Source organism: Citrobacter sp. Cpo032 (genome assembly GCF_030332975.1).
GTDB lineage: Bacteria > Pseudomonadota > Gammaproteobacteria > Enterobacterales > Enterobacteriaceae > Citrobacter > Citrobacter portucalensis.
The window spans coordinates 57,672-173,014 of record NZ_JAOWGU010000035.1 but is presented as its reverse complement, the minus strand read 5'-3'; the positions used below and the strand labels follow the sequence as shown (position 1 = coordinate 173,014).

General features: G+C 53.4%; 97 protein-coding genes, 1 tRNA gene, 1 other RNA gene and 1 pseudogene (2 of these 100 cut by a window edge). 31 read left to right on the top strand and 69 right to left on the bottom strand.

Annotated elements, in window-relative coordinates; all coding sequences use genetic code 11:
• A protein-coding gene (gene amiC, locus OGY33_RS05795) for an N-acetylmuramoyl-L-alanine amidase AmiC (RefSeq protein WP_048215635.1) crosses the window boundary here: on the bottom strand, positions 1–834 show its 5' portion. Its footprint begins 420 nt before the window's first position; the window shows 834 of its 1,254 coding nt (coding positions 1–834); its start codon is at positions 832–834; its stop codon lies off the left edge, out of view.
• Between the two features lie 234 nt (positions 835–1,068).
• On the opposite strand from amiC, the gene argA reads away from it, so the two are divergent.
• Entirely contained in the window at positions 1,069–2,400 is a 1,332-nt protein-coding gene (gene argA, locus OGY33_RS05790) for an amino-acid N-acetyltransferase (protein WP_048215634.1), read from the top strand.
• A gap of 44 nt (positions 2,401–2,444) precedes the next feature.
• Here the strand turns inward: argA and recD are convergent, their stop codons facing one another.
• From recD to rppH, 12 genes are all read right to left on the bottom strand, one after another.
• Positions 2,445–4,274, bottom strand: coding sequence for an exodeoxyribonuclease V subunit alpha (gene recD / locus OGY33_RS05785; RefSeq protein WP_191238157.1), 1,830 nt, complete (start codon positions 4,272–4,274; stop codon positions 2,445–2,447).
• Positions 4,271–7,816: an exodeoxyribonuclease V subunit beta gene (recB, locus tag OGY33_RS05780; protein WP_191238156.1), complete on the bottom strand. Its 3,546-nt coding sequence runs from the start codon at positions 7,814–7,816 to the stop codon at positions 4,271–4,273. Before recB ends, recD begins: the two co-directional genes overlap by 4 nt.
• Positions 7,809–10,697, bottom strand: coding sequence for a pitrilysin (ptrA, locus tag OGY33_RS05775; RefSeq protein ID WP_191238155.1), 2,889 nt, complete (start codon positions 10,695–10,697; stop codon positions 7,809–7,811). Before ptrA ends, recB begins: the two co-directional genes overlap by 8 nt.
• Positions 10,698–10,876: 179 nt before the next feature.
• A complete protein-coding gene (recC, locus tag OGY33_RS05770; protein WP_191238154.1) occupies positions 10,877–14,245 on the bottom strand; it encodes an exodeoxyribonuclease V subunit gamma in 3,369 nt (1,122 codons plus the stop codon).
• A 12-nt stretch (positions 14,246–14,257) separates the two neighbouring features.
• A complete protein-coding gene (locus OGY33_RS05765) occupies positions 14,258–14,581 on the bottom strand; it encodes a prepilin-type N-terminal cleavage/methylation domain-containing protein (RefSeq protein ID WP_008785708.1) in 324 nt (107 codons plus the stop codon).
• On the bottom strand, positions 14,566–14,973 hold the full coding sequence (locus OGY33_RS05760; protein ID WP_057067305.1) for a DUF2509 family protein: 408 nt from the start codon (positions 14,971–14,973) through the stop codon (positions 14,566–14,568). The genes OGY33_RS05765 and OGY33_RS05760 overlap by 16 nt, the downstream gene beginning before the upstream one ends.
• Positions 14,970–15,533 carry a prepilin peptidase-dependent protein gene (locus OGY33_RS05755; RefSeq protein WP_057067306.1) on the bottom strand — a complete coding sequence of 188 codons (564 nt, stop codon included), beginning with the start codon at positions 15,531–15,533 and terminating at the stop codon, positions 14,970–14,972. Before OGY33_RS05755 ends, OGY33_RS05760 begins: the two co-directional genes overlap by 4 nt.
• Positions 15,524–15,994 carry a prepilin peptidase-dependent protein gene (locus OGY33_RS05750; protein WP_057067307.1) on the bottom strand — a complete coding sequence of 157 codons (471 nt, stop codon included), beginning with the start codon at positions 15,992–15,994 and terminating at the stop codon, positions 15,524–15,526. The genes OGY33_RS05755 and OGY33_RS05750 overlap by 10 nt, the downstream gene beginning before the upstream one ends.
• A gap of 182 nt (positions 15,995–16,176) precedes the next feature.
• Positions 16,177–16,971 (bottom strand): thymidylate synthase, encoded by a 795-nt coding sequence (thyA, locus tag OGY33_RS05745; protein ID WP_003033990.1) that lies wholly within the window; start codon positions 16,969–16,971, stop codon positions 16,177–16,179.
• 6 nt (positions 16,972–16,977) lie between these two features.
• A complete protein-coding gene (gene lgt, locus OGY33_RS05740; protein ID WP_003825606.1) occupies positions 16,978–17,853 on the bottom strand; it encodes a prolipoprotein diacylglyceryl transferase in 876 nt (291 codons plus the stop codon).
• 190 nt (positions 17,854–18,043) lie between these two features.
• On the bottom strand, positions 18,044–20,290 hold the full coding sequence (gene ptsP, locus OGY33_RS05735) for a phosphoenolpyruvate--protein phosphotransferase (protein WP_003825604.1): 2,247 nt from the start codon (positions 20,288–20,290) through the stop codon (positions 18,044–18,046).
• A gap of 12 nt (positions 20,291–20,302) precedes the next feature.
• Positions 20,303–20,833, bottom strand: a complete 531-nt coding sequence (gene rppH / locus OGY33_RS05730) for an RNA pyrophosphohydrolase (RefSeq protein WP_003825602.1) — start codon at positions 20,831–20,833, stop codon at positions 20,303–20,305.
• A gap of 684 nt (positions 20,834–21,517) precedes the next feature.
• Here rppH and mutH point away from each other — a divergent pair.
• From mutH to OGY33_RS05710, 4 genes are all read left to right on the top strand, one after another.
• The gene (gene mutH, locus OGY33_RS05725) at positions 21,518–22,213 is read left to right on the top strand and encodes a DNA mismatch repair endonuclease MutH (RefSeq protein ID WP_149607733.1); all 696 of its coding nucleotides are present in this window, start codon (positions 21,518–21,520) and stop codon (positions 22,211–22,213) included.
• A 75-nt stretch (positions 22,214–22,288) separates the two neighbouring features.
• The gene (locus OGY33_RS05720; RefSeq protein WP_003033961.1) at positions 22,289–23,002 is read left to right on the top strand and encodes a TerC family protein; all 714 of its coding nucleotides are present in this window, start codon (positions 22,289–22,291) and stop codon (positions 23,000–23,002) included.
• A 144-nt stretch (positions 23,003–23,146) separates the two neighbouring features.
• Complete coding sequence (ygdR, locus tag OGY33_RS05715) at positions 23,147–23,365, top strand: lipoprotein YgdR (RefSeq protein WP_000758660.1); 219 nt, start codon at positions 23,147–23,149, stop codon at positions 23,363–23,365.
• A gap of 106 nt (positions 23,366–23,471) precedes the next feature.
• Positions 23,472–24,512, top strand: a complete 1,041-nt coding sequence (locus OGY33_RS05710) for an NADP(H)-dependent aldo-keto reductase (protein WP_003033954.1) — start codon at positions 23,472–23,474, stop codon at positions 24,510–24,512.
• A 330-nt stretch (positions 24,513–24,842) separates the two neighbouring features.
• Here the strand turns inward: OGY33_RS05710 and lplT are convergent, their stop codons facing one another.
• Positions 24,843–26,036: a lysophospholipid transporter LplT gene (gene lplT / locus OGY33_RS05705; protein ID WP_191238153.1), complete on the bottom strand. Its 1,194-nt coding sequence runs from the start codon at positions 26,034–26,036 to the stop codon at positions 24,843–24,845.
• Positions 26,029–28,188, bottom strand: coding sequence for a bifunctional acyl-ACP--phospholipid O-acyltransferase/long-chain-fatty-acid--ACP ligase (aas, locus tag OGY33_RS05700; protein WP_048225394.1), 2,160 nt, complete (start codon positions 28,186–28,188; stop codon positions 26,029–26,031). The genes lplT and aas overlap by 8 nt, the downstream gene beginning before the upstream one ends.
• Positions 28,189–28,785: 597 nt before the next feature.
• On the opposite strand from aas, the gene galR reads away from it, so the two are divergent.
• Both galR and OGY33_RS05690 read left to right on the top strand, forming a co-directional pair.
• Positions 28,786–29,814: an HTH-type transcriptional regulator GalR gene (galR, locus tag OGY33_RS05695; RefSeq protein WP_048215625.1), complete on the top strand. Its 1,029-nt coding sequence runs from the start codon at positions 28,786–28,788 to the stop codon at positions 29,812–29,814.
• Positions 29,815–29,827: 13 nt separating this feature from the next.
• Positions 29,828–30,838: a LacI family DNA-binding transcriptional regulator gene (locus OGY33_RS05690; RefSeq protein WP_008785715.1), complete on the top strand. Its 1,011-nt coding sequence runs from the start codon at positions 29,828–29,830 to the stop codon at positions 30,836–30,838.
• Between the two features lie 78 nt (positions 30,839–30,916).
• Here OGY33_RS05690 and lysA read toward each other — a convergent pair whose 3' ends face one another.
• On the bottom strand, positions 30,917–32,173 hold the full coding sequence (gene lysA / locus OGY33_RS05685) for a diaminopimelate decarboxylase (RefSeq protein WP_191238152.1): 1,257 nt from the start codon (positions 32,171–32,173) through the stop codon (positions 30,917–30,919).
• A gap of 118 nt (positions 32,174–32,291) precedes the next feature.
• On the opposite strand from lysA, the gene OGY33_RS05680 reads away from it, so the two are divergent.
• Positions 32,292–33,227, top strand: a complete 936-nt coding sequence (locus OGY33_RS05680; protein ID WP_008785717.1) for a LysR family transcriptional regulator — start codon at positions 32,292–32,294, stop codon at positions 33,225–33,227.
• Here OGY33_RS05680 and OGY33_RS05675 read toward each other — a convergent pair.
• On the bottom strand, positions 33,199–33,906 hold the full coding sequence (locus tag OGY33_RS05675; protein WP_149608206.1) for an aspartate/glutamate racemase: 708 nt from the start codon (positions 33,904–33,906) through the stop codon (positions 33,199–33,201). The genes OGY33_RS05680 and OGY33_RS05675 overlap by 29 nt on opposite strands.
• A gap of 140 nt (positions 33,907–34,046) precedes the next feature.
• Here OGY33_RS05675 and OGY33_RS05670 point away from each other — a divergent pair, with 140 nt between their 5' ends.
• Positions 34,047–34,373 (top strand): cupin domain-containing protein, encoded by a 327-nt coding sequence (locus OGY33_RS05670; RefSeq protein WP_048225407.1) that lies wholly within the window; start codon positions 34,047–34,049, stop codon positions 34,371–34,373.
• 106 nt (positions 34,374–34,479) lie between these two features.
• Here the strand turns inward: OGY33_RS05670 and araE are convergent, their stop codons facing one another.
• From araE to OGY33_RS05645, 5 genes are all read right to left on the bottom strand, one after another.
• Positions 34,480–35,898: an arabinose-proton symporter AraE gene (gene araE / locus OGY33_RS05665; RefSeq protein ID WP_286571290.1), complete on the bottom strand. Its 1,419-nt coding sequence runs from the start codon at positions 35,896–35,898 to the stop codon at positions 34,480–34,482.
• Between the two features lie 314 nt (positions 35,899–36,212).
• Positions 36,213–36,974, bottom strand: a complete 762-nt coding sequence (kduD, locus tag OGY33_RS05660) for a 2-dehydro-3-deoxy-D-gluconate 5-dehydrogenase KduD (RefSeq protein WP_149608203.1) — start codon at positions 36,972–36,974, stop codon at positions 36,213–36,215.
• Positions 36,975–37,031: 57 nt separating this feature from the next.
• Positions 37,032–37,868 (bottom strand): 5-dehydro-4-deoxy-D-glucuronate isomerase, encoded by an 837-nt coding sequence (gene kduI / locus OGY33_RS05655; protein WP_048215619.1) that lies wholly within the window; start codon positions 37,866–37,868, stop codon positions 37,032–37,034.
• 599 nt (positions 37,869–38,467) lie between these two features.
• Positions 38,468–39,646 carry an acetyl-CoA C-acetyltransferase gene (locus OGY33_RS05650; protein ID WP_149608202.1) on the bottom strand — a complete coding sequence of 393 codons (1,179 nt, stop codon included), beginning with the start codon at positions 39,644–39,646 and terminating at the stop codon, positions 38,468–38,470.
• Between the two features lie 102 nt (positions 39,647–39,748).
• A complete protein-coding gene (locus OGY33_RS05645; RefSeq protein ID WP_048225412.1) occupies positions 39,749–40,633 on the bottom strand; it encodes a LysR family transcriptional regulator in 885 nt (294 codons plus the stop codon).
• A gap of 101 nt (positions 40,634–40,734) precedes the next feature.
• On the opposite strand from OGY33_RS05645, the gene OGY33_RS05640 reads away from it, so the two are divergent.
• On the top strand, positions 40,735–41,190 hold the full coding sequence (locus OGY33_RS05640; RefSeq protein WP_008785723.1) for a multidrug/biocide efflux PACE transporter: 456 nt from the start codon (positions 40,735–40,737) through the stop codon (positions 41,188–41,190).
• 142 nt (positions 41,191–41,332) lie between these two features.
• Entirely contained in the window at positions 41,333–42,562 is a 1,230-nt protein-coding gene (locus tag OGY33_RS05635; RefSeq protein WP_008785724.1) for an amino acid permease, read from the top strand.
• Between the two features lie 784 nt (positions 42,563–43,346).
• Here the strand turns inward: OGY33_RS05635 and rcnR are convergent.
• Complete coding sequence (gene rcnR / locus OGY33_RS05630) at positions 43,347–43,619, bottom strand: Ni(II)/Co(II)-binding transcriptional repressor RcnR (RefSeq protein WP_003825567.1); 273 nt, start codon at positions 43,617–43,619, stop codon at positions 43,347–43,349.
• Between the two features lie 120 nt (positions 43,620–43,739).
• Here rcnR and OGY33_RS05625 point away from each other — a divergent pair, with 120 nt between their 5' ends.
• Positions 43,740–44,636 carry a nickel/cobalt efflux protein RcnA gene (locus OGY33_RS05625; protein ID WP_149608201.1) on the top strand — a complete coding sequence of 299 codons (897 nt, stop codon included), beginning with the start codon at positions 43,740–43,742 and terminating at the stop codon, positions 44,634–44,636.
• 45 nt (positions 44,637–44,681) lie between these two features.
• Here the strand turns inward: OGY33_RS05625 and OGY33_RS05620 are convergent, their stop codons facing one another.
• From OGY33_RS05620 to OGY33_RS05590, 7 genes are all read right to left on the bottom strand, one after another.
• Positions 44,682–46,064, bottom strand: a complete 1,383-nt coding sequence (locus OGY33_RS05620; RefSeq protein WP_149608200.1) for an amidohydrolase family protein — start codon at positions 46,062–46,064, stop codon at positions 44,682–44,684.
• Between the two features lie 12 nt (positions 46,065–46,076).
• Positions 46,077–47,027, bottom strand: a complete 951-nt coding sequence (locus OGY33_RS05615; protein ID WP_008785727.1) for a carbamate kinase family protein — start codon at positions 47,025–47,027, stop codon at positions 46,077–46,079.
• Between the two features lie 26 nt (positions 47,028–47,053).
• Positions 47,054–48,604: a xanthine permease gene (locus tag OGY33_RS05610; protein WP_286571250.1), complete on the bottom strand. Its 1,551-nt coding sequence runs from the start codon at positions 48,602–48,604 to the stop codon at positions 47,054–47,056.
• A gap of 117 nt (positions 48,605–48,721) precedes the next feature.
• Positions 48,722–50,140, bottom strand: coding sequence for a YlbE family protein (locus OGY33_RS05605; protein ID WP_149608199.1), 1,419 nt, complete (start codon positions 50,138–50,140; stop codon positions 48,722–48,724).
• Entirely contained in the window at positions 50,140–51,687 is a 1,548-nt protein-coding gene (gene fdrA, locus OGY33_RS05600) for an acyl-CoA synthetase FdrA (protein WP_149608198.1), read from the bottom strand. Before fdrA ends, OGY33_RS05605 begins: the two co-directional genes overlap by 1 nt.
• Positions 51,665–52,564, bottom strand: a complete 900-nt coding sequence (locus tag OGY33_RS05595; protein WP_502873595.1) for an oxamate carbamoyltransferase subunit AllH family protein — start codon at positions 52,562–52,564, stop codon at positions 51,665–51,667. Before OGY33_RS05595 ends, fdrA begins: the two co-directional genes overlap by 23 nt.
• 15 nt (positions 52,565–52,579) lie before the next feature.
• Positions 52,580–53,185, bottom strand: a complete 606-nt coding sequence (locus OGY33_RS05590; RefSeq protein ID WP_038633392.1) for an ankyrin repeat domain-containing protein — start codon at positions 53,183–53,185, stop codon at positions 52,580–52,582.
• A 390-nt stretch (positions 53,186–53,575) separates the two neighbouring features.
• On the opposite strand from OGY33_RS05590, the gene OGY33_RS05585 reads away from it, so the two are divergent.
• Entirely contained in the window at positions 53,576–54,505 is a 930-nt protein-coding gene (locus OGY33_RS05585) for a LysR substrate-binding domain-containing protein (RefSeq protein WP_149608196.1), read from the top strand.
• Positions 54,506–54,547: 42 nt separating this feature from the next.
• On the opposite strand, the gene OGY33_RS05580 is transcribed toward OGY33_RS05585, so the two are convergent.
• From OGY33_RS05580 to pgaA, 6 genes are all read right to left on the bottom strand, one after another.
• Positions 54,548–54,820, bottom strand: a complete 273-nt coding sequence (locus OGY33_RS05580) for a GNAT family N-acetyltransferase (RefSeq protein WP_003033869.1) — start codon at positions 54,818–54,820, stop codon at positions 54,548–54,550.
• Between the two features lie 11 nt (positions 54,821–54,831).
• Complete coding sequence (gene yjdI / locus OGY33_RS05575) at positions 54,832–55,062, bottom strand: 4Fe-4S mono-cluster protein YjdI (RefSeq protein ID WP_003825544.1); 231 nt, start codon at positions 55,060–55,062, stop codon at positions 54,832–54,834.
• Positions 55,063–55,144: 82 nt separating this feature from the next.
• On the bottom strand, positions 55,145–55,651 hold the full coding sequence (gene pgaD / locus OGY33_RS05570) for a poly-beta-1,6-N-acetyl-D-glucosamine biosynthesis protein PgaD (protein WP_149608195.1): 507 nt from the start codon (positions 55,649–55,651) through the stop codon (positions 55,145–55,147).
• A complete protein-coding gene (pgaC, locus tag OGY33_RS05565) occupies positions 55,648–56,982 on the bottom strand; it encodes a poly-beta-1,6-N-acetyl-D-glucosamine synthase (protein ID WP_003033859.1) in 1,335 nt (444 codons plus the stop codon). Before pgaC ends, pgaD begins: the two co-directional genes overlap by 4 nt.
• Complete coding sequence (gene pgaB, locus OGY33_RS05560; RefSeq protein ID WP_048215612.1) at positions 56,979–59,000, bottom strand: poly-beta-1,6-N-acetyl-D-glucosamine N-deacetylase PgaB; 2,022 nt, start codon at positions 58,998–59,000, stop codon at positions 56,979–56,981. Before pgaB ends, pgaC begins: the two co-directional genes overlap by 4 nt.
• 9 nt (positions 59,001–59,009) lie before the next feature.
• Positions 59,010–61,472 carry a poly-beta-1,6 N-acetyl-D-glucosamine export porin PgaA gene (gene pgaA / locus OGY33_RS05555; protein WP_057067439.1) on the bottom strand — a complete coding sequence of 821 codons (2,463 nt, stop codon included), beginning with the start codon at positions 61,470–61,472 and terminating at the stop codon, positions 59,010–59,012.
• An 816-nt stretch (positions 61,473–62,288) separates the two neighbouring features.
• Here pgaA and OGY33_RS05550 point away from each other — a divergent pair.
• A complete protein-coding gene (locus OGY33_RS05550) occupies positions 62,289–62,825 on the top strand; it encodes a GNAT family N-acetyltransferase (RefSeq protein WP_191238151.1) in 537 nt (178 codons plus the stop codon).
• A 34-nt stretch (positions 62,826–62,859) separates the two neighbouring features.
• Here the strand turns inward: OGY33_RS05550 and OGY33_RS05545 are convergent.
• A tRNA-Gly gene (locus tag OGY33_RS05545) sits at positions 62,860–62,933 on the bottom strand.
• Between the two features lie 79 nt (positions 62,934–63,012).
• Positions 63,013–63,771, bottom strand: a complete 759-nt coding sequence (actS, locus tag OGY33_RS05540; RefSeq protein ID WP_020996306.1) for an amidase activator ActS — start codon at positions 63,769–63,771, stop codon at positions 63,013–63,015.
• 166 nt (positions 63,772–63,937) lie between these two features.
• Between actS and idi the strand changes: the two genes are divergently transcribed.
• Positions 63,938–64,492, top strand: coding sequence for an isopentenyl-diphosphate Delta-isomerase (gene idi, locus OGY33_RS05535; RefSeq protein WP_191238150.1), 555 nt, complete (start codon positions 63,938–63,940; stop codon positions 64,490–64,492).
• 77 nt (positions 64,493–64,569) lie between these two features.
• On the opposite strand, the gene lysS is transcribed toward idi, so the two are convergent.
• From lysS to xerD, 5 genes are all read right to left on the bottom strand, one after another.
• Positions 64,570–66,087 carry a lysine--tRNA ligase gene (gene lysS, locus OGY33_RS05530; protein ID WP_005123357.1) on the bottom strand — a complete coding sequence of 506 codons (1,518 nt, stop codon included), beginning with the start codon at positions 66,085–66,087 and terminating at the stop codon, positions 64,570–64,572.
• A 9-nt stretch (positions 66,088–66,096) separates the two neighbouring features.
• A protein-coding gene (gene prfB / locus OGY33_RS05525; protein ID WP_100194817.1) for a peptide chain release factor 2 occupies positions 66,097–67,195 on the bottom strand; the annotation gives its coding sequence in 2 pieces (ribosomal slippage) (positions 66,097–67,119 and positions 67,121–67,195; 1,098 coding nt in all).
• A gap of 91 nt (positions 67,196–67,286) precedes the next feature.
• Positions 67,287–69,020 carry a single-stranded-DNA-specific exonuclease RecJ gene (gene recJ, locus OGY33_RS05520; RefSeq protein WP_100271940.1) on the bottom strand — a complete coding sequence of 578 codons (1,734 nt, stop codon included), beginning with the start codon at positions 69,018–69,020 and terminating at the stop codon, positions 67,287–67,289.
• A gap of 5 nt (positions 69,021–69,025) precedes the next feature.
• Positions 69,026–69,739 carry a bifunctional protein-disulfide isomerase/oxidoreductase DsbC gene (dsbC, locus tag OGY33_RS05515; RefSeq protein ID WP_048225463.1) on the bottom strand — a complete coding sequence of 238 codons (714 nt, stop codon included), beginning with the start codon at positions 69,737–69,739 and terminating at the stop codon, positions 69,026–69,028.
• Between the two features lie 23 nt (positions 69,740–69,762).
• Entirely contained in the window at positions 69,763–70,659 is an 897-nt protein-coding gene (gene xerD / locus OGY33_RS05510) for a site-specific tyrosine recombinase XerD (RefSeq protein ID WP_191238149.1), read from the bottom strand.
• Positions 70,660–70,772: 113 nt separating this feature from the next.
• Between xerD and fldB the strand changes: the two genes are divergently transcribed.
• Positions 70,773–71,294 (top strand): flavodoxin FldB, encoded by a 522-nt coding sequence (gene fldB, locus OGY33_RS05505; RefSeq protein ID WP_003026933.1) that lies wholly within the window; start codon positions 70,773–70,775, stop codon positions 71,292–71,294.
• A 101-nt stretch (positions 71,295–71,395) separates the two neighbouring features.
• On the opposite strand, the gene OGY33_RS05500 is transcribed toward fldB, so the two are convergent.
• Positions 71,396–71,803 (bottom strand): protein YgfX, encoded by a 408-nt coding sequence (locus OGY33_RS05500; protein WP_003825515.1) that lies wholly within the window; start codon positions 71,801–71,803, stop codon positions 71,396–71,398.
• A complete protein-coding gene (gene sdhE, locus OGY33_RS05495) occupies positions 71,784–72,050 on the bottom strand; it encodes an FAD assembly factor SdhE (protein ID WP_003825514.1) in 267 nt (88 codons plus the stop codon). The genes OGY33_RS05500 and sdhE overlap by 20 nt, the downstream gene beginning before the upstream one ends.
• A gap of 257 nt (positions 72,051–72,307) precedes the next feature.
• Here sdhE and ygfZ point away from each other — a divergent pair, with 257 nt between their 5' ends.
• Positions 72,308–73,291, top strand: a complete 984-nt coding sequence (gene ygfZ, locus OGY33_RS05490; protein ID WP_008785741.1) for a tRNA-modifying protein YgfZ — start codon at positions 72,308–72,310, stop codon at positions 73,289–73,291.
• A 131-nt stretch (positions 73,292–73,422) separates the two neighbouring features.
• Here ygfZ and trhA read toward each other — a convergent pair whose 3' ends face one another.
• Together trhA and yqfB are read right to left on the bottom strand one after the other, a co-directional pair.
• The gene (trhA, locus tag OGY33_RS05485) at positions 73,423–74,085 is read right to left on the bottom strand and encodes a PAQR family membrane homeostasis protein TrhA (RefSeq protein WP_149608193.1); all 663 of its coding nucleotides are present in this window, start codon (positions 74,083–74,085) and stop codon (positions 73,423–73,425) included.
• Between the two features lie 163 nt (positions 74,086–74,248).
• Positions 74,249–74,560, bottom strand: a complete 312-nt coding sequence (gene yqfB / locus OGY33_RS05480) for a N(4)-acetylcytidine aminohydrolase (protein WP_008785743.1) — start codon at positions 74,558–74,560, stop codon at positions 74,249–74,251.
• A gap of 52 nt (positions 74,561–74,612) precedes the next feature.
• On the opposite strand from yqfB, the gene OGY33_RS05475 reads away from it, so the two are divergent.
• Both OGY33_RS05475 and bglA read left to right on the top strand, forming a co-directional pair.
• Positions 74,613–75,341 (top strand): MurR/RpiR family transcriptional regulator, encoded by a 729-nt coding sequence (locus OGY33_RS05475; RefSeq protein ID WP_008785744.1) that lies wholly within the window; start codon positions 74,613–74,615, stop codon positions 75,339–75,341.
• Between the two features lie 121 nt (positions 75,342–75,462).
• Positions 75,463–76,896 (top strand): 6-phospho-beta-glucosidase BglA, encoded by a 1,434-nt coding sequence (bglA, locus tag OGY33_RS05470; RefSeq protein WP_032944895.1) that lies wholly within the window; start codon positions 75,463–75,465, stop codon positions 76,894–76,896.
• Between the two features lie 93 nt (positions 76,897–76,989).
• Here bglA and OGY33_RS05465 read toward each other — a convergent pair whose 3' ends face one another.
• The 8 genes from OGY33_RS05465 to OGY33_RS05430 form a co-directional block, all read right to left on the bottom strand.
• On the bottom strand, positions 76,990–77,733 hold the full coding sequence (locus tag OGY33_RS05465) for an SDR family oxidoreductase (RefSeq protein ID WP_136392329.1): 744 nt from the start codon (positions 77,731–77,733) through the stop codon (positions 76,990–76,992).
• Between the two features lie 77 nt (positions 77,734–77,810).
• Positions 77,811–80,684: an aminomethyl-transferring glycine dehydrogenase gene (gene gcvP / locus OGY33_RS05460; protein ID WP_191238148.1), complete on the bottom strand. Its 2,874-nt coding sequence runs from the start codon at positions 80,682–80,684 to the stop codon at positions 77,811–77,813.
• 127 nt (positions 80,685–80,811) lie between these two features.
• On the bottom strand, positions 80,812–81,201 hold the full coding sequence (gcvH, locus tag OGY33_RS05455) for a glycine cleavage system protein GcvH (protein ID WP_003026965.1): 390 nt from the start codon (positions 81,199–81,201) through the stop codon (positions 80,812–80,814).
• A gap of 25 nt (positions 81,202–81,226) precedes the next feature.
• Positions 81,227–82,321, bottom strand: a complete 1,095-nt coding sequence (gcvT, locus tag OGY33_RS05450) for a glycine cleavage system aminomethyltransferase GcvT (RefSeq protein ID WP_191238147.1) — start codon at positions 82,319–82,321, stop codon at positions 81,227–81,229.
• Positions 82,322–82,773: 452 nt separating this feature from the next.
• Positions 82,774–83,976, bottom strand: a complete 1,203-nt coding sequence (gene ubiI, locus OGY33_RS05445; RefSeq protein ID WP_008785748.1) for an FAD-dependent 2-octaprenylphenol hydroxylase — start codon at positions 83,974–83,976, stop codon at positions 82,774–82,776.
• A gap of 115 nt (positions 83,977–84,091) precedes the next feature.
• Positions 84,092–85,270, bottom strand: a complete 1,179-nt coding sequence (ubiH, locus tag OGY33_RS05440; RefSeq protein ID WP_191238146.1) for a 2-octaprenyl-6-methoxyphenyl hydroxylase — start codon at positions 85,268–85,270, stop codon at positions 84,092–84,094.
• Complete coding sequence (gene pepP, locus OGY33_RS05435) at positions 85,267–86,592, bottom strand: Xaa-Pro aminopeptidase (RefSeq protein WP_191238145.1); 1,326 nt, start codon at positions 86,590–86,592, stop codon at positions 85,267–85,269. Before pepP ends, ubiH begins: the two co-directional genes overlap by 4 nt.
• A 24-nt stretch (positions 86,593–86,616) precedes the next feature.
• A complete protein-coding gene (locus OGY33_RS05430) occupies positions 86,617–87,195 on the bottom strand; it encodes a YecA/YgfB family protein (protein ID WP_191238144.1) in 579 nt (192 codons plus the stop codon).
• Positions 87,196–87,362: 167 nt separating this feature from the next.
• On the opposite strand from OGY33_RS05430, the gene zapA reads away from it, so the two are divergent.
• The 3 genes from zapA (at position 87,363) to OGY33_RS05415 (ending at position 88,533) form a co-directional block, all read left to right on the top strand.
• On the top strand, positions 87,363–87,692 hold the full coding sequence (gene zapA, locus OGY33_RS05425) for a cell division protein ZapA (RefSeq protein ID WP_003026980.1): 330 nt from the start codon (positions 87,363–87,365) through the stop codon (positions 87,690–87,692).
• 41 nt (positions 87,693–87,733) lie between these two features.
• Positions 87,734–87,917, top strand: a non-coding RNA gene (ssrS, locus tag OGY33_RS05420) — 6S RNA.
• 19 nt (positions 87,918–87,936) lie between these two features.
• Positions 87,937–88,533, top strand: a complete 597-nt coding sequence (locus OGY33_RS05415) for a 5-formyltetrahydrofolate cyclo-ligase (protein WP_003825482.1) — start codon at positions 87,937–87,939, stop codon at positions 88,531–88,533.
• 120 nt (positions 88,534–88,653) lie between these two features.
• Here the strand turns inward: OGY33_RS05415 and serA are convergent, their stop codons facing one another.
• A complete protein-coding gene (gene serA, locus OGY33_RS05410; protein WP_003825480.1) occupies positions 88,654–89,886 on the bottom strand; it encodes a phosphoglycerate dehydrogenase in 1,233 nt (410 codons plus the stop codon).
• A gap of 271 nt (positions 89,887–90,157) precedes the next feature.
• Positions 90,158–90,817 carry a ribose-5-phosphate isomerase RpiA gene (rpiA, locus tag OGY33_RS05405; RefSeq protein ID WP_003825479.1) on the bottom strand — a complete coding sequence of 220 codons (660 nt, stop codon included), beginning with the start codon at positions 90,815–90,817 and terminating at the stop codon, positions 90,158–90,160.
• A 170-nt stretch (positions 90,818–90,987) separates the two neighbouring features.
• Here rpiA and argP point away from each other — a divergent pair, with 170 nt between their 5' ends.
• From argP to scpC, 5 genes are all read left to right on the top strand, one after another.
• Positions 90,988–91,881, top strand: a complete 894-nt coding sequence (gene argP / locus OGY33_RS05400) for a DNA-binding transcriptional regulator ArgP (RefSeq protein ID WP_003825477.1) — start codon at positions 90,988–90,990, stop codon at positions 91,879–91,881.
• Between the two features lie 233 nt (positions 91,882–92,114).
• On the top strand, positions 92,115–94,259 hold the full coding sequence (gene scpA / locus OGY33_RS05395) for a methylmalonyl-CoA mutase (protein ID WP_191238143.1): 2,145 nt from the start codon (positions 92,115–92,117) through the stop codon (positions 94,257–94,259).
• Positions 94,252–95,247, top strand: coding sequence for a methylmalonyl Co-A mutase-associated GTPase MeaB (gene meaB, locus OGY33_RS05390; RefSeq protein WP_191238142.1), 996 nt, complete (start codon positions 94,252–94,254; stop codon positions 95,245–95,247). The genes scpA and meaB overlap by 8 nt, the downstream gene beginning before the upstream one ends.
• A 10-nt stretch (positions 95,248–95,257) precedes the next feature.
• Positions 95,258–96,043, top strand: a complete 786-nt coding sequence (gene scpB, locus OGY33_RS05385; protein ID WP_008785757.1) for a methylmalonyl-CoA decarboxylase — start codon at positions 95,258–95,260, stop codon at positions 96,041–96,043.
• Between the two features lie 24 nt (positions 96,044–96,067).
• Complete coding sequence (gene scpC, locus OGY33_RS05380; RefSeq protein ID WP_191238141.1) at positions 96,068–97,534, top strand: succinyl-CoA:acetate CoA-transferase ScpC; 1,467 nt, start codon at positions 96,068–96,070, stop codon at positions 97,532–97,534.
• On the opposite strand, the gene srsR is transcribed toward scpC, so the two are convergent.
• The 8 genes from srsR to tkt all read right to left on the bottom strand — a co-directional run bounded on the left by srsR (position 97,531) and on the right by tkt (position 107,154).
• Positions 97,531–98,427, bottom strand: a complete 897-nt coding sequence (gene srsR / locus OGY33_RS05375) for a LysR family transcriptional regulator SrsR (protein ID WP_003026999.1) — start codon at positions 98,425–98,427, stop codon at positions 97,531–97,533. The genes scpC and srsR overlap by 4 nt on opposite strands.
• A 123-nt stretch (positions 98,428–98,550) precedes the next feature.
• Entirely contained in the window at positions 98,551–99,297 is a 747-nt protein-coding gene (locus OGY33_RS05370) for an oxidative stress defense protein (protein ID WP_003825465.1), read from the bottom strand.
• A gap of 93 nt (positions 99,298–99,390) precedes the next feature.
• Complete coding sequence (gene argO, locus OGY33_RS05365; protein WP_003027005.1) at positions 99,391–100,026, bottom strand: arginine exporter ArgO; 636 nt, start codon at positions 100,024–100,026, stop codon at positions 99,391–99,393.
• Positions 100,027–100,220: 194 nt separating this feature from the next.
• Positions 100,221–101,081, bottom strand: coding sequence for a small-conductance mechanosensitive channel MscS (locus OGY33_RS05360; protein WP_003825461.1), 861 nt, complete (start codon positions 101,079–101,081; stop codon positions 100,221–100,223).
• A gap of 191 nt (positions 101,082–101,272) precedes the next feature.
• On the bottom strand, positions 101,273–102,352 hold the full coding sequence (fbaA, locus tag OGY33_RS05355; protein ID WP_003027029.1) for a class II fructose-bisphosphate aldolase: 1,080 nt from the start codon (positions 102,350–102,352) through the stop codon (positions 101,273–101,275).
• Between the two features lie 88 nt (positions 102,353–102,440).
• Positions 102,441–103,604, bottom strand: coding sequence for a phosphoglycerate kinase (pgk, locus tag OGY33_RS05350; protein ID WP_003027032.1), 1,164 nt, complete (start codon positions 103,602–103,604; stop codon positions 102,441–102,443).
• A gap of 39 nt (positions 103,605–103,643) precedes the next feature.
• A complete protein-coding gene (gene epd / locus OGY33_RS05345; RefSeq protein ID WP_008785759.1) occupies positions 103,644–104,672 on the bottom strand; it encodes an erythrose-4-phosphate dehydrogenase in 1,029 nt (342 codons plus the stop codon).
• Between the two features lie 490 nt (positions 104,673–105,162).
• Positions 105,163–107,154: a transketolase gene (gene tkt / locus OGY33_RS05340; protein ID WP_003825453.1), complete on the bottom strand. Its 1,992-nt coding sequence runs from the start codon at positions 107,152–107,154 to the stop codon at positions 105,163–105,165.
• A 279-nt stretch (positions 107,155–107,433) separates the two neighbouring features.
• On the opposite strand from tkt, the gene loiP reads away from it, so the two are divergent.
• Entirely contained in the window at positions 107,434–108,192 is a 759-nt protein-coding gene (gene loiP / locus OGY33_RS05335; protein ID WP_032944921.1) for a metalloprotease LoiP, read from the top strand.
• A 101-nt stretch (positions 108,193–108,293) separates the two neighbouring features.
• Here the strand turns inward: loiP and speB are convergent, their stop codons facing one another.
• From speB to yqgG, 4 genes and pseudogenes are all read right to left on the bottom strand, one after another.
• Positions 108,294–109,214: an agmatinase gene (gene speB / locus OGY33_RS05330; protein ID WP_003027056.1), complete on the bottom strand. Its 921-nt coding sequence runs from the start codon at positions 109,212–109,214 to the stop codon at positions 108,294–108,296.
• Positions 109,215–109,421: 207 nt separating this feature from the next.
• A complete protein-coding gene (gene speA, locus OGY33_RS05325; protein WP_071692619.1) occupies positions 109,422–111,398 on the bottom strand; it encodes a biosynthetic arginine decarboxylase in 1,977 nt (658 codons plus the stop codon).
• A complete protein-coding gene (gene yqgB / locus OGY33_RS05320; protein WP_071692618.1) occupies positions 111,391–111,537 on the bottom strand; it encodes an acid stress response protein YqgB in 147 nt (48 codons plus the stop codon). The genes speA and yqgB overlap by 8 nt, the downstream gene beginning before the upstream one ends.
• Before the next feature lie 258 nt (positions 111,538–111,795).
• Positions 111,796–111,897, bottom strand: a pseudogene (yqgG, locus tag OGY33_RS05315) (small protein YqgG); the annotation flags it as partial.
• A 418-nt stretch (positions 111,898–112,315) separates the two neighbouring features.
• Here yqgG and metK point away from each other — a divergent pair.
• The 3 genes from metK to OGY33_RS05300 all read left to right on the top strand — a co-directional run.
• Entirely contained in the window at positions 112,316–113,470 is a 1,155-nt protein-coding gene (gene metK, locus OGY33_RS05310) for a methionine adenosyltransferase (RefSeq protein WP_020996311.1), read from the top strand.
• A 398-nt stretch (positions 113,471–113,868) separates the two neighbouring features.
• On the top strand, positions 113,869–115,263 hold the full coding sequence (gene galP, locus OGY33_RS05305; protein ID WP_008785766.1) for a galactose/proton symporter: 1,395 nt from the start codon (positions 113,869–113,871) through the stop codon (positions 115,261–115,263).
• Between the two features lie 76 nt (positions 115,264–115,339).
• Positions 115,340–115,343, top strand: partial view of a SprT family zinc-dependent metalloprotease gene (locus tag OGY33_RS05300; RefSeq protein ID WP_003825440.1) — the beginning only. The gene runs 494 nt beyond the window's last position; the window shows 4 of its 498 coding nt (coding positions 1–4); its start codon is at positions 115,340–115,342; its stop codon lies off the right edge, out of view.

Below are 115,343 nucleotides of genomic sequence, written 5' to 3'. Positions count from 1 at the left end.
CGACGAACCGCTGGGTTGTCGACTGGTAAAGGCATCGGCGTGAATAGAGACAAACAGGTCAGCACGCTGCTTCTGCGCTTTCGCCACGCGGACTTTAAGCGGAATGAAGATATCTTCATTTCGTGTCATAAAGACCTTCATGTTGCCCTCTTTCTCTATGAGGGCTCGCAGGCGGCGGGCAATCTGCAGCACCACATCCTTTTCACGCGTCTTGTATTTCCCCACCGCACCGGAGTCTTCTCCGCCGTGGCCTGGATCCAGCATAATGACAATGGGACGATCGCGCCCCGCTTTACCCGGCTGCGGGCCACTTTGTGCAGGTGGCACCTGTTTATCCAGATCGCCCTTATTGTAATCTTCCAGCAATGCCAGCAGCGGATCCTGAACGTCCTGGGCATTCGCGGGATAGAGATCCATCACCAGACGTTCTTTAAAGCCTGCCACCGGAGCCAGCGCAAAAAGTTGCGGCTTCACATTCTGTTTCAGCTCGAACACCATCCGCACGGTCTTAGGATCAAACTGGCCAACGCGCGCCGACTTAATATACGGATCGTCAGGACGAATCTGCGTCCCAATGCCCTTGAGCACCGAGTTCAAATTAACGTCTTCAATATCCACAACCACACGCTCAGGATTACTCAGGGCAAACTGTTTGTATTTCAGCAGACGGTTAGATTCTACCGTGACGCGAGTGTAGCTGGACGCAGGCCAGATACGTACGGCAACGACCTGACTCACGGCCGCCAGACCCACCTGGCTGACGCTCAAAAGCCACATAGCACCCGCACCTTTCAATAAACGGCGGCGACTGATTGCTGAATTGGATCCCGACATGCTTCTCCCGAGCAAAGAAATCTTTTTTAGAGGTAATACGTAAAACGTCCGAATTGACCGGAAACTTTAGCGAATGACGCATAATCTGTCATCTATAAAAGGGTAAACATTCTTTTTATATTCACGGCATTACTGAGAAAAATCTTCGGCATGGGTAAAAATTACGCTTGCGCACAGCGCAAAAACAGAATAAAAATACACAAATTACGAATAATCATGCAATGAGGGTGTGCCGTGGTGAAGGAGCGTAGAACCGAACTGGTACAGGGATTCCGCCATTCTGTTCCCTATATCAATACCCATCGGGGAAAAACGTTTGTCATTATGCTGGGCGGCGAAGCCATCGAGCATGAAAACTTTTCCAGTATCGTCAATGACATTGGTCTTCTTCATAGCCTCGGCATCCGCCTGGTCGTGGTCTATGGCGCACGACCGCAGATTGATGCCAATCTTGCGGCGCATCATCATGAGCCGGTGTACCACAAAAATACGCGCGTTACCGACGCTAAAACGCTGGAACTGGTCAAACAGGCTGCGGGTTTACTTCAGCTTGATATTACCGCCCGCCTGTCGATGAGCCTGAATAATACGCCATTGCAGGGTGCTCACATCAATGTGGTCAGCGGTAATTTTATTATCTCTCAGCCGCTGGGTGTTGATGACGGCGTAGATTACTGCCATAGCGGGCGTATTCGTCGTATTGATGAAGAGGCCATTCACCGCCAGTTAGACAGCGGCGCAATTGTGCTGATGGGCCCGGTTGCCGTTTCCGTCACCGGTGAGAGCTTTAACCTGACGTCAGAAGAGGTCGCCACGCAGTTGGCTATCAAACTGAAGGCCGAGAAAATGATCGGCTTTTGCTCCTCTCAGGGTGTCACCAACGATGACGGCGATATTATTTCCGAGCTGTTTCCTAACGAAGCTCAGGCTCGCGTTGAGTTGCAGGAAGAGAAAGGCGATTACAGCTCCGGCACGGTGCGCTTCCTGCGCGGGGCAGTGAAGGCCTGTCGCAGTGGCGTACGCCGTTGCCATCTGATCAGCTATCAGGAAGATGGCGCATTGCTGCAGGAACTGTTCTCCCGCGATGGCATCGGTACGCAGATCGTAATGGAAAGCGCCGAGCAGATCCGTCGCGCTACCATTAACGATATCGGCGGGATTCTGGAGCTTATCCGCCCGCTGGAACAACAAGGCATTCTGGTCCGCCGCTCCCGCGAACAACTGGAAATGGAGATCGACAAATTCACCATTATTCAGCGCGATAACCTGACTATCGCCTGCGCCGCTCTGTATCCTTTCCCGGAAGAGAGAATTGGCGAAATGGCGTGCGTAGCAGTGCATCCGGACTACCGTAGCTCGTCGCGCGGGGAAGTGTTGCTGGAACGGATCGCCGCGCAGGCCCGGCAAATGGGGTTGAGCAAGCTGTTTGTGTTAACCACACGCAGCATCCACTGGTTCCAGGAGCGCGGCTTCACGCCGGTGGATATCGACCTGCTGCCGGAAAGCAAGAAAGAGATGTACAACTATCAGCGGCGGTCAAAAGTGCTGATGGCGGATTTGGCATAGGAGTGGTTGCCGGATGCGGCATAACTGCCTTATCCGGCCTACATCTACATCATGTCGTCATTAAATAATGCTGACAGCCCGCTGCGGCGTTCAGTGCGGGTGGCAATGGCGCGGCTTAATATCCGCTCATCGGCGTACAGCGACAGACGACGACGCGCACGGGTAACAGCGGTATAAACCAGCTCGCGGGTAACCACGGGTGAATGCTGGCTGGGTAAAATCAACGCCGCGTGGTCAAACTCAGATCCCTGCGATTTGTGCACCGTCATCGCCCAGGTGGTTTCATGTTCAGGCAAGCGGCTGGGCTGCACCGATTTGATAGAACCATCCGGCAGCGCAAACCACACCCTCAGGCCCTGTCCACGGTCGAGGGCAATGCCGATATCACCGTTAAATAATCCCAGCGAACTGTCATTGCGCGCGATCATCACCGGCCTTCCCTCATACCAGCGGCTATGCGTCGAACGATGAATTTTACGTTTTTGCGCCATCACCTGCTCAATGCGTTCATTCAAACCACTAACGCCAAACGGACCTTCCCGCAGGGCGCATAGCAGTTGATACTCATTGAAGGCCTGAATGACAGCCCCCGGCTCCGCACCCTCGTGCAACAAATCCAGGTAGTGCCCATATCCCGCCAGCGCCTCATCCAGCATCGCGGCATAATCCTCGCTGCTGTGTAGCGTGCTTTTTTCGATGTCGCTAAATCCCTGCTGGAACACCGTTTTTATCGCAGTTTTGTCGCCGCGATTAATTGCCGCAGCCAACTGACCGATTCCGGAATCGCTGCCGAAACGGTAGCTCTTTTGCAGCAGGCACAGACTGTCGCGCAACGCTGCTGCCTGAATTCCCGAACCGGCAGGAATAGCGCTCCCGGTCAGGCGACTGAGCTGGCGGGCGCGTTCCGGGGTAAACCCGTCACCAACGAAAGCACAGATATCCCCCAGCACGGCCCCCGCTTCGACGGAAGCGAGCTGGTCGCGATCGCCCAGAAAAATCACCCGTCCGTGCGGCGGCAGCGCATCGATAAGGCGCGACATCATCGGCAAATCAATCATCGAGGCTTCATCCACCACCAGCACATCCAAATGCAGCGGGTTTCCCGCATGATGACGCAGGCGCTGACTGCCAGGCTGAGCGCCTAATAATCGATGCAGCGTACTGGCGTCATCGGGGATGCGTTTCTTTTGCTCATCGGTTAGCGGTAGTTCTCGTAGCGCCGCGCCTAGTGAGGCGGTCAGGCGCGCAGCCGCTTTTCCCGTTGGCGCCGCCAGTCGAATACGACAGCGCTCACCGTCTGCCATTTGAATCAACGCCGCCAGCAGCCTTGCGACCGTTGTCGTTTTTCCCGTCCCCGGTCCGCCGGAGATCACCGATATCCGGCGGGTGAGCGCAACAGCAGCGGCTACTTTTTGCCAGTTAACCCCCTCCGATGGCGGAAACAGCGCCGCCAGCGTGTGGGTCAACCGTTGTTCATCCACTTCAATGGCGTGGTTCACTTCACTGAAAAAGCGAGCTACCGTACGTTCGTTATGCCACATCCGGTTCAGATACAAGCGATCGCCGTACAGCACCAGCGGCGTGGGTTGCTCGCCACGACTTACCGCACTGGAAGCCAACAGACATTCCGCCCAGTCTTCAGGCTCGCCCGCTTCAGCGAGCCAGGCGCTTAACAGAGGATGCGCGTCCTCGCTCAGAGATAACCGTGAAAGCGGTAAGCAGACGTGCCCTTCTCCCGCTTCACGGCTGAGCAACGCCGCAGCCAGCGCAACGGCAGGGTTGTCACTTCCGGCAACCGCCAGCGCGAACTGAGCATCCAGAGGCCGGAGCTGTTTTTGCTCAACAGCCTCCAGAAATCGTTTCTGGATTGTCATAACATCGTCTCCTGCACCGCACCGGCAAACATCTCGTCCATCAACGCAATCAACTCTCCGTCAGGTCGGGTCGCGTAAATTCCCTGCTGCGGATTTTCACTGTCAACGCCGCGCAGGAAGAGATAGATAACGCCGCCAAAATGGCGTTCATAATCGTAATCAGCAATGCGATGGCGTAAGTAGCGATGCAGCGCGAGGGTATAAAGTTGGTATTGAAGGTCGTAGCGATGCGCCTGCATGGCAGAGGCCATTGCCTGCTGCGTATAGGCGGAGCTGTCTTCGCCCAGCCAGTTCGATTTGTAATCGAGCAGGTAATAACGCCCCTGGTGGCGGAATACCAGGTCAATAAAGCCTTTCAGCATGCCGCGAACCTGCATAAAGTCCAACGCAGGGCACCCCGCCGATAGCGGATCGTATTGGCGAATTAACGCATCAAGCTGGTTGGCCATCAACGGCTGCGAAATCGGCAGATAAAACTCCATCTCCACCTGTTTTTCTCGCGCGGAAAGTTGGTTCAAACTCACGCCCGTCTCGTTGAGAGGCGCCTGCAAAATAGCGTCCAGCCATTCGGTCAAAATCGGCGTCCAGTATGCGTCATAACCGCCCAACGCCAGTTGCTCCTCGACCCAATGCAGATCCACCGGTTGCGTAAAATCGAGATCTTCAAACAGGCTATGCAAGAACGTACCCGGCGAAGCGCCGCGCGGGAACTGATGCGGTGTAAGTCCTGACTCTTCAATAACCTCACCGACGCCTGCGGCATCGATATCCAGTCGCGGGATCAGATCCTGTGCGATACCCTGTCCACGCTGTTGCAGACCGGAATAACTGGTCACGCGCCAGCTATCGCCGGGCTTACGCTGCAGTATTTTCGCACTCAGTTCGCTGCTAACAGCCTGCGCAACCTGCCAGGGTTCACCGTCAGGCTGCGCGGGAGTCTGGCAAGCAATATCGTTGCTACAAAGCGCTTCAATCGCGCTACGCAGACCCACGGCATCCATCGGCTCACCTTTTTGCAACAGGCGACCAAGGGCGCTCTGATGCACATCGGTATCCCCTTTTTTATCGCTCCGACGTCGTACCAACGGCGCAACGCCAAGGCTGCAATGCCATACCGAACGGGTTAGCGCGACATACAGCAAACGCAGGTCTTCCGCCAGACGTTCTGCTTCGGCTAGCTCAACGCTCTCCTCAGCATCGCTGAGATCCAGCACGGCTTCAAACGAGCTACGATCGTGGTAGAAAGCCTGATCCTGAACGCGGAAATTGGTGATAAACGGCAGCCAGACCAGCGGATACTCCAGCCCTTTCGATTTATGGATGGTGACGATTTTGACCAGATGCTTGTCGCTTTCCAGTCTGAGCTGCTGGCTGGACGCGTTGCTGTCGGGTTCAAGAATATGCTGGGACAACCAGCGCACCAGCGCATGCTCGCTTTCCAGCTGCGAGCCCGCTTCCTGCAACAGTTCGCTGATATGTAAAATGTCGGTCAGTCGACGTTCGCCTCCCGCCGTCGCCAGCAGGTTCTCTGCAATCTGGCGAGCCGTCATCAGCGCACGTAGCATCGGCATCACGCCGCGTTTATGCCAGATCTGACGATAGCCGTCGAATTCTTCAACCACCGCATCCCAGGCATTCTCGTCGGTATTTAACGCTTCAATATCCTGCGCATTCAACCCCATCATTGAGGTCGCCAGCGCGCTACGCAACGTGTTCTCACGTTCCGGCGTCATCACCGCCTGCAGCACCCATAGCAACTCCTGCGCTTCCAGCGTTTCAAATACGCTGTCACGGTTGGAGAGGTAGACAGAGGGAATGGCCAGTTGCGTCAGCGCATCACGGACCAGCGCTGCCTCCTGGCGGCTTCTCACTAGTACGCTGATATCTGACGCGCGTACCGGGCTGGATGCTTTGCCACTGACCAGTTGCGCTGCGCCAGAATGCCCGGCCTTAAGCCAGTCGCGAATTTGTGTGGCGCACACCAGGGCCATGTAGCTCTGATAATCGCCTACGCCGCAACTTTCTCCTTCCATCAGCCACATACTCATAGCTGGCTGCGTTTCGCCGTGCAAAACAAACCGTAACGCCTGGTTTTTTTCTGCGGATTTTACCGGGCTGAAAGGGATTTCGCGGAACATAAAGGCGTCGTCCATCTGGCTGAAAAGCGTATTCACGCTATTGACCATGCCGGGGGCCGAACGCCAGTTGGTATCGAGCGTATAGTGTGCGCTGACTTCGCTGCGCGCCTTCATATAGGTGAAGATATCCGCGCCGCGAAACGCGTAAATTGCCTGTTTCGGATCACCAATTAGCAGCAGTGCGGTATCCGGCTGATGCTGCCAGATCCGACGAAAAATACGGTACTGCTGTGGATCGGTATCCTGGAATTCATCGATCATGGCGACCGGAAAACGAGTACGAATAGCCGTCGCCAGCGCATCGCCGCTTTCACTGCGCAACGCCGCATCCAGACGGCTGAGCATATCGTCAAAACCCAGCTCGCCACGGCGACGTTTTTCCTCGGCAACTGCCGAGCGGATCTCCGCCAGCGCCCGGGTGATCACCAGATCGCGGAGAGTTAACGGTTCGCTAAGCAGTTCATCAATAGCGACAAACAGCGGGTGCTGAGGGGTTATCCCGCCCGCTTTGGTGCGCTCTTCCAGAAAACGCTGTGAGAATTTCTCCAACGCGTCAGGAAGCTGGTAACTTTGTGTTTCTTCCTGCGCCCACGCGCTGATCTTTTCGATCCACTTGCCCTGATTACCGCGATTAAATTTACGCCGGTCAATTCCGGAGGCTTCCATCAGGCCATCCAGCTCATCAACAGAATCACACCATTGCTGCTTGATCTGGTTAATGCGTGCGAGAATTTGTTCATGCCGGGAGGCCAGCGTTTCGTCATCAGACGGTGGCGCCTTGATAACCGGCGCTTCCCCCTGCAGATAGCGATCGATATCTCTCAGCAGCGCTTGCGGTCCTTTCCACGTTTCAAAAACCACCTGCGCAATGTCGCGGGGCAGCGGGTAGCAGTGCCGACGCCAGAAGTCCGCGCAGGCCTGATAGCGCAGCAGCGATTCATCTTCTATCAGCTGCTGTTCGAACAGCATGCCTGACTCAAAGGCATTGAGACTGAGCATACGCTGACAAAAGCCGTGGATGGTAAACACCGCCGCTTCATCCATCTGTCTTTCAGCCAATAGCAGCCACTGCGCGGCCTGTTTTTTATCGGCAATTTCATCTAACAAACGGGCATATAGCGGGTTGTCGGTGGTTTCACGCAGGCAGGCAATTCGCAGTTCATGAATATTGCTACGAATTCGACCGCGCAACTCTTCGGTAGCCGCCTCGGTGAAGGTGACCACCAGCAGTTCTTCGACGGTCAGAGGACGAGGAAAGGCGGCAGAGCCGCCCAGTCCAAGCAGTAAACGTAAATAGAGGGCGGCGATGGTAAAGGTTTTACCGGTGCCCGCAGAGGCTTCAATCAGGCGCTCGCCCGTCAGGGGCAAGCGCAGTGGATCAAGGGACTCAGCGGCATCATTCATTCTTATCACTCATCAGGGGTAAGGTTTGCTGCAACGCGCTGACGGTCTGCCACACTTTCCAGCCTTCCGGGTGCACATATTCTGCTTTCCCATTCTGACTGCCGGAAACCTGTGACAATATCGCCATGCCTTGCGGCTCAACCACTGCCTGATGGAAGAAGTCGGCAAGTTTTTGCGGCGTCAGCAGTTTAATCTGAGCCACTATTTTATCACGTGAATCGAAGCGCATATTGCCGCGATCAAAATCTTTGCTTAACTGTGAGGCTTCTGCCCCCAGCGTTTGCGGCGCCTGCAGCATTTGCGCAATAATCGCCTGCTGAATTTGCGCGAACTCTTCAGGTTTCATCGCCCGCAGCTTCGCTTCCGCCGTCGGGAAGAACGCTTTATAACGCTCCCAGAGGTAAGACGGCTGCTTATCACTGCTTTGCAGCAGGAACCCCATTCCCCACTGACGGCCAACACTCATCGGGAAAGCAAATACGGCGTAGCCTAACTGTTCTTCAGTACGCAGCTGATTGTAGAACCACGGCTGAACAATCTGACCTAACATAGCGCTGTAGGCTGAACTGGCGTATTCATCGTATCCGGTTGGCACAAATACCGCCGCCAGCGCTGAATCCGTGCTGCTGCCTGCTTTTTCAAAGATGACGGACTGCTTCTTGTCCACAACCACATCTTTGTTGCGACACCACTGTGACCCGTTCGCACCAAGCTGTTTTTGGATATCCCGCGCCATGCTCGTTGTCTGAGCTTCGCTCATATTGCCAATGACCAGGAATTCAGGTCGCGCACCGGTTTTTAAAGCGTCGCGGTAGGTCATCACCTCTTTCAGGGTGATGGAAGGCAGCAGCTTACGGCGCTCGTCGCGGGAGAAGTACGGCACCTGAGAAAGCATCTGCACCGGCATAATAGCCTGATCGTAAGCTTTACCCTTTTCTGCGGAATCCATCATCTGGGCATACCAGGATTTCGCCTGTTCCAGCTGTTCGTCCGTTGAGGTATAGCTGAAATAGCCGCTCAGCAGCGCCTGAAAAAGCTGCGGCAAACGTTGAGTGTAGCCGTTGGCGTTAAGCATCAACCCATTGTTAGCGTTGGTAGAGAAACCAATTCCACCTACCGATGCCTGGTTACTTAACTGATCGAGCGAAATCCCTGCCAGGTAATCGTTCAGGGCGAATAAGACCTGGTTGCGGGCGCTGTCCATGGCTTTCGGATTACGCAGGATCACGCTGACGTCAGCCTTCGGCTCGCTGGCAAAATACTGGCTCGGGGCATACACCACGCGTAAATCCGGCTCATCAACAATCAGCTCTGGGTGAGCGTATTTTTTATCCGTCTTAATCAGCGTGAAATCATCCGGAATGTAGGGGTTCAACTCCGGTAACGACAGCGCAATGCCCTGCGCTTTTTGCTGCCAGTCGGCAAAGGTTTTGTCGCTGATTTTATCCACCTGGTAAGGCGCATCGACAAAATAAGCGGTTTTATTATGTGGCTCTTTCGCGCTGATATACCAGATACGCGCATTCTGTGGCGTCATCATTGCCAGACGTTGCTCAACGGCTTTCGCATCGTACTGGTCAGCAATATTCACCGCATCCAGCGTATGCTCGACGGGAACGCGGATCATGGTATCAGCCAGCCATTCCACGTAGTCCATATCACGGGTGATGGAGGGATAACGGAAATCGAGATCCAGCACGTGCGCCAGCTCGTCAAAATAGCGTTTATCGACACCTTTCTCGCGTAACAAATTGAGGTAGCTAAAGATTGCCGCGACAACTTCATCGCGGTTCGCCAGCCCCTTGTCGGTTAACGTCGCGGAAATGGCTAATACGCCGCTGTTCCCGTTGACCACCGGATCGGAGTCTGCGCGAATACCTTCAACCAGGCCCTGCTTTTGCAGCCAGTCAGACAACGTGCCCGGGCTACGATTGCCAATCAGGTAGGTCACCAGTTCATCGGTTTTACTGCGGAACTGCGCGCTGTTGTTATCGATACGAAACTCGACGCGCAATACTTTACGCGGCATTGCCGGAACATAGTGGATGATGATGCCCTTTTGCGCATCAGTGACGACCGGGACGGTAATCTCAGGCTTTGCGATATTCCTGTTCGGTACGCGCCCAAAGGTGTCAGCCGCTATCCGCGCCAGCTCTGGCAGCGGTTTATTGCTATAAATCACCGCCTTCATCAGGTTCGCAGAGTAGTACTTTTCATGAAATTTTTGTAATGCCTGCAGCACCGGGTTGCCCGGTTTGTCACTTAATGTCTCGAGATTCCCGCCAGAGAAACGCGAACCAGGGTGCGCCGGGTTGATCGTCTCAGCGCTCACCTGCGCCATACGCATCCCGTCTCGAGTACGCGCCAGCGTCAGCTCGGAGTTAACCGCGTTACGCTCGCGGTCGGCATATTTTTTATCCAGCAATGGATCGGCAATAGCATCCGCCAGGCGATCCACCGCCCCCACCAGCGCGTCGTTTTCAACTTCAAGATAGAAGGCCGTACGATAAGGCGCAGTGCTGGCATTGTGGCTACCGCCGTGCATTTTCAGGAATTCAGCCAGGCTGTCTGGCTGTGGGTATTTTTTCGAGCCCATCAGACACATGTGTTCGAGATAGTGCGCCAGTCCCTGATGATCGTCCGGATCTTCCAACGAGCCCACGGGGACTACCAGTGCAGAAAGGGATTTCACGGCCTGAGGATCGGATACCAGCAGCACAACCATGCCGTTATCAAGGCGCACAGCCTGATACTGACGGGTGTCTTTATCGCTTTTACGGATGGTTTCAGCTAAAGGCTGCCAACCGGTATCTGCCTGACTTACGGGAACCCAAAGGGCGACGAACAACAGTAATGCGCTGAACCAGGTGCTGCGGGGCATTCACAAACCTCATCATTAACGAATTCACCTGTTCACTACAAACCACGCATAAATACATGATCTGAACAGGGCAAGACTATGTGCTGAACGAGCCAGCATCTTCTCTTTGTAAGAATCAGTCCGTGACAGAATGCGCATCATAGTGGAAGCCATCGAATTGCGCAATTTTTATACAATCATCATGACTGATTAAAGCGAAAAATCGGTAACAGGTAGCGCTGAGACTGTAAAACAATAGCCTCCAGCGTATCAGCATCCAGTTGACGCCAAAGACGCTGATACCAGATATCATCACCTTCGCCACGTACCATCATGTTGCCTTCATAGGCTTGCAGAAACTTACTACGCGCTTTTTGCAACGTTGCATCGTCATCTAACATGGCATCATTTGCGGCGTCATAACAGGTTTTTATCCATGCACCGCCGCTTTCGGGTAATACCAGCAATGGTGACGACATGCCTTCCCGATACCCCTCAATGAGTTGCGACAGGTACAGCAACGCCTGTTCTGCATCCAGCGGCGGAAAACGCCATTCTCCGTCTTTACGCAGGAACAATCGGCTCTCTCCCCTACCGCCACTGGCACAATAGACAAGATGTTCCAGCCAAAGTTGCACACCCTGCGCAATGCTTATCAAAGATGGGCGCCAGCGCAACAAACCGTCTTCTTGCACCTGCGGCAGCCAGCCGGTGATTTGCACGCCGTGACAGTTAAGATCGATTTCCATGCTCTGACAGGGCTGACGACAGGCGATAATGCGTTCAGCCAGCGACTGCATTTCCTGACGCTGCGTATCCCACAGAATTTCGCCAAACGGCCCATAGGGTAGCGCGCCCGCCGCACGAAAACGGCGGAACAGTCGTTCAGCATCGTTCTCTTCAACCAGCGTATTAAGCAATTGCTGATTAAGCTGGTAGCGGGTCAACCCTTCAAGAGTGAAAGGTTCCGTATCCGGGATCTCACTCTCTTCAGAGCGGAAGTTGACCCTTAAACGCATCTGGAAAAAGGCGCGTACCGGATGTGCCCAAAATCGCTGCAGCGTTTCCAGCGTTAGCGTTTCTGGCATTTCAAAGGGAAGAGGCTGCACAAAATCCGTGTGCGCTTTTCCTGACAGACTCGCCGCAGGCAGCCATTCCCGGGCATAGCTTTGCTGTTCGCCCGGCAAATAGTTTTGTGCATCAAAGGGCATACGGGTATGCAAACGGGTTATGTGCGCTTTTACCCTTGCCTCGCTTTGATCGCAGGTCAACGATTCATCGCCCGGCAGGTAGTGGCTTTGCCCGATGTAGTCCATCAGTTCTTGCACCAGCACCGACGGGAAGCGCTCGCTGTTATCCTGAATAGAGCGGCCAATGTAGCTGATGTAGAGCGTCTGCTGTGCCGAAATTAATGCTTCGAGGAACAGATAGCGGTCATCATCTCGACGACTGCGATCGCCCCGCATCGGTTTTTGGCTCATTAAATCAAAGCCCAGCGGCGCAAGTTGACGCGGATAAACCCCATCGTTCATACCCAGCAGGCACACCACTTTGAACGGAATGGAGCGCATCGGCATCAGCGTACAAATGTTAACGGGCCCCGCCAGGAAGCGCTGGCTGATGCGTTCCTGGTCAAGGCGCTGGGCTAGCTCATCACGCAACAGAGAGAGCGGTATAGCATCGCCGTACTCGGCCCCTAAACCTTCGGTAATAATGGCCTGCCACTGCTGTTCAATCAGCGTCATTGCAGCTTCGGTGTCCGCGTCCGGTAGGAAGAAATCATTAAGCATTTCCCGACAAATGGGTAGCCACTCTTCCAGCGGTCGTTCCTGCGCTAACCCTCTACGCCAGAGATTAAGCTGCATCAGCAACGAGGCCAGATGCCCTACCAGTTCGGCAATCAGGCCGCTGGACTCATCGTAAGGCAATACCGATTGCCACTCGCCCTGCGAGCTTTCCATCGCGTAGCCGAGCAGCATACGCGTTAAACCAAATTGCCATGTATGCTGACCTGTAGGTGGAAGTTCCAGTTCACGCACGTTATCGTCGTCAATTCCCCAACGAATCCCGGATTCATTGACCCATAAGCGAAGATAGCGCAACCCTTCTTCATCAATGTTGAAACGCGCCGCCAGCACGGGAACATCCAGTAACGCCAGGACATCCTCTGAGACAAAACGGCTATCCGGCAGCGACAGCAGGCTGATAAAGGCCTGTAAGACGGGATGAGACTGGCGTGCCCGACGGTCAGATATTGCATAAGGTAAGTAACGCTCGGCTGGCGCGCTACCAAAGACCGACTGAATGAATGGGCTGTAGCTGTCGATGTCCGCCACCATCACAATAATATCGCGCGGCGTCAGCGTTGGGTCCGCTTCCAGCATGGCCAACAGCCGGTCATGAAGAATTTCCACCTCGCGCTGTGGGCTATGGCAGACATGGAAAGTCACACTGGTGTCGTTCAGCTCAAGCCGGCGTTTATTGTCGCTACGGGAATATTCTTCCAGCGTAACGCCCGCCACGGCATTACTTTCAAGTTCCAGAATATCCGATTGAATATTATGCAAAAGGTTGTCAGGCGTAATATCGACAAACGCATCCAGTTCCTGACTGTTTTCCAGCTCCGAAAGCAAATAAATGTAATCACGCCCCAGCTTGCCCCACGAGGCCAGCATCGGGTTGCCCACATCCTGTTCGCCATCGCTGTTAAATAATCCTTCGGCTTTCTGGTTATCACGAAACAGCGGCAGATGCCGTTCTTCAAAGCTGTGCCGACGCTGACGAGCCATCAGCTTCGCCAGCCAGGCAGGATCTTTAATGTCGCCCCAATAGTAGCGACAAGGGTTGGTAAATAGCAGATGAATATCAATATGCTTACCCAACGCCTGCAAGGCCTGCAGGTAAACCGGCGGTAGCGCCGAAATTCCGCAAATAAAGACGCGAGAAGGCAGCCCCTGCGGACATTCAGACGCATTTTCCAGGGTCTGAATAAATCGTTGGTATAAATTGGCACGATGCCAGCGCGGCTGGCCCAATTCCGCGGTGTATTCCACCAGCGCTTTCCACAACGGTGCCTGCCAGGCCTGAGACTCGCCGAGTCCCTCAACCAGTCGCCCCGATTCCCACTGGGTCAACCAATCAGGGCGGTAGACTAAATACTGGTCGAAAAGGTCAGCCGCGCGCGAGGAAAGCTGAAAAAGCTTACGTTTATCAGTATCGTCCGTCAGATAGTGGCGTAGCAATGCGAAGTCATCGCTATCCAGCAATTGTGGCAACAGCGTCATCAACTTCCAGCTCATACTCTGTTTGCTGAACGCACTCTCTTTCGGGATATCCGGCAGCACGCGCACAAACATATCCCAGATAAAACTCGCGGGCAGCGGAAAATCGATATTGGCGGCAATACTAAACTTCTGTGCAAGAGTCATTTGTAGCCACTGCGCCATACCGGTACTTTGAACCAGGATCATCTCAGGTTCAAAGGGGTCGTCCAGCCGCTCGCGCTCAACGATAAATTCCATTAACGCTTCCAGCACATCCAGACGGTTGGAGTGGTAGACCCTTAACATAGCGACTCCTGACTACTGACGATTCGGGCAATGCAGACGCGTCATCTGACCCTGCCTGCCGAGGGGTGAAGAAATTATAACGTTGATGCTGACACATCCCGCTCTCGTTGTCTGCATTCGGTTAACCTGCCAGTTCACAGGCGATGAAAACGGGTACAGCTGGGTTTGCTGCCAGGCGTGGCGCCAGAGTTGCTGATACTGGTTTCTGATGATAAAGCTGTTCATTAGCACCCGCTGGTATCCTGACAACGCGGTCACAATCATTATCATTAGTACCATTGCCAGCATCACTTCCGGCAGACTAAAGCCACGCTGTCTGTTCAGGGGATCTGGCATAACGTCTGCTCCTTTAGCGGACAAAAATCGCTCCAGCCACGCGCCGAGAATTCTATGTTGCCATCAATAACCACCCCCTGACGCCATAACGATATCCCTTCATAGTGGGCAATAAGCAGAACAAAATTATTGGTAAGCAGGCGCAGGCAAACCGCGGCATCCTGCGTGGGAACGCGCCGACACTGTACAGGGGGTTGTAAGCGCCAGGGCTGCATACGCCCCCATTCCATCCCGGATTGCACTACCGCCTGACGCTGCAGCGCCTGACTTTGTGTGACCACACGCGCAGCAAAACTGGCCTCCTGTCTGCTAACGCCTTGCAGCAGCAGACTACCGAGCACCAGCAGCAACAGGACCATTGCCAGAGAAGATACGCCTCGCTCACGGTTCACAGGTTGAATCCCGTAACGCTGTAGACCGCTTCAACAACTTTTTGTGGTTGGTCATTGCTCACTCCACGCAAACGCAGCGTAAGAAGCGGGGAATATCCGCTGAAATTCAGCCTTTCAACCTGGAATGCCTCAATCTGCATCGTGGCCGGATCGGTCATTTTCTCCCATCCTTTGCCAGTGCAGCCGGTGGCTCCACGCACGGTTTCCAACACCTTGTCCTGTAAACGAAACCCAATAGAATCAGCCTCTTTCACGGGACTGCTTTCCCAAACGCCATTGCTGTTGGCATCCCATCGGGCAATAACACAGTCTCCCTTAGCCGATATCACCAGTCCCTCTCCGACACAGTTTCCCCGGCAATACCCCGCCCGCTGAAGATGCTTCGCCACGGTGTAGACCCGCTGCCATATTTCATCTTCCAGTACTAACTGGCGCGTGTTACGCAGAATCTCTCGCTGTAGCGCCGGTAAAAATCGTGCTGAGCTAAGCAATAAAATACTGCTAATCGCCATGGCAATGAGCATCTCCAGCAGTGAAAATCCCCGTTCATTTACTGACATAATCTGGCCTCATCGCGCTCGCAAAGCCTGATTCGCCCCCAGCCAGACACCACCACGCGCCATTCCCCACTCGCATTTTTCAGACGTATATGTCCGGCCCATGCCGTATTGCGCAGTCCAAAAAAGGCCAGTGAAGGTGTTATCTCTGCCATTTCGACGTCGTCCCAGGGCGGTGTAAAAACCAAAGACGAAGCGGGTCGACACGTGGTTTGCGAAGCCGCAGAGCTGACAAAACACCATGATGTGCCATCCCGAATCACGCTTATCACATGATCGCGGTTACGCCAGTTAGCATCTTCACGCAGTTGCAGCAGGTAGTCCCGCACCTGGCAGGCGGTCTGCCACAGCCGCTGTTGCTGCTGCCAGCGCTGCCAACCATACAGTCCAGATGCACCAAGCGCCGCGACAATCAGCATCGCAATCAGGGTTTCGAGAAGCGTGTAACCTTGTTGTTTTTTCATGTCGCCAGTATGGCGTGAGGAAAATGAATAACGAGCGGGAAATTCGGTTTCTACGGCGAGCTATGGGGAATATTTAGCACGTTACAGGCCGTTGCAATATTTCAGGAATCCACGCCGAAGAACGCGATTTGAGACAAAAAAACCGACGCACATGGGCGTCGGTTGTGACAGCATGAAACAGGTTAGATAGCTACCGGTGCTTTAATACCCGGGTGCGGATCGTAGCCTTCAATTTCGAAGTCTTCGAAGCGATAGTCAAAGATTGATTCAGGCTTACGTTTGATAACCAGTTTCGGCAGCGCGCGCGGTTCACGGCTAAGCTGCAGATGCGTTTGATCCATATGGTTGCTGTACAGGTGCGTGTCGCCGCCGGTCCAGACAAAATCACCCACTTCCAGATCGCACTGCTGCGCCATCATGTGTACCAGCAAAGCGTAGCTGGCAATGTTAAACGGCAGGCCGAGGAACACATCGCACGAACGCTGATACAGCTGGCAGGAGAGCTTGCCATCCGCCACGTAGAACTGGAAGAACGCATGGCACGGTGCCAGCGCCATTTTATCCAGCTCACCGACGTTCCATGCGGAAACGATAATGCGGCGAGAGTCCGGATCATTTTTCAGCTGGTTTAGCACGGTGGTGATCTGGTCGATATGGCGACCATCTGGCGTAGGCCACGCGCGCCATTGTTTGCCGTAAACCGGGCCTAAATTACCGTTTTCATCCGCCCATTCGTCCCAGATTGAGACGTTGTTTTCATGCAGGTAGGCAACGTTAGTATCGCCCTGCAAGAACCACAGCAGCTCATGAATGATCGAGCGTAAATGGCAGCGTTTAGTCGTAACCAGCGGGAACCCTTCCTGCAGATTAAAACGCATCTGATGACCAAAAATGGAAAGCGTTCCGGTTCCGGTACGGTCGTTTTTCTGTGTGCCTTCATCCAGCACTTTTTGCATCAGTTCTAAATACTGTTTCATGGTTCCTCAGGAAACGTGTTGCTGTGGGCTGCGGCGGTACGCCCAAACCATCATAATAATGCCTGCGACAATCATCGGGATAGAGAGGATCTGACCCATGCTGATGTACTGTACCCAGGTGCCGGTAAACTGCGCATCCGGCTGGCGGAAGAATTCAACAATAATACGAAACGCGCCATAACCAATCAGGAACAGACCGGATACCGAACCCATCGGGCGCGGTTTGCGAATGTACAAGTTCAGAATGATAAACAGCACAACGCCTTCCAACGCCATCTCATAAAGCTGTGAGGCGTGGCGTGGCAGCGAGCCGTAGGTATCAAAAATAGACTGCCATTGCGGGTTAGTTTGCAGCAGTAAAATATCTTCGGTACGGGAGCCGGGGAACAGCATGGCGTACTTGAAGTTCGGGTCAACGCGTCCCCACAGCTCACCGTTGATAAAGTTGCCCAGACGCCCTGCACCCAAGCCAAACGGAATCAGCGGGGCAATGAAATCAGAAACCTGGAAGAACGAACGCTTAGTGCGTTTGGCGAAGATGATCATCACCAGGATCACACCGATAAGTCCACCGTGGAAGGACATACCGCCGTCCCAGACGCGGAACAGATACAGGGGATTATCGAGGAATAACGGGAAGTTATAGAACAGTACGTAACCAATACGCCCACCGAGGAAAACCCCGAGGAAGCCCGCATACAGTAAGTTTTCTACTTCATTTTTGGTCCAGCCACTGCCCGGACGATTCGCGCGGCGCGTCGCCAGCCACATCGCGAAAATAAACCCCACCAAATACATTAAGCCGTACCAGTGAAGCGCGACGGGTCCGATTGAGAAAATGACCGGATCGAAATCCGGAAAATGCAGATAGCTACTGGTCATCTGTCACCACAAGTTCTTGTTATTTCGCTGAAGTCAGACAGCAATTGATAAGCGCGCCTGCATAATGCAGGCGCTCCAAAGGTGCGAATGATAGCACAAGGGGTTAGAAGCGGATGCCGGGAAGATGTAAAAGATCTGTATAGGTAATCTCTATCCCCCGTAATACCTGATAGCGCTACGCTTGTCAGACCTACAATCCCCCGCGAATCAAGCCCCCCATGCCACGACGCTCCATGAAGGCCGCTACCTGATGGCGTACTTCTGTTGCCATCTGTGCCTCCAGGCTGCGCTGCGCCAGCGTTTGCGCCTCATCAAAATCGATATGGCGCAGCAGATATTTTACGCGAGCGACAGAACGACCGTTCATCGACAAATGACGGAAACCGAGACCGATCAGAATAGCCACGCACATCGGGTCGCCCGCCATTTCACCACACAGGCGCAAATCGATACCGCTTCTTTCGGCTTCCTGCGCAATCATCGCCAGCGCACGCAACATCCCCGGATGCAGGCTGTCATAAATGCTGGCTACCCGTGTGTTGTTACGATCGACGGCCAGTATGTACTGGGTAAGGTCGTTGGTTCCGACCGAGATAAAGTCTATCCGGTTTGTCAGATGCGGCAGCATGAACACCATCGACGGAACTTCCAGCATGATGCCAATGCGCGGTTTCGGGATCTCGTAACCGATCATCTCCTCCACTTCGCGTCCGGCGCGTTCAATCAAACGTCGCGCTTCGTCCACTTCATCGATGCTGGTTACCATCGGCAGCAAAATGCTCAGGTTTCCGGTTGCCGCATTCGCACGCAGCATAGCGCGAACCTGGATCAAAAAGATCTCCGGCTGATCGAGCGTTATGCGGATCCCTCGCCAGCCAAGGCAGGGGTTCTCTTCACTGATCGGCATATAGGGCAGCTGTTTATCGGCGCCGACATCCAGCGTACGCAGGGTCACCGGCTTGTCGTTAAACATTTGCAGCATCCCCTGATACTGCGCAACCTGTTCTTCTTCCGAAGGAAAACCGCTTTGCAGCATGAACGGAATTTCGGTGCGATACAGGCCAATGCCGTCGATTCGGCTACCCAGCTTTTCTTCATGTTCCGGGCTGAGGCCCGCATTGAGCATCACCTTCACGCGCTCGCCGCTTTTCAGCTGTGCTGGCTGGTTGACGTCGTCTTCCGCCAGGCGGCTCAGCTCAATTTCTTCACTGATAAGACGCTGGTATTCCTGGATCAATACCGGTTCCGGATCGACCAGCAGTTCACCGCGATAACCGTCCACCACCAGCGTACGGCGATGCAGCACTGACGGCTGGATATCGGCCCCCATGACGGTAGGGATACCCAGCGCACGCACCATAATTGCCGCATGAGAGTTGGCTGCGCCGTCCCGGACAACCACGCCAACTAACCGGTCCTGAGGAAGCTCCGCCAGCGTGGTCGCCGAAAGTTCGTCCGCCACCAGCACAAAGCGTTCCGGCCAGGCATTCGGCCCCTGGATAGAGTCATCAAGGTGGAACAGCAGGCGCTGGCCCAGCGCGCGTAAATCTCCGGCCCGCTCTTTGAGGTAGTTATCGCTCAGCGCGGCGAACTGTTCGGCAAACTTTTCGATGATCGTTTTAACCGCCCACTCGGCCACCGAACCGTTATCCACTTCCGCAAACAGCTCGCGGCGCAGACGGGTATCGGAAAGTAAGTGCGAGTAAAGATCAAAGATCGCCGCCGTTTCTTTCTGCGCCCCAGCGGTAAAACGCTTGCTGTAGCGGCGGAATTCGTTCGCCGCCTCTTCCAGCGCACCGGTCAGTCGCTCGCGTTCAAGCACAGGATCCAGCGTTGAAGCCTGGTAGACCTGTTCCATCAACGGCAGCGTCGCATCCTGCCAACCTTCGGCTATTGCCACACCGGGAGCGGCTGGCAGCGCACGGATGCGCGTTTGACGGTACTGGCCGAACAGCGCGTTTAGCTGCGACTGCGAAAGTATGGCCGCCATTTGCGTGGCGAGCGTGACGAGGAAAGACTCTTCACTTTCATCGTACTGACGCAGTTCACGCTGCTGCACCACCAGCACACCTAAAAGCTGGCGACGCTGAATGATCGGTACGCCTAAGAATGCACGAAAACGCTCTTCTTTTACCGAAGGAATGTATTTAAAGCTGGGATGTTTTTGCGCATCGGCGAGGTTGATAGGTTCCGCCAGCCTGCCAACCAGGCCAACGATACCTTCATCAAACGCGAGTGCGACAGTACGACCACGTGGTTTTTTTAATCCCCGGGTCGCCATGAGGTAATAACAACGTCGATCGTGATCGGCCAGATAGACCGAACAGACCTCTGTATCCATCGCAAGACAGATGTCGGTAACCAGTATATTCAGCGCTTCGTTCAGACGCGGAGCACTGGCCACCTTTTCGACTATTTCGCGCAGGCGGGTGAGCATAATTTGCGTAGCTTAACCTCTTTTACGTCTGTACGCAGGTGCGCTTTGCGGTTTAGGAGTGCTCTCCTGAAGCGCCATGACAACACTTGCGAATTCTTTCATCACCCTGCGATAGACATCGCGTTTAAATGACACCACCTGTCGAACCGGATACCAGTAACTCACCCAGCGCCAGCCGTCGAACTCAGGTGTACTGCTGGTTTGCATATTGATTTCAGCATCGCTGCTGACCAATTGCAGAAGAAACCATTTTTGTTTCTGGCCGATACAAACCGGCTTCGTGTCCCAACGCACCAAACGTTTCGGTAACTTGTAACGCAACCAGTTACGAGTAGAAGCAAGGATCCGTACATCTTTACGACTGAGACCCACTTCTTCAAAGAGTTCCCGGTACATCGCCTGCTCTGCTGTCTCTCCTGCGTTGATCCCACCTTGTGGGAATTGCCAGGAGTGCTGACCAAATCGCCGGGCCCACATGACCTGCCCCTGGCGGTTACAAATTACTATCCCTACATTCGGGCGGTAGCCATCGTCATCAATCACCGGACTACCTCAACATAAACCTTATATACAAACGATTGTTTCACACTCCTGAGGGGCGGTAAACCACTCTGTTAAGGGTGCGATATTCTAATAACAATTGAATAACTCACAGTTAAAGGCCGAGTTATAAACAGAAGAAGGGCAAGCAAGGCGATTTTATTCACCTTTTCTGTGGATATAGTTGTGAAGAAGTACGGAATTACTATGGGAAAACCCAGAACAGTCCGAATAAGACATTCGTCACATATCAAAAATACTCTTATACATTCATAAAGTTAAAACCGATCCACGCAGATAAACACACAGAAATGTGATGTGCATCACGCATACGATCTTCACGCTGATGAAAGATCGACCAGCGTTGGTTTTATCCACAGATTATGCCAATAAGTTAGGCACAATTTGTGTGAAAATTCGATTTTCGTCGCACGTCAAGGCTGTAAATTGAAACAGTAGTGGGGGTTTTTCACAGTTATCCCATCTTTCTGTGGATAACATGGTGTAAGATCCTGTTCATTGTCAGTGACCAGAATTGGAAAACCCGCTTCGCTGTTGCGCAACTCTGCGAACGTAAATCTAAAAACCAATATAAATCATAGAATTGAATAAAGCATGTGGAAAAAGATAAACTCTGTCCACACGGTATAAAATCATTGCTCATTTTTTCACCTAAGGGTTAACCCGATGCCAGAACTCCGTCCGTTGCTTTCTCCCCCTGAATCTGAAGCCCAGTTGCTGAGCCAGGCACGGCAGCTTTCGGGCTACGCGTTAGGAGAATTAGCGGCAATAGCGGGAATCGTTACGCCGAAGGATCTTAAGCGCGATAAAGGCTGGATTGGCGTCCTGCTGGAAATCTGGCTCGGTGCCAGCGCGGGCAGTAAACCAGAGCAGGATTTTGCGGCGCTGGGCGTGGAGCTGAAAACGATCCCTGTGGACAGTCTTGGCAGACCGCTGGAAACCACCTTTGTGTGTGTGGCGCCGTTAACCGGCAATACCGGCGTCACCTGGGAAACCAGCCATGTACGACACAAACTCAAACGTGTTCTGTGGATCCCGGTAGAAGGCGAACGCAGCATCCCTCTGGCTGAGCGCCGCGTCGGCTCTCCCCTGCTGTGGAGCCCGAATGAAGAAGAAGACCGGCAATTGCGTCTGGACTGGGAAGAGTTAATGGACATGATTGTGTTAGGTCATGTCGAACGCATCACCGCTCGCCATGGGGAAGTACTGCAACTGCGTCCTAAAGCCGCCAACGCCCGCGCGCTTACCGAGGCCATTGGCGCCAACGGCGAACCCATCCTGACCCTGCCACGCGGCTTTTACCTGAAAAAGAACTTCACCCGCGCATTGCTTGAGCGACATTTCTTGTTCCAGGCGCAATAGGCACCGTCCGGCCTTTCACCCGCCGCGTTACGGGCCTATAATTACCGCTTCTTTTTTTTGGCAGGACTTTGTTCGATGTTATTTGCATGGATAACCGATCCTAACGCCTGGCTTGCGCTCGGTACGCTGACGCTGCTGGAGATCGTTCTTGGGATCGACAATATTATTTTCCTTTCTCTGGTTGTAGCCAAACTCCCGACAGCGCAACGCAATCATGCTCGACGTATTGGGCTGGCGGCGGCGATGATCATGCGTCTGGCACTGCTGGCTTCTATCGCCTGGGTAACGCGGCTGACAAACCCGTTATTCGAGCTGTTTGGCGAGGCGATATCAGCACGTGACCTGATCCTTCTGCTGGGGGGATTGTTCCTGATCTGGAAAGCCAGCAAGGAGATCCACGAATCCATTGAAGGTGAGGAAGAGGGGTTAAAAACCCGCGTATCTTCTTTCCTGGGCGCGATTGTGCAGATCATGTTGTTAGACATTATCTTCAGTCTGGATTCCGTGATTACTGCGGTTGGCTTGTCCGATCATCTGTTTATTATGATGGCGGCGGTGGTGATTGCCGTAGGCGTGATGATGTTTGCCGCGCGCCCAATTGGCGAGTTTGTCGATCGCCACCCTTCGGTGAAAATGCTGGCGCTCTCGTTTCTGATTCTGGTCGGTTTTACGCTGATTCTGGAAAGTTTCGACGTCCACGTTCCGAAAGGATATATCTATTTCGCCATGTTCTTCTCTATCGCGGTAGAGACCCTGAACCTGTGGCGTAATAAAAAAAATCCGCTCTGATGAAATCCATCGCTCCCCGCAAGGGGAGCGAATGCCAGCCACACCTACCCCTTCTCACAGTTTAAGATTTTACTGCTTTCACCCTGCACAACTTCGCGTTATTACTAAACTATTGTCAGACGCAGGCCATGTGAGGATAAGCAGATGAAAAAATGGGCAGTTTTGATTTCCGCCGTAGGACTGGCTTTTGCCGTTTCCGGATGCAGCAGCGATTATGTAATGGCGACAAAAGATGGTCGAATGATCCTGACCGATGGAAAACCAGAAATTGACGATGATACCGGTCTGGTGAGCTATCACGACCAGCAGGGCAATGCGATGCAGATTAACCGCGATGATGTGTCTCAAATCATTGAACGCTGATGGTTGAGGTCAGCAGCGCGCTGGCCTTAACAATTTTACTTCCCTTTTTCTCTTCCCTCAGCCATTTTTATAATCCTTATGTCGTGATTATAAAAAGGAAACGGCTATGCAATATCACCGTATACCCCACAGCTCGTTGGAAGTCAGTACACTGGGGCTGGGCACAATGACGTTTGGTGAACAGAACAGCGAAGCCGACGCACATGCACAGCTCGATTATGCAGTAGCACAGGGCATTAATTTGATCGACGTTGCCGAGATGTATCCGGTACCGCCGCGTCCTGAAACCCAGGGTCTCACCGAAACCTACGTAGGTAACTGGCTCGCCAAACACGGCAGCCGCGAAAAGCTGATCGTTGCGTCTAAGGTCAGCGGACCATCACGTAACAACGACAGCGGCATTCGACCGAATCAGGCGCTGGACCGTAAAAATATCCGTGAAGCGCTGCACGACAGCCTGAAAAGACTGCAAACCGATTATCTGGATCTGTATCAGGTTCACTGGCCGCAGCGCCCGACCAACTGTTTTGGTAAGTTAGGCTACAGCTGGACAGACTCCGCGCCGGTCGTTTCCCTTCTCGATACGCTGGACGCTCTGGCCGAGTTTCAGCGCGCCGGGAAAATTCGCTACATCGGCGTTTCTAATGAAACCGCGTTTGGCGTGATGCGCTATCTGCACCTGGCGGACAAACACGATCTGCCACGCATCGCCACCATCCAGAACCCCTACAGCCTGCTGAACCGCAGCTTTGAGGTTGGACTGGCTGAAGTGAGCCAGTATGAAGGCGTTGAGCTGCTGGCTTACTCTTGCCTGGGCTTCGGTACGTTAACCGGGAAATACCTGAACGGCGCGAAACCTGCCGGTGCACGCAATACGTTGTTTAGCCGTTTCACGCGCTACAGCGGCGAGCAGACGCAGAAAGCCGTTGCGGCCTATGTGGATATCGCGAAACGCCATAATCTGGATCCTGCGCAAATGGCGCTGGCATTCGTGCGTCGTCAGCCGTTTGTCGCCAGCACTTTGCTGGGCGCCACGACGATGGAGCAGCTAAAAACCAACGTTGAAAGCCTGCATCTGGAGTTGAGCGAAGAAGTACTGGCAGAGATTGAAGCGGTGCATCAGGTGTATACCTATCCTGCACCGTAACAGTTAGCGCCTGATGGCGCTACGCTTATCAGGCCTACAAAGTGAACGCCCTGTAGGCCGTATACGGTAACGCCGCCATCCGACACATTCATAGCATACTCATCTCGCACCGTGACGATTAGCGCCTGATGGCGCTACGCTTATCAGGCCTACAAAGTGAGCATCCTGTAGGCCGGATAAGGCAACGCAGCCATCCGGCACATTCATAGCATACTCATCTCGCACCGTGACGATTAGCGCCTGATGGCGCTACGCTTATCAGGCCTACAAAGTGAGCATCCTGTAGGCCGGATAAGGCAACGCCGCCATCCGGCAACAGCATACAACAGACTATTGGCGGCGCTGCCAAATCCATAGCGCCGCAATCGCCAGCGCAAACAGCGCACCAAATCCAATACCAATCGCAACAGCCGGGAGCCCCACCAGCACCGCCAGTGAGTAAATCCCCAGCATCAACAGCATCGCGCTGTTTTCACCCAGGTTTTGCACCGCTATCGCATTACCCGCGCCGACGCTTTTCTTACCCCGTTCCTGCAGCAACGCATTCAACGGCACCACAAAGAAGCCACCCGACACGCCGATAAGCATCAGCAATGCGTAGGCCGGAAGCAGCGAATGTTGAAGAGAGAAAATCAGCACCACGATGCCAATCAGGATCCCCGCAGGCATACAGCGCGAAACGGTTTCCAGCGTTACCAGCTTCGCGGCCGCACCCGCACCGACCACAATCCCGATTGCTACCATGGCATTGAGGTAGGTCGGGGTGGCGTTATCGGTGATGCCGAGCGCCACCGGGACCCACAGCACCAGCAGAAAACGCAGCGTAACGCCCGCGCCCCAAAAAAGGCTGGTTCCCACCAACGAGAAACGCGTCTCGCCATTACGCCACAACGATGAAGCCGCACAGAAGAAACTGCGCGTCATTTTCCCCAGATGCCAGGACTGGCCAGGACGAGCCGCAGCCAGTTTCGGGATATACAGGTTAGCCATCACCGCCCCAGCATAGGCCAGGGCACAGGCAGAAAGCGCGGCAATCACGTGCCAGTCGGCCAGAACGCCGCCGGCGACAGATCCGAGCAAAATCGCGGCAATGGTGGAGGCTTCCATCAGGCCGTTAGCCTTCACCAGTTTGTCGCCGGTAGTCAGTTCACCGAGAATGCCGTACTTGGCCGGTGAATATGCCGCCGCGCCGATCCCCACCAGCGTATACCCAAGAAACGGATTAATGCCGAAGCAAATACTCGCCGCGCCCAGCAGTTTCAGAGCGTTCGCGAACATCATCACTCTGCCTTTGGCAAAGCTATCCGCCACCTGTCCCACAAAGGGGGCAAACAGAATGTAAGCGCCCACAAACACCATTTGCAGGATTGGCTGACTCCAGTCCGGATAGAATTGTTCTTTCAGCAACGCCAGCGTAGCAAACAGCAACGCGTTATCGCCAAACGCCGACAGGAACTGCGCGGCGATAACGGACATCATCCCTTTGGACCAGATTGAAGTGTTAGTGTGCACTGACTCACTCATGTTGTTTTTCCGGCTCATCGACCCAGCTTTTCAGCGTAACAAAATCCGGCTTACCGCTGCCGAGTAAGGGGAGTTGCTTCAGATGGCGAATATCACGCGGTACGGCGAGTTCAGGTACACCGTGCGCCCGCGCATACTGCTGTAGTTTTTCACGTGTCAGCTCGCTGTCGGTAGTGAACAGCACCAGCGCCTCACCTTTGCTGGCATCACTCTTGATCGCCGTGGCGTGCATTTTGTCTGAGGATACCGCCAACGCCAGTTGCTCAACCATTTCCAGCGAAACCATCTCTCCGGCAATTTTAGCGAATCGCTTAGCGCGCCCCTGAATCTGTACAAAGCCGTTTTCATCAAAGCGCACGATGTCTCCGGTGTCATACCAGCCGCGCTCAATCTCACCTTGCGCATTTTCTGCTGTCGGCACTTCCAGCACGCCAGGTTTTTCGACGCGCAAATAGCCGCTCATAATATTAGGACCTTTCAGCTGTAAACGCCCACCGTCCTCAATTCCCGGAACAGCCAACAGTCGAGCATCCATACCAGGCAAGATGCGCCCTACCGTTCCCGATTTTGCCGCCATTGGTACGTTAATCGACACAACCGGCGCACATTCCGTCACGCCATAGCCTTCAAGAACGCGCAGGCCAAATTTCTCCTGCCACAGCTGCTTTGTGCTGTCCTGAAGTTTTTCCGCTCCCGCCACCACATAGCGCAGGCGGTGGAAATCGTACGGATGCGCAAAACGCGCGTAGTTGCCGAGGAACGTTGAAGTACCAAACAACACGGTGCAGTTCCGGTCGTATACCAGCTCTGGCACAATGCGGTAATGCAGCGGGCTGGGATAAAGAAACACTTCTGCGCCAGTCAGTAGCGGCGTGAATAATCCCACCGTCAGGCCAAAGGAGTGGAACAGCGGCAGCGCCGACATAAAACGGTCATCGGCGGTGAAATCGGCAATCGTTTTGATCTGCTCAACGTTCGCCAGAATGCTTTTATGACTGTGAACCACACCTTTCGGATGGCCTTCTGAACCAGAAGTAAAGAGGATCACCGCAGCGTCTTCCGGCTGCTGCTTCACCTGCGCCAGATGCGGTGCCAGCAGATGTGAGAAAATCCACAGCTTATCGCTAAAGGTCACATCAGCTTTTAAGTCTTCCAGATAAACCCAACGCACCTGGGTGAGCTGTTCCGGTAAATGCCAGAGTTTGCCTTTATCGAGAAACTGTCGGGATGTGAAGATCGTTTTAATTTCAGACGCAGTAATGGCACTGGTTAATCCTTTCACGCCCGCGGTGTAGTTCATCATGGCCGGAATGCGTCGGCGCGCAATGGCGCCAAAAATGACCGCTGCGCTGATCCCCGCGTTTGGCAGCATCAGGCCGATTTTTTCACCTTCGACGCTGTATTTTTCCAGAATACGGGCCACAAAGAGCGTCTTTGTCAGCAGCTTGCGGTAGCTGTCCGGGGTAAAGTTAACATCTTCAATGCAGTTTTTGCCTGCGCCAAAACGGTATTTCGCCGCCAGCAGCGACTCGTATAGCGTTTCACGCGGACGAACCGCCATGCGTGCTTCCATCATAATTTGATGCAGCATCTCTCCGGCAATTTTGCGGCGATCGCGAGCACGCGGAGCTTCCGGCATCGGCAGTTGTGTCGGCGGTAGGATGTGTAAGCGGATGCGCGGGAAGAATCGCTGTTTAACCAAACCTTTCAGGCGGCTAAAGCGGGAAAGCTCCGCGCCTTCAATGCGCACAGGAACCACCGTCGCCCCCGACTTAGCGGCAACAAACCCCGCGCCGTCATAAATTTTCATTAACGAGCCGGAGGTCGAAATACGTCCTTCCGGGAAAATAACCACCGGACGGCCCTGTTCGACCAGACGAACCAGATGTTTAATCGACATCGGTTTGGTTGGATCTAACGGTACAAAATCAATCAGCGGGGTTAGCCAGCGCATATACCATTGCTGGCTGATCGAGGTGTAAACAGCGAAGACGGGACGAATCGGTAAAAAGAGCGCCAACAGGATGCCGTCTATAAATGAGACATGGTTGGGAGTGATTAGAACGCGTTCTCCCTGTAGCGCGCTGACATCGCCCGTGACGCGAACGCGGAAAAGCACGCGAAACAGATTACGAAAAAAGCCAAATAGCATCTCAACTCCCTGTGCCATTAATTATATAAACATCAATGGTGGGAGAGTATACGAGTTGGGGAATTGGCGCGACAGGTAACTGGTAAATACAATCCGAAAAAAAACCTGCGCATCCGCGCAGGTTGGTGCAAGAGACAGGTACGAAGTGCGTACCGAATAATCTCACCAATCAATACCTCTGGGATCTTGATTGTGGTCGTCAGCAGCCAGATACGCCAGTGCGAAAACGCAAAGGAATGAACCCAAATGCAACGAGTTGTGTAAATTATCGGTTACTGTTACAGATAGACTGAAGGTAAAAAAAAACCTGCGCATCTGCGCAGGCTGGTGTAATTCTAGTGATCAACCCGAAAGTTGATTTCACCTATCAATACCTCTGGGATCTCAACTCTAGCAATCTGCTCAGTTCTCTCACCAGCGAACAATCGCAACAGCACATCGCAAAGTGTAAGCAAAAATTAGCATTTTCTATTTTCTGTCTTACTTCGCTCGTGTGCGCTCACATTTGCGACGTTCTGACGGGCAATCTGCTTGAACAGCCAGCCATTTTCCGTAACACTGACGGAATGTAAGCGTTTACCCACAACAGGTACTATCATGGCGACCATAAAGGATGTAGCCCGACTAGCTGGTGTATCAGTCGCCACCGTTTCTCGAGTGATTAATGATTCTCCTAAAGCCAGCGAAGCATCGCGCCTGGCCGTAACGAGTGCAATGGAATCACTCAGCTACCACCCCAACGCCAATGCGCGTGCGCTGGCACAACAATCCACTGAAACCATCGGTCTGGTGGTTGGAGATGTGTCCGATCCATTTTTTGGGGCAATGGTTAAAGCTGTCGAGCAGGTGGCGTATAACACCGGTAATTTTTTACTGATTGGTAACGGCTACCATAACGAACAGAAGGAACGACAGGCGATTGAACAGCTCATTCGCCACCGCTGCGCAGCCCTTGTTGTCCACGCGAAAATTATCCCGGATGCTGAGCTGGCATCACTCATGAAGCAAATCCCCGGCATGGTATTGATTAACCGAATTCTGCCGGGATTCGAACAACGCTGCGTTGCCCTTGATGACCGTTTCGGCGCCTGGCTCGCGACCCGACACCTCATTCAGCAGGGCCATACGCGCATTGGTTATCTGTGCTCCAATCACACGATTTCAGATGCGGAAGATCGTCTGCAAGGCTATTACGACGCGCTGGCAGAGAGCAATATTCCTGTCAGCGATCGACTGGTAACGTTTGGTGAACCGGATGAAAGCGGCGGTGAACAGGCTATGACCGAGTTACTTGGCCGTGGCAAAAACTTCACTGCGGTAGCCTGCTACAACGACTCAATGGCGGCTGGTGCCATGGGCGTATTGAATGATAACGGCATTGATGTGCCGGGAGAAATCTCGCTGATTGGTTTTGATGATGTGCTGGTTTCCCGCTACGTGCGCCCGCGTCTGACCACGGTGCGCTACCCGATCGTGACGATGGCAACCCAGGCTGCCGAACTGGCGCTCGCGCTGGCGGAGAAGCGTCCCGTGCCTGAAATTACCCACGTTTTTAACCCAACTCTGGTGCGTCGCCATTCCGTTTCGACGCTGACAGAGCCGGGGAATTCATCGTCAAACGAATAACCAGGATAGCGTTATGACTACGATGTTGGACGTTTCACGACACGCAGGCGTCTCAAAAGCGACCGTTTCGCGCGTACTGAATGGCACGGGTCAGGTAAAAGAGAGCACGCGCCAGAAAGTGTTTAAGGCCATGCAGGCACTTGATTATCGGCCTAATTTTTTAGCGCGCTCTTTGGCAAACCGCACCAGCAACAGCATTGGTCTGGTAGTTTCCACATTTGATGGATTCTACTTTGGCCGCCTGCTGCAACAGGCTTCACGCCAGACGGAATCTCACGGCAAGCAGTTGATCGTCACCGACGGCCACGACACACCAGAGCGTGAGCAGGAAGCCGTGCAAATGCTGGCGGACAGGCAGTGCGACGCCATTATTCTCTATACCCGCTATATGAGTGAAAAGGCGATTATGTCGTTGATGAACAGCATTGCTATGCCCTTGCTGGTCATCAACCGTGATGTCAGCCAGGCCCGCGATCGCGCAATTTTCTTTGAACAGGAAGACGCGGCCTATCAGGCGGTCAATTACCTGATCTCCCAGGGCCATAGCGATATTGCTTGTATCACTGTGCCAGGCCATACGCCTACCGGTAAATCCCGCCTGATGGGGTATCGTAAGGCGCTGGAAAAAAACGGTATTCCCTGGGATCCCGATAAGGTCAAATACGGCGACTCCACGATGACGCGAGGCTATGAGGCCTGCCGTGAACTGCTGGAGGAAGGGGTAAAATTTAGCGCCCTGTTTGCCTGTAACGATGACATGGCATTAGGCGCATCAAAAGCGTTACATCAGGCCGGGCTGAGGATCCCAACGGACGTCTCACTGTTTGGTTTTGATGATGCGCCCAGCGCCAAATGGCTGGAGCCGGGGCTGTCTACCGTTTATCTACCGATTGATACCATGATAACCACGGCAATCGACCAGGCTATCCGGCTGGCCAACGGCGAGAGCGTCGAGCCAATCCCACCGTTCACCGGCAAACTGGTACTACGTGACTCAGTAACGCTCGGGCCATACTTTAAGTAATCAAATGCCGGATGGCGGCGCAGTTAATCTTGTAGGCCGGATAAGCGTAGCGCCATCCGGCATTTCACAACGCTGTAATCAGATTAATTCCAGCGCTAACAGCTCATCAATGGTCTGGCGACGGCGAATCAGTCGCGCCACGCCGTTATCGAACAAAACTTCCGGCAACAGCGGACGGCTATTGTAGTTTGACGACATTGACGCGCCGTACGCCCCGGTATCATGCAGCACCAGATAATCGCCCGGCACCACCGCAGGCAACAGACGGGTTTCCACATTTCCGCCCTCCTGCTGGGTAAACACGTCACCAGATTCGCACAGCGGCCCGGCTACCACGGTTTCCCGATGTGGGGTGTGTTCCAGAGAGCGACCATCCCCTGCCAGCGCGGAGATATGGTGATAACTACCGTACATGGCCGGGCGCATTAGATCGTTGAAGCCCGCATCGATCAGCACAAAATGGCGGCTACCCATCTCTTTTACGCTACGCACCTGCGCCACTAACACACCGGCTTCCGCGACCAGAAAACGACCCGGCTCTATCTCAAGCGCGACCGGGTGACCCAGGTGTTTAGCAATCTGTTCACGCGCAGCGTTCCACAATCCAAAGTAGTGATCGGTATCGATAGCCTCTTCGCCTTCACGATACGGGATTGATAAACCGCCACCCGCGGAGATCGCCTCCAGATCCTGGCCAAATTCAACCACCTGGCGCACCATCGCACCGCACACCTGCTCCAGATGCGCATAGTCCACGCCGGAGCCGATATGCATATGAATCCCCACCAGCTTTAGCTTATAGCGCTGAATCACCTCCAGCGCCGCGGGAAGATCGCTATACCAGATCCCGTGCTTGCTGTTTTCGCCGCCGGTATTGGTTTTCTGACTGTGCCCATGCCCAAAGCCAGGGTTTACGCGTAGCCACACGCGATGGCCCGGCGAGACCTGGCCCAGTTGTTCCAGCATATCCACCGACCCGGCATTTACCGGAATGCGCAATTCATGCACCCGCGCGAGCGTCGCTTCATCAATCATATCGGCGGTAAAGACGATTTCATCTTTCCCCGGTACGAAGCCTGCCGCCAGCGCACGTTCAATTTCGCCAAGCGAGACGGAATCAACCTTCACGCCCTGCTCGCGCATCAGGCGCAAAATATGAATATTCGAACATGCCTTTTGGGCGAAACGCACCACGTCAAACTGACTCAATTTGGCAATCTGCCCGCGGATAATCTGAGCATCATAGACCCACACCGGGCAGCCGAATTCGGCAGGCAGGCGCAGCAGGTTGTCGGCGTTCAGGTCAGTGTCAGTACTATTGAGTGGGCGTGGCATAGTGTGCTCCGATATTGGCTTTTTTATGATTACGCCACAGCCCGAAAAGAATAAAAAATATCGTTTTATCGTGAGTCTATGCAAAAATGATATGGATTGATTCATTCGAGGATTGCCCATGCCCGCCGTTAACCTGCGACACATCGAAATTTTTCACGCCATCATGACGGCAGGTAATCTGACAGAAGCTGCGCGCATGCTACATACCTCGCAGCCCACCGTCAGCCGGGAACTGGCCCGATTCGAGAAAGTGCTGGGATTAACGCTGTTTGAACGTACGCGTGGCCGACTGCATCCAACCGTGCAAGGGTTACGTCTGTTTGAAGAGGTGCAACGTTCGTGGTATGGCCTGGACAGAATTGTGAGCGCCGCCGAAAGCCTGCGCGAGTTTCGCCAAGGCGAATTGTCGATTGTTTGCCTGCCGGTATTCTCACAGTCTTTTTTACCGCCGCTGCTGCAGCCATTCCTCGCTCGCTATCCACAGGTCAATATTCAGATAGTGCCGCAGGAGTCACCGCTGCTGGAAGAGTGGCTGTCGGCGCAGCGCCACGATCTGGGGTTAACGGAAACGCTGCATACGCCTGCCGGAACGAAACGCACCGAATTGCTGGCGCTGGATGAAGTGTGCGTGCTGCCGCAGGGCCATCCGCTGACTAAGAAAGCGGTGTTAACGCCGCAGGATTTTCAGGGAGAAAACTACATCAGCCTGTCGCGCACCGACAGCTACCGTCAGCTACTGGATACACTGTTTAATGAGCACCAGGTGAAGCGCCGCATGGTGATTGAAACCCATAGCGCCGCTTCAATTTGTGCAATGGTACGGGCAGGTGTGGGGATCTCGGTGGTGAACCCACTGACCGCGCTGGATTACGCCAGCAGCGGAGTCGTTATCCGCCGCTTCAGTATTTCGGTCCCCTTTACAGTCAGCCTGATTCACCCGCTTCATCGCCCCGCCTCGGCGCTGGTTGATGCTTTTACGGCGCATCTGCAGGCCCATCTACCGAGGCTTATTGACCCACTGGAGGCTATTTTGCATCCGCAGCCGAAAGCATAAACGCCACCGCATCTTGCGCATGGATTGCCGCGGTGTCGAAAACCGGTAGTGGGCTTAGCTCGGTGGGAACCAGCAGACCAATCTCGGTACAGCCAAAGATAACCCCTTGCGCCCCCTGTTTCGCCAGTTGGTCGATGACGCCCAGGTAATAATCGCGGGAAGCCTCGCTGAATTCACCGAGACACAGCTCATCGAAAATAATCTGGTTTATTTTCTGACGATCCTCAGCTTCAGGGATCAGCGTGCTAATGCCGAATTCAGTCTGTAAACGCCCGCGGTAAAAATCCTGCTCCATGGTGTAACGCGTACCCAGTAGCGCCACGTTGCTCATTTGCTGCTTTTGTATCGCCCGCCCCGTCGCGTCGGCAATATGCAGAAACGGCACATCACAGGCGCTTTCAATCGCCTCAGCAACTTTGTGCATGGTGTTGGTACACAGCACAATTCCTTGCGCCCCGGCTTGCTGTAGCCCTGTGGCGGCCTGCGCGAGGATCTCACCGGCTCGCTGCCAGTCACCGCTTGACTGGCAGAATTCAATCTCGTGAAAATCCACGCTGTGCAACAGAATCTGCGCAGAATGCAGACCTCCCAGACGCTGTTTTATGCCTTCATTAATGAGTCGATAATAAGGAATGGTAGATTCCCAGCTCATACCGCCTAACAGACCGATCGTTTTCATCATTTCCCCTGACTCGTTGTTGTCTCTCCAGTGAATCAAAGATGTGATCAACTTTCCACATCTGTTGGCGTGCATTTCTTTTTTTAATTTTCTGATATAGGTTTAATGAAACATTGTTTTAATTATTACAGGAAGGCCGGATGTTTATTTTTCATAAAGAGACCACGCTTGACGATCTGGGCAATGGCGTTACCCGGCGTATTCTTGCTCATGACGGTAACATGATGGCGGTTGAGGTGAACTTCGAGCAAGGCGCAATCGGCCCGATGCACAATCATCCGCACGAACAGCTGACTTACGTGTTGTCCGGTGAGTTTGAATTTACCATCGGCGAAGAGAAACATATCGTTAGGGCGGGCGATACCCTGTATAAACAGCCCAACATTATGCATGGCTGCGTCTGCTTAAAACCGGGAACGCTGTTGGATACCTTTACCCCAATTCGCGAAGATTTTCTGCACGGGTAAGGTGCTAAATAAAAAAGCCGGGTCGCGTTGACGCTTTCCCGGCCTGTAAGAGACTCCACTCGCAGGCCGGATAAGGCTGAATCGCTATCCGGCATGCTTGTCTGACTTACACCCCAATATCTCTTAACTTTTCGCCTGCCATCAGCTTACGTTCGATATGCTCCAGCGTGACGTTTTTGGTTTCTGGAATCAGCCAGAACGTAATACCGATAAACACAACGTTCAGCGCGGTATAAAGCCAGAACGTACCGGCGGCGCCAATGCTGTCGAGCAGCGTCAGGAACGTTGCGCCAATGATCATGTTCGACACCCAGTTGGTGGTGGTGGAGCAGGTAATACCAAAATCACGGCATTTCAGTGGCTGAATTTCCGAACACAGAATCCACACCACCGGCGCGGCGCTCATTGCATAGCCTGCAATACACATCATCGTCATGCCAACTGACAGCCAGGATAATCCACTGGAAGCCGTGTCGTTATCAAACTGCATCAGGCAATATCCGAGCACCAGCGTCCCGATGGCCATTACGCTGAAACCAATTTTCAGCGCCGGTTTACGTCCTGCTTTGTCGACCGTGAAGACGGCAATAAAAGTGGCGAACATAAACGTTAAACCAACTACCAGCGTGGCAATCATCTGCTGCTCTGTGGTGGTAAAACCCGCCATTTTAAAAATGCGCGGCGCGTAATACATGATGATGTTCATCCCGGTGAACTGCTGCATCGCCTGCAGTAACATTCCGAGGAAAACCGCGCGACGCACGTTACGGTTAATTTTAAACAGCGCCCAACCCCCCTGCTTTAGCTTCAGGCTTTCACGGATTTCGTTCAGCTCATCGCGGGCTTTTTCTGACGTATCGCGCAACATACGCAGTACTTCTTCAGCTTCGATGTGGCGACCTTTCTCCGCCAGCCAGCGCGGGCTGTTGGGCAAGAAAACAACCAGAATAATCAGCAATACAGCCGGAAGCGCCAGCACGCCAAGCATAGCGCGCCAGTTACCGCTGTAGCTGAACGCGGTATCGGACAAAAAGGCCAGAACGATGCCCAGCGTCACCATCAGCTGATACATACTGATCATCTTGCCACGCACGTTTTCGCTAGCCATTTCGGAGAGATAGAGCGGTGCGGTGTAAGACGCGATCCCCACCGCAACGCCCAGCACCACGCGGGCAAAAATGAGCATTTCTACGCTGGAGGCAAACGCCGAGCCCAGAGATCCGGCGACGAAAAGGATCGCGCCCGCCATCAGGCTGTATTTGCGCCCCAGGCGGAATGACAACCAACCGTTAAACAGCGCACCAATTGCCGCACCCAGCATCATGCTGCTTACCACCCACTCCTGCAGGCGGCTGGTCAACACAAAGTGATCGGTGATAAAAGGCAACGCGCCAGCAATCACGCCAATATCCAGGCCGAATAACAACCCTGCGACAGCCGCAGAGATAGAAACAAACATATTCATACGTCGCGTATCGCGCACTGGGCGCGGCGCTAAAGCAGCATCATTATTTATTGAGACCATTTTTTCCTGCCAGATACAGAGTAACCATGCCATTGAAAGTAAGGGATCCCTTGCAGGAAGCGTCAGGCGGGAAACGGCAAAAACATGGATTAAATAGCTACACCACATGGTTATGTGATGGATATTCCAATTTTAAAATTTACCGACAATCACTCAATTAAATTTAATTCATTGATATTAAAGAATATTAAAACAATAAATTTATACGTATGAAATTTAATATGGAATAATTTATAACCACAATATGGATTTTAATGATCCGAATATAAAAAAACCCTGCCAGAGGGCAGGGTTTAACGGTTCTGGAAAGCGAATTAACGTGCCAGCCAGCCGCCATCTACTGCAACGGTATAGCCGTTGATATAGTCAGATGCGCTGGACGCCAGGAACACGACAGGCCCCATCAGGTCGCTCGGCAGACCCCAACGACCCGCCGGGATACGATCGAGGATCTCTGCGCTACGTTGCTCATCAGCACGCAGCTGTTGAGTGTTATTCGTCGCCATGTAACCCGGTGCAATCGCGTTGACGTTGATGTTATGTTTTGCCCACTCGTTCGCCATCAGACGGGTAACACCCATTACGCCGCTTTTAGATGCGGTGTAAGACGGCACGCGGATCCCGCCCTGGAAGGAAAGCATAGAGGCGATATTGATAATTTTGCCGCCGTTACCCTGAGCGATAAAGTGCTTCGCCGCAGCCTGAGACATAAAGAACACGCTCTTAATGTTCAGGTTCATCACGTCATCCCAGTCTTTTTCGCTGAAGTTGATCGCATCGTCACGACGGATAAGACCCGCGTTGTTGACCAGAATATCGATATGGCCGAATTCTGCCACTGCGCGCTCCAGCAGTGCCGGAATACCATCGATTTGACGCAGATCGGCGGTCAGGCTTAAAAAACGGCGGCCCAGTGCGGTCACGCGTTCGATGGTTTCTGTCGGTTCAACAATATTGATACCGACGATATCGCAGCCCGCTTCAGCCAGGCCCAGCGCCATACCCTGACCCAAACCTGTGTCACAACCGGTCACAACGGCGACTTTACCTTCAAGAGAGAATGCATTCAAAATCATTGTAAATCCTTAATTTTTTATAATGCCCGCCGCAGCAGGCACGGCTGTCGCCCGCAACTAGCGCAGATCTTTTACTGCAACATGGTCCATATCATCAAAGACCTGGTTTTCGCCGACCATGCCCCAAATGAACGTATAAGCTTTTGTGCCGACACCGGAGTGAATAGACCAGCTTGGAGAAATCACCGCCTGCTCGTTGTGCATCACAATATGACGCGTTTCCTGAGGCTGACCCATCATGTGGAAGACGCAGGTGTCTTCTTCCATATTGAAATAGAAATAGACTTCCATACGACGTTCATGGGTATGACACGGCATGGTGTTCCACAGGTTACCCGGAGCCAGCTCAGTCAGACCCATGCTCAACTGGCAGGTTTCCAGAACATCCGGCACAAAGTATTTGTTGATGGTACGACGGTTACTGGTGAGGTCATCACCCAGCGTCACTGGCGCAACGTCTGCAGGCGTGACTTTCTTAGTTGGGTAAGTCGTGTGTGCCGGCGCGCAGTTGTAGTAAAACTTCGCCGGTTTCGCCGTATCAATACTGGCGAATACCACTTCTTTTGCCCCTTTTCCGACGTACAGCGCGTCGCGATGGCCAATTTCATAGCACTGGCCGTCAACGGTAATCGTGCCCGGGCCACCGATGTTGATCACACCCAGCTCACGACGTTCGAGGAAATAGGTTACGCCCAGCTGTTTGCCGACTTCGCCACCCACAGAGACGGTTTTGGCCACTGGCATAATGCCGCCAACAATGATGCGGTCGATGTGGCTGTAGACCATGGTGTATTCATCTGCGACAAACACTTCTTCGACCAAAAACTCATTACGCAGCCCCTGAGTGTCCAGGGTTTTCGCATGCGCACTATGGATGCTTTGTCTTACGTCCACATTTACCTCCAGTGATAAATTGACCGTGAATGCTTAAACGAATAGCAAAACGCTGTTCCGTTTTATCTTATGCGCTCATGATATCCCTCCCTGAATGTGTTTTCAATTATAACTAAAACGATGTTTCACTTTTTCCGCATCTTATTATCAAAAGTGTAAGTGCGATCACGCTAGCGCATATAAATCGCAAAAATGATTTCAATAAAATCATTTAAAACAATTAGATAGATAAAAATACAAAAGAGTAGATCATTAGTGGCAGGGATAAGATATTGAAAATACAGCCAGGCTCATACGTCATTCACACACCTTTTCTAACAAAGTGCGCTATCAATCACATGAAATGAAACAACGTTTTGATATGTTGGCAGGGTTTAGAGTGTATGTTTCTGTAACTGGCCTTGCCCTCCTGTTGGAGGGCTTTTTTATAGAGGAAGAGATAACACGGCAGAAAACTGTTCGAGAAGAAAAATATATACCCTAAATAATTCGAGTTGCAGGAAGGCGGCGACGCAGCGAATTCCCCGGAGCGTACATAAGTACGTGACTGGGGTGAACGAGTAAAGCCAACGCACATGCAGCTTGAAGTATGACGGGGATTAGTCTCGTTCGATAGCGAGCGCCACCCCCTGACCACCACCAATACACAGTGTTGCCAGGCCCTTGTGCGCCCGACGTTTCACCATTTCATGTACCAGCGAAACCAGAATACGACAGCCAGAAGCGCCAATCGGATGGCCGAGCGCAATGGCCCCGCCGTTCACATTCACCCGCCGTTCATCCCACTCCAGCATTTTCCCAACGGATAATGCCTGCGCGGCGAAGGCTTCATTAGCTTCGATAAGATCAACATCAGCCAGTTGCCAGCCCACGCGCTCAAGGCAGCGGCGCGTTGCATACACTGGCGCAATCCCCATGAGCGCGGGATCGACCCCGACGCTGGCAAAGGCGCGAATACGGGCCAACACAGGTAAGTTAAGTTCCTGCGCCTTGGCCTCGCTCATCATCATCACCGCAGCAGCACCGTCGTTGATGGATGACGCGTTACCCGCCGTTACCGAACCGAGTGTGTCAAAGGTAGGATCCAGACGCGCCAGCCCCTCGGCGCTGGCATCGGTACGCGGTTGTTCGTCGGTGTCCACCACGAACGATTGCCCATTACGCTGTGTTACCACCGGCACGATTTCATCTTTAAAGCGTCCGGCATCAATTGCCATCCGCGCTTTGTGCTGCGAGTGCAGCGCGTAGGCATCCTGCAATTCGCGGCTGATTCCGTATTCTCGCGCCAGGTTTTCCGCGGTAACGCCCATGTGATAATCGTTGAAGGCATCCCACAGACCGTCATGTACCAGGCTGTCGACCAGTTGGCTGTTCCCCAGCTGTGCGCCAGTGCGGCTATCGGTAAGGACATGCGGTGCACGGCTCATATTCTCTTGCCCGCCCGCAATCACAATGTCGGCTTCGCCACACTGGATAGCCTGGGTCGCCAGATGCAGCGCTTTCAGACCCGAGCCACAGACATCGTTAATGGTGATGGCGGAAACGGTATTGGGTAGCCCACCATTGATGGCAGACTGACGCGCAGGGTTCTGCCCGGCACCTGCGGTAAGCACCTGTCCGAGGATCACTTCATCCACAGCGTGAACGTCCACGCCCGTGCGTTCCAGTAACGCCTTGACCACCATGCTGCCTAACTCAACGGCAGAGTGGCGCGCCAGCGTCCCCTGGAAGCAGCCAATCGGTGTCCTTAATGCCCCGACGATCACAACCTCTTTCATCACTACCTCAGCGCAAAATAACACCGCAATAGTAGATGATTGTTAAAAATAGTTATCAAGGTTGTTTAAAAACGGTGATTTTTATCACAAAGGAAATTCGTATCACTTATTGGTCATCTGAACGCCACTCTGCTGTAAATGGTCACGCAGCCAACTTCCTGCCACACCAGGCGGTGATTTCTTATTCCACAACAGATCGATAGAGATAGCCTTTGGCCAGCCAGGCATCTTTAATTGCACCAGTGGTTTTTCTGCCGCAAACTCCTCCACCAGCGCACAAGGGAGCGCGCACCAGCCGAATCCCTGAACAGCCATACTTAGCAATAACAGGTAGTTAGGAGCAGACCAGACGGGACCGCGCGCCACGTTGGTGCCGCTTTCCAGATAGGTATTCAAGCGCAGCTCGCGCCAGGTGTGTAGCTGCTCCCACTGCAGTTTTTCTTGAGCCGCGAGCGGATGCGACGCTGCAACGTATAATCCCATCCAGGTTTGCATCGGCAGACGCGTAACGCCCATGTCGGTCGGGTAATCCTCCCGCGCCTCGATCAACCCCACCTGAGCACGTCCTTTTTGCAGCAGATCGATCACGTCTTCATCTTCACCAATCAGGCATTCAAACTCGGTATGGGGAAACTTGCGATCAAACTGCACCATCAACTCTTCCAGCACATCCGGATGCAGCGTGTCAGACAGCACAAAGGTTAGACGCGCCTCAGTTTCACCCGACAGCGAGATCGCCGCCTCATCGAGACGTTCGCTGGCCGTCAGAATAGCCTGCACATAGCCCAACACCCGCTTACCTTCCTCGGTCAGCGTTGGCTGGCGGGATGAACGGTCAAACAGCGCAAAACCAAGATCGGCTTCCAGATGCGCAATGGCCGTACTGATAGTGGACTGGCTTTTACGCAACCGCCGGCCCGCCGCAGAAAATGAACCGCAGGAAACGGTCTCCACAAATGCCGTTAATGCTTCAGGAGAATAACGCATGAACTATCTACTTTATCGATGGATACTATCTTTTAGATATCACATAAAACGATAAAATTGCCACCATTCCGTTATCCGGGCATCAAAGAAGGTTTTAGGTTATGCAACACGATACTGTCCAACGCCGCTCGTTAGTTGAGCGTATTTTTCATGCCGTCTGCTTTGAAGGCATTGCCACCGCGATCCTCGCACCAACCACCGCATGGTTGATGCAGCGCTCGGTACTGGAAATGGGCGGACTGACCATTCTTCTCGCCACCACTGCGATGATCTGGAATATCATTTATAACGCCCTGTTTGACCGTTTGTGGCCGTCGCACCTGGTAAAACGTACGGCGAAAGTGCGAGCATTTCACGCGTTAGGCTTCGAGAGCGGTTTTATTGTGATCGGGGTGAGCATCGTGGCGTATGTGCTGAACGTCAGCCTGGTTCAGGCATTCACGCTGGAAATAGGTTTCTTCCTGTTCTTCCTGCCGTACACCATGTTCTATAACTGGGCTTATGACACGTTACGCGAGCGCGTTATGAAGCGCCGCCAGCAGCGCGTTACTGCCTGATAATTAAAATAATAGTCGGAATCTTCTCGGTTCCGGCTATTGTCCCATTCACTCGCCCTCTTGTTCACACCTCCCCCAGCCCCTGCCATTTGTGGTAAATTGCGCTTCTTTTTGTTTATTTTATAGTTGATACGTTCAAATAATGTCGAAATTTTGGTCAAAAGAAGAGACTCTCTGGAGCTTCGCACTATATGGGACTGCCGTCGGCGCAGGAACCCTATTCCTACCCATACAGCTGGGTTCTGCAGGCGCGGTGGTATTGTTTATCACCGCACTCGTCGCCTGGCCTTTAACCTACTGGCCGCACAAGGCGCTATGCCAGTTTATCCTGTCCTCAAAAACGTCGGCTGGTGAAGGGATCACTGGCGCGGTTACCCACTACTACGGTAAGAAGATTGGCAGCCTGATCACCACCCTCTATTTTATTGCCTTCTTTGTGGTGGTGCTGATCTACGCCGTAGCGATAACCAATTCACTCACTGAACAGCTGGCAAAACATATCACTATCGATCTGCGGATCCGCATGTTGGTCAGCCTTGGCGTGGTGCTGGTGCTGAACCTGATTTTTCTGATGGGCCGGCAAGCCACTATTCGGGTCATGGGCTTTTTGGTGTTCCCCCTCATCGCGTACTTTTTGTTCCTTTCGCTCTACCTGACCGGAAGCTGGCAGCCAACGCTACTCACCGGCCAGATGTCTTTCGATCAGCACACGCTTCATCAGGTTTGGATATCTATTCCCGTGATGGTTTTCGCTTTTAGCCATACGCCAATTATCTCTACGTTCGCCATCGACAGACGAGAGAAATACGGCGAGCAGGCCATGGGTAAATGCAAAAAAATCATGAAGGTAGCCTACGTTATCATCTGCCTGAGCGTACTGTTTTTCGTCTTCAGCTGCTTGCTTTCGATTCCGACAAACTATATCGAAGACGCGAAAAATGAAGGCGTGACGATTCTTTCCGCGCTGTCGATGATGCCAAACGCACCGGCATGGCTGTCGATTTCCGGGATCATCGTTGCCGTTGTCGCGATGTCAAAATCGTTCCTCGGCACCTACTTTGGCGTGATTGAAGGGGCAACGGAGGTAGTAAAAACGTCGTTGCATCAGGTGGGTGTGAAGAAAAGCCGGGCCTTTAACCGCGCTCTGTCCATCATGCTGGTCTCGGCTATCACGTTTATCATCTGCTGCATTAATCCTAATGCCATTTCAATGATTTACGCGATAAGCGGCCCGCTGATTGCTATGATTCTGTTTATCATGCCGACATTGTCTACCTATCTGATCCCGGCGCTGAAGCCATACCGTTCAGTGGGTAATCTGATCACCCTGATTGTCGGTCTGCTGTGCGTATCTGTGATGTTTTTTGGCTAGAACGTGTTGTTTAGCGGCTCATTCTCCTGAAAGTGGGTGCGATGTCGTTCAGTTAACGACTCAATTTCAGAAAGTTTCAACCTGTGTTGGCGGAAGTAATGAACATGCTATCTCAGAGAAGGGTTCCGTTCACCTCATGTTCATCGTTTCTCTGAAGCACCGATTCCTGTGAACGTGCAAGGGAGGCTCACCGCCGCCTCCCTTGCAACCCAGGCTCCCGGCGGGAAAATCGTCGCTACGCGATTCATTCGTCTTATGCCGTCTGCCTGTCGGGTCGGGGCCGAGCCTGCGTCCATGCAGCCCGTCCCCTCTGTCCGCATCCCTGCGGACAGCCCCGGTCAGACGTCAACTCCTCATCGATTTTCAGCCGGACCCGAGTCATCGCTTCAACGCTCTGATTTCCAGTTAAATCTGTTTTGCTGTTCAGACCAAAAACGCAGATGGTGAGGTGTGGGCTGGTCCGGCTGAAAATTGCCGACGTGTTTCCGTAAGCCCGGGAGAGCCAGCATGGATGCTGGCTCAGGGCGCGCTTTGCAGGGATGCTTCCTCGCGCCCGACCCGGTAGCCTGGAGGAATAAGCGGAGGGGACCGCGGAGCGGCAATTTTCCCGCCGGGAGCCGGGATTGTAAAGGGCGTGGCGAAGAACGCCCTTTACACGTTCACAGGTATCAATGCTTCAGAAAAATAACACTGCTGAGGTGAACGGAACCCTGAGAAAGAATCACATGTTCACCCTACATGCTTAACTGGACGGTATTGAACGTGGATGAGCCGTTAAACTGACTTATTTGATGTACGAATCCAGCACTTTCAGGACCACATCCAAATCCTCTTCGCGCTTAATTTCATCGCCCTGATGCACAATGTGCTCGGTCAGATGACCTTTAATCACTTCACGCATTAATCCGTTTACTGCCCCGCGGATCGCCGCTATTTGCTGCAATACTGCCGCGCATTCATGCGGTTCATCCAGCATGGTTTTCAACGCCGCTACCTGCCCCTGAATCTTGCTGGTTCGGGCTTTCAGCTTTTGTTTGTCGCGGATCGTATGTGACATAACTTTACCTTTTTAACGTCTGGCTGTAGGGACAATACCATCGACATTCTACTGGGGGGTAGTATTTGATACTGGGGGGGAGTAGAATCAGGCGAAATTAAACAACTAAGAATCATTCTCATGGGTGAGTTTTCTACGCTTCTTCAGCAAGGTAACGCCTGGTTTTTCATTCCCAGCGCGATTCTATTGGGGGTGTTACACGGCCTGGAGCCGGGGCATTCCAAGACGATGATGGCGGCCTTTATTATTGCCATTAAGGGGACCATCAAACAGGCGGTGATGCTGGGGCTGGCAGCAACGCTGTCGCATACCGCCGTGGTATGGCTGATTGCGCTCGGCGGGATGTATATCAGCAAAGCGTTTACTGCCCAGGCCGTTGAGCCCTGGCTGCAGTTTGTCTCGGCGATTATTATTCTCGGGACCGCATTCTGGATGTTCTGGCGAACCTGGCAGGGAGAGCAGAACTGGCTGGCCCAGACGCATCACGACCACAATCACGAGCATCACCACCACCATGATCATGATGACCATCACCGCCATCATCATGACCACGATGACGATCATCATCATCATCACGAACACGAGCATAATCACGACCATGCCGCACTGGCAGGACTCACCGAAGGATCGAAAGAGTATCAGGATGCCCACGAACGGGCGCATGCCACCGATATTCAGCGCCGCTTTGCGGGCAAAGAGGTCACCAACGGCCAAATATTACTATTTGGTTTGACCGGCGGGTTAATCCCCTGCCCTGCCGCCATTACGGTGCTGCTGATTTGCATCCAGCTCAAAGCCTTCACGCTGGGCGCGACTATGGTGCTGTGCTTCAGCCTCGGACTGGCGCTGACGCTGGTAACGGTGGGCGTGGGTGCAGCAATCAGCGTGCAGCAGGCGGCCAAACGCTGGAGCGGATTTAACACGATGGCCCGCAAAGCACCCTATTTTTCCAGTGTGCTCATTGCGATGGTCGGCTTATATATGGGGATTCACGGCTATATGGGGATCGTCGGTTAACACCAAGAGAGCGCAGCAGCGCTTGCCGCTGCGCGTAAAACCTGGCTAGCTTGCGACATTCCCCCACACCAGTTGCCCTTTATGGAAGGTCGCGGTGCGTGGAGAAATTCGCGCGACCGCTTCTGCCGAACAAGAGGCATCCACCAGCACAAAACTGGCTTCATCCTGCGCTTTCGGCCACACGCGCTCACCTTTATCGTTAAGCGGCAACACATCGCCGGTGGCGAGGAACAACGCCCGCGACAGGTTGAGTTCGTTGGGGCGAATATAGAGCTGCGCGTACAGATTTGCCTTTTCCAGCATGTCGCCCAGCCCGTACGGCGACCAGTGATCAATTACGCTGTCGGTTCCGGTAATCACTTCCACGCCTTTATCGCGCAACTGCTTGAGCGGCATGTGCAAGGTGCCGATCGGCACCGTCGAGGCAATGGTAATCTGCTGTGCCGCCATGCGGCTCGCCAGCGCATCCACCTGCTGTTCGTTCAGCGTTGCCAGCGCAAACGCGTGGCTGATGGTCAATTTGCCCTTTAATTGCGGCGTTTTCTCCACCGTTTCCACCATGTAATTCACCGCCGCCACGCCCGCCGGGCTGGTTTCATGCAGATGGATATCTACGCCTTTATCGTAATCCAGCGCAATCTGGAACATGGTGTCGAGGGATTTTTCCATCGCCCCATCGACGCTGGTTGGGTCCAGACCGCCGACGTAATGCGCTCCCGCCTGCATCGCTTCACGCATCAGCGGTTCAGATTTTGATAACAGCAGGCCATGCTGCGGAAATGCCACGATTTCACAGGCAAAACCCGGCTGACGACGCGCCAGTACCGCCTGCAGGTTTTCGAGATTTTTCAGCCCGGAAACCGGTTCTATGTTGCAGTGGCTGCGGGCGATCGAGGTGCCTTTTGATTGCAGCAGATCGATCAGCTTTTCTGCGCGCTCCTGCGTATAAGGCTGGAGTTCAGGCAGCAGCTTTTGTTCCAGGCGGATCATATCCTGAATAGTGGTGCCAGCCGGACGGTTCAGCGAACGCCAGGGACCGCCGTAAAAGGTTTTATCCAGATGGATGTGCATGTCGCGCATGGCGGGCAGCATCAGCTTTCCACCCGCATCATAGTGGGGCAGCGTCGCATCCGGATGCTGCTTATTCTCGCGCAGCGCAACGATTTTTCCGTCCTGGATTTCAACGGTTTGCAGCGCGGTACGGGTGTGCACCACCACCGAGTTTTCGTAATCAAAGCCCGCTTCCAGCAGGACGTTATCCAGGTAATAGTGTTTATCGTTAATCGTCATTGTGCTCTTCGACCCGCAGGTGTTCCCGACAGGATTAGCAGCATACGCGACCGGAGCGACCGCGCCAAACAGCGCGGCAGCGGTCACCATTTTTCCGCTCTGGCTTAAAAATTCACGGCGGCTGTTACTTTCCTTCATTCACGTCTCCTCTCAGGAATGGACAATATGGGTGCCCGTTTCGCCGCGCAGTGCGGCAGGCAGGCATTCCGGCGTGGTGATGATCACTCGTTTACCGCCACGCTCCAGAAACGCCAGGCTGGCAACGATCTTGGGTAACATGCTGCCAGGCGGGAAATGTCCCTCCTGCATGTAACGGGTCATCGTTGCGACATCCACCGTATCCAGCGCCTGCTGGTTGGGTTTGCCAAAATGAATACAGACCTGCTCGACGCCGGTGGTGATCACCAAAATGTCGGCGCGGATCTCCTGCGCCAGTAGCGCCGTGGAGAGATCTTTATCAATCACCGCGTCCACGCTCTGGTAATCCCCTTGATCGCTACGCACCACCGGGATCCCGCCGCCGCCCGCGCCAATAACCACAAAGCCTTGCTGGGTCAGCGTTTTGATCGCCTCCGCCTCGACAATGCGCTTCGGTTGTGGAGAGGCGACTACCCGACGGTAGCCGCGCCCCGAATCCTCAACAAAGCGCCAGCCCGGATTGACCCGCTGCAGTTCATCACGCTGCACTTCGCTAAAGAACGCTCCAATGGGCTTGGTCGGATTAGCGAAGCCCGGATCGTTTTTGTCGACCTCCACCTGCGTGACCACCGTAACTGCCCTCTGCTCACCGCGCCGCGCCAGACGGTTATTCAGCGCCTGTTGGATCAGATAACCGATACCGCCCTGCGTATCGGCAACGCAGTTTGCCAGCGGGGTAAGCGGCAGCCCTTCACGCTCGTGCGCGATTTCCGCACGCCGCAGATCCAGCCCTACCTGTGGCCCGTTACCGTGCGTCAGCACAATGTTGTAGTCCGATGCCAGCATCTCCAGCACCGTATCCGCTACCGCTTTCACCGCTTCAGCCTGGTGTTCAATCGACTGGCTGGCGTTATCTTTGATAATGCTGTTGCCGCCAATGGCAACGACCACAAGTTCTTTCATAGTGTTATCTTCCGCTTGCAGGCAATTCAGGTCGTTTTCGTCGGTTCCTGCTCAGGCGCAGTCACCGCTTCACGGCTATCAAGAACATGCTTGAGGACAAACATGCCGCTCATCATCAGGTAGGCCACAACAAACATCATTGAGCTGCCTTCCGCAAAGCCAATCGCCGGGGAGTGGATCACGCCAAACAGCGATAACAGCGCGCCAAAGGCTGCGGCAATCGCGCCGCGCAGCGGCTTGTTCATAATGGCGAAGATAGCGACGCAGCCCCAAAGCATGCTGGCCAGCGGTGCGCCGCTTCCCAGATGCACCAGTCCGTCGTAATAGACACCTTTGCTGTGCAGCAAGTCACTACCCAGTTTCCCCGCGGAAGTTCCGGCGGCACCCATCACGCTGTTGACGATGGTCAATGCCCAGTTGGCGATCCACGGGAACAGACAGATGAAGATAACGGGAACCTCGACTTTGGGCGTTTCTCGCACCACCTGGTTGGCGGTCACCACGCCGATAAACACCAGAATCGGCACTATCGCGGTCATCGGAATAATGGCGAGCATAAACGCGCCCAGCCCAAACAGTGGCACCAGGAACATGGTGATGCCTGAAGCGAGGGTATAACCGATGCTGGCCCCCATCGCTTTCCAGCCCGCATGCCCAACATATACGGTCACCGGGAACGGGTTACCCAGCATGCAGCCGAGCATGGAGGCAAAGCCGTTCGCCATCATGACCTTACGGGTGTTGTACTCATCCCCCGCCGCGTGCGCACTTTCAATGTTCTCAAGGTCAAAAATGTAGTTCGCCAGGCCCAGAGGAACAGCAGAAGCCAGATACGGCAGTGCGTGCGGCAAACCTTGCAGGAAGCTGTCGACATGAATTTCCGGCGGGTTGAAGCCAAAGGAAGACATCGACGCTTTAATGGCTTCCGGGCTTTGTAAACCGGAGATCCACGCCAGGGCCGTACCGGCAATCAGCAGCAGTAAACCGGTAGGAATACGGGCAAAAATCGGCTTCTTACCGAACCAGTTAATGAAGATCAGCAACAGGACGATGAAAGAGACGGTCGGCGCTTCGAATGCCTGCAGCATCGGGTTCATCGCCAGCAGCAACAGCCCCAGGCCGGACAGACAAGAAAGCAGTACCGTACGCGGGATCATCTTGCGGATGGTCTCGCCCAGGAAGGAGCCACCGACCAGGATCAACGCTTCGACAAAGCACCACACCAGGGCTATCTGGATAGCGAAGTTGGCATCTTTGGTTTGCTGATAAACCGGCATCAGCACCAGGAAGGTCACGGTGAAGATTGACGGTGCACTCGGTCCGGACGGCAGCGCCGTTACGTCGTTACGCCCGGTGTGCTTAGCCATCTGCAGACCAAACCAGGCGTAGCAGACGCTGGCCACCAGCACCGCCAGACCAAAGGCAGGCGCAATGCGACCATAGACAATTTCGGTAGGGATCCCGACGACAAAAATGAGCAGTCCCATCATTGTCAGCAGGTTAGTCAGGTTGTTGGTCATCAGCCCAAAGTAAGCCGCCCAGTCACCACGTTTCCATTCTAGTTTTATGCTGTTCATGGAATATCCTTAACAGGTTAAGCATCGTTTGCGATCGCGGAGATCGCCCAGCCCTGCAGGTAAGCAACGTTTTTCGCTTCGCTACTGTGGGGCTAATCGCGTTAGCCCCGGTTATTGTTATTGGCAGTAGCGGTCGCGCCAGTTGAGGATCGCCTTTTCAAAACAGGCGAACGGCGGGTGAACTATTCCGGCGCCGATCATGCCGATCCCCGCATCTTTGTGCGCAATGGCGGTGTTGATCACTGGCAAAATGCCGGTGCTGCCCACGCGCGTAATGTCGATAGCGGTCGGTACGCCCATAAAACCAAGCAGCGGAATGGTGACGTTGGGGTTTTCGCCGAGAGTGATTTCTCGCATCTGGCGAGAGAAATCAACGGCCTCTTCGACCGTACCGCCCACCAGCGCTACGATGGCCGGTGCCGTCGCCATCGCGAAACCGCCAATGCCGTAGGTTTCTGTTATCGCGCTATCGCCGATATCACGTCCGGAATCTTCCGGCTTGTAGCCCGCAAACATCGGCCCAATCACCTGCTGTGCCGGACCGGTAAACCACTGGCCCGGTAAACCGCTAATGCGCAGACCGAACTCAACGCCGTTGCGCGCCATCGTCGTCACCACGGTGCTGTATTCAATACCGTGTGCAGCGTCCATTGCGGCTTTACACATCGCCATCCAGGTCGGTCCGGAGAAGTAATCACTACTAAGGACGAACTCGAACACCTCACGTTGCTGCTCAACCGGATAACCGGTCTGAATAATCCACGGCGTCAGCGCCTGAATCAGCAGCGCCGTCCCGGCATTGTTGCGGTTATGGCACTCATCGCCCATGTGCAGCGCCTGCGCCAGCATCAGACGCAGATCGATTTCGCCCGCCAGCTTCATAGCGTCGCGCAGCATCGGTCCCAGCACATCGCGCATCCAGTGCAAACGATCGATAACGCTCTGATCGTTCGCGCCCATGCGCAGGATCTTCGCCATCTGCTCGCTCATATTGGTATATGCGCGGTTGCCATAGGTTTTGTTCTCGACGATGTGCATAAACATCGATGCCGATGTCACGCCCGCCATCGAGCCGACACAGTCATGCTCGTGGCACGGAGAGAAGATGATTTCACCCGAGGCGGCCAGTTCCGCGGCTTCATCCAGATCTTTCGCCAGCCCTTCAAAGACCAGCGCCCCGGTTACCGCCCCCTTCATTGCGCCGCACATTTTTTCCCAGCGGATTGGCGGCCCGGCGTGCAGGATGGTGTTACGGGTCATGCCCGGCACGACGTTGATCGCCTGGTCATAGCCAATCAGCACCGGATGCGACTGGATAATGCGTTCCAGCGCCTGCTGGTTAGCGGCCGCGATTTTGTCTGCCAGCGGCGAATCGGCAATGTCGTCCAGCGCGGCCACGACCTGCATGTTGCCCTGGCCCGGCGGCGTCCAGTCGAGCTGGGTCACCGGTACGTTCTGCTTTTTCAGGTCATCGCTGAACATTGCTATGCCAACGTTAATCACGTTCAGCGGCTGGTTAAACAGTGTCTGGCTCATCAGGCTTCCTCCCCTTTACAGATAAATTCACGCGCCAGCAATCCTGTGTTGGTGCTACTGCTCGCCCAGATAACCCCGGCGTCGGTCAGCATCTGACACTGTTTTTCCAGCGACGGCGTATCAAGATCGGTTCCCAGCACATAGCCGAGGATCTCAAGCGGACGACCGTCTGCGACGGCGATCGCTTTGGCTTCAACGATCGCATCGAGCATCACGCCAACCGGATCTTCATGCGATCCAAATCCAAGGACGAAGTCCATCACGATCACGCCAACTTCAGGATCGCGCGCTTCCTGTAACAGACGACTAATGCGGTTGGTGGGATCGATCATCGGGTGCGGTTTGCCGTTGGTAAAATCGTCATCACCGAAATCGAGGAAGGTATGCGCCACGCTGCGGTTGAGATCTTTCAGGCGGAATGCCGGATCCGGATGAATGTTGCTGTAAACTTCGGCATGTTTTTCCATGGCAGCAAACATCGCCTCATCGCACAACGTGCCGCCACAGAACAAGCCACGGATGTACTTTTGCTGTGGAGTCAGACGGGCGCGAACCTCTTCAATCAGCGGCCAGTTGAGCGGATGCAGATCCAGACTCTCTTTTTTCACGCCGGTCAGCAGTACCGCTTTCAACGCCGCCTCTTTAGTACTGCGGGCAAACTGCAGGCCTTTTTCATCCGCAGGCGCGGCTTCACGTCCGAGGAAACACACCACCACGGGCTTATGACAGGCGCGCGCACGTTCCAGCACCTTGCGCGCCACCGCTGGCGCAGGCGGTTTGGAGATAAGTGCGATGATCTCAGTTTGCGGATCGGCCTCCAGCATGCCAATCGCGTCAAGCATCATCAGGCCGCCAATCTTTTCACTCAGATCGCGTCCACCTGTGCCAATCAACTGGGAAATTCCGCCGCCAAACTCGTGAATGCGTACGCTCAGCTCCTGGCTACCGGTACCGGAGGCACCAATAATTCCGATGTTGCCGCGACGCACCGCGTTGCCAAAACACAGCGCCGCGCCGTTAATGATGGCGGTTCCGCAATCTGGCCCCATCATCAACAGTCCTTTTTCATGCGCCAGCTGCTTAAGCGCCAGCTCGTCCTCAAGAGAGACGTTGTCAGAGAACAGCATCACATTGAGGTTATTTTGCAGAGCCTGGCGCGCTTCACGCGCGGCAAACAGGCCATTGACTGAGATCACCGCCAGATTGCTCTCAGGAACATGCTTCTTCGCGCTGGCAAGCGTGGCATAGCGCGCTTCATGCTGGCCACCCTGCTCTTTATGCGTAAACAGATCGTCAATCGCCACCAGCGTTTGGTCGTTCGCCGCCTCGCTGGCGCCTTTAATGACAATCATCAGATCGCCACTTTTCGCCTCTTCCAGCTCAGGCGTCAGCAAGCCGAGATTCTTCAGCACACCCTTATTCATCTCTGTCGCCATAGCCACAAACGCCTGCTCAACGCCATCGAGCTTATTTGCGCGCGTGGAGATAGACATCAGTGAGACAGAATCAAAATACGTGTTCTTTTTAACAACTATCCTGATCGACATAATTCCCTCCGGACCTGTGGCTCAGGGCGCAGGCATCCGCCATGCCATACAGCATGTCGCAGCCAGAACTTGAACCGATATTTTTAATGTCAGTAATATATTGCGTAGAAACGAGTTGTTGCTCAGTAATAAATTGGTTCAGCAGCCGGCCGATGCTTTCCCGATAACGCTGATTAAATGCTTCCTCTAGCGTTATTTTGCTAAGTAGCGTTGTATTATTTCCTGCGCGTTGCAATGCCGCTAAAAAATCATCTCGATATTTCCTCAGCGGATGCCCGGAAATAAATAAAATGGTGCTTAAGCCTACTAAATAATCATCCGATGAGGGCGTCAGCCCTATCCCCAAACCAATTAAATGGCTGACCGCCGTAGTAATATTTTCTCCTGTACGCAACGCTATCAGTAATGTTTGTCGGCGGTTGAGTAATTGACGGGTGATTTCCTGATAAAACGGATTGTCACCCCGGTACAGAAATAATGTGTCGTCGCTTTTTAGCTGTTGGCGGATAACATCTTCCCAATGCTGCCAGCCGACTGCGGCAAGGCTTGCTGCATCAGATGTCCACCGTGGTATTCGCCACAGCAGGCAACCGGCGGTTTCTATCCATTTATCATTGCCAACAACTATTCCCGACCCGCTAAAATTGACCCGCTCACCGGGGTGAAACAGGTCTTCACAATGCGTCAGCGCCAACCGACAGCTGTTAGGTGCGTTATCACAATCCTCACTCAGTAACGTCAACAGCCGCTGCTGTTCGGGTATCAACAGGTTTACCGCGTGAGAAAAAACCTGTTCAACCCGTCCCGTTCCCCGGAAAGTGAGAAACGCGCTGTCTGCGGTTAGCGCCCGTACGCATCGCCGTGATGGCGTAGCGATAATGGCGCTCCTGTGTCAGGCTCCGGCCGCAATCAGCAGCTCGGCAATTTCGTGGTACCCTTTCTCTCGCGCCAGTTCCAGCGGGGTTTTACCGTATTTATCCGTCATGTGCGGGTTTGCGCCATGGTCGAGCAGCAGCTTAACGATCTCCTGCTGCTTCGCACCGCCGTCATTTAGCACGATGGCTTCCAGGAGCGGCGTCCAGCCAACAAAATTAGTATGGTTGACATTGATATCGGTACGCAGCAGCAGCTCGCGCACGATCTCGACATGACCTTTTTCGCTGGCTGGTGTAATACCAACGCCGCCAAAACGGCTCAGGCAATTGAGATCGGGGTTCGCCGGTAATACCGTACGCAACAGCGTTAAATCATTCGTCAGGCAGCTAATCAGGAAGGGGTTAAAACAAGTTTGATCTTGTTTATTAATATCGGCACCCGCAGCAATCAATAAAGAAACACAGTCATAATGTTTATTCAGGCTGGCAATAATAATGGCAGTACGCCCCTGGCGGTTAGTGGCGTTAATATCCACATTTTTTGCCAGACAGGATTTTAATCCATCGGCATTGCCCTGTTCTGCCGCCAGCAGAAATTCAGTAATGAGTTCTTTCTCTGACATAATCGCTCTCCTGCAGTTTTTTAGACTTTTTAAATATCCGATAACCTGAGAATAGCAATAGAGTGCAGAGAATAACATCCGCTTAAATTTCATTCATCGTTAGCGCATCGATTATTGAATCAATTTTAACAATGAGGACAAAACGTGCTGTAGTGCAATCTTTCCCTTATGGCTGGGCCCCTTTTAGCCACTAATCAGTAGTCCGGGAAATCAGGCGGTATGCTGCACGGATAGCGGCCTGCAATTAAAATACAGAAGTGTGATTGCCTTCAAATCAAATGTAAAACTGGTGTTAAATTCTGTTCAAAACTGATTGCTCTGTATAAGGATTACAAATACATTCAACAATCATCGTGTTGCGGATGCGCATTGTCGCCGGAGGGGAGAAAGATGAATTCAATATTTACCGAGGAAAACCTACTGGCATTTACGATGGCTGCCCGCTATAGCAGTTTCAGCAAGGCGGCGGAGGAGCTTGGCTTAACCACATCGGCAATTAGTTACACCATTAAGCGCATGGAAATGGGTCTCGACGTGGTGCTGTTTACCCGCAGTACTCGCAGCATTGAGCTGACCGAGTCCGGGCGTTACCTGTTTCGCAAGGCGACCGACCTGCTCAACGATTTCCACGCCATCAAGCGCAGCATTGATACCATCGCTCAGGGAATTGAGGCTCGGGTGCGCATCTGCATTAACCAGCTGTTGTATACCCCTCAACATACGGCGAGGCTGCTGCAGGTACTCAAGAAACAGTTTCCAACCTGCCAGATAACCGTCACTACAGAGGTGTATAACGGCGTCTGGGATTCGATCATCAACAACCAGGCCAATATCGCCATTGGCGCGCCCGATACATTACTGGACGGCGGCGGAATTGATTACACCGAGATCGGCGCGATCCGTTGGTCGTTCGCGATTGCCCCGGATCATCCGCTGGCGTTTATGCCTGAACCCATTTCTGAGAGCCAACTGCGCCTGTACCCGAACATCATGGTGGAAGACACCGCACATACCATCAATAAGAAGGTCGGCTGGCTGTTACACGGACAGGAGTCGATTCTGGTTCCCGATTTTAATACCAAGTGCCAGTGCCAGATCCTGGGGGAGGGCATCGGTTTTCTGCCAGACTATATGGTGCGCGAGGCGATGGAAAAGTCGTTGCTGGTGACACGGCAGATCCACAACCCGCGTCAGGATTCACGAATGCTGTTGGCAACCCAGCATTCGGCAACCGGTCGTGTCACTCAGTGGATTAAAAAAGAGTTTGGCCCGCAAGGGATACTGACGGGGATTTATCAGGATTTACTGCATCGGGCGTGATGCACCGGATGGCTGTTATACCTTCCGGTGCATATTAGATAATCAGGCGCGGATATCGTCGTACTCGCGGGTTTTATCAAATTCATGTTTGGCAAACGGGCACAGCGGAATAACTTTGCGGTTTTCAGCGCGCATCTTCTCTACCACTTTCGCCACCAGCTGTTTGCCGACGCCCTGACCTTTCAGACTGGGATCGACATCGGTATGTTCAATGATGCTCAGATGCTCGCCCGTCGGCACGAAAACAATCTCGGCAACCTGGTTGCCCTCAGCATCATTGACATAAAACTTGTTATGGCCGGCAAGAATTTCCATGCTTCCCTCACTCATTTTTGGCGATATTTCAGCGCACCGCTCGGACAGGTATCGATGACCTTGATGACCGTAGCAACGTCCACTTCATCCGGAATAATCCACGGTTTACGTTTCAGGTTAAACAGCTTCGCGCTTCCCCGCACGCAATTGCCCGAATGCTGACACATCGCCGTGTTGAAGTAGACGTCAATCTTCTCGCCGGTATAGGCCCGGTAACCTGCATCCAATAGTTCCTTATCCACGACATTGCCTCGCATTTTTTTATTGTCTGGGTCTAATCATAGACCTATGCGAGGCTGAAGGAAGCGGCTGAAAGCAGAAATATCATTCAGGCTTTTTCTGTATCGACGGCTGCGGCTCTGGCGGCAAATACTCCAGCATCGCAGGCGTCGGCGGCGGGAGGCGGTTATCGGCAATATCCCTGTCCACATCGATATGACTGATTTCGCCATTCTCATGATGGTGGACCGTCAGCACCCTCGCCTTGTTCAGTTCCGTAACCAGCTCCCGGGTAATACGCAAACTTTCTGCCAGCTCATGGTCTTCAAGCCCGGGTCTGCGACTGCGGCGTTCGACCCGAAAACGAAACTGGTTGTACTTCGCCCAGCCAATCAGCACCAGGCCGTTGACCAGGGCGACAAGGATATAAAACGTGACCGTATCCAGCGTGGTGAAAAAGGGTCGCACACCCATATACGGTGAATGCGCCAGGGCTGTGATCAGCCCTTTATAGATCAAATAGATAAATCCAACCCATGCGATGACCGTCAACAACACATCGATGATGCGCGGCAGCAAACGCCGCTCCGTGAAGATCAGTGGCTGGTTCATGATTCAATCCTCCCAATACCGCGGTCTGGACTCACCCAACGCGCTCTGCCACGTTTGCGTTTGAGCATCACTTTCGGGAACGCGACCAGCGTGGTGAACAGGCTTAGCATCCAGTACACCACCGGGAACCAGATAATCCAGAACAACGAGGCGCCAATGCCTTTTTCATAGCGTCGTTCAATCATCAGGCTCACCGCAAACTGCAGCAAGCACACCACGCCGAGGATAAGCCCGGTAAAGGCTGGCGGGAAAAGATGCTGTACATACAGCGAGTCCGGCATCGGGATCATCAGTCCTAACAGGAACAGCACGATACTGATCGCATAGGCAAAAGACCAGGCGGTAGAAAAACAGAACTCAAGAAACAGCGGCCACATGCGACGGAACTCCCACGACCACAGACGACGCATGTTAACGATAAACACCTCTGCACCCCCCTGCGCCCAGCGCAAACGCTGCTTCCATAGCCCTTTTAATGTTTCAGGCATAAGGATCCAGCACAGTGCGCGCGGCTCAAAGAATACCGACCAGTGGCGCAATTGCAGCTTCCAGCTGATATCGATATCTTCGGTGATCATGTCCGGGCTCCAGTAACCGACCTCGGCCAACGCGCGACGACGAAACGCCGCAACTACGCCGGAAACGGTAAAGATCTGCCCATAGACTCGCTGAGTACGCTTAATTAAGCCGATAATGGAAGAGAACTCACCGACCTGCACACGACCGATTAACGTAGAGCGGGTTCGAATACGCGGGTTCCCCGTCACTGCACCAACGCGCGGGAACTGGATCAGCGGAGCCACAATATAGGCAACGGCATCACGATCCAGTAACGCATCGCCATCAATGCACACCAGGTAATCACTGCGCGCAGCGGCTGCACCGGTCTTGAGCGCCAGCGCTTTACCCTGGTTTTCAGCCAGATGAATCACCCGCAGGCTGGGGTATTCCACTGCCAGTTGTTCCAGCACGTCGTGAGTGTCATCCGTCGAGCCATCGTTGATGGCGATCACTTCGATATTCTTATATCGCTGTGCCAGTGCTGCCTCAATGGTTTCACGCGCGTTGATCCCTTCGTTAAAACAGGGGATCAGAATGGAAACCAGTGGATTCCCCGGCAGAGTCGGTGGTGGCGTGTCATCTCCCCATTTCCAGTGACGTTCACGGTAAAACCAGAAATAGACCCCGCCGCTTATCCACAAAGCAGACATGAACAAAGGCCAGAAGAAGACGAAGTTCAACATCACTTCACCTGTAAAGATGACAGCCACGCCAAACGGCAGGCTGAACATCAGGCAAAGTATCAGGAAAGCAATAATGCGATCGGTCATTTTTGCGGATACCAGTATGAGGAGAACGTCGAGCGAATCTCTGACATCTCAGGTTTGTCGCTGATGAAATCATCCGGGTAATAGCCGTAGTTACCTGCACCGCTTAATTTCAGCTGGCGCATCCATTCGGCTATTTGTTTTCCGCTGATTTCAGCCTGATCCCCGGATTTACGCCAGTCTCGTGCCTGCAGTTCAAACACGGTTTTATCCAGCGCCCCAGGGGTTTGTGCAACGGCATTCACCAGTCGGTCAAGCCATGCGTTGGCATCATTGGCCGGGATCTGTTCCATGAATGGCATCGCCATCGGCGCCGTCCAGTCATAGGTATTGAGGAAATCATTCAGGTTTTGTGCAAACCAGGCTTCACTTTCAGGCTCCAGTACCGGCATGGCGTAAATATTGCGCGCAGTTTGCACCTGTGGACCGCGAATATTACGCACCGTCCGGGTCAGTTGTTTGGTGAAGTCAATAAGCATCTTACTTTTCAGGCGAGTCCAGCGCTCGAACGCCTGAGGATTATTACGTATTTGCTCGATACTGCCCGGAAGCCCTGCGGCACGGTAGGCGGCTAACGCCTCCGGTGACGCATCTTCAAAATCCGTCAGGAAAGCATCGTCATGAAACAAAATACCTTTGAAGCTGGCGTGCTTCGCCAGGTCTTCATAGATTTCAGTGATGCGTTTGCGCGCTTCGCTGTCCCAGGGCGAGAGACGAACATAGTTCTCATGATTGATAGCAGTGCGTCCCGTTTTCGGATCCCATGCGGTTACGCGTGGAATGGACGCGTCGAGATCGAAAGCCAGAACCGGCATCCAGGCATACACCGTCACCCCGGCCCGCGTTTGTAACTGCCAGGAGATATAGTTAAAGAGATCGGCACGCATCGGCAGCCAACGGTTAGGGAAATAGAGTTCGCGAATATTCCCGTCGCCCTGCGGATCGGCGTACGCTTGCAGGAAGACATGAGAAATACGCATGTCATAAACGCGCTGGATCAGCTTATCGATATTTCGCTTCTGCTGAGCAGGGTCTTTGTCATACACGTAATCCAGATCGACATGCATCACGCGCATCGTCTGCGGTTCACGGACCTGAGCGACCTGACTGGCAAAGCGCTTAAGGGATGGGTTATCAGAAATCAGCACGCGCGGAATATCATCGAGAAACGCGGCATTCGCCAACCCTTCATTAAGCGTAAAGGCCATCTTATAGCCATGCTCTTTGGCCAGGTTTAACGTTGTACCGTTGGCTGCGCCGTAAGGCCATACCCACGCGCGCGGCGATTTGCCGGTCACCGCTTTGATCTTGTTAGTGATCAGAGAGATATCCGTGTTTATACGTCGCGTGTACTGTTCGTCCGTTTCGTAAGTGCCGGTTTTCTTATCATACAGGCGGTTCGCCACAGCGGGCTCTTTACTCCCCTGCGGGTTGGCCTCAGCGCCAAAGTGCGAGTTCCAGGTGTGCGCACCGACTTCCACCAACGGCGACTTGCCCATTTCTTCGACCATTTTCCAGGTGGCGAATTTATCTCGCGCGGTCATTAAGCCGCCAAAATCGACTTTTTTGTTGGCTGGCGCATCAACCCAACTGCCTACTGGCGCCCAGAGCGCAGGCCAGTTGTAGGCTTTCAGTAGCGGCCAGACGCGGGTATAAAAACTGCTATATCCATCGTCAAAGGTGAGCAGTACCGCTTTTTCCGGCAGTACAATTTTACCGTCATGGGCGTCCAGAATTTGCTGCACGCTGATCGGTTGATAGCCATTATCACGCAGCCAGGCCATTTGGTCGCTCAACGCGCTGGTACGCACAGAGAGGTAGCGCTGGTCGGCTGCACCATCCTCCACATCATGGTAGCCGAGCACCAGAAAGCTATTTTTCGGCCACGGATGATCCGCCGTCAGCGGCGTTCTCTCTGCGGGAGGAACATAGCGAGGCGTTGTATTGTGCGCGCTGCTGCACGCGGTAATCATCAACCAGCCAGCGATTAATGCGCTAAGCCACAGGCATCTTTTCAGCATGAACAATCCTTAAAACCTGACATTTAAATCGAAAGCGAGGGAGATATTCCGCTCACGTTTACCGTCATAGGGGCGTTTATCCCAAATCAGCATCACCCCGCCGTCTACGACGTTGTTCCATTTAAGCCGTTGGCCGTATCCCACCTGGACGATAGCGCCTGCATCTTCACCTTGCTGCCAGTAGCCACCTACGCCAGCCAGACCTTGCTGCGTCCAGACGGTATCATAGTGGCGGTAAAGAACCTGCTCTGCGCTCAGGCCAGGGACAACCGAAAAATCACTCTTCGGGTTGTAATACGGAACATTTTCTTTGGTGTTGGTGCTCCCGCCGATACCCGGTGTAAAGTCCAGCGTGAAGCGCGGCGTGGTCCACATGCGCTCTTTTCCGCTGAGTCCATATTCGATGCGATCGTTACCGTCCGAGAAATGTGATGCGGCAAACGACAGTTGATATTCACGTCGTTCGTTTTGATACCAGCGAACAAACATATCGCCGCCGTTGGCATACACGCCGCTACGCAGCGCGCGCAGTGGCGTGTTGCGCGAAAGACGCTCGGCCGACCCACCAACGCGCCAGTTGTCATTGAAGTCATGCCAGCCGGATAGACGCCCGCCAATCTTCTGACCATCGCCATAATTTCGGCCAGACACTTCCATTTCCGCCCAGTAATCGCGGGAAGTCCATTCTGCACCCGCCGCCAGATCGCGGCTGATGCCCTTCCCTTCCTCAAATTCACCAGTAGCAAAGTTGAATCCGGTAAACAGTCGCCAGTTGTCATTAATCGGCGGACTGTAAATAGCCGTGTTGATGTTGAAGTCATTCTTACCGCTGACCGGGCTATCGGACGAGATCCCCTGCGTTCCGCTAATACGCACTTCCGACATTTTGTGGACATCACGAATACGCGCGAGGCGCAGCGTCGCTTCATCATCCGGGCTACGGGCAATAACGTCATCCGTCAGTTCATCTGCCTGTTTCCACTCCTGAAGATCCAGTGCAACGTAAGCCTGCTGACGTTCCAGCTCCAGGTTGCTTGGCTCAATGACTTCCGCCAGCTTAAGCTCTTTCTCCGCCGCATGCGGCAATCCACGCGCTTCAAGCACAGAGGCATAAGATATGCGCAATCCCTGGTTACCAGAGCCTGTTCGTGCCAGATGCTCTGCGAGCTTTTCTGCCTCTGGCAGTTCATTGGCAGCGATATGATATTGCGTCAGTAGCGACTGTCCGAGCAGCCAGTTATCGTTAGGCTGCGGCGTTGGCGAGCCATAGATACGCCGCAGATACGGACTCTCTTTGATCAAATCATCGACTTGTTTTTTGGCAGCATCGAAGTTTTCATTATCAATGTGCGCGTAGAACAGATCTTGTTGATCCTCAGGACTGAGCGGCGTCACCGGGATAGGTCCATTCGGGTAGTAGATGCTCGCCAGCATCGCTTCGGTTTTTTCCGGCTGGCGTTCGCTTAACCATGCTGATGCCACCCAGCGTTTTGCATAGTTTGGTACTTCGCCGCTTGCAGAAAGGGATTCATACTCATCAATCACTTCGGCAGTACGCTTACGCACCAACAGGGCACCCATACGGTCAATTCTCGCCCGACGGACATCATTCTGCGCAGACGGCTCATCTTTCCAGGCCGCCAGCAACTGGTCATAACGGGCCAGCGCTTTATCGGCCACGATAAACCGTTCTTCTTCATTACGTGCGGACGTATAGGAGGAGCGTACCATTTCAGCCGCCGCATCAAGCTCAAGACGGCGCTTCACTGGATCAGCCGTGGGAACGACCTCCGCCATATTTAAAGCGGGTCCGGAAACGCGGTTCGCCGACAGCGCAGATAGCAGCGTGGATTTTGCATTTTTGTTGCCTGGATCAACATCATCCGCCTGGCTGGCAACCAACAGTGCATCCCAGTTTTTCCCCTGAGAATGATATACGTAGGCAAGCAGTGCGTCGGAGTCTGCGCCCGGATGCGCCTGCGCCCATTTATTCGCTTCAGTAAGGGCTTGTTGGTTGTAGCGCGCATCCGCCAACGTCATTATCCAGCCGGTGCGTACATCCACGTTATCAGGCTCTTCCTGTAAAACGCTTTCCCACACCGCCAATGAATCATTCCAGTTTTTCTGGTTACGGTACGCACGTGCAGCGGCGACTTTGCCGCGCGCAGGCACATCCATCTGCCCACGATACCGCTGCCAGATTTGAATGGTTGTTTTATCGTTGTTCTCAACCCAACCAGAAACTTGCAGCCAGTCGGCAACCTGATTTGGCGTTAGCGCACTTTTCTTTCCCTGATCCTCAAGGTAGCGCAATAGTGGCGCACTATTCCCCCCCCGCGCTTCAATAACCAAAGCATCATAATCTGATACCGCAGCAGAGATTTGCATAGGGAAAAGAATGCTTGCCGTAAATAAACAGCTTACAGACTTAAAACGTTTAATGAAGTTGGCATGTCGACGCATACTGAACATATCTGCCCTTATATCTTACATCATAGTAAAAATAAGCGTTTTCAATAAGTTACGGTCAATCCCTGACAGTTGCCGACCATGTAAGATGCACTGCCGCTTATTTCGTAATAGGGTTATGAAGCAATTAATTCTTTCGTCTTATTGACTACCCGCACCGCGTCCTCTAATCGTTGGACAGAAGGCATAAACTCGGGAATTTTATCACTCCATGTAGTTCGTGGCTACGCAATAAGAAAAGTCTTAGGCAAAAAAGTATTTTAGACTAAATAATCCTAATACTCTTGGGATTGAATTCTGGATTTAAACAAAGTTTGCCCGGTGACATCATGTGACGATGCTTACTATTGCTGGTTAGCATAGCTACACCGCGCAACTGTTTGCATGGTAACTATTTTGAGAGGTGAATAGAGAAAAATCTGATAATAGGCTCTCTGCTAACAACAAAATATAACTTAATTTTTAGGGCTCAAACAGGGCCAATGAAATGAAAATAAGGGTACAGGCGCAAGAAGAATTAGATACAGTAACAATGCGTTGAAATCAAACAACTTTATTTATCATTTTTCGAAACCTACCATAATTGGTATTTGGAAACTCAATCAAATACGTGCGTGATTAATTGTGTATTACTCTACCTGTTAATATATTTACCAACCTTGCGTACTATTGACAATATCAACCACAATCAATTATTTCCCCTTACAATATGCAAGCCTATTTGCATTACAAGCAACTGATAGAAGCATAATTTTTTGCACTTACCTTCCCCTCAGACTTTCAGGTAATCTGGGCAAAGACGCCAATGGGAGCCGGTCAATGAAAATCGTTAATGCAGAAGAAAAGCACATCCCCGCCATACGCGATATCTATGCACATCATGTTCTTCACGGTACCGGCAGCTTTGAAACCGACCCGCCGGATGCACACGAGATGCTTGCTCGTCTGGAAAAAATCCGCAGCCTCGGGCTGCCGTGGGTCGTCGCTCTGCAGGAAGATAAGGTCATCGGGTATTGCTACCTCACCCGCTACCGCGAGCGCTATGCTTACCGCTATACCCTTGAGGATTCGATTTATATTGCTCCAACGGCTCAGCGTCAGGGTGTAGGAAAAACCTTACTGCGTCATGTGATTGGCTGGGCAGAAGCACAGGGTTATCGGCAACTGATTGCCATCGTCGGCGACAGCAATAATCAGGGATCGTTAAAAGTCCATCAGCAGGCCGGATTTACGCAAATCGGCACACTGAAAAACATTGGCTTCAAACATGGGCTATGGCTCGACACGGTATTGCTACAACGTAATCTGGGTGAAGGTAACGGCACGCTACCACCGGATTCCGGTGTCGCTATCTAACGTTTTTAAGGATTAACTACAGGGAGAGAATTTTTGGAGCGGGCGAAGGGAATCGAACCCTCGTATAGAGCTTGGGAAGCTCTCGTTCTACCATTGAACTACGCCCGCATCGAAGTGCGTAAGGGATTATAAACCTTACGCTCTTCTTGGCAAGGGACTAACCGACTGACTGGCGATTAAATCACCGTCAGCATTTTGGCTTACTGCCCTGCGGCGGCAAATAACGCAGCGGATCGATAGCTGTCGCCCGGTAGCGGATTTGGAAATGCAGCCGCACCGTAGTCGCATCCGAGCTGCCCATCGTTGCGATTTTCTGCCCAGCCTTCACGTTTTGACCGTTGTTCACCAGCATGGTGTCATTATGCGCATACGCAGTGATGTAGTCCTCACTGTGCTTAATCATGATGAGATTACCATAGCCCCGTAGCTGATTACCGACGTAAACCACCTTCCCGGCGCCGGCGGCATAAATCGGTGTACCGCGCGCAGCCGAGATATCAATGCCCTTGTTGCCGCCGTCCGCGGTTGAATAAGGCAGGATCACCTTACCGCTGGCAGGCCACAGCCAGCAACGTTGCCCTACCGGAGGCCAGGAAGACTGCGGTACGGACGAAGACGGTCTGACAGCTGCCGTTTTGGTTGAGGATTTCTTGGTTGTTTTGCCAGAGTTAGAACTGGTTTTCGCGCCACCGCTGACCTTCAGTTTTTGCCCTACTTCAATGGTATAGGGCGGTGAAATATTATTCAGGCGGGCGATCTCTTTCACGCTGGTCCCGGTAGCGCGCGAAATACGGTATAGCGTATCCCCCCGCTTCACGGTATACACGGAGCCGGAATAACTTCCTGTATCAGACGACTTGCTCCCGGAACACCCTGCTAACAGCAGACCGACGCACAGCAACATCACGATACCCAGGCCATTTTTCTTCAGGCGTCCTGCACTCAAAACAATACCTCGCAACATTTTCAGACGCTTTATCATAGCAGCCAGAAACCGGATGCCAAATCATATCGCGCAACGAACCGTCGGCCCTGGCATTTCACACCCTCTGTTAATCAATCTGACTTAATTAAGCATATAATATGGATGCTTAAGATTGATGGTGGACGCTATGCGACAGGAACATGTCATTTTATTGAATGAGCAGGGCCAACCCTGCGGAACGCTGGAAAAATATGCGGCGCATACCGCCACAACCCCCCTGCATTCCGCTTTCTCGTGCTGGATATTTAACGAGCAGGGCCAACTGCTGGTCACCCGCCGCTCGCTGCACAAAAAAGCCTGGCCTGGCGTCTGGACCAACTCTGTCTGTGGTCACCCGCAGTTGGGTGAAACCCACGAAGCCGCTATTGTCCGCCGGGCTCGCTTCGAACTGGGTGCAGACATCGACTCGCTCAGCCCCGTGTATGCTGACTTTCGTTATCGCGCTACAGACCCGAGTGGAATTGTGGAAAACGAAGTGTGCCCGGTTTATGCCGCACATATCGTGAGTCCGCTACAGCTAAATCCAGATGAAGTGATGGATTGCCAGTGGAGCAGTCTTGAGGATGTCTTAAGCGGGATTGACGCGACGCCGTGGGCTTTTAGCCCGTGGATGGTAATGCAGGTTGCAGACAAAGAAGCGCGTGCGCTGTTGCGGAATTACTACCAACAAATTATTGCCTGATGGCGCTACGCTTATCTGGCCTACATAACGAATCGTAGGCCGGATAAGGCGTCAGCCGCCATCCGGCATTTCACATCTTACTTAACCGGGCGCATCGCCGGGAACAGGATCACGTCGCGGATGGTATGGCTGTTGGTGAACAGCATAACCATACGGTCGATACCAATGCCCAGACCCGCAGTCGGCGGCAGACCGTGTTCCAGAGCGGTAACGTAGTCTTCGTCATAGAACATTGCTTCGTCATCACCCGCATCTTTAGCGTTAACCTGATCCTGGAAACGCTGCGCCTGATCTTCCGCATCGTTCAGCTCGCTGAAACCGTTACCGATTTCACGTCCGCCGATGAAGAATTCGAAGCGGTCAGTGATTTCCGGGTTTTCGTCATTACGACGCGCCAGCGGAGAAACTTCGGCCGGGTACTCGGTAATGAAGGTCGGTTGAATCAGGTGCGCTTCCGCAACTTCTTCAAAGATCTCGGTCACGATACGGCCCAGACCCCAGCTCTTCTCAACTTTGATGCCGATAGATTCAGCAATCGCTTTTGCAGAGTCGAAGTTATCCAGATCGGCCATGTTGGTTTCCGGACGGTATTTCTGAATCGCTTCGCGCATGGTCAGTTTTTCGAACGGCTTACCGAAGTCGAAGACTTCTTCACCGTAAGGCACTTCAGTCGTTCCCAGAACGTTCTGCGCCAGCGTACGGAACAGCGATTCGGTCAGTTCGATCAGATCTTTGTAGTCCGCATAAGCCATGTAGAGTTCCATCATGGTGAACTCTGGGTTATGGCGAACAGAGATGCCTTCGTTACGGAAGTTACGGTTAATTTCGAATACGCGTTCGAAGCCGCCAACCACCAGACGCTTGAGGTACAGTTCCGGCGCGATACGCAGGTACATATCCAGATCCAGCGCGTTATGATGGGTGATGAACGGACGCGCAGCGGCACCGCCAGGGATCACCTGCATCATCGGGGTTTCCACTTCCATAAAGCCGCGACCCACCATGAACTGACGGATGCCAGCCATAATTTGTGAACGCACTTTAAAGGTATTGCGGGATTCATCGTTAGAGATGAGATCCAGGTAACGTTGACGATAGCGCGCTTCCTGATCCTGCAGACCGTGGAATTTGTCCGGCAGCGGGCGCAGCGCTTTGGTCAGCAGACGCAGTTCGGTGCAGTGAATAGACAACTCACCGGTCTTGGTCTTGAACAACTTACCTTTCGCGCCGAGGATATCGCCCAGATCCCATTTTTTGAACTGCTCGTTGTAGACGCCTTCCGGCAGGTCATCGCGAGCAACGTACAGCTGAATACGGCCGCCAACGTCCTGCAGCGTAACGAATGATGCTTTACCCATAATACGACGGGTCATCATACGGCCAGCAACGGATACCTCAATGTTCAGCGCTTCCAGCTCTTCGTTTTCTTTCGCGTCGAAGTCAGCATGCAGTTGGTCTGAGGTATGATCGCGACGGAAATCGTTCGGGAACGGGATCCCCTGCTCACGCAGGCTCGCCAGCTTCTCACGGCGCGTTTTCAGTTCATTGTTAAGGTCGGCTACCGCGTCAGCGCCCTGTACGTGTTGTTCAGACATGTTGGTTCCTCATAACCCTGCTTTCAAACTTGCTTCGATAAATTGATCCAGGCTGCCATCCAGCACCGCCTGCGTGTTACGGGTTTCAACCCCGGTACGCAGATCTTTGATGCGGGAGTCATCAAGGACATAAGAACGAATCTGGCTACCCCAGCCGATATCTGACTTGTTGTCTTCCATCGCCTGTTTCTCGGCATTCTTCTTCTGCATTTCCAGTTCATAAAGCTTCGCTTTCATCTGCTTCATGGCCTGGTCTTTGTTCTTGTGCTGGGAACGGTCGTTCTGACACTGCGTCACAATCCCAGTCGGGATGTGGGTAATACGCACCGCAGATTCCGTACGGTTAACGTGCTGACCACCCGCACCGGAGGCACGGTAAACGTCAATACGCAGATCCGCCGGGTTGATATCGATATCAATATCATCATCAACTTCCGGATAAACAAACGCAGAACTGAACGACGTATGGCGACGTCCGCCGGAGTCGAACGGACTCTTACGAACCAGACGGTGTACGCCGGTTTCAGTACGCAGCCAACCGTACGCATATTCGCCAGCAATTCTGATGGTTACGGATTTAATACCCGCCACTTCACCTTCAGACTCTTCAATAATTTCAGTCTTAAAGCCGCGCGCTTCAGCCCAACGCAGATACATGCGCATCAGCATGCTTGCCCAGTCCTGCGCTTCCGTACCGCCAGAACCTGCCTGAATATCGAGATAGCAATCTGCGCTGTCATATTCACCGGAGAACATACGACGGAATTCCAGCTGGGCCAGTTTATCTTCCAGCGTGTCGAGTTCTGCTACGGCTTCGTTAAAGGTTTCTTCGTCGTCGGCTTCTACAGCCAGTTCCAGCAGGCCGGAGACATCTTCCAGGCCCTGGCTCATCTGATCGAGCGTATCAACGATGGCTTCAAGAGAAGAACGCTCTTTACCCAGCGCCTGCGCGCGTTCGGGTTCGTTCCATACGTCCGGCTGTTCCAGCTCGGCGTTTACTTCTTCCAGACGCTCTTTCTTGGCATCATAGTCAAAGATACCCCCTAAGAACGTCAGAGCGCTCCGTGAGGTCCTGAATGCGGTTATTTACCGGATTAATTTCAAACATTGTCTGATTTCTTTTATTGGACTAGTCAAAATGCGGTGATAAGAGCGGGATTGTAACTAATCCACGCCCTTTTTTATAGCGATTAGTGACGCTAAAGTGGCCAGATATTGTCGATTATAATCTGCAAACTACGGTTGCCGCGAAACTCATTAATATCCAGTTTGTAGGCAAGCTGAACTTCGCGCACGCCGTTGTCCGGCCAGCAGGTGGTATCGACGTTAAACGCAATGCCGTCCAGCAGCGGACCACCGCCTACGGGCTCGACCATTACCTTCAGATGACGCTCACCGACCAGACGCTGCTGGAGCAAACGGAAATGCCCGTCAAACAGCGGTTCCGGGAACATTTGTCCCCACGGTCCGGCATCGCGCAGCATTTGTGCGACCTCCATGGTCATCTCCGCTGCGCTCAGTGGGCCATCCGACACCACTTCACCTTGCAGTAAGGCGGGATCCAGCCACTCGGTAACCAGTTCGCCAAAACGCTGCTGGAAACGCTCAAACTGCGCCTCTTCAAGCGATAACCCCGCCGCCATGGCGTGACCGCCAAACTTGATGATCATGCCCGGATGAAGGGTGTCCAGGCGCTCCAGCGCATCGCGCATGTGCAGCCCCTGAATCGAACGTCCGGAGCCTTTTAGCGTACCGTCACCTGCCGGGGCAAACGCTATCACCGGGCGATGGAAGCGCTCTTTAATGCGCGATGCCAGAATGCCGACTACCCCCTGATGCCACTCGGGATGATACATTGCCAGGCCGCCCGGAAGCGTATCGCTACTGCGTTCCAGCTTTTCACACAGGGTAAGCGCTTCGGCCTGCATACCCTGCTCAATTTCTTTGCGCGTCTGGTTGAGTGCGTCCAGCTCATTGGCCAGCACGCGCGCTTCACCAATGTTGTCGCACAGCAACAGCGCTACGCCAACGGACATATCGTCCAGACGCCCCGCCGCATTCAGCCGTGGCCCGAGGGCAAAACCTAAATCACTGGCTGCCAGCTTTAGGGGGTCGCGATTGGAAATCTCCAGCAGCGCTTTAATACCAGGGCGGCATTTTCCAGCACGGATACGGCTTAAGCCTTGCCACGTCAGAATGCGGTTATTGGCATCCAGCGGTACCACGTCCGCCACCGTGCCAAGCGCAACCAGATCGAGCAAATCCGCCAGGTTCGGCGGTGCAATGCCTCGCTCATCAAACCAGCCTTTGTCACGCAGGAAAGTGCGCAGCGCCAGCATCAGATAGAAGGCTACACCAACGCCTGCCAGCGATTTCGACGGGAACTCACAGTCGTGCAGGTTAGGATTGATGATCGCCTCTGCGCCCGGCAGCGTATCCCCTGGCAGGTGGTGATCGGTCACAACGACCGGGATCCCCAACGTTCTGGCATGTTCGACACCCGCGTGAGACGAGATGCCGTTGTCTACGGTGACAATCAGCTGAGCACCACGGGCATGGGCCTGATCAACGACTTCCGGGCTTAAACCATAACCGTCCTCAAAACGATTTGGCACCAGGTAGTCAACGTTACTGCAGCCCAACGCGCGCATCGCCAGGATGCTTAGCGCCGTGCTGGTCGCGCCATCGGCATCGAAATCGCCAACAACGATGATGCGAGTTCCCGCACGAAAGGCGTTGTAGAGGATCTCAACCGCCTTTTCGACACCGTTTAAATGCTGCCACGGCAGCATTCCTTTGACGCTACGCTCAAGCTCCTGCGCGCTACGTACACCGCGGCTGGCGTATAAACGACGCAACAATGGCGGCAAGTCATCAGGCAGCTCGGCTGTCTCGTCGGCTTCACGCCGACGAAGTTGTATCTGTTGTTTCACGCGAATTATTTACCGCTGGTCTGTTTTGCATGTGCGTCGAGGAATTCTTTCATCTCTTTCGGGCCCTGATAACCAGGTACGACATAGCCATTGCTCAGCACAATCGCCGGTGTACCGCTGACGCCAAACTGTACGCCCAGCGCATAGTGGTTAGCGATATCCACATCACAGGTCGCCGCTTTCACGCCCTTGCCTGCCATCGCATCATCAAAGGCTTTGTTTTTGTCCTTAGCACACCAGATAGACTTCATGTCCTGCTCAGCCTGGCTGTCCAGCCCCTGACGTGGGAAGGCCAGATAACGAACGGTGATCCCCAACGCATTGTAATCTTTCATCTCTTCATGCAGCTTGTGGCAGTAACCACAAGTGATGTCGGTGAAAACGGTAATGACGTGTTTTTCCTGCGGCGCTTTGTAGATGATCATCTCTTTTTCCAGCGCGTTCAGATGCTTCATCAGCAGTTGGTTGGTGACATTCACCGGACTTGCGCCGCTCACGTCGTACATCGGTCCCTGGATAATATGTTTACCGTCTTCGGTAACGTACAGCACGCCGCTATTGGTCAGTACGGTTTTCATGCCCGCAACCGGAGCAGGTTGAATCTCGGTGCTCTGCACACCCAGCTTTGCTAATGACTGACGAATTGCCGCGTCGTCTGCATGTACCATGCCGGAAAACGCCGTCGCCAGAAGGGTGAACATCATAAAACGTTTTTTCATAGCCTATCCTATCCTGTCAGCACTCACGCTCGCGGGTGATGCTGTTGATGTAGTTGCCGCAAGCGCTCCGTTGCGACATGAGTATAAATCTGCGTTGTCGAGAGATCGCTATGCCCCAGTAGCATCTGCACCACGCGCAGGTCTGCGCCATGGTTGAGCAGATGCGTGGCAAACGCGTGCCGCAGGACGTGCGGTGACAGCTTTTCGCTGTCGATTCCCGCCAACACAGCATAGTGTTTGATACGATGCCAGAAGGTCTGACGGGTCATCTGTTGCGCCCGCTGACTAGGAAACAGCACATCAATCGATACGCCGTTGAGCAACCATGGACGCCCATGCTCCAGGTAAGTTTCCAGCCAGTACACAGCCTCCTCACCCAACGGGACAAGGCGCTCTTTGTTACCTTTACCGATCACCCGTACCACACCCTGACGCAGGCTGACGTCACTCATCGTCAGTCCTACCAGTTCAGACACGCGCAGGCCTGTTGCATACAGCACTTCCAGCATGGCTTTGTCGCGTAGCTCCAGCGGTTGCTCAATAAGCGGCGCTTGTAGCAGCCGCTCAACCTGCGCTTCGCTGAGATCTTTAGGCAGGCGCTGCGGAAGTTTAGGTGATGCAAGCGAGGCGCTGGGGTCATCTTCGCGATATTTTTCGCGGTACAGATGCTGAAAAAAACGTCGCGTCGCACTGAGCAAACGTGCGGAACTGGTGGCTTTATACCCTCCATCCATCCGCTCAGCCAGCAAGGCTTGCAGATCATCACTTTGCGCGGTCGCAAGCGAAGCGCCGCGGTGATGTAACCATTCCACAAGCATGGTCAGATCGCGACAATACGCACTTAATGTGTTTTCCGCCAGATTTCGTTCCAGCCACAGGGCATCAAGAAACTGCTCGATGCGCGCCAGATCCTGTTCCACTCGCGCCCCTTATTCCACTCTCATTTTTGATGCATTATGCCTCATTGTGCCGAGAATGCGGCGATTCTGTTACACTACCCGCAACGCTACAGCAGAATTGAGATGTTTACGTCATGAACATGGGTCTTTTTTACGGTTCCAGCACCTGCTACACCGAAATGGCAGCAGAAAAAATCCGCGATATCCTGGGTCCCGAACTGGTGACACTGCACAACCTCAAAGACGATTCTCCGACCCTAATGGAGCAATATGACGTGCTCATTTTGGGCATCCCAACCTGGGATTTCGGTGAAATTCAGGAGGACTGGGAAGCGGTCTGGGAGCAACTGGACGACCTCAACCTGGAGGGCAAGATTGTCGCGCTTTACGGTATGGGCGATCAGTTGGGATACGGCGAATGGTTCCTGGATGCGTTGGGTATGCTGCACGATAAACTGATCACCAAAGGTGTAAAGTTTGTCGGCTACTGGCCCACAGAAGGCTACGAATTCACCAGCGATAAACCCGTCATTGCTGATGGACAGCTGTTTGTTGGCCTGGCGCTGGATGAGACGAACCAGTACGATCTCAGCGATGAACGCATTCAGGCCTGGTGCGAGCAAATTCTTGGGGAAATGGCCGAGCACTGGTCCTGATAACCGATTTGCCGGATGACGGCGTAAATGCCTTATCCGGCCTGCATGACGCACCTAACTGTTGGCTTTCAAGCTGCGCGCCATCAGGCATGTGTCATGCGTTACCCTTGCTTCGCCTTTTGCAGCATCAACCGTCGTAAATCCCGCCACTCTGCATCATCCATACTGTCTGCTGCCAGCCACAAATGTTGACGTTTTCCGGCATCAGATCGCAAGCGTAGCATCATACCTGTTTTAACCATCCAGGGGGCGCTAACGATAGACCACTCTTGCCCTTGCCAGCGCAGACGGCCATCCATCAATAGCCGAATCTCACCCTGACAGGCGTTGATTCGACGCTGACTGCGAACGCTATCGAACACCACCAGAGAGAGCAAAACCAGCCATAATGGGGTGTAGCTCAATGGCCAGGGCATCAATAAAATAAACACCGCGACCAGCCCATGAATTAGCAGTGAAAGCCACTGCGCGCGCCATGATACGCGTAAATCAGATTGCCACTGGACCACGTTCCCGATTCCGTGTCTGGATAAGTCGCACCATCTGTTCCAGCTGCTCATCAGCTGGTTTCCCATGATTCATCAACCAGTTAAATAAATCTGGATCATCACATTCTAGCAGACGGATGAAGATACGTTTTTCTTCGTCACTTAAGCTGTCATATTCATGTTCAAAAAACGGCATGATCGAGATGTCCAGCTCGCGCATACCGCGGCGGCATGCCCAATGAATACGTGCTTTGTTGTTAATATCCATGTTCTTCTCCCTGTCTCGCGAAAACGAAGTATCCCGCTATTGTAACGTGTTTTTCCCGCTCTTTTTACGGGAATATCAGTAAACTGAAGCTCGCTCGCTAAATAAAACCTTATTAAGCCAAAGGATTCACCAATTTTGGATGTCTCCTCGCAAAGCACAATATATGGCACAAATAGCCTGTTTAAACCGCTTGCAATGGCCCATAGCTCTTTTACCATTAGTCATCATCACTGCGTTAAGCAAATCAGGACATTATTATGGCTTTTACATCTTTTCCTCCTCGCCAGCCTTTTGCGTCAACGCGTTTACCTCTGACGCTAATGACGCTCGATGACTGGGCGCTCGCCACCATCACCGGTGTCGACAGTGAGAAGTATATTCAGGGTCAGGTCACGGCGGATGTCAGCCAGATGACCGAGCATCAGCACCTGTTGGCTGCACATTGTGACGCCAAAGGTAAAATGTGGAGCAACCTGCGTCTGTTCCGCCAGGGTGACGGTTTTGCATGGCTTGAGCGCCGTAGCCTGCGTGATGCGCAGCTCACTGAGCTGAAAAAATACGCGGTCTTCTCGAAGGTGGCGATCGCCCCAGACGACGAGCGCGTCTTGCTGGGCGTAGCGGGATTCCAGGCACGTGCAGCGCTGGCCAATCTCTTTAGCGAATTACCGAACAGTGATAAGCAGGTCATTACCGAAGGTGCCTCCACGGTATTGTGGTTCGAACACCCTGCCGAACGTTTTCTGCTGATCGTTGATGCCACCACAGCAGAAACCTTGGTTGAAAAGCTGCGTGGCGAAGCTGAGTTAAATAACAGCCAGCAGTGGCTGGCGCTGGATATCGAAGCGGGTATCCCCGTTATTGATACAGCCAACAGTGCACAGTTTATTCCACAGGCTACCAATCTGCAGGCTCTGGGCGGGATCAGCTTTAAAAAAGGCTGCTACACCGGTCAGGAAATGGTGGCTCGTGCAAAATTCCGCGGAGCCAACAAACGCGCCATGTGGACTTTGGCGGGTGCCGCCGGTCGAGTACCGGAAGCTGGCGAAGACCTTGAATTAAAAATGGGCGAGAACTGGCGTCGTACTGGTACCGTACTTGCCGCAGTACAACTGGCCGATGGTCAGGTACTGGTGCAGGTTGTGATGAATAACGACATGGAGGCCGACAGCGTGTTCCGCGTCCGTGACGACGCAAAAACGCTGCGTATCGTACCGCTGCCATATTCGTTAGACGAAGAGTAATTGGTCGGCCTGATAAGCGCAGCGCCATTAGGCAATTCGGCACAGGCCGCCGGATTGCGGCATTGCCTCGTCCGGCCAACAAAATACAGCCCGGGCGAGGCGTTTACGCCGCCCCCGGGGTTGCACTGAATCTATGCGTGTTGCCCCACGTACAGATAGATCGCCAGGAAGTGGCAAACGCTGCCACCCAGCACAAAACCGTGCCAGATCGCATGGTTATAAGGAATACGCTTACAGACGTAGAAAATTACGCCCAGCGAATACACCACACCGCCAACAGCCAGCAACGTCACGCCTCCCGCCGCCAACTTCACCGCCAGTTGATACACCACAATCAGCGAAAGCCAGCCCATTGTCAGGTAAGTCACCAGCGACAGAATTTTAAACCGGTGTGCGATGGTCAGTTTGAATAAAATACCGAGCAGCGCCAGGCTCCAGATAACAATCATCAACCCACGAGCCAGCGGCGAATCAAGCCCCACCAGCAGAAATGGCGTATAGGTCCCGGCAATCAGCAGATAAATCGCACAGTGGTCGAATTTTTTCAGCCAGACTTTCGCTCTCTGATGGGGGATCGCGTGATACAAGGTTGAGGCGAGGAACAGCAGGATCATGCTGCCGCCGTACAGGCTATAGCTGGTAATCGCCATAGCGCTGGCATTGGTATCCACTGCCTGAACCAGCAACAACACCAGTCCGACAATCCCAAACACCAGCCCGATACCGTGACTGATGCTGTTGGCTATTTCCTCTGCCAGCGAATATCCCTGCACGATTAATGGCTTCTGAACCATAACTTACTCCCGAGAAACGAACCCTATCGTGATTGCTCCTCTAGCGTAACTGAGAATGGTTCCAGTGAACACCTGTTAGCTAAAATAATTACCAGATAAATATTTACCATTAAAAATCATGGTTTTAGTTTTTAAATTTCAGCTAACATGCGTACTATTAAAATCAAAGGCATTTAAAATCAATCACATAAAATTGCGTCTGATCCGGGTAAATCTCGGCAATGACACGTTTAAGTTCTTCAAGCGTCATGTTTTCCTGCTGGGCATGTTTATCCGTCAGCGTATCCAGCGTGACGGTTGAGGTGCCAACAACCTCAATCGTGCAGAAGTAACCGTCATCTTCGAAGCGCCCAACCCGTAAAATGTCCCCGGCTTTGAAGTGTGATTCAGACTCGTCACGAATAGTGATGGTCTTGCGTCCGGCCAGAATGTCATCCTGGAAACGCTGAAAAAAAGTGATGTCATTTGGCTGCATGTTATTATTCCCTGTAGATGAAGTCTGATGAGTGAGTTTTGCCATTGTGAGTATGTTCTCCCACGCTGCCATCGCCAGTCTCAACAATCTTGAGATGCTGGTCTACAACTATGTCATCAAAAACCGTGACAAAGTCATGTACATGACCATTCGCGAACTGGCCGATGCCGTGGGTGTTTCCACTACCACCGTACTGCGCTTTTGCCGCAAGCTTAAGTGTGAAGGTTACTCAGAATTTCGCGTGCGCTTCAAATTATATTTAGAGCAGAATGAACCGCAACAGGCTAATTTCGGTGCTAGCGAAATTATCAGCTTCTTTAAAGGCGTTAATAACGATGAGTTCGATAATCTGCTCGATCAGGCTGTTGATATTATATTATCTTCCGAGCGTATTATATTCGTTGGGGCGGGAACATCCGGAGCCTTAGCCAAATATGGCGCACGTTTTTTCTCAAACGTTGGAAAATTCAGTAATCACATTGATGACCCTTATTTCCCGGTAACGAATGACATGGCCAGAAACGCGCTGGCGATCGTGCTTTCCGTTTCCGGTGAAACAGAAGAGATCCTGCGTTTTGCCAGCCAGTTCAGCCTGCATAACTGTAAGGTCCTGTCTGTCACCAGTCATGAACATTCGCGGCTGGCCAAATTGGCTGACTTTAATCTCTCCTGGCACGTTCCACAGACGCGCATTGCCGGTGTATACGATATAACTACGCAGATCCCTGTTATTTATATTCTGGAATCACTCGGCCGCAAGTTGGCGAAAAGAATAGCGTAAAAAAAACAATCTGTTTTTTGGATGTAACAAATCACATTAGCGCTATTTTGTTATATCGTGACATTTATCTTTCCTTTGTTAGACTCAAAATCAGATGGTATTAATTTGAGACTGAGCGCAGATGAAAAAACTTACCTTACCAAAAGATTTTTTATGGGGTGGCGCGGTTGCGGCGCACCAGGTTGAAGGCGGCTGGAACAAAGGTGGCAAAGGCCCCAGCATTTGCGATGTACTGACCGGAGGGGCACACGGCGTTCCGCGAGAAATCACTCAGGAAGTTGAGCCCGGTAAGTACTACCCCAACCACGAAGCCGTCGATTTTTACGGTCATTACAAAGAAGACATCAAGCTGTTTGCCGAGATGGGCTTCAAATGCTTCCGTACCTCAATCGCCTGGACCCGTATCTTCCCCAAAGGGGACGAAAGCCAGCCGAATGAAGAAGGGCTAAAGTTCTACGACGACATGTTCGATGAAATGCTGAAGTACAACATCGAACCGGTCATCACCCTTTCCCACTTTGAAATGCCGCTGCACCTGGTTCAACAATACGGTAGCTGGACCAATCGTAAAGTCGTCGATTTCTTTGTCCGATTTGCTGAAGTCGTTTTTGAGCGCTACAAGCACAAGGTCAAATACTGGATGACCTTTAACGAGATCAACAACCAGCGCAACTGGCGCGCACCGCTGTTTGGTTATTGCTGCTCCGGCGTGGTGTATACCGAGCATGAAAACCCGGAAGAAACCATGTACCAGGTGCTGCATCACCAGTTCGTGGCCAGCGCTCTGGCAGTGAAAGCCGCACGCCGCATCAACCCGGAAATGAAAGTCGGCTGCATGCTGGCGATGGTGCCACTTTACCCGTTCTCCTGTAAGCCTGAAGATGTGATGTTCGCGCAGGAATCGATGCGTGAGCGCTACGTTTTCACCGACGTTCAACTGCGCGGCTACTATCCATCATATGTACTGAACGAGTGGGAACGCCGCGAATTCAACATCCGAATGGAAGCCGGAGATGAGCAAATCCTGCGTGAAGGCACCTGTGACTATCTCGGATTCAGTTACTACATGACCAACGCGGTAAAAGCGGAAGGCGGCAGCGGCGATGCCATTTCTGGTTTTGAGGGCAGCGTACCGAACCCGCACGTAAAAGCGTCCGACTGGGGCTGGCAGATTGATCCGGTCGGTCTGCGTTACGCCTTATGCGAACTGTATGAGCGCTATCAGAAACCGCTATTTATCGTAGAAAACGGATTTGGTGCCTACGACAAAGTGGAAGAAGACGGCAGCATCAACGACGACTATCGCATCGACTATTTGCGCGCCCACGTTGAAGAGATGATGAAAGCGGTAACGTATGATGGCGTAGACCTGATGGGCTACACTCCGTGGGGCTGCATCGACTGTGTCTCGTTCACCACCGGTCAGTACAGCAAACGTTACGGCTTTATCTACGTGAACAAACACGACGACGGCACCGGCGATATGTCGCGTTCACGCAAGAAAAGTTTTAACTGGTACAAAGCGGTGATTGCCAGCAACGGCGAGAAACTTTGATTTTTTGCCGGATGGCGGCGTAAACGCCTTATCCAGCCTACAGATTAAATTCCCGTAGGCCGGATAAGCGTAGCGCCAACCGGCGATTAAACCCTACTTCCCGCCAGCCAGTTCCAGAAAACTGCCCGTTACGTACGACGCCTTCTCGCTCAGCAGCCAGGTAATCGCCTGCGCGACCTCCTCCGGTTGTCCTCCGCGCTGCATAGGCAACATCGATTTCACGCGATCGACCCTTCCCGGCTCGCCGCCTGATGCGTGCATTTCAGTGTAGATAAGACCAGGTCGCACGCAGTTTACGCGGATCCCTTGCGCCGCAACCTCCAGCGCAAGGCCGGTGGTGAGCGTGTCCACAGCGCCTTTTGAGGCCGCGTAATCAACATATTCGAATGGCGCACCAAGCCGCGATGCCGCCGAAGACACATTCACAATCGCCCCGCCTTGCCCTCCGTGTTTGAAAGACATGCGCTTTACCGCTTCCCGACAACACAAAAAATAGCCGGTAACATTGGTCGCCAGCACGCGGTTAATTCTTTCGGCGGTTAAGCTTTCCACCGTGCTCTGTTCAAACAAAATCCCGGCATTATTCACTAACGCGGTCAGTGGTTCCCCTTCGCGGTCAATGCATTCAAACATTGCCACAACCTGGCTTTCATCGCTGATATCAGCCCGTAGAGCAAACGCCTTTCCCCCGGTAGCGGCAATGGTATTCACCACCTCCGTTGCTGCACGGATATTGTGATGAAAGTTAACCGCAACCGTGTAACCCTCTTGCGCTAACTGCAGCGCGGTTGCCCGCCCGATGCCGCGACTGCCGCCAGTAACCAATGCGATTCCCATGGATACCTCCAGATATGAAAAAACCGGGAGGCGTCTTCGCCTTACCCGGCCTACAAAAGCTTTACTGCGCGGAAAAGTTACTGATATTCGCTCATCGGCACGCAGGAGCAGAACAGGTTACGGTCACCGTAAACATCATCAAGGCGTTTCACGGTCGGCCAGTATTTGTTCGCCACACCAGCCGGGAAGACGGCGATTTCTCGGCTATAACCGTGATTCCACTCCGCGACCAGCTCGTTTTGCGTGTGCGGTGAGTTAACCAGCGGGTTATCTTCCAGTGACCATTCACCGGCTTTCACGCGATCGATTTCAGCGCGGATTGCCAGCATCGCATTGATAAAGCGATCAAGTTCCACTTTGCTTTCAGATTCAGTCGGTTCAACCATCAGGGTACCCGCGACCGGGAATGACATGGTCGGCGCATGGAAACCGTAATCGATCAGACGCTTGGCAATATCCAGTTCGCTGATGCCGGTCTCTTCTTTCAGTGGGCGAATGTCGAGAATACATTCATGCGCCACGCGACCGTCGCGACCGGTATACAGTACCGGATAAGCATCTTTCAGACGGCTGGCAATGTAGTTAGCGTTAAGGATAGCTACTTGGCTTGCCTGCTTCAGACCTTCTGCACCCATCATACGGATGTACATCCAGCTGATTGGCAGAATGGATGCGCTACCGAACGGCGCCGCTGAAACTGCGCCCTGACGGGTGAGCATTCCTTCAATCTGCACTACGCTGTGACCCGGTACAAACGGTGCCAGATGTGATTTGACGCCAATCGGTCCCATACCTGGGCCGCCGCCGCCGTGCGGAATGCAGAATGTTTTATGCAGGTTGAGGTGCGAGACATCTGCGCCGATAAAGCCCGGCGTGGTGATCCCAACCTGAGCGTTCATGTTCGCGCCATCAAGGTAAACCTGGCCGCCAAACTGGTGCACAACGTCGCACACTTCACGGATCGTTTCTTCATACACGCCGTGAGTAGACGGATAGGTCACCATGATGCAGGAGAGATTCGCAGCATGTTGTTCTGCTTTTGCTCGCAGATCGTCCAGGTCGATGTTGCCGTTCTTATCACACGCGACAACCACAACCTGCATCCCCGCCATCTGTGCAGATGCCGGATTGGTGCCGTGGGCAGAAGCCGGGATCAGACAGATATCGCGATGGCCTTCGTTACGGCTTTCGTGATAGTGACGAATCGCCAGCAGACCCGCATACTCGCCCTGCGCGCCGGAGTTCGGCTGCATGCAGACGGCGTCATAACCGGTCAGTTTTACCAGCCACTCGGAAAGCTGGCCGATCATCTGGTGATAACCTTCTGCCTGCTCTGGCGGGCAGAACGGGTGAAGTTCAGCGAATTCCGGCCAGGTGATAGGGATCATCTCGGCGGCAGCGTTCAGCTTCATGGTGCAAGAACCCAGCGGGATCATTGCCTGGTTCAGCGCCAGATCTTTGCGCTCCAGCGAGTGCATGTAGCGCATCATTTCGGTTTCGCTGTGATAGCGATTAAACACCGGATGGCTGAGGATCGCATCGTCACGCAGCATGCTGTCCTGAATGGAACGGCTGTCGAGCGCCACATCTTTATCCAGCGTATCGATATTCAAACCGTGGCTGTCGCCCAGCAGAACATTGAACAACTGCACCACGTTTTCACGGGTGGTGGTTTCATCGAGCGTAATACCTACCGCGTTATGGATATCGCTACGCAGGTTGATTTCTGCCGCTTCGGCACGCGCCAGAACAGCCGCTTTGTCGGCCACTTCAACACACAGAGTGTCGAAGTAGTGCGCATGGCGCAGCTTCAGCCCTTTCTGTTGCAGACCGGCCGCCAGAATATCAGTCAGGCGGTGGATGCGATTAGCGATACGTTTCAGGCCAACCGGACCATGATAAACGGCATACAGGCTGGCGATGTTGGCCAGCAGAACCTGCGAGGTACAAATGTTGGAGTTCGCTTTCTCACGGCGGATATGCTGCTCGCGAGTCTGCATCGCCATGCGCAGTGCGGTATTGCCCGCCGCATCTTTCGATACGCCGATAATACGGCCTGGCATGGAGCGTTTGAATTCGTCTTTAGCGGCGAAGAATGCCGCGTGTGGGCCGCCGTAACCCATCGGTACGCCGAAGCGTTGCGCAGAGCCGAAAACAATATCCGCGCCCTGTTTGCCCGGCGCAGTCAGCAGTACCAGCGCCATAAAGTCGGCAGCGACACTGACCACAACTTTACGGGATTTCAGCTCGGCAATCAGTTTGCTGTAGTCATGCACTTCACCGGTGGTGCCAACCTGCTGCAACAGCACGCCAAACACATCCTGGTGATCCAGTGCTTTCGCCGCGTCATCAACAATGACGTCAAAGCCAAAGGTTTCTGCACGGGTGCGAACCACGTCCAGCGTTTGCGGGTGAACATCAGCCGCCACAAAGAAACGGTTAGCATTTTTCAGTTTGCTGACACGTTTGGCCATCGCCATGGCTTCAGCAGCCGCAGTGGCTTCATCCAGCAGAGAAGCAGAAGCCATATCCAGGCCCGTCAGGTCCAGCGTGACCTGTTGGAAGTTCAGCAGAGCTTCCAGTCGTCCCTGGGATACTTCCGGCTGATACGGCGTATATGCGGTGTACCAACCTGGGTTTTCCAGCATGTTACGCAGAATAACCGGTGGCAACTGCACGGCGGTGTAGCCCATGCCAATGTAGGACGTGAAGCGCTTGTTACGCCCGGCGATGGCTTTTAATTCAGCCAGCGCAGCGTATTCGGTCGCCGCCTCGCCCACCTGTGGCGGGGTTGCGAGCTGAATGTCTTTCGGCACAATCTGGCCGATCAGCGTGTTTAACGACTCGGCGCCAACCGCATTCAGCATCTCTTGCTGCTGCGCGGCGTCCGGTCCGATGTGGCGTTCAATGAAAGCGCCGCTGTTTTCAAGCTGGCTTAACGTCTGTGTCATGGGCGATGGTTCCTGAAACGTGCAGTGAATCGTGATTGTCTCTAACTCAATTGCCCGGTGGCGCTGACGCTTACCGGGCCTACATAAAACCGTAGGCCGGATAAACGCAGTGCCATCCGGCACAATCTTATTCGTCTTCCAGTAATGCCTCGTACGCAGTGGCATCCAACAGCGATTCAATTTCGCTTTCATCGCTGGCTTTGATTTTGAAAATCCAGCCGCCCGCATACGGTTCGCTGTTAACCAGTTCCGGGGAGTCGCTGAGCGCATCGTTAACCGCAACAATCTCACCGCCTACTGGCGCATAGATATCGGATGCCGCTTTTACGGACTCCGCAACGGCGCAATCATCGCCCGCGCTGACGGTGGCACCAACTTCTGGCAGGTCAACGAAAACCATGTCACCTAACAGCTCCTGAGCGTGTTCGGTGATACCAACGGTGTAAGAACCGTCAGCTTCTTTGCGCAGCCATTCGTGTTCTTTGCTGTATTTCAGTTCTGCAGGTACGTTGCTCATCAATCAATCTCCAAAAAAGGATGAATTACGCGACGGCTTTGCCGTTACGCACAAAAACAGGTTTAGTCACTTTTACCGGCATTTCACGGTTACGGATCTGTACGATCGCAGTCTCACCGATACCCGCAGGCACACGCGCCAACGCGATGCTGTAACCCAGCGTTGGGGAGAATGTGCCACTGGTGATAATGCCTTCATGCTGGTTGCCAGAAGCATCGGTGAAACGCACCGGCAGTTCATTACGCAGCACGCCCTTCTCAGTCATCACCAGCCCGACCAGCTGTTCGTGGCCTTTTTCACGCTGCATTTCCAGCGCTTCACGACCAATAAAGTCGCGGTCAGCCGGTTCCCACGCGATGGTCCAGCCCATGTTGGCCGCCAGCGGAGAAATACCTTCGTCCATCTCCTGGCCGTACAGGTTCATACCCGCTTCCAGACGCAGGGTGTCACGCGCGCCGAGACCGCAAGGTTTGACACCAGCCTGTACCAGCGCACGCCAGAAATCTGCCGCCTTTTCATTCGGCATGGCAATTTCATAACCTGCTTCGCCGGTATAACCGGTGGTTGCGATAAACAAATCACCTGCCTGAACGCCGAAAAACGGCTTCATGCCTTCAACCGCATGACGCTGCTCGTCAGTAAACAACGTAGCTGCTTTTTTCTGCGCATTTGGCCCCTGCACCGCAATCAGCGACAGGTCGTCACGAACGGTGATGTCGATGGCGTAAGGTTCAGCGTGTTGGGTAATCCAGGATAGGTCTTTTTCGCGTGTGGCGGAGTTTACAACGAGGCGGAAGAAATCTTCAGTGAAGTAGTAGACAATCAGGTCATCTATCACGCCGCCCGAAGCGTTGAGCATCCCGGAGTAGAGGGCTTTACCCGTCTTCGTTAGCTTCGCGACGTCGTTTGCCAGCAGATAACGCAAGAACTCCCGGGTGCGGCTACCGCGCAGGTCGACGATGGTCATATGCGACACATCAAACATTCCGGCGTCGGTGCGAACAGCATGGTGTTCATCGAGCTGAGAACCGTAATGCAGTGGCATCATCCAGCCATGGAAATCGACCATGCGCGCGCCACATAGCGTGTGTTGTTCGTACAAAGGAGTCTGTTGAGCCATCTTTTCCTCGTTGAATAAGCGGGGCTACCAACTCTTTCGCGGTGAAATTTTCGCCACGAAACCCAGCACCGCAGCCGCTCCAGGGGCTACGACGCAAACGTTCTCTTTGTCCTGAACTTACCACCGAAACAGACGCTAAACCATAAGTCAAAATTAACCATCACATTAGCTTATGGCGAAAAACAGCCAGATCGCCAACAGAATAAAACTCCATACATATAGCAATTAATCAGAACAACAAACAAAGGTAAGCGTAAAATCGCAGCATCAATCCACATTAAATGTGGAAAAAATGTCAAAAATGGCGTTATGAAAAAAACGTAATATTAGAAAAACTAATGCGAAAAAAGACGTGGAATTAGATTATTTCAAATGAGAGAAGCACCCCGGCGCGAAGGCCGGGAGAGGAAAGTGTGACGGGTCTCAAACTCTTAAGATTGTCCTTACGGACACTAACGTAACCACTCGGGAAGATCGTTCAGTCCCATCGCCTGACGGATGAGTTGTGGTTTTACGCCCGGGAGGGTATCGGCCAGTTTCAGCCCAATATCGCGTAGCAGTTTTTTCGCCGGATTCTCGCCTGCAAACAGTTCACGGAAACCCTGCATCCCCGCCAGCATCAGCGCTGCGCTGTGCTTACGGCTGCGCTCGTAGCGGCGTAAATAGAGATACTGCCCAATATCTTTGCCCTGACGCTGTAGCCGCTTAAGCTCATCGATCAGTTCCGCCGCATCCATAAAGCCAAGGTTAACCCCCTGACCCGCCAGCGGGTGGATGGTATGCGCCGCATCCCCCACCAGCGCCAGACGATGGGCCGCAAACTGGCGAGCATAACGTCCCGTCAGCGGAAACGCCTGACGTTCGCTTTCAAGGCTGCACAGCCCCAGACGATTATCAAAGGCGATATTCAGCGCCTGATTAAACTCGTCAACGCTTGCCTGCTGCATACGTTCTGCTTCCTGCGGCGAGAGCGACCAGACGATAGAACACAGGTGTGGATCGCTGAGTGGCAGGAATGCCAGGATCCCCTCGCCATGAAACGCCTGACGCGCAACCGCACCGTGAGCTTCCTGCGTACGGATAGTCGCCACCAGCGCATGGTGACGGTAGTCCCAGAAGGTGAGCGGAATGTCCGCTTTATTGCGCAGCCAGGAATTAGCACCATCGGCACCGACGACCAGACGCGCCGTCAGCATTGCGCCATCTTTGAGGCTGAGAAATGCCTCGTTCTCGCCCCAGGCCACCTGCTGTATTTCAGCTGGCGCCATCAGCGTAATATCCGCTGAACGCTGTGCCTTTTGCCACAACGCATAATGGATTTCTGAGTTTTCAACGATGTGGCCCAAATGGCTGTAACCCATGCTCTGGTCATCAAATTCAATGCGTCCAAAGCTGTCTTTGTCCCAGACTTCCATGCCGTGGTAGCAGCAAGCGCGACGGGCAACAATGTCGGACCAGACGCCAAGACGGGTAAGCAGTTTTTCGCTGGCTGCATTAATGGCCGAAACGCGAAGCTGAGGAGGTGCATCCGCCGCCAACGGCTGCGGAACATGTTGTTCTAATACAGCAACGCGCAACCCACTGCCCTGCAGGCCGCAGGCAACCGCCAGTCCCACCATGCCGCCACCAACAATTGCTACATCAACACTTTGCACTGTTTATACCTCGAAACCTGTAATCCGTAGGCCTGATAAGCGCAGTGCCATCAGGCATTTTTGCGGGGACCCTTGCCGGATGTCGGCGTTGCCTTATCCGGCCTACAGGTCATATTTATCGTGCAACCCAACCCAGGGTCCGCTCCGCCAGCGCATCGCGCGCAGGGGTGAATAATTCCATCGCCATCAACCCGACATTGCGCCCAACAACCAGCGGGGCCCAGTGATTGGCAAACAAATACACTAAATTGTTGGTCACACCAATCGTCGTCTCGCGATCGCGCTCGCGGCGCTGCTGATAACGTGCCAGCACCGCATAATCACCCACATCTTCCGCGCCGTTTTGCGCCTGCGTCAACGTCTCAGCAAGGCTCATTACATCGCGCAGGCCAAGGTTGAAACCTTGCCCGGCAATGGGGTGCAGCGTCTGGGCGGCGTTCCCTACCAGCACGGTACGATGGGTAATCGCTTTCAGCGCCGTAGTTAACGAAAGCGGATAAGCGCTGCGTTTACCAGCCTGGGTAATACGTCCCAGTCGCCAGCCAAAAGCGGTTTGCAGTTCACGGCAAAACTGTTCGTCGGACAAGGCCATGATCTCATCACGCTGCTCCAGCGGATGGCACCACACCAGCGAGCAGCGACCGTCAGACATTGGCAGCATTGCCAGCGGGCCATATTGCGTGAAGCGTTCAAACGCTCGCCCATCGTGCGGTACAGAGGTCGTGACGTTGGCAATCACCGCCAGTTGCTCATAAGGCTGTTGCAGCCAGTCAACACCGCAGGCAGTCGCCAGTGCGGAACGCGTGCCGTCAGCAGCCACCAGCAGGCGACCGGTAATCATCTCGCCATTCTCCAGCGTCACTTCAACGCGCTCCTGCGTGCGCGACACGCTGGCTACGCGGTCGGGGCAGTGCAATATGACACCCGGTGCTTTGCGCAGCAGCGCAAACAGACGCAGCCCGACGTCGTGCAGTTCTACCACCTGGCCCAGAGCCGGAATACGGTATTCCTGCGCATCCAGCGTCACAAATCCGGCATGGCCGCGATCGCTGACGTGAACCGTTTTAATGGCCGTTGCGCAATCGGCAATCGCCTGCCATACGCCAATTCTCGCCAGCTGTTGGCAGGTTCCTGCCGCCAGCGCGATCGCCCGGGCGTCAAACCCAGGATGGCGGTCAGTTTCAGGTTCGCTCGCTTCTATCAGATGAACCGGCAGAGTCCCATGGCTGAGCTGAGAAATGGCCAGCGCCAGCGTCGCGCCAACCATACCACCACCAACGATAATCACGCTCATTGCAGTCGCGCCGCAGCCATTAAGGCTTCAATATCATCGGCTTTCTTCACTACGCTGGCGGTCAGGTTTTCATTGCCGTCCTCGGTGATGAGGATGTCATCCTCAATACGAATGCCGATACCACGATAGGCCGGCGGTATATCGGCATCCGGCGCGATATACAGTCCCGGTTCGACGGTGAGTACCATTCCCGGCTCAAGAATACGTGAGCGGTCCTGACCATAAACGCCGACGTCGTGCACATCCAGCCCAAGCCAGTGACTTAGACCATGCATAAAGAATGGGCGGTGCGCATTTTCGGTAATCAACTGATCGACATCACCGTGCAGAATGCCAAGCTTCACCAGGCCCGTAATCATGATGCGCACCACTTCGCCAGTGACTTCCTGAATGGATGTTCCGGGACGATACAGACGCAGGCTGGTCTCTAAGGATTCCAGTACGATATCGTAGATTTCACGCTGTGCTGGGGTAAATTTACCGTTTACCGGGAAGGTTCGCGTAATGTCACCCGCATAGCCTTTGTATTCACAGCCAGCGTCGATTAGCACCAGATCGCCATCGCGCATTTCACTTTCATTTTCGGTGTAATGCAGAATACAGCCGTTTTCACCGCTGCCGACAATCGTGTTATAGGACGGATAACGCGCGCCATGACGGGTAAATTCATGGTGAATCTCCCCTTCTAACTGGTATTCAAACATTCCTGGACGGCATTTTTCCATCGCGCGGGTATGCGCCAGTGCGGTGATTTCTCCGGCACGACGCATGACCGCAATTTCTTCCGGTGATTTGAACAGGCGCATTTCATGCACCATCGGACGCCAGTCGATAATCGCGGCAGGCGCGTGCAGATTTTGTCTGGAGCCTTTGCGCAGTTTATCCAGCGCCGTGCACACAATCTCGTCTGCCCAGGCATACTCGCCCTGGGCGTGGTATACCGCGTCCAGACCATTGAGCAGCAAATACAGCTGTTGGTTGATTTCACTGAAGGCCAGCGCCCGGTCAACGCCAAGTTTTGCCGGGGCAGCATCCTGACCCAGACGGCGGCCAAACCAGATCTCCGCCGTCAGATCGCGAACCCGATTGAACAAAACGCTGTGGTTATGAGTGTCATCACTTTTAATCAGCACCAGCACGGCTTCAGGTTCGTTAAAACCGGTGAAGTACCAGAAATCACTGCTTTGGCGGTAAGGGTATTCACTGTCCGCACTACGCGTCGCTTCCGGTGCGGCAAAAATCAGCGCGGCGCTGCCGGGCTGCATTTGTGCCAGTAAAGCCTGGCGACGACGCTGGAATTCTTGCTGAGATATCTCGCTCATCACACTCTCCTTTGCGTTTCGTTCTTAGTGCAGAGTCGGTTTACGGACTTCCGGCGCGGTCGGGTGCTGACGCGTAAACGTGTCATGGCACAGCAAGGCGGCTACGCGCACGTATTCGATGATCTCTTCGAGCGACATTTCCAGCTCTTCCTGATCTTCGTCTTCGTCATATCCCAATTGAGCGATATTGCGCAGGTCGTCAATCGCTTCCCCGGTTTCGCCGGTCACTTTGTCGAGCTTCGGCTGCGTGACGCCAAGGCCCAGTAAAAAGTGGTTTACCCACCCCGCCAGCGCATCGGCGCGATCGAAAACGCTGACGTCATCCCCTTCAGGCAGATAAAGCTGAAAAAGGAAGCCGTCGTCTTCGAGGGCATCGCTGGTGGCTGAGTGCATTTTCAGCAGCGCCTGAGCCAGCTCGTGACCAAAGGCCAGACCTTCGTTCGTCAGGTCGTGCAGCAGCGGCTGCCATGAGCTGTCGTTGTTTCCGCCGCAAATCATTCCGCTTATCAAGCCGTGCATTTCGGCCGGGGTTAATCCAGCCCCTTGTTGGTTCAAAAACTGGCTAACTTCGTTGTAACCAGGCATTTCGTTCTGTATAGACATAAGCATTCGTCATCAAAGGGAGGAATATTCATGATATGCTACCACTTTGGACCCTGGTGGACCAGAAAAGGGCTTGTATCTTGATACCAGGGTAGCTATAGTGTCGCCCCTTCGCGGACCCACGGTCTGGAGACGAAGGCAGCGCAGTCAATCAGCAGGAAGGTGGCATGTCTGCACAACCCGTCGATATCCAAATATTTGGCCGTTCACTGCGAGTGAATTGCCCGCCTGAACAAAGGGATGCGTTGAATCAGGCTGCGGACGATCTCAATCAGCGATTGCAAGATCTGAAAGTTCGCACTAGAGTCACAAATACTGAGCAGTTGGTTTTCATCGCCGCGTTGAACATCAGCTATGAATTAACTCAGGAAAAAGCGAAGACGCGTGAGTACGCGGCGAGCATGGAACAACGTATTCGGATGCTACAACAGACCATCGAACAGGCGTTGCTTGATCAGGGTCGCATAACCGAAAAAACGGGCCAAAACTTTGAATAACACTTTTCGGTTTACTGTGGTAGAGTGACCGTGAAGACAAAATTTCTCTGAGATGTTTGCAAGCGGGCCAGTCCCCTGAGCCGATATTTCATACCACAAGAATGTGGCGCTCCACGGTTGGTGAGCATGCTCGGCCCGTCCGAGAAGCCTTAAAACTGTGACGACGCATTCACCTTGAACCAAGGGTTCAAGGGTTACAGCCTGCGGCGGCATCTCGGAGATTCCCTTCTACCTGGCAACAGCCATGACATTACTTTCTGAACTCCCTTTATCCCGGCAAGAAATCCGTCAACTGATTCGGCAGCGTCGTCGCGCGCTTACTTCCGAACAGCAACGACAATACGGTCAGCAAGCCGCGACCCGAATGCTCAGTTATCCCCCTGTTGTACTCGCTCATACCGTGGCGGTATTCCTCTCGTTCGATGGCGAACTCGATACCCAGCCGCTAATAGATCAGCTGTGGCGAGCAGGCAAGCGCGTCTATCTTCCAGTTCTTCACCCCTTCAGCCCTGGCAACCTGCTGTTCCTGCACTATCATCCGCACAGCGACCTGGTAACCAATCGCTTAAAGATCCAGGAACCACGGCTTGATGTACGTGACGTATTGCCGCTCTCACAGCTGGATGTACTGATTACGCCGTTAGTGGCGTTTGATGAGGTCGGGCAACGCCTGGGTATGGGCGGTGGATTTTACGATCGAACGCTTCAAAACTGGCAGCAGCATAAGATCCAGCCCGTAGGCTACGCGCACGATTGTCAGCGAGTGGAAAAGCTGCCTGTCGAAGAATGGGATATCCCGCTGCCTGCAGTGGTGACGCCGTCCAAAATCTGGGAGTGGTAGCTTTTTTTACCAATTGCGGCAAGGCTCGAAAACAGAATGTATGCGTGACAGGAAGAGATTTTGAGGCCGGGAAATCAGAGGGAAGATGGGCAGGTCAACCGCCTGCCCATGTAGAGGAAATCAGTACAGCAGACGAGCGCGAATGGTTCCCGGAAGGGCTTTCATCGCCAGCAGCGCTTTCTCTGCCACATCTTCATCCGCTTCAATATCAATAACCACGTAACCTACCTGTGCGGAAGTCTGCAGATACTGCGCGGCAATGTTGACGCCCTGCTCGGCAAAAATCTGGTTCAGCGCAGTCAGTACGCCCGGACGGTTTTCGTGAATGTGCATCAGACGACGACCGCCGTGCAGCGGCAGCGAAACTTCCGGGAAGTTAACTGCAGACAGCGTAGAGCCGTTGTCGGAATACTTGGTCAGTTTCCCAGCCACTTCCAGACCGATGTTTTCCTGTGCTTCCAGCGTTGAACCACCAATGTGCGGCGTTAGGATCACGTTGTCGAAATCACACAGCGGCGAAGTGAAAGGATCGCTGTTGGTTGCCGGCTCGGTTGGGAATACGTCGATTGCAGCCCCTGCCAGGTGCTTGGTCGCTAACGCGTCGCACAGCGCAGGAATATCAACAACTGTGCCGCGTGCGGCGTTAATCAGCAGCGCGCCTGGTTTCATCAACGCAATCTCACGCGCGCCCATCAGATTTTTGGTGGAGGCATTTTCCGGTACGTGCAAACTGACCACGTCGCTCATATTGAGCAGGTCGGAAAGATGCTGCACCTGCGTGGCGTTGCCGAGCGGGAGTTTATTTTCAATATCATAGAAATAGACGTGCATCCCCAGCGATTCCGCCAGAATGCCTAGCTGAGTACCAATGTGGCCGTAGCCGATGATCCCCAGTTTTTTGCCACGCGCTTCAAACGAGCCGGTAGCCAGTTTATTCCACACGCCGCGGTGTGCTTTGGCGTTTGCTTCGGGTACGCCGCGTAGCAGGAGCAGCAGTTCGCCAATCACCAGTTCCGCAACGGAACGCGTGTTAGAGAATGGCGCGTTAAACACGGGGATACCGCGCTTTGCCGCAGCGCTGAGATCAACCTGGTTGGTGCCGATACAGAAGCAGCCTATCGCGACCAGTTTCTCTGCGGCGTCAATCACATCTTCAGTCAGATGGGTACGGGATCGCAGGCCAATGAAGTGGGCATCACGGATGGACTCTTTCAGTTGTTCAGTGTCCAGAGCGCCTTTATGAAACTCGATGTTGGTATAACCTGCTGCACGAAGGCTTTCGAGCGCTTTTTGATGCACGCCTTCAACCAGCAGAAATTTAATCTTATCTTTCTCCAGTGATACCTTTGCCATTTCCCCGACCCTGTCTTTTTTTGTTCAAACTGATGTGTTGTGTGTGGGATTTCCATCCGTCTCTTCAACATATCAAAAAATAATATTGCGGCAATATGAACGTTTGCGTCGCCGTGCTGAAGAAATGTCATTCAGGGTGAAATGTCAGAGGAAAATACTGGCGATAACTTTTTCTTTGGAGAGATCGGCAGGACAATATTATAAACGTGACACAAGTCACCAAATTTGCCCTGCCAAAATTTTTTTAACGGGAGAAGACACTCCCGTCAGATCATTTTACGATAGTTTTCACGCCGTCTGGTGTACCGATCAGCGCGACATCCGCACCACGGTTGGCAAACAGACCGACGGTTACCACGCCCGGAATCGCATTGATGGCGTTTTCCATCGCGATGGCATCGAGGATCTCCAGACCGTGTACATCAAGGATCACGTTACCATTGTCCGTCACTACGCCCTGACGGTATTCAGGGCGACCGCCCAGCTTCACCAACTGGCGAGCCACAGCGCTGCGCGCCATTGGGATCACTTCAACCGGCAGTGGGAAGTTACCGAGAATATCGACTTCTTTGGACGCGTCGGCAATGCAGATAAATTTCTTCGCCACGGAAGCAATAATTTTTTCACGGGTCAACGCTGCGCCGCCGCCCTTGATCATCTGCATGTGGCCGTTGATTTCATCCGCGCCGTCAACGTATACGCCGAGGCTGTCCACTTCGTTAAGATCGAACACGTGGATACCGAGGCTTTTGAGTTTTTCGGTTGAAGCGTCCGAACTGGATACCGCACCTTCAATCTGACCTTTCATTGTGCCCAGCGCATCAATAAAGTGTGCGGCTGTTGAACCTGTACCTACGCCCACAATGGTACCGGGCTGTACATACTGAAGTGCCGCCCATCCTACTGCTTTTTTCAGTTCATCCTGCGTCATGATCGTTTCGCCTGTGGTGTGAATATGGTGGGAAAATTCACGCGCATTATAGAACATTGTGCAGAAAAATGTCCCCACACTCGCTCGCAAGCGGCGGATTTCGTCTTTACCCAACCTAAATTTGTGTCATAGTGCAGAACAAGCAAAATTTTCAGGAGTGCGTCAAAGCAATGAAACGTCCGGACTACAGAACACTACAAGCACTGGATGCGGTTATTCGTGAACGAGGATTTGAGCGCGCGGCGCAAAAGCTGTGCATCACGCAATCCGCGGTTTCACAGCGCATAAAACAGCTTGAGAATATGTTCGGACAACCGCTGCTGGTGCGTACCGTACCACCACGCCCAACCGAACAGGGGCAGAAACTACTGGCGCTTTTGCGTCAGGTTGAACTGCTGGAAGACGAGTGGCTGGGTGATGAACAAACCGGCTCGACGCCGCTGCTGCTCTCACTGGCGGTGAACGCCGACAGTCTGGCGACCTGGTTACTTCCTGCGCTGGCTCCGGTACTGGCAAATTCGCCGATTCGGCTGAACCTGCAGGTTGAGGATGAAACGCGCACTCAGGAGCGTCTGCGTCGTGGTGAGGTGGTCGGTGCGGTGAGTATTCAGCATCAGGCGCTGCCAAGTTGTCTGGTGGATAAACTCGGCGCGCTGGACTACCTGTTTGTTGGATCCAAACCTTTCGCCGAGCGCTATTTCCCTAACGGCGTCACCCGCTCTGCCCTGCTGAAAGCCCCAGCGGTAGCGTTTGACCATCTTGATGATATGCACCAGGCGTTCCTGCAACAAAACTTCGACCTGCCACCGGGCAGCGTGCCGTGCCATATCGTTAACTCGTCTGAAGCCTTTGTTCAATTGGCGCGTCAGGGAACCACTTGCTGCATGATCCCCCACTTGCAGATTGAGAAAGAACTGGAAAGCGGCGAGCTTATCGACTTAACACCGGGCCTGTTCCAGCGCCGGATGCTGTACTGGCACCGTTTTGCACCGGAAAGCCGCATGATGCGCAACGTCACCGATGCGCTGCTGGCCTATGGTCACAACGTACTGCGTCAGGATTAAACCGCTCATAACCTCTGAGTGCCGGATGGTGGCGTAACGCCCTATCCGGCCGACAAGCCTTTTACCCTCTTTTCATGCTATTCCCGCCACGTCTTTGAAATAAATCACAAAATCAAACACGCCACGCGGCAAAAAACGACGTCCTGTTGGCTATTTTTTGCTGGCGACAAGCCAAATGAAAAAGCTCACCGTATTCGCAAAGATTCAACTTATTGCGTAATACGGAGCAAAAAATGGCAAACGTGCAGGAGTGGCAAACACTCGCCAATAAAGAACTCAGTCGCCGGGAAAAAACCGTCGAGTCGCTGGAAAGACAGACGGCGGAAGGGATTGCCATCAAGCCGCTGTACACCGAAGAAGACCTCGATAATCTGGAAGTCACGGGCACCCTTCCCGGCCTGCCGCCTTACGTGCGTGGCCCGCGCGCCACCATGTATACCGCGCAGCCGTGGACCATTCGTCAATACGCTGGTTTCTCTACCGCCAAAGAGTCCAACGCCTTTTACCGCCGCAACCTCGCCGCCGGACAAAAAGGACTTTCCGTCGCCTTTGACCTTGCCACCCATCGTGGCTATGACTCTGACAACCCACGCGTGGCGGGTGACGTCGGTAAAGCAGGCGTGGCGATCGATACCGTCGAAGATATGAAGATACTGTTCGACCAGATCCCGCTGGATAAGATGTCAGTATCGATGACCATGAACGGCGCGGTTCTACCTGTGCTGGCGTTTTATATCGTCGCTGCAGAAGAACAAGGCGTAGCGCCGGAACAACTCACCGGGACCATTCAGAACGATATCCTGAAAGAGTACCTGTGCCGCAACACCTACATTTATCCCCCAAAACCGTCCATGCGCATTATCGCCGACATCATCGCCTGGTGCTCTGGCAACATGCCGCGCTTTAACACCATCAGCATCAGCGGCTATCACATGGGGGAAGCCGGAGCGAACTGCGTGCAGCAGGTCGCGTTTACGCTGGCAGACGGTATTGAATACATCAAAGCTGCACTCTCCGCCGGACTGAAAATTGATGACTTCGCCCCGCGCCTGTCGTTCTTCTTCGGTATCGGCATGGATCTGTTTATGAACGTCGCCATGCTGCGCGCGGCGCGCTATTTGTGGAGTGAAGCGGTCAGCAGCTTTGGCGCGACCAACCCGAAATCTCTCGCTCTGCGTACCCACTGCCAGACGTCTGGCTGGAGCCTGACCGAGCAGGACCCGTACAACAACGTGGTACGAACCACTATTGAAGCACTCGGCGCTACGCTTGGCGGCACCCAGTCGCTGCATACCAATGCTTTTGATGAAGCGCTCGGTCTGCCCACCGATTTCTCCGCCCGTATTGCGCGTAATACGCAAATCATCATTCAGGAAGAATCAGAGATCTGCCGCACCGTTGATCCGCTGGCCGGATCGTATTACGTCGAGTCACTCACCGATCAAATCGTGAAGCAGGCGCGCACGATCATCAAACAGATTGACGAGGCAGGCGGCATGGCGAAAGCGATCGAAGCAGGGCTGCCTAAACGGATGATCGAAGAAGCTTCCGCGCGTGAACAGTCGCTGATCGACCAGGGTAAGCGCGTTATCGTCGGCGTCAATAAGTACAAGCTGGATAAAGAAGACGAGACGTCGGTACTGGAGATCGACAACGTGAAGGTGCGCAACGAGCAGATTGCCTCGCTGAAACATATCCGCACCACCCGCGACAACGATGCCGTTAAAGCCGCGCTCACGGCACTGACCCACGCCGCGCAGCATAATGAAAACCTGCTGGCTGCTGCCGTCAACGCCGCCCGTGTTCGCGCCACGCTCGGTGAAATCTCCGACGCGCTGGAAGTCGCTTTTGATCGGTATCTGGTTCCCAGCCACTGCGTCACCGGCGTGATTGCGCAAAGCTATCACCAGTCAGACAAATCCGCCGATGAGTTCGATACCATCGTTGCGCAAACCGAACAGTTCCTCGCGGAAAATGGCCGCCGCCCGCGTATTCTGATCGCCAAGATGGGCCAGGACGGCCATGATCGCGGCGCGAAGGTAATCGCCAGCGCCTATTCCGATCTCGGTTTCGATGTCGATCTCAGCCCGATGTTCTCCACTCCGGAAGAGATCGCCCGTCTGGCGGTAGAAAACGATGTGCATGTAATAGGCGCATCGTCATTGGCGGCGGGCCACAAAACGCTGATTCCGGAACTGGTTACCGCACTCAAAAAATGGGGGCGTGAAGATATCTGCGTGGTAGCAGGAGGCGTTATTCCGCCACAGGATTACGCCTTCCTGCACGAACATGGCGTGGCAGCCATTTATGGTCCCGGCACGCCAATGCTCGACAGCGTCCGCGATGTGTTAACCCGTATCAGTCAGCATCATGATTAACGCCGCCACGCTTGAAGATACCGTCCGCCGTTTGCGACTCGGCGAACGGGCTACGCTCGCCCAGGCGATGACGCTGGTCGAAAGCAACCACCCGCGCCACCAGCCGTTGAGTACGCAATTGCTGGACGCGATTATGCCGTTCACCGGTAACGCCCTGCGCTTGGGGATCACCGGTACGCCGGGCGCGGGCAAAAGCACTTTCCTGGAAGCATTCGGCATGTTGCTCATCCACCACGGATTACGGGTGGCGGTGATCGCCGTCGATCCCAGCAGCCCGGTCAGCGGCGGCAGCATTCTTGGCGATAAAACCCGCATGACGGAGCTGGCCCGCGCCGAATCTGCGTTTATTCGCCCGGTCCCTTCCTGCGGTCATTTAGGCGGTGCCAGCCAGCGTGCCCGCGAATTAATGCTGCTGTGCGAAGCGGCTGGCTTTGACGTGGTGATTGTAGAAACCGTCGGCGTTGGGCAGTCAGAAACCGAAGTCGCAGGCATGGTGGATTGCTTTATCTCACTGCAAATCGCTGGCGGTGGCGACGATTTACAGGGCATCAAAAAAGGCCTGATGGAAATGGCGGATCTGGTCGTCATCAATAAGGACGACGGTGATAACCATACCAGTGTTGCCATTGCCCGCCATATGTACGAGTCCGCCCTGCATATTCTGCGCCGCAAATATGACGAGTGGCAGCCGCGGGTTCTGACCTGTAGCGCCCTGGAAAAACGCGGTATCGAGGAGGTTTGGCAGGCGATAACCGAATTTAAAACGTGCCTGACCGCCAGCGGTCGACTGGAAAAAGTTCGCCAGCAGCAGGCGGTGGACTGGTTACACCAACAGGCTGAAGAAGAAGCCCTGCATCTGTTGTTTGCCCGCACTGATTTCGACCGCTATTTCCAGCAGACGCTTCAGGCCGTCAAAAACAATGATCTTTCGCCGCGCACCGGTCTGCGGCACATCAGCGAATTTATTCAGCATCATTACTTTCAATAAAGAGAACATTATGTCTTATCAATACGTCAACGTGGTCATCATCCAGAAAGTCGCGGTTATTGAGTTCAATTACGCCCGCAAGCTCAATGCCCTGAGTAAAGTGTTTATTGACGATCTGATGCAGGCGCTGAGCGATCTCAATCGTGCAGACATTCGCTGCATCATTCTGCGCGCTCCAAGCGGGGCCAAAGTGTTTTCTGCCGGGCATGATATTCATGAACTCCCGACCGGACGTCGCGATCCGCTCTCTTATGACGATCCGCTGCGTCAGATAACCCGTATGATCCAAAAATACCCGAAGCCGGTGATCTCCATGGTCGAAGGCAGCGTCTGGGGCGGCGCGTTTGAGATGATCATGAGTTCCGATCTGATCATTGCAGCCAGTACCTCCACTTTCTCGATGACCCCGGTCAACCTCGGTGTGCCGTATAACCTGGTGGGCATCCACAACCTGACCCGCGACGCTGGTTTTCACATCGTGAAAGAGCTGATTTTTACCGCTTCGCCCATCACCGCTCAACGCGCCATGGCGGTCGGGATCCTTAACCATGTCGTGCCCGTTGAGGAACTGGAAGATTTCACTCTGCAAATGGCGCACCACATCTCGGAAAAAGCGCCGCTGGCCATCGCCGTCATCAAAGAAGAACTGCGCGTGCTGGGTGAAGCGCACACCATGAATTCTGATGAGTTCGAGCGTATTCAGGGCATGCGCCGCGCGGTGTACGACAGCGAGGATTATCAGGAAGGGATGAACGCGTTTATGGAAAAACGTAAACCAAATTTTGTTGGCCATTAATCACGTCCGAGGAAGGAGACGGCCATGAAACGGATGAGCGCCGAACAGGCGGCAGAAATTATCCAGCACGATGATATGGTGGCGTTTAGCGGCTTTACCCCTGCGGGTTCACCCAAAGCGTTACCCAGCGCAATTGCCCAACGCGCCTGCGAACGGCATCAGAACGGGCAGCCTTTTCAGATCCGCCTGCTGACCGGAGCATCAATTGGCGCCGCCGCTGATGATGTTCTATCCGCGGCGGATGCCGTTTCCTGGCGGGCGCCTTATCAAACGTCATCGGGCCTGCGCGAGAAAATTAATCAGGGCCAGGTGAGGTTTGTCGATCTCCATTTGAGTGAAGTGGCGCAAATGGTTAATTACGGCTTTTTTGGCGAGATCGATGTTGCCGTCATTGAAGCCTCCGCCATTGCGCCAGATGGCCGGATTTGGCTTTCCAGCGGTATTGGTAATGCGCCGACCTGGCTGCTGCGGGCGAAACAAGTGATCATTGAATTGAATCATTACCATAATCCGCGCGTGGCGGAGTTTGCCGACATCGTGATACCCGGTGCGCCGCCGCGGCGTAACAGCGTACCCATTTTTCATACCATGGATCGCGTAGGTAGTCAGTGCGTACAGATAGACCCCAAAAAGGTGGTTGCGGTGGTGGATACCGAGCTGCCCGATGCCGGAAATGCGGCGGATAAAACCAATCCGGTCAGCCAGCAAATTGCCGATAACGTCGTCACTTTCCTGCTGGCAGAAATGGCTCACAAACGTATTCCAGCTGAGTTTCTACCCTTACAAAGCGGCGTGGGCAATATCAACAACGCGGTAATGGCGCGACTGGGCGAGAACCCGGATATCCCGCCCTTTATGATGTATTCGGAGGTGTTGCAGGAGTCGGTGGTGAATCTGCTGGAAACGGGCAAGATAACAGGTGCCAGCGCCTCCAGCCTGACCATTTCAGCCCCGTCGCTACAGAAGATTTACGACAACATGGACTTCTTCGCCAGCCGGATTGTGCTGCGCCCGCAGGAGATCTCCAATAACCCGGAGATCATCCGTCGGCTGGGGGTTATTGCGCTCAACGTCGGTCTGGAGTTTGATATCTACGGCCATGCCAATTCCACGCACGTTGCGGGGGTGAACCTGATGAATGGCATCGGCGGCAGCGGGGATTTCGAGCGCAATGCCTACCTGTCTATCTTTATGGCGCCGTCGATTGCCAAAGGCGGGAAAATCTCCACCATCGTACCGATGTGCAGCCATGTCGACCACAGCGAACATAGCGTTAAAGTGATCGTGACCGAACAAGGGATTGCCGATCTGCGTGGGCTATCTCCGATGCAGCGGGCGCACACGATTATCGATAACTGTGCGCACCCTCTTTACCGGGATTATCTGCACCGCTATCTGGAGAAAGCACCCGGCGGACATATCCATCACGATCTCAGCCATGCGTTCGATCTGCATCGTAATCTTCTCGAAACAGGATCGATGCTCGGTTAACTTGCGCTACCGTCACGATCTTCAGCAATATGCTGAAGCATCGTGGCGGTATAACGATGGTTTTTCAGCGAATAGAGAAACTCCTGCATATACATGGGGCTGCCGGGCGCATCGAAATACTTTAGCGTCGACGGGTTCACCAGCCGCCAGGCGAAGTGAGGAATCACCGTCAAAAACTGCCCGCGCTCTACCGCGCTGATCTTGGCCATAAAGCTGTACGGACGGTAGATAATCGTCGGGTTGATCCCACAGGGCCGCATGTATGCATCCAGCATCGCCTCAAAGTTGGCGCGATTCTGGAAGCGCATTTGCAGCCAGGGCAGCTCGCGCAGCAGATCCTGCGGCTGTTTTTCTTCGTAGCGACGGGAAACGAGAAACCCCAGACGCAGCGGGGGCAGCTCGCTAATCGCCAGATTCTCCAGTTCCTGGACGCGGGGGGAAACGTGCTGCGGCGAGATAATAAAATCCAGTTTGCGATCGAACAGGTTATCAATCACCCCATTCTCGCTGAATTCAACGGCCTGAGCCGTCACGCCGTCATACTTGTCACCAAGGCTAATCAACTGGTCAAAAATAATCGTTGGGTAGGTATTGTCGATACCGATGACGATTTCCCGCGAGCGGCGAGAGGCGTTATGGATTTCGTTATCAATGGCAGAAAGGCGCTGATAAACGGGAAACAGCTTCTGATACAGTTCCTGTCCGGCTTTATTCAGACTGATGTTGTTATCTTTGCGGGTAAACAGCGTATAGCCGATTTGATCCTCCAGTGCGGCAATGCTTTTACCGAAAGGCGATGCGGTCATATGTATTTTTTCTGCCGCTCTGGCAATGTTATTGGTTTGCGCCAGCAGAATGAAATTACGCATCTTTTTCGAGATAAAAATATCCATAGCGTCCCCTTAAAAATCGCTATGGCCTATCCTCATTACGGCGAAAAAAAAGACTGGATGTGGGGTCTCATTTTTACAGTTGCTCACAGAAAAAACCCGGCTGGAAAGCCGGGTCTGCAATGATTACTGGGTTTTGGCTGGCGTTGCTGCTGGCTGCCCCGCCGTCGGCTCAATCTGGAAGACCACATCAACCTGATCGTCAAACTGAATAACCGGCTGTTCGTAGGTTTCCTGAGCGGATGTCGCAGGCGCTGCATCTGCTTTCATCATCCGTACCATCGGGCTCGGTTGATAATTGGAAACGTGGTAACGCACGCTGTAAACGGGCCCCAATTTGCTGTTAAAGCCCGCAGCTAACTGCTCAGCCTGATGAATAGCATCATCAATTGCTGCTTTACGCGCTTTATCTTTGTAAGTATCCGGCTGGGCAACGCCAAGCGATACCGAACGGATCTCATTCAGACCGGCCTTCAGCGCACCATCAAGCAGCGCGTTGAGTTTGTCCAACTGACGCAGCGTGACCTCAACGGTACGTACCGCACGATAGCCTTTAAGGACGCTTTTACCATTCTGGTAGTCGTAGTCCGGCTGGGTGCGCAGGTTTGCCGCGCTAATATCTTTCTTCGCTATCTGGTTCTGTTCAAGGAAGGACAGATATTGTGCCACGCGCTCATCAGCCTGTTTCTTCGCTGAAGCCGCATCCTTTGCAGCTACGTTCACTTCAATCGCCAGAGTAGCGATGTCTGGTGTCGCATCCACGCTTGCCGTTCCGGAAGTCACGATGTGCGGTCCATTTGGCAACTCATTTGCCTGTACCGATAGTGCGCTGAATCCGACTAATGCCGCCAGGGCCATTATTTTGAACTTCACGGTCGTTCCTCCATGTTTCATTAATTACCCCGAAACTCAGGGCACATGCAGGCAAGCTTAGCCGATCTCGCTGCGTTGTCCATCAGACAACACTTAGTTGAACAACGCATGAACGTGCGCAACACCTTCTTTTGCCAACTGAAAAGCGATAAACCACATCACCAATCCTACCAGGGTATTGATGATCCGCTGTGCTTTAGCAGTGCGCAAACGCGGAGCGAGCCAGGCCGCCAGCAATGCCAGGCCGAAGAACCACAGGAACGAAGCGCTGACGGTACCCAGCGCAAACCAGCGCTTAGGCTCAACGTCCAGTTGGCCTCCCAGACTCCCCAGCACCACAAAGGTATCCAGGTAAACATGGGGGTTTAGCCATGTCACCGCCAGCATAGTAGCGATAATTTTCCAGCGGCCCTGCTTCATCACCTCGGCGCTGGCCAGTTCCAGGTTACTGCTCATCGCCGTTTTTAACGCCCCGAAACCGTACCAGAGTAAAAATGCCACCCCACCCCAGGTGACAAGCGCCATCAGCCATGGTGACTGCATCAGCAAGGCGCTACCGCCAAAGATCCCCGCGCAAATCAGCACTAAGTCGCTGATAGCGCAGAGTAAAGCAATCATGATGTGATACTGGCGACGGATCCCCTGATTCATCACGAAGGCGTTTTGCGGACCGAGCGGAAGTATCATAGCCGCACCAAGTGCAAGCCCTTGAAAATAATACGATAACACGTTAATCATCCCGAACTGTTTCTCTTAGGAGCAGACTATAGCGCGGGGAAAACATTAGCGGAAATGGATAATTTTAATCAGGGATAAGAAGAATTAATACCACGGGGGGGGGGAAATGCCGGATGACGGCTGACGCCTTATCCGGCCTACAAAACCTGCGGGCCCGGTAAGCGATAGCGCCACCGGGCACGCGATTACTCTGCCGCGCTCTCTTTCACACGCTTGAAGTTCACATCCATCTGCGGGTACGGGAAGCTGATACCGTTGGCGTCAAACTCGCGTTTAATACGCTCCAGTACGTCCCAGTAGACGCTTTGCAGATCGCTACTGTTGCTCCAGACGCGTACCACAAAATTGATCGAGGAAGCGCCCAGCTCATTCAGGCGCACCGTCATTTCACGATCTTTAAGGATACGCTCGTCAGACTGAATGATATCGGTGAGGATTTTTTTCACCTGATCGATATCGGAGTCGTAAGCCACGCCGATGATAAATTCGTTACGACGAACCGGCTCACGAGAGAAGTTAATGATGTTCCCGGCAATGATTTTACCGTTTGGGATCACAACAATCTTACCGTCTACGGTACGCATAGTCGTGGAGAAAATCTGCACGTTGAGTACGGTTCCCGCTACGCCGCCGAGGTCTACATACTCACCTGCGCGGAACGGACGGAACATCACCAGCAGCACGCCAGCGGCGAGGTTAGACAGCGAACCTTGCAGCGCCAGACCAACGGCTAAACCTGCGGCACCGAGAACGGCAATCACAGAAGCGGTTTGTACCCCAACGCGACCCAGAGCGGCAATCAGCGTGAACGCGATAATCCCGTAGCGCACCAGTGCGGAGAGGAAGTCAGCAACGGTTGCATCAATTTTACGTGCCACCATCAGGCGGTTAACGGTGTTTGATACGATGCGCGCCACAATCATACCGATAATGACAATGGCGATGGCCGCAACGATGTTGACGGCATAGCTTAACAGCAGCTCCTGATTGCGGACCAGCCAGGTGCCCGCACCATTTATGCTGTCGACAACATTCAAATCTTCCATTCAATATTCCTTTTTTGCTTACCCAAATGGGAAAAATAAAGCCGTCCCAACGGGACTGGCAATCTGACAAGGGTAAACAATAAACCTGGATTTTGCCAAACAGATCACAGAATTCTCTGCCAGCAGCATATTGAAATGGCAATAAAAAAGGCCCGCATTTGCGGGCCTCATGTCACGTAGAACGGCGTAAATTACAGAACGTCAACCGCGTTCAGTTCTTTGAAAGCCTGTTCCAGACGGGTGATCATGGTTGCCTGACCAGCACGCAGCCATACGCGCGGATCGTAGTATTTCTTGTTCGGCTGATCTTCGCCTTTCGGGTTGCCCAGTTGGCCCTGCAGGTAAGCTTCATTCGCTTTGTAGTAGTTCAGAACGCCTTCCCAGGTAGCCCATTGGGTATCGGTGTCGATGTTCATTTTCACTACGCCGTAGCTTACGGAGTCTTTGATTTCCTGAGCAGTAGAACCGGAACCGCCGTGGAAGACGAAGTTCAGGCTGTTGTGCGGCAGGTTATGTTTCTTAGAAACATAGTCCTGAGAGTCGCGCAGGATGGTCGGGGTCAGAACAACGTTACCCGGCTTGTAAACGCCGTGTACGTTACCGAAGGAAGCTGCGATGGTGAAACGCGGGCTGATTTTGCTCAGCTCGGTGTATGCGTAATCAACGTCTTCCGGCTGGGTGTACAGTGCAGAAGCGTCCATGTGGCTGTTGTCCACGCCGTCTTCTTCGCCACCGGTGCAACCCAGTTCGATTTCCAGGGTCATGCCCATTTTGGACATGCGCGCCAGGTATTTGGAGCAGATTTCGATGTTCTCTTCCAGAGACTCTTCAGACAGGTCGATCATGTGAGAAGAGAACAGCGGTTTGCCGGTTGCTGCGAAGTGTTTTTCACCCGCGTCCAGCAGACCGTCGATCCACGGCAGCAGTTTCTTCGCGCAGTGGTCAGTGTGCAGGATAACCGGAACACCGTAGTGTTCAGCCATCTGGTGAACGTGATGCGCGCCAGAGATAGCACCCAGGATTGCAGCGCCCTGAGGAACGTCAGACTTCACGCCTTTACCCGCGATGAAAGAAGCACCACCGTTGGAGAACTGTACGATTACCGGCGCTTTAACTTTTGCAGCGGTTTCCAGAACGGCGTTGATGGAGTCGGTACCCACGCAGTTAACAGCTGGCAGAGCAAAGTTGTTTTCTTTTGCTACCTGGAAAACTTTCTGTACGTCATCACCAGTGATTACGCCTGGTTTTACGAAATCAAAAATTTTAGACATATTACGAATCCTGTATCTTCGGCCTTGGAAAGGGCGCGCGCTCTAAAGCGCGCTAATAATTGGGCAGGTTTCCCTGCCCATTAAATGCTTACTTTTTAGCGCGCTCTTCGAGCATCGCTACTGCTGGCAATACTTTACCTTCCACGAATTCGAGGAAAGCGCCGCCGCCAGTGGAGATGTAGGAGATTTTGTCAGCAATGCCGAACAGGTCGATTGCTGCCAGGGTGTCACCGCCGCCTGCGATAGAGAACGCTTCGCTGTCTGCGATAGCGTTAGCAACGATTTCAGTACCTTTGCGGAAGTTCGGGAATTCGAACACGCCAACCGGGCCGTTCCACAGAATGGTTTTCGCATTTTTCAGGATGTCAGCCAGCTGCTGTGCAGAAGCGTCGCCGATGTCCAGGATCTGCTCGTCTTCTTTCACATCGCTTACGGACTTCAGAGTAGCCGGTGCAGTTTCAGAGAATTCAGTCGCTACGCGAACGTCAGTCGGGACCGGGATGTCGCAAGTGGTCAGCAGACGCTTAGCTTCGTCAACCAGGTCAGCTTCGTACAGGGATTTACCCACGTTGTGGCCTTGAGCGGCAACGAAGGTGTTCGCGATACCACCGCCAACGATCAGCTGGTCAGCGATTTTTGACAGAGAATCCAGAACGGTCAGTTTGGTGGAAACTTTAGAACCGCCAACGATAGCAACCATCGGACGAGCAGGTTCTTTCAGTGCTTTACCCAGCGCATCCAGCTCAGCAGCCAGCAGCGGGCCTGCGCAAGCTACATCAGCGAATTTACCGATACCGTGGGTAGAAGCCTGCGCACGGTGAGCCGTACCGAAAGCGTCCATTACGAATACGTCGCACAGCGCAGCATATTTTTTGGACAGTGCTTCGTCGTCTTTCTTCTCGCCTTTGTTGAAGCGAACGTTTTCCAGAACCACCAGTTCACCGGCAGCGACTTCAACGCCGTCCAGGTAATCTTTTACCAGGCGAACCGGAGCAGACAGTTTGTCTTTCAGGTAGTTAACAACCGGCAGCAGAGAGAATTCTTCGTTGTACTCGCCTTCGGTAGGACGACCCAGGTGGGAAGTTACCATCACTTTCGCACCCTGTTTCAGGGCCAGTTCGATGGTCGGCAGAGAAGCACGGATACGCGCATCGCTGGTTACTTTCCCTTCTTTAACTGGTACGTTCAGGTCCGCACGGATAAAAACGCGTTTACCAGCCAGATCCAGATCGGTCATCTTAATTACAGACATGGTGAATCCTCTCGTTGATTCATAAAGTTTTGTCGACGCTCAAGCGTCGAGCCTGAAACCAATAGCAGCCATCGCTAACGTAGTGTCGAGCATACGGTTAGCAAAGCCCCATTCATTATCACACCAGACCAGCGTTTTGATCAGGTGAGCGCCACTCACACGCGTTTGCGTACCATCTACGATGGCACTGTGCGGGTCGTGGTTAAAATCTACAGAGACCAACGGTAATTCCGTATAGTCAACTATACCATGAAATGCACCTTGTGCTGCTTTTTGCAGCAACTGGTTGACTTCACTGGCTTTTACTGGTTTTTTCACCGTCACGCTTAAGTCGATCGCCGTCACATTTATGGTTGGTACACGCACCGCTATCGCTTCAAAACGATCGTTAAACTGCGGAAAAATTCGCGTGATGCCCGCCGCCAGTTTGGTATCAACCGGAATAATCGACTGGCTGGCCGCTCGCGTGCGACGCAGGTCAGGATGATAAGCATCAATAACCTGCTGATCGTGCATCGCGGAGTGGATCGTGGTGACGGTACCAGACTCAATGCCGTAAGCATCATCCAGCAATTTAATGACGGGTATTATGCAATTCGTGGTGCAGGAAGCGTTGGAAACGATCCGGTGCTCAGCGCGCAGCTGATCCTGATTAACGCCATACACAACGGTTGCGTCGATGTCGTGACTACCAGGATGTGAAAAGAGCACTTTTTTTGCACCAGCGGCAATATGCGCCTCGCCGTGTTCGCGATTGCCGAAGACCCCCGTACAATCCAGCACGATGTCGACACCCAGTTCGCGCCATGGAAGTGCATCGAGTGTTCGCTCATGCAGAATGCGGATAGCGTCATCGCCAACGATGAGCTGGTCACGTTCCTGACGAACATCCCAGGCAAAACGTCCATGGCTGGTGTCATATTTCAACAAATGCGCCATGCCTGCAGCATCCGCAAGTTCGTTGATTGCCACCACGGTGATTTCCGCCCGACGCCCGGATTCATACAAAGCACGAACCACGTTGCGTCCGATGCGACCGAAACCATTAATCGCTACGCGTACGGTCATAGGTCTCCTGCAAGGATTTCTCAGAAACGATGTGGCAGACAGAGTAATGCAGCAAATCGCTCAGGGAAACCTTACCTGTCGCAAACTGCGACTAATTGGTTAATTGTCGAACATTTAATCGACTGAAACGCTTCAGCTAGAATAAGCGAAACGAGGAATAAAAGGAATGATTGTCCAGCAACAGAACACAGTTATCTGACTTGCGTCACATTTTAACGCCCTTCAACGCTAAATTTATTCCATATTCCAGAATGACGAATAACCGTAGCAAAATTATTTCATTGTCGTGTTACACACCCTGATTTAAATCAGAAAGCCCCCTAACCTGCATCTAATCACCAGCGCGAGGTCCGAGTCCCGGAGCCCTTCAATGATGCCGCAGACGGTCTGGATAGCAGACTGAACCGTGCGATTGCGCAACGCGCGGCGCGTTCCGGAAAAGCAAAAAAAACGGGCCGCCTGAGCGACCCGTTTTCACCTGTAATCGAAATTACAGCAGTTCTTTTGCTTTCGCGACAACGTTGTCTACGGTGAAGCCGAACTCTTCAAACAGCAGCTCTGCCGGAGCAGACTCACCAAAGGTGGTCATACCGACGATTGCGCCGTTCAGGCCCACGTATTTGAACCAGTAGTCCGCGATACCTGCTTCCACTGCAACGCGAGCGGAAACCGCTTTCGGCAGCACAGACTCACGGTAAGCGGCATCCTGCTTGTCGAACGCGTCGGTAGACGGCATGGAAACCACGCGAGCCTTCACGCCTTCGGCAGTCAGTTTGTCCCACGCAGCCACAGCCAGCTCAACTTCAGAACCAGTTGCGATGAAGATCAGTTCCGGCTGACCGTCGCAGTCTTTCAGCACGTAACCACCGCGAGCGATGTTTGCCAGTTGCTCTTCGGTACGCTCCTGCTGTGCCAGGTTCTGGCGGGAGAGGATCAGCGCGGTCGGGCCGTCCTGACGCTCAACACCGTATTTCCACGCAACGGCGGATTCAACCTGGTCACACGGACGCCATGTGCTCATGTTCGGGGTCACACGCAGAGAAGCAACCTGCTCTACCGGCTGGTGAGTCGGGCCGTCTTCGCCCAGACCGATGGAGTCGTGGGTGTAGACCATGACCTGACGCTGTTTCATCAGCGCAGCCATACGCACCGCGTTACGGGCATATTCCACAAACATCAGGAAGGTGGAGGTGTACGGCAGGAAACCACCGTGCAGGGAGATACCGTTCGCGATAGCGGTCATACCGAATTCACGCACACCGTAATGGATGTAGTTACCGGCAGTATCTTCGTTAATCGCTTTCGAACCAGACCACAGCGTCAGGTTAGACGGTGCCAGGTCAGCGGAGCCGCCGAGGAATTCAGGCAGCAGAGGACCGAAGGCTTCAATCGCGTTCTGAGAAGCTTTACGGCTGGCGATTTTCGCCGGATTAGCCTGCAGCTTAGCAATGAACTCGTTCGCTTTGGCGTCGAAGTCAGACGGCATTTCACCTTTCATACGACGGGTGAATTCAGCCGCTTCCTGCGGGTAGGCTTTCGCATAAGCAGCGAACTTCTCGTTCCATGCAGCTTCTTTTGCCTGACCGGCTTCTTTCGCATCCCACTGCGCGTAGATTTCAGACGGGATTTCGAACGGCGCGTATTTCCAGCCCAGCTGTTCACGGGTCAGTGCGATTTCTGCATCGCCCAGCGGTGCACCGTGAGAGTCGTGAGTACCCGCTTTGTTCGGAGAACCGAAACCGATGATGGTTTTGCACATCAGCAGGGACGGTTTGTCGGTTACTGCGCGTGCTTCTTCAACTGCGCGTTTAATGGCGTCAGCATCGTGGCCATCAACGCCACGAACCACATGCCAGCCGTAAGCTTCAAAACGCTTCGCGGTGTCATCGGTGAACCAGCCTTCAACGTGGCCATCGATAGAGATGCCGTTGTCATCGTAGAACGCAACCAGTTTACCCAGCTTCAGCGTACCGGCCAGGGAACATACCTCGTGAGAGATACCTTCCATCATGCAGCCGTCGCCCATGAAAGCATAGGTGAAGTGGTCAACGATGTCGTGACCTGGACGGTTAAACTGCGCCGCCAGCGTTTTTTCAGCGATAGCCATACCCACTGCATTCGCAATACCCTGACCCAGAGGACCTGTAGTGGTTTCAACACCGGCGGTGTAACCCACTTCCGGGTGACCCGGAGTTTTGGAGTGCAGCTGACGGAAGTTCTGCAGCTCGGACATCGGCAGATCGTAGCCGGTGAGGTGCAGCAGGCTATAAATCAGCATGGAGCCGTGGCCGTTGGACAGCACGAAGCGGTCACGGTCAGCCCAGGACGGGTTAGTCGGGTTGTGGTTCAGGAAATCACGCCACAGGACTTCGGCAATGTCAGCCATACCCATCGGGGCACCCGGGTGACCGGATTTGGCTTTCTGTACTGCGTCCATGCTCAGCGCACGAATAGCATTGGCAAGCTCTTTACGTGAGGACATTTTGACTCCAGATCGGATAATGAAGGCTGAGCCCTTAACGACTTGACGACAGCGCGTTTTGGGCTACGCCGGAAAAAAGTGCCAACAATGTAACCCAAGCCGCGTGTCATGTACATGGAGCATCCTTTTGCCGCTTCAGAAATCTCTGGATCATGCGCGCAAGTTGCGCAATCTTCTCGCCCGCGTATTGTTCTTTTCTTTATACTTAGGCCGAGCGTCGGTTCACCTGCAAACGACGTAATTTTTAGAATAATCCTGACTTTGTGCGGAAGAGAAAAAATGAAAATTCGCGCTTTACTGCTTGCTACGAGCATGGCTGCGGCATTGACCGGCTGCCAGAACATGGACTCCAACGGACTGCTTTCTTCTGGCGCGGAGGCTTTTCAGGCCTACAGTCTGAGCGATGCTCAGGTAAAAGCGCTGAGCGATCAGGCCTGTAAAGATATGGACAGCAAGGCTACTATCGCCCCGGCCAGCAGCGAGTACGCAACGCGTCTTGGCAAAATATCCGCCGCGCTTGGCGATAACATTAACGGCCAGCCGGTGAACTACAAAGTCTATATGGCGAAAGATGTGAATGCCTTTGCCATGGCAAACGGCTGTATCCGCGTGTACAGCGGCCTGATGGATATGATGACCGACAACGAAGTCGAAGCGGTGATCGGCCATGAAATGGGCCACGTCGCGCTGGGCCACGTGAAAAAAGGCATGCAGGTTGCGCTGGGTACAAACGCCGTACGTGCAGCGGCGGCGTCAGCTGGCGGCATTGTCGGCAGCCTGTCACAGTCGCAATTGGGCGATCTTGGCGAGAAACTGGTGAACTCGCAGTTCTCCCAGCGTCAGGAATCCGAGGCGGATGATTACTCGTATGATTTGTTGCGCAAACGCGGGATCAATCCGGCAGGTTTAGCCACCAGCTTTGAGAAACTGGCCAAACTGGAAGCTGGACGTCAAAGCTCAATGTTTGACGATCACCCGGCATCCGCAGAACGTGCGCAACATATTCGCGATCGCATGAGCGCCGACGGGATCAAATAACCCTTGAACACTGCCGGATGGCGGCGTGAACGCCTTATCCGGCCTACAAGCATCAACCAGCTGTAGGCCGGATTAGCGTTAGCGACATCCGGCAAAACAACTTATTCGCCTTTCTTCGCCGCCTGAATATACAGCATTTCCAGAGCCAGCGTAGCCGCCGCCAGCGCGGTGATCTCAGACTGATCGTAGGCCGGAGCCACTTCAACGACGTCCATCCCGACGATGTTCAGATCTTTCAGACCACGTACCAGCTTGATCGCGCGGTCGGAAGTCAGACCGCCAATCACTGGCGTACCGGTACCCGGCGCAAACGCTGGATCCAGACAGTCGATATCAAAGGTCAGATACACCGGCATATCACCGACAATCTGCTTAACCTGGGCGATGATGTCATCCACGCTGCGATCGTTCACCTGGCAGGCATCCAGCACGGTAAAGCCGTTGTCTTTGTCGAATTCGGTACGGATACCAATCTGCACTGAGTGATTCGGATCGATCAGACCTTCGTTCGGCGCAGTGTAGAACATGGTGCCGTGGTCGAATTCACAGCCGTTAGCGTAGGTGTCGGTGTGGGCATCAAAGTGCACCAGCGCCATTTTACCAAAATGCTTAGCGTGCGCACGCAGCAGCGGCAACGTGACGAAGTGGTCGCCGCCGAAGGAGAGCATGCGCTTACCGGCAGAAAGCAGCTTCTCAGCATGAGCCTGCAGTTTTTCACTCATTTCACGCGCATCACCGAAGGCATAGACCAGATCGCCGCAGTCCACCACGTTCAGGCGCTCGCGCATATCGAAGTTCCACGGGAAGCGGTTATGCTCCCACGCCAGGTTAGTGGAAACCTGACGGATCGCCGCCGGACCATGACGCCCGCCCGCACGACCAGACGTTGCCATATCAAACGGTACGCCGGTGATCACCCAATCGGCGTCGCTGTCGTATGGCATGAAGTTCATCGGCAGACGTAAAAAACCAAAGGCGTTAGAAACCAGGGAGTTGTCGTATTGATGACCTAAGGTGCTCATGTACTGACCTCTTTAAAAATCGATGAAAAAAAATCCCCTCCGCGTCGTTAAGCCCGACGAGGAAGGGATTGATTTGGTAACTGCATATTTACGGCAAATTATCGCCGTTATTTTGTACGGATTCAAGTAAGTGCCAAAAATGCGGCTTCGCTTTATCCGGCCTACTTTCGTAGGCCCGGTAAGCGTAGCGCCAGCAGGCATTTATCGTTACTCATCTTCCAGATAAGTATAACCGTACAGACCGGCCTCAAACTCTTCGAGGAACTGTTGCTGCAGCTCGGTATCCAGATCGGTGTTTTTCACCTGGTCACGGAACTGCGTCAGCAGGGTATTCGGATCCAACTGCACGTACTGCAGCATATCCGCCACGGTATCCCCTTCGTCGGACAATTCCACTTCTACGCTGCCGTCAGGGAAGACGAACACGTCAACCGCTTCGGTATCACCAAACAGGTTGTGCATGTTGCCGAGGATCTCCTGGTACGCCCCCACCATAAAGAAGCCCAGCATCGGCGGGTTCTCCGGGTCATATTCCGGCATCGGCATCGTGGTCGCGATGCCATCACCGTCAACGTAGTGGTCGATAGCACCATCAGAGTCGCAGGTGATATCCAACAGCACCGCACGGCGTTCAGGCACCTGGTTCAACCCTTCCAGCGGCATTACCGGGAACAGCTGATCGATCCCCCACGCATCCGGCATCGACTGGAACAGCGAGAAGTTGACGTAAATCTTATCCGCCATTCGCTCCTGCAGCTCGTCGATAATCGGACGGTGCGCACGGTTGCTCGGGTCGAGTTGTTTCTGCACTTCATGGCACATGTTCAGATAAAGCTGCTCAGCCCACGCGCGCTCTTGCAGGCTAAAGGTACCTGAAGAGTAACCAACGTGAATATCGTGCAGATCCATCTGGCTGTCGTGCAGCCATTCACGCAGTGAACGACGGGTTCCCGGTTCATGCATTTCTTGCCAGGTTTCCCACATGCTTTGCAAAGCACGCGGCGCATCATCAGCCGGAGGCGTTGCTTCTGTGTGTTCGCTACGCTCAACGCCGATAATGTTTGATACCAGCACGGTATGGTGCGCGGTAACCGCGCGGCCAGACTCGGTGATTACCGTCGGATGCGGCAGACCGTGTTCTTCGCAGGCGTCGCCAATAGCCCAGATGATGTTGTTGGCGTATTCGTTCAGGCCGTAGTTTACGGAACAGTCAGACTGCGAACGGGTACCTTCGTAATCCACGCCCAGACCACCGCCCACGTCGAAGCACTGGATATTGACGCCAAGCTTGTGCAGCTCAACGTAGAAACGCGCCGATTCACGTACGCCGGTGGCAATATCACGAATGTTCGCCATCTGCGAGCCAAGGTGGAAGTGCAGCAACTGAATGCTGTCCAGACGACCGCGCTCGCGCAGAATTTCGACCAGCTGCAGCACCTGGTTTGCCGCCAGGCCGAATTTTGATTTTTCCCCGCCGGAAGACTGCCACTTGCCAGAGCCCTGCGACGCCAGACGCGCACGCACGCCCAGACGCGGAACGACATTCAGGCGTTCAGCTTCATCCAGCACGATTGCAATTTCAGACATCTTCTCGATGACCAGATAGACCTTATGGCCCATCTTCTCGCCAATCAGCGCCAGACGGATATATTCGCGGTCTTTATAACCGTTACACACGATCACGCTACGGGTCATTCCGGCATGGGCCAGAACGGCCATCAGTTCAGCTTTGGAACCCGCTTCCAGTCCCAGCGGTTCGCCAGAGTGGATCAGCGATTCAATCACGCGGCGGTGCTGGTTGACCTTGATCGGGTAAACGAGGAAATAGTCACCGTTGTAACCGTAAGATTCACGGGCACGTTTAAACGCGGCGTTAATCGAACGCAGACGGTGTTGCAGGATCTGCGGGAAGCAGAACAATGCAGGCAAACGCTGGCCCTGCGCTTCACGGGCTTTCACCAACTCAGCAAGGTCAACGCGCGCTTCGGGTACGTCTGGATCCGGGCACACGCTGATGTGACCCAGTTCATTGACGTCGTAGTAGTTATTACCCCACCAGGCAATATTGTAAGTACGCAGCATCTTGCTGGCTTCCTGGGAACTCATTGCAACCTCCTGCATGGAGCGTAGTACACCGTGTTCGCCTGCTGACGAAGGCGAACCCAAAGAAATGTCGTCAGACATAGCGAACCTCAATTTTATTAACAAGTGTAAAACAGTTGACTACTATCGCAATCCGAAGACGCGATAACAACCCAAATACAGGCAGAATTTGCAGCAGATAGTGCTGACGCTCCGACTGTGCGACCGGTTTCTTTTTCATATCAATGTAAACACGTAACCGAACTTAATGCTGACGGTTCGGCGAAACCACGAGAAAACTCTTGTTTACCAAGAGCGCCCTTGTTCAGTTCTTAGTGACCGTTACCGGCTCTTGAGTCCTGAGATACGCCGAGATGGGTATACACTTCATCCTTCATGCAGCCACTTTGTTGGCTACGCTCATTCGCCCCAGTCACGTACTACTCGTACGTTCAGGGGACTCATTCACTTGCCGCCTCGACGCAGCATAAATGATTTTGTGTATATAACATCGACAGGTATGCAAAGCAGAGATGCAGATTGCGGGGGACATATGTACACCAGAACGGTGCGACAGATTCTGCAGAATACAACGGTTCATTATCTCGTATCACCTCCACGGTTGCTCCTTACGGAACGAACCCACAAGCCAAAGCTAAAGTTTTAACCCGGCTGGAAGTGGCAACACGATGAAAACGTCGTGTGCTTTTGTATGAGCCGCGCGCCGCGTTTTATACCGATAAGAAAGTCAAAAAGCAAAAGATAAATATGCACATTGCCAGCACCGTCAGGAAAAATTTCCAGTTACATTTTCAGTACAATGCGACCTCAATCAAAAAAAGCTGGAAATCAGGCGAAGAACTGTCCTAAAATAGCCGTCCAGATGTTAATCCATCTATACCGATTAACACTCAGACTGCCAGTGTCCGTCATCTGCAGACTCATGGTAGAATCTTCTACACATGGCTATTCCACTCGACAGTTTGAGCTAACCAAATTCTCCTTAGGTGAAATTAAATATGGCAAAACACCTTTTTACGTCCGAGTCCGTATCAGAAGGGCATCCTGACAAAATCGCTGACCAAATCTCTGATGCTGTGCTGGATGCAATCCTGGAACAGGATCCAAAAGCACGCGTTGCCTGCGAAACCTACGTCAAAACCGGTATGGTTTTAGTTGGCGGTGAGATCACCACCAGCGCATGGGTTGATATCGAAGAGATCACCCGTAACACGGTTCGCGAAATTGGCTATGTGCATTCCGACATGGGCTTTGACGCCAACTCTTGCGCGGTACTGAGCGCGATTGGTAAACAGTCTCCGGACATCAACCAGGGTGTTGACCGTGCCGATCCGCTGGAACAGGGCGCAGGCGACCAGGGCCTGATGTTTGGTTATGCAACCAACGAAACCGACGTGCTGATGCCAGCACCTATTACCTATGCTCACCGTCTGGTGCAGCGTCAGGCTGAAGTGCGTAAAAACGGCACCTTATCCTGGCTGCGTCCGGATGCCAAAAGCCAGGTAACCTTCCAGTATGACGACGGCAAAATCGTCGGTATTGATGCGGTTGTTCTGTCTACTCAGCACTCTGAAGATATCGACCAGAAATCGCTGCAAGAAGCCGTTATGGAAGAGATCATCAAGCCGGTACTGCCGACTGAATGGCTGACCGCTTCGACCAAATTCTTCATCAACCCAACTGGTCGTTTCGTTATCGGCGGCCCGATGGGCGACTGCGGTCTGACCGGTCGTAAAATCATCGTTGATACCTACGGCGGCATGGCGCGTCACGGCGGCGGTGCATTCTCTGGTAAAGACCCGTCTAAAGTTGACCGTTCCGCAGCCTATGCAGCCCGTTACGTAGCGAAAAACATCGTTGCCGCAGGCCTGGCTGACCGTTGTGAGATTCAGGTTTCCTACGCAATCGGCGTGGCAGAACCGACATCTATCATGGTGGAAACGTTCGGTACTGAAAAAGTGCCTTCAGAGCAGTTGACCCTGCTGGTACGTGAGTTCTTCGACCTGCGCCCGTATGGCCTGATTCAGATGCTGGATCTGCTGCACCCGATTTACAAAGAAACCGCTGCTTACGGTCACTTTGGTCGCGAACATTTCCCATGGGAAAAAACCGACAAAGCACAGTTGCTGCGCGACGCTGCCGGTCTGAAGTAATTTAAACCAGACTTAACGCTTATGAAGACCAGCCTCGCGCTGGTCTTTTTTTATACCTATTTCCTCTCCCACATCCATCACCAAACCGCGCTGATTACTATTGCTTTAAATGAAAATGAAAGCGATTACATCACACCATATTTCCCTCTACCTTGAATTAACATCTCTTATCCAGCACACTTGCATCACTGTTACATTATCTTTCATCATTGTCTTAAATTCAGACAACCAACATTATTTAATCTCAATAAATAATGTTAACTTTCAATGAATTAACTAATAACCAGCATGAATGACAGTGTAAGCGATTACACTAATGTGATGTGATTCGCATTTTTTTACCCCGTACTCACCTACCCTTAACATCAACAAAACTAGCTACCCAACCGGAGGGCATCATGCCTGACAATAAAAAAACGGGGCGTTCCAACAAAGCCATGACATTTTTTGTCTGCTTTCTGGCTGCCCTGGCTGGATTACTTTTTGGCCTGGATATCGGTGTTATTGCCGGTGCTTTACCGTTCATCACCGACGAGTTTCAAATTACCCCGCACACTCAGGAATGGGTGGTGAGCTCCATGATGTTTGGTGCGGCGGTAGGTGCTGTCGGCAGCGGTTGGCTCTCCTTCAAACTGGGACGCAAAAAAAGCCTGATGATCGGTGCGATCTTGTTTGTTGCGGGTTCACTGTTCTCCGCCGCTGCGCCAAACGTTGAAGTCCTGCTGGTTTCCCGCGTGCTGCTCGGCTTGGCTGTAGGCGTTGCGTCTTATACCGCGCCGCTATACCTGTCCGAAATTGCCCCGGAAAAGATTCGTGGCAGCATGATCTCCATGTATCAGCTGATGATCACCATCGGTATTTTGGGCGCGTATCTTTCCGATACAGCGTTTAGCTACAGCGGCGCATGGCGCTGGATGCTGGGTGTAATCATCATCCCTGCCCTGCTGCTGCTGGTTGGCGTTATCTTCCTGCCGGACAGCCCACGTTGGTTTGCAGCTAAACGTCGTTTTGTTGATGCTGAACGCGTCCTGTTGCGTCTGCGTGACACCAGCGCAGAAGCCAAACGCGAGCTGGATGAAATCCGTGAAAGTCTGCAGGTGAAGCAGAGCGGCTGGGCGCTGTTTAAAGAAAACAGCAACTTCCGTCGCGCGGTATTCCTTGGCGTTCTGTTACAGGTGATGCAGCAGTTCACCGGGATGAACGTCATCATGTATTACGCACCGAAAATCTTTGAGCTGGCGGGCTACACCAACACCACCGAGCAGATGTGGGGGACTGTTATCGTCGGTCTGACCAACGTGCTGGCAACCTTTATCGCCATTGGCCTGGTTGACCGTTGGGGCCGCAAGCCTACGCTGATCCTTGGCTTTATCGTGATGGCTGTTGGTATGGGCGTGCTGGGTACAATGATGCACGTGGGTATTCACTCGGCATCCGCACAATACTTCGCAGTACTGATGCTGCTGATGTTTATCGTTGGCTTTGCCATGAGCGCCGGTCCGCTGATTTGGGTACTGTGCTCTGAAATCCAGCCGCTGAAAGGCCGCGATTTCGGCATCACCTGCTCTACTGCAACCAACTGGATTGCCAACATGATCGTCGGCGCAACCTTCCTGACGATGCTGAACTCACTGGGCAGCGCCAACACCTTCTGGGTCTACGGCGGCCTGAACGTACTGTTCATCTTCCTGACTCTGTGGCTGATCCCTGAAACTAAAAACGTCTCTCTGGAACACATTGAGCGTAACCTGATGAAGGGTCGTAAACTGCGCGAAATTGGCGCACACGACTAATCACCAAAGGCTTCCTCCCCAGCGGAGGAAGCCTTCCTCTTGCAGTCCCTTCCCTGTCGCACTATCCTCTGGCGTTATGA

What these genes read in the sequence shown, in the direction of transcription:
- srsR (WP_003026999.1), bottom strand. Translation starts at nt 98,427, where the DNA reads ATGGATATTTTTATCTCGAAAAAGATGCGTAATTTCATTCTGCTGGCG.
- metK (WP_020996311.1), top strand. Translation starts at nt 112,316, where the DNA reads ATGGCAAAACACCTTTTTACGTCCGAGTCCGTATCAGAAGGGCATCCT.
- galR (WP_048215625.1), top strand. Translation starts at nt 28,786, where the DNA reads ATGGCGACCATAAAGGATGTAGCCCGACTAGCTGGTGTATCAGTCGCC.
- speB (WP_003027056.1), bottom strand. Translation starts at nt 109,214, where the DNA reads ATGAGCACCTTAGGTCATCAATACGACAACTCCCTGGTTTCTAACGCC.
- lgt (WP_003825606.1), bottom strand. Translation starts at nt 17,853, where the DNA reads ATGACCAGTAGCTATCTGCATTTTCCGGATTTCGATCCGGTCATTTTC.
- pgaA (WP_057067439.1), bottom strand. Translation starts at nt 61,472, where the DNA reads ATGTTCAGTATGCGTCGACATGCCAACTTCATTAAACGTTTTAAGTCT.
- OGY33_RS05620 (WP_149608200.1), bottom strand. Translation starts at nt 46,064, where the DNA reads ATGAAGGAAAGTAACAGCCGCCGTGAATTTTTAAGCCAGAGCGGAAAA.
- ygdR (WP_000758660.1), top strand. Translation starts at nt 23,147, where the DNA reads ATGAAAAAATGGGCAGTTTTGATTTCCGCCGTAGGACTGGCTTTTGCC.
- pgaD (WP_149608195.1), bottom strand. Translation starts at nt 55,651, where the DNA reads ATGAACCAGCCACTGATCTTCACGGAGCGGCGTTTGCTGCCGCGCATC.
- meaB (WP_191238142.1), top strand. Translation starts at nt 94,252, where the DNA reads ATGATTAACGCCGCCACGCTTGAAGATACCGTCCGCCGTTTGCGACTC.
- fdrA (WP_149608198.1), bottom strand. Translation starts at nt 51,687, where the DNA reads ATGTCGATCAGGATAGTTGTTAAAAAGAACACGTATTTTGATTCTGTC.
- rpiA (WP_003825479.1), bottom strand. Translation starts at nt 90,817, where the DNA reads ATGACGCAGGATGAACTGAAAAAAGCAGTAGGATGGGCGGCACTTCAG.
- gcvH (WP_003026965.1), bottom strand. Translation starts at nt 81,201, where the DNA reads ATGAGCAACGTACCTGCAGAACTGAAATACAGCAAAGAACACGAATGG.
- OGY33_RS05680 (WP_008785717.1), top strand. Translation starts at nt 32,292, where the DNA reads ATGCCCGCCGTTAACCTGCGACACATCGAAATTTTTCACGCCATCATG.
- OGY33_RS05580 (WP_003033869.1), bottom strand. Translation starts at nt 54,820, where the DNA reads ATGGAAATTCTTGCCGGCCATAACAAGTTTTATGTCAATGATGCTGAG.
- galP (WP_008785766.1), top strand. Translation starts at nt 113,869, where the DNA reads ATGCCTGACAATAAAAAAACGGGGCGTTCCAACAAAGCCATGACATTT.
- pgaB (WP_048215612.1), bottom strand. Translation starts at nt 59,000, where the DNA reads ATGCTGAAAAGATGCCTGTGGCTTAGCGCATTAATCGCTGGCTGGTTG.
- trhA (WP_149608193.1), bottom strand. Translation starts at nt 74,085, where the DNA reads ATGGTTCAGAAGCCATTAATCGTGCAGGGATATTCGCTGGCAGAGGAA.
- speA (WP_071692619.1), bottom strand. Translation starts at nt 111,398, where the DNA reads ATGTCTGACGACATTTCTTTGGGTTCGCCTTCGTCAGCAGGCGAACAC.
- fldB (WP_003026933.1), top strand. Translation starts at nt 70,773, where the DNA reads ATGAACATGGGTCTTTTTTACGGTTCCAGCACCTGCTACACCGAAATG.
- epd (WP_008785759.1), bottom strand. Translation starts at nt 104,672, where the DNA reads ATGACCGTACGCGTAGCGATTAATGGTTTCGGTCGCATCGGACGCAAC.
- OGY33_RS05645 (WP_048225412.1), bottom strand. Translation starts at nt 40,633, where the DNA reads ATGCGTTATTCTCCTGAAGCATTAACGGCATTTGTGGAGACCGTTTCC.
- zapA (WP_003026980.1), top strand. Translation starts at nt 87,363, where the DNA reads ATGTCTGCACAACCCGTCGATATCCAAATATTTGGCCGTTCACTGCGA.
- OGY33_RS05635 (WP_008785724.1), top strand. Translation starts at nt 41,333, where the DNA reads ATGTCGAAATTTTGGTCAAAAGAAGAGACTCTCTGGAGCTTCGCACTA.
- recD (WP_191238157.1), bottom strand. Translation starts at nt 4,274, where the DNA reads ATGACAATCCAGAAACGATTTCTGGAGGCTGTTGAGCAAAAACAGCTC.
- OGY33_RS05610 (WP_286571250.1), bottom strand. Translation starts at nt 48,604, where the DNA reads ATGAACAGCATAAAACTAGAATGGAAACGTGGTGACTGGGCGGCTTAC.
- argP (WP_003825477.1), top strand. Translation starts at nt 90,988, where the DNA reads ATGAAACGTCCGGACTACAGAACACTACAAGCACTGGATGCGGTTATT.
- fbaA (WP_003027029.1), bottom strand. Translation starts at nt 102,352, where the DNA reads ATGTCTAAAATTTTTGATTTCGTAAAACCAGGCGTAATCACTGGTGAT.
- dsbC (WP_048225463.1), bottom strand. Translation starts at nt 69,739, where the DNA reads ATGAAAAAACGTTTTATGATGTTCACCCTTCTGGCGACGGCGTTTTCC.
- yqfB (WP_008785743.1), bottom strand. Translation starts at nt 74,560, where the DNA reads ATGCAGCCAAATGACATCACTTTTTTTCAGCGTTTCCAGGATGACATT.
- kduD (WP_149608203.1), bottom strand. Translation starts at nt 36,974, where the DNA reads ATGATTTTGAATGCATTCTCTCTTGAAGGTAAAGTCGCCGTTGTGACC.
- lysA (WP_191238152.1), bottom strand. Translation starts at nt 32,173, where the DNA reads ATGCCACGCCCACTCAATAGTACTGACACTGACCTGAACGCCGACAAC.
- OGY33_RS05360 (WP_003825461.1), bottom strand. Translation starts at nt 101,081, where the DNA reads ATGGAAGATTTGAATGTTGTCGACAGCATAAATGGTGCGGGCACCTGG.
- sdhE (WP_003825514.1), bottom strand. Translation starts at nt 72,050, where the DNA reads ATGGATATTAACAACAAAGCACGTATTCATTGGGCATGCCGCCGCGGT.
- pgk (WP_003027032.1), bottom strand. Translation starts at nt 103,604, where the DNA reads ATGTCTGTAATTAAGATGACCGATCTGGATCTGGCTGGTAAACGCGTT.
- mutH (WP_149607733.1), top strand. Translation starts at nt 21,518, where the DNA reads ATGCCAGAACTCCGTCCGTTGCTTTCTCCCCCTGAATCTGAAGCCCAG.
- OGY33_RS05615 (WP_008785727.1), bottom strand. Translation starts at nt 47,027, where the DNA reads ATGAAAGAACTTGTGGTCGTTGCCATTGGCGGCAACAGCATTATCAAA.
- scpC (WP_191238141.1), top strand. Translation starts at nt 96,068, where the DNA reads ATGAAACGGATGAGCGCCGAACAGGCGGCAGAAATTATCCAGCACGAT.
- lplT (WP_191238153.1), bottom strand. Translation starts at nt 26,036, where the DNA reads ATGAGTGAGTCAGTGCACACTAACACTTCAATCTGGTCCAAAGGGATG.
- OGY33_RS05585 (WP_149608196.1), top strand. Translation starts at nt 53,576, where the DNA reads ATGAATTCAATATTTACCGAGGAAAACCTACTGGCATTTACGATGGCT.
- aas (WP_048225394.1), bottom strand. Translation starts at nt 28,188, where the DNA reads ATGCTATTTGGCTTTTTTCGTAATCTGTTTCGCGTGCTTTTCCGCGTT.
- araE (WP_286571290.1), bottom strand. Translation starts at nt 35,898, where the DNA reads ATGGTCTCAATAAATAATGATGCTGCTTTAGCGCCGCGCCCAGTGCGC.
- OGY33_RS05755 (WP_057067306.1), bottom strand. Translation starts at nt 15,533, where the DNA reads ATGTCAGTAAATGAACGGGGATTTTCACTGCTGGAGATGCTCATTGCC.
- OGY33_RS05465 (WP_136392329.1), bottom strand. Translation starts at nt 77,733, where the DNA reads ATGGGAATCGCATTGGTTACTGGCGGCAGTCGCGGCATCGGGCGGGCA.
- OGY33_RS05625 (WP_149608201.1), top strand. Translation starts at nt 43,740, where the DNA reads ATGGGTGAGTTTTCTACGCTTCTTCAGCAAGGTAACGCCTGGTTTTTC.
- rcnR (WP_003825567.1), bottom strand. Translation starts at nt 43,619, where the DNA reads ATGTCACATACGATCCGCGACAAACAAAAGCTGAAAGCCCGAACCAGC.
- tkt (WP_003825453.1), bottom strand. Translation starts at nt 107,154, where the DNA reads ATGTCCTCACGTAAAGAGCTTGCCAATGCTATTCGTGCGCTGAGCATG.
- OGY33_RS05430 (WP_191238144.1), bottom strand. Translation starts at nt 87,195, where the DNA reads ATGTCTATACAGAACGAAATGCCTGGTTACAACGAAGTTAGCCAGTTT.
- ygfZ (WP_008785741.1), top strand. Translation starts at nt 72,308, where the DNA reads ATGGCTTTTACATCTTTTCCTCCTCGCCAGCCTTTTGCGTCAACGCGT.
- pgaC (WP_003033859.1), bottom strand. Translation starts at nt 56,982, where the DNA reads ATGACCGATCGCATTATTGCTTTCCTGATACTTTGCCTGATGTTCAGC.
- lysS (WP_005123357.1), bottom strand. Translation starts at nt 66,087, where the DNA reads ATGTCTGAACAACACGTACAGGGCGCTGACGCGGTAGCCGACCTTAAC.
- OGY33_RS05690 (WP_008785715.1), top strand. Translation starts at nt 29,828, where the DNA reads ATGACTACGATGTTGGACGTTTCACGACACGCAGGCGTCTCAAAAGCG.
- idi (WP_191238150.1), top strand. Translation starts at nt 63,938, where the DNA reads ATGCGACAGGAACATGTCATTTTATTGAATGAGCAGGGCCAACCCTGC.
- recC (WP_191238154.1), bottom strand. Translation starts at nt 14,245, where the DNA reads ATGTTAAGGGTCTACCACTCCAACCGTCTGGATGTGCTGGAAGCGTTA.
- OGY33_RS05590 (WP_038633392.1), bottom strand. Translation starts at nt 53,185, where the DNA reads ATGTCAGAGAAAGAACTCATTACTGAATTTCTGCTGGCGGCAGAACAG.
- serA (WP_003825480.1), bottom strand. Translation starts at nt 89,886, where the DNA reads ATGGCAAAGGTATCACTGGAGAAAGATAAGATTAAATTTCTGCTGGTT.
- thyA (WP_003033990.1), bottom strand. Translation starts at nt 16,971, where the DNA reads ATGAAACAGTATTTAGAACTGATGCAAAAAGTGCTGGATGAAGGCACA.
- scpB (WP_008785757.1), top strand. Translation starts at nt 95,258, where the DNA reads ATGTCTTATCAATACGTCAACGTGGTCATCATCCAGAAAGTCGCGGTT.
- gcvT (WP_191238147.1), bottom strand. Translation starts at nt 82,321, where the DNA reads ATGGCTCAACAGACTCCTTTGTACGAACAACACACGCTATGTGGCGCG.
- ptsP (WP_003825604.1), bottom strand. Translation starts at nt 20,290, where the DNA reads ATGCTCACCCGCCTGCGCGAAATAGTCGAAAAGGTGGCCAGTGCTCCG.
- OGY33_RS05605 (WP_149608199.1), bottom strand. Translation starts at nt 50,140, where the DNA reads ATGAGCCAGACACTGTTTAACCAGCCGCTGAACGTGATTAACGTTGGC.
- OGY33_RS05765 (WP_008785708.1), bottom strand. Translation starts at nt 14,581, where the DNA reads ATGCCAGATCCCCTGAACAGACAGCGTGGCTTTAGTCTGCCGGAAGTG.
- loiP (WP_032944921.1), top strand. Translation starts at nt 107,434, where the DNA reads ATGAAAATTCGCGCTTTACTGCTTGCTACGAGCATGGCTGCGGCATTG.
- ptrA (WP_191238155.1), bottom strand. Translation starts at nt 10,697, where the DNA reads ATGCCCCGCAGCACCTGGTTCAGCGCATTACTGTTGTTCGTCGCCCTT.
- OGY33_RS05640 (WP_008785723.1), top strand. Translation starts at nt 40,735, where the DNA reads ATGCAACACGATACTGTCCAACGCCGCTCGTTAGTTGAGCGTATTTTT.
- gcvP (WP_191238148.1), bottom strand. Translation starts at nt 80,684, where the DNA reads ATGACACAGACGTTAAGCCAGCTTGAAAACAGCGGCGCTTTCATTGAA.
- OGY33_RS05670 (WP_048225407.1), top strand. Translation starts at nt 34,047, where the DNA reads ATGTTTATTTTTCATAAAGAGACCACGCTTGACGATCTGGGCAATGGC.
- OGY33_RS05415 (WP_003825482.1), top strand. Translation starts at nt 87,937, where the DNA reads ATGACATTACTTTCTGAACTCCCTTTATCCCGGCAAGAAATCCGTCAA.
- OGY33_RS05750 (WP_057067307.1), bottom strand. Translation starts at nt 15,994, where the DNA reads ATGAAAAAACAACAAGGTTACACGCTTCTCGAAACCCTGATTGCGATG.
- bglA (WP_032944895.1), top strand. Translation starts at nt 75,463, where the DNA reads ATGAAAAAACTTACCTTACCAAAAGATTTTTTATGGGGTGGCGCGGTT.
- yqgB (WP_071692618.1), bottom strand. Translation starts at nt 111,537, where the DNA reads ATGAAAAAGAAACCGGTCGCACAGTCGGAGCGTCAGCACTATCTGCTG.
- OGY33_RS05650 (WP_149608202.1), bottom strand. Translation starts at nt 39,646, where the DNA reads ATGAAAGAGGTTGTGATCGTCGGGGCATTAAGGACACCGATTGGCTGC.
- pepP (WP_191238145.1), bottom strand. Translation starts at nt 86,592, where the DNA reads ATGAGCGAGATATCTCAGCAAGAATTCCAGCGTCGTCGCCAGGCTTTA.
- OGY33_RS05475 (WP_008785744.1), top strand. Translation starts at nt 74,613, where the DNA reads ATGTTCTCCCACGCTGCCATCGCCAGTCTCAACAATCTTGAGATGCTG.
- OGY33_RS05710 (WP_003033954.1), top strand. Translation starts at nt 23,472, where the DNA reads ATGCAATATCACCGTATACCCCACAGCTCGTTGGAAGTCAGTACACTG.
- recB (WP_191238156.1), bottom strand. Translation starts at nt 7,816, where the DNA reads ATGAATGATGCCGCTGAGTCCCTTGATCCACTGCGCTTGCCCCTGACG.
- OGY33_RS05720 (WP_003033961.1), top strand. Translation starts at nt 22,289, where the DNA reads ATGTTATTTGCATGGATAACCGATCCTAACGCCTGGCTTGCGCTCGGT.
- OGY33_RS05675 (WP_149608206.1), bottom strand. Translation starts at nt 33,906, where the DNA reads ATGAAAACGATCGGTCTGTTAGGCGGTATGAGCTGGGAATCTACCATT.
- OGY33_RS05550 (WP_191238151.1), top strand. Translation starts at nt 62,289, where the DNA reads ATGAAAATCGTTAATGCAGAAGAAAAGCACATCCCCGCCATACGCGAT.
- ubiH (WP_191238146.1), bottom strand. Translation starts at nt 85,270, where the DNA reads ATGAGCGTGATTATCGTTGGTGGTGGTATGGTTGGCGCGACGCTGGCG.
- scpA (WP_191238143.1), top strand. Translation starts at nt 92,115, where the DNA reads ATGGCAAACGTGCAGGAGTGGCAAACACTCGCCAATAAAGAACTCAGT.